We start from the raw sequence: 115,343 nt of genomic DNA, 5'->3' as shown, positions 1-115,343 counted from the left end.
AAGGAATTTTAGGCAAAGGGAAAGTGTCGCCAGATGGCAACACTCTACAATTCCCTTTCTTTTTAGCTTTCATAGTTGGAATAACTAAATTTTTCTTGGCTAAAAAAATCATTTCTGTATAATCCTTTACCAATTCAGGGAAAACCTTTTCCATTCTTTGGCGAAGCAACTCAGCTGTTAATGGGGCACGGGTAGGTTCTTCATCTTTTTTGTGGATTAATAACCCCTCTGCAAGTTCCTCTGAGCTGAAATACTCTGTAATTTCTATACTTTCTCCAAAGTAACGGATGATAGTTGCCTCATTTGGAGCAAATGGTTCTACCTTTGCTGCAGGTTCTTTCGTGCTACTATCACTTTTATTGTTGCTTTCCTTCTTATTTGTTTCTTTATTCTCCGCAACTTCTGCTGATTTTTGTTCTGCTATAGCTTTCTGTTTTGCTATTTTTTCTTGTCTTTCATTTCTTTCTTTTTCATCGCGTTCTTTTTGTTTTTGTGCATCTGCCTCTTGTGCTTTATCTAACATTGAAAATAGGTCGAATTGTTCTGACATTATAATTTCTCCTCTCATGCCTCCCTATAAGGTGAGGGCTTACAGTTTATATTCACGCTAATTTTTCTTTATTTCTCTCTCAAATATCTTTGAGTGCTTGATTTATCGGTATTAGCCACTCATCATCAAATGGTAGCCCTTCAATACAATCGATTAGTTTTCTGAAATTACCAATCCCATGAGTGGTTCGTACGCCTCTATCTTCATTAAAAGGACTGGAGATAAACATTTGAAACGCACGATTAAGTTCAGATAGTTCCTCTAAGTACAGAGCTGTATTACTTCCCCAACATACAACTCCATTCTGTTTACCTACGTTGGTATATGGAAACGAGTAGAGGGGGGTCTCTTCATTAATTGGTTTACCATCATCCAATACTGCAAATATCTTGGTATCAACTAACTTTCTTTTAGAATTCTCTTGTTTAACCAAACTAAATTGAACAACCATTCTAGGGAACCCCAAGAAAAAGATGTTTTCAGCATTAGTATTTTGGTATTTTATATCAAATTGTTGCTTAGGTAACTCAATAGTAATTTGTTCTTTAGTTTGCTCTTTATTAGTGGCATAATTGATCACATTCTTAGGTAACACAGGGGAGCAGATTGCCTCTCCGTGTATTAAATATTCTGTTTCTTCATGATCAACTTCCATTTCTTCTCTCATAGCTCGTATAAGTTCATCTATACTCAGATAAAAAGGACCTCTTTTTTCTCCGCTGTCTAATTCTTGATAAGCTACGATTGGATAAAAAGGATTCTTAGGCAAATCGGTAAACTCAAATAACCACTTCATAATATTCACGCTCCAGATTCTTCTTAAACTCACCATTTTTGCGATACTTATCTAATAACGTGTCATACAGCAAGGCCCAGTCAACTGTCCCATAGTCTGTATCCGCTATTATTACTACACCTTCATCGATAGGGTAAATCGTTATCTGACCACCAAGTTCACTTAAAGCGGATTCCACTTTTAATGGAATATCAAATAATAATTGGCTGTCCAAAATGATTAACACAAAAGAATATAAATGCTTAGTTTTAGATATAGGAACTCTAGCAAGCTCTAACCAATAAAAAATATCAGGCTCATCCTCTTCTGGGAAAAAATAATCCATTACCTCAAAAGTATTCTGGGAAATTTTTAAAAAAGCTTCCCATGATGGTTCATCATTTGAATAATCATCTGGCTGAATAGAGGTATGATGCAGAATTTCCTTAACATCTAACCCTTGCATATGTGCTAGTTTGCATAAATACAAGTTATTAAGATAAGCTTTGGTTTTATAGATTTCCTCCATTGATAACATATTATTTCCTCCCTATAAAAAACGTATGGTGGAGGGAGCAATTTTTAAGTTTGCTAGTTCCATTCCAACGGTTTTATATCCTAAATTAATAACACGGCCAAAAGCAGATTCCGAAGAAATACGTACATTGCCGTCCTCATCTTCATAAATAATTGAGTCTTCCAAGTTATTTATGATGTTCTTTAATTTACACAGATTAATTGCTTCAAAGTTTATATTCTTAACTTCTGGTTGGTTGTGTGCCAAGTGATAAATATAAGTCGCTTGGGACAAGTCAGGAACATCTTCTAATAAGCATTCGTTCAATTTGTTAGTAAATAGTTGAAAATCAACCATTTTTAATCCTCCTCATAAACTAGAGAAAACCCTAGTCTTTAGTTAACTGATTCTCACAGGTAAAATAAGATGTAAATCTTCAACTGGTTCTTCAGTGACAGCAGTAATAACAAAAGGTCTTAATTGTCCTGTAAAAGAGATTTTTACTGAATTAGTGTTTAATGTTTGAAGGGCAGCTATGGCATATTTACCGGATAAACCGATTGTAAATCCATCTGTTCCGGTCCAAGATTCAAACGCTATTTCTTTTACACCTTTTGAAATAGAACTACTAGTTGAAAACTCAGCAAACAACGTACCTACCTTTAATTTAATCGGAACACTATCGCCTGCTAATGAAAGGAGTAGAGTTAATGTATCAATCAACTCTTGTCTATTCACTACTAATTCCTCTGAAAATTCTTTTGGAATTAATCGAGAAGTATCTGGATAGTTACCTTCTAACAATGTAGAAGTTAGAAGAGTCTGACCGTTAGCAAGTGCAATCTGATTTTGACTAGGAAATATAACTACGGAGCGGGTGAGATCAAAAGATTTTAATGCATGATCTAAGAGATTGGCAGGTACAGTAATACTAATTTCTTCTGTATATGCACCTTGTATGACTTTACCTAGTCGGTGACTATCGGTAGCAACAAAGGTATTCTCTTCGCCAAATTTCATATTCACTCCTGTTAAAACTGGTCGAGAATCACTTGTAGATGCACAATAAATCGTTTTCCTTACAATGTTCTCGAAGTCTGCCCCATCAAAAGTGATAGCATTGTTTGTGTTTTCCATATTAATTTTGGGAAACTCATCGGCTTCCATAGTAGAAAACTCTAAACAAGTTTTATCTTCGGTGACTTTAACCGTTCCATCCTGTAAATCAAAGCTAATATTTCCTTTTAATTTTTTAGTTATAGTAAAAGCCTCTTTAGGGAGAATGCTTTTTCCTTCATTCTCAATTACGATTCCTGATTCTTCATTAATTGGTATCGTATGAATAAGGTTTTCTGTTCCATCACTGATCGTAAAGATAATACAATCTGCTTTAACCTGGACTAGAACACCGTTAAGAATTGGATTTTGTGGTTTCGCATTCATTAATCTTCCGCTTTTGCTGATTACCTCAGTTATTAGTTTATTAGGGACTGTAAATTTCATTTTATTTTTCTCCTCTCAAATCATCTTTGGTTGCTGCTTTGTAAAATAAAAAGGAGACGAAACAAGGTGCTGTTTCTGTCTCCGTTACTCTCTTTTAGCAAAAGAACCTTCCTTAGCTCACTTTTTGAATGGTAGCAAGGTCTTCTTTAGCCAGTATTATTGTTGTATTTGTTAACTCTGGTGTCAGATACAAAGCTAATTCATAAATGTGAATTAGTTGTTGCCGTATCAACGGTGCTAAATTAATATTTGCATAATAGAGCATTTGACTGTCCGTAAGATTTAATTTGTTCCTACAATACTCGACATATCGATAAGCTGGTTCAAGTGACGGAAGAAGATTCTCTAAGTCTTTTTGTGAAGCTTTCTCTAACTGAACAGGCTTATAACCGCTCTTCTCTAAAATCTGAGGAACCAAATTTAATGGTACTTGAAGGTATTGAAGAGCTGAATGTACATTTGCTTGTAACTTATCTAATACGTTTGATTGGTCATCATTATTTTCAACACTTGGCTGTTGCTGTTGCTGTTGGCTTTGTTTTTTGTGATTATTTTTTTCATTATTAGGTAACGCCCAATTAGGTAAAGAAGGGGTGTTAAAGTACCCTTTAACCTGTTGAATATTACCTTTTACCTTAAAGTTCCCATCAACAGAGTGTGGACCTTTTTCGTGTCGTACCTCTACCCAACAATCGGGCAAATCCTTCAGATATCTACCGATTCCCCATTTAGCTCCAGCTCTTTTAAAAGCACTAGAATAACCGCCCTTAATAGGTTCGATTACAGGGAGTTCAGCAGCATCTTGCTTAGAAATCCATTCGTCTCCAATTTTGAGAGACAAAGTACAATGAAAACCAGTATAATCTCTTACTGAGATTGTTTCATATTTGTCTTTCCAGTACACTCCAACTGCTTCATCTAAACGTTCTGCTATAACTCTTGCATTCACATAAGGAACAACAAGTACTTTTAGTTTTCCGTTTTTTTCAGTTGCAGCTGTTGCTCTCCATTCGATTAATTCTGGTTTGAATGGCTCTTTTAACCTCTGTAATACATTTTGTGATTCAGTGATAGCATCGGCCATCTATAACACCCTTCCTCCCGGTTTTTTAACAATTCTTTTTAAGGAAACGAAAAAAAGGCCTTTGGAAAATTAGTCGGATAGCCAAAAAAAGCTATATACACTAATAGTCCAAAGACCTTTGTTATTCATCACCGCAGAACCACTCATAAAGAGGGCTTGCAAAAAATATAAAAAGAAATGTTATATCTTCATTTTAACAAATGATGTTAGAAAAGCACAAGACATAGATTATAAAATCATTACCATATTAATCTTTAAATATGATATAGTGGGATTAATCTAAATATCGGAAAAGCATGTACTGCTCATACTAACCTGTTTAAACAGGCGTAGTATGGGCTTTTTTATTTTAAAAAATAAAGATTGGAGAAATGTTTTATGGAAAATACACGAAAATCTTATGCATTGGTGTATCTATCTCCTTTAACCAATGAGTATGAAATACAAGAGATAGAAAAATTACTAATAGCAAATCACTTAGACTATGATTTTTTGGGCTCTGAAAAAGTTTATCATGATTGGTGTAAAGATAAAAATTCTATTAACCCTGCTTTGTTTATTTCAAATATGGTTTCACTGGTAGGGGAATATGAGTATTTGTATAAGAAACTTTCTAATGCCATGATGTTACTGGTTGGAAACTTAGAGCATATTCGCCCAGTAGAAGAAAAAGGGACTAACCATGTAATAAAATTCAATAATATATTGGGAATGATTAATTACCTTGACTCTGCTAAAAATTCCGTGGAATTTAGAAATTTAGTAATAGGTTCACAATCAGCAAAGTCTTCTACTCGCACAATGAATCAAGAGAAATCGCAACCAGCAACAGCAAATATAACGCAACAACACCTGGAAGAACAAAAGAAAGCAGATAATCATGGTGAGGTTAATCCTGGCCTTGACGTAACTATTGAAAAGAAAGACGAAGTAGGGGGCACACTAGGCGGTGGTAATACTAACTTCACATACCCTATGGATAACGAGAACTATGATGTTCACAATTTAGAATCTATTTATGAAGTAGCTCAGATGAAAAAGAAGACAAAACAAATAGAAAAAGAAGTAATTGACACAAAAATTCCAACCATCAATAACGAAATACCCGTTATCTACGAGGAAAACCCTTATTTTAAAAGGTCTCGTGATTTACAAAAACAAGTATTTGCAAAACATAAATGGGAACAGCACAAGAAGATCGGTATTTGGTCACCATTACAGCGTACAGGCGTAACCTCTTTTGCGATTAATTTCTCTTTGTTTTTAGCTCAAAATCGAGTGTATACTGCGGTATTAGAAGGGTTAACAGAAAGGCATGCCCTTAAAAGCTGGTTACAAAGGTATACCACTATGCCTGCTAATTGGAGTAGTTATGCTAAAGCAATTCATTCGGATGGATTAACAACTGAAGCGGAATGGAAGTATAGAGATGTCATGTTTTTACCTTTAGATACAATGGATCCCCAGTATGAATGGAATGCGAAATCTTTAGAGAGCTATATGACTGCTACAAATATTATTGACGTAACATTGGTGGATTTGCCAACAGGAAAAATGACCGTGTACACAGAGGATTCTTTACATTATTTAGATGAACTTTGGATCCTAGTAGATGATGCTGCTCAGGAGTACCTAGCTTGGGACGAATATATACAATCTCTGAAGTCCAAAATCCATATTCCATTTTATTTAATATTCAATAAGACATATAAGTTCTCCCAAGTAGAGAGATTAAGCCTAGAGTTAAAGATACCGTTATTGACTCAGATTCCTTCATTACATGAAGAAACTATGAGAAATTATTATGAGAAAGTTCCCCTTTATTATCATCAAGAGGTTCAAGAAATATTAATTAAACCTTTTACAGACTTATCGAAACATATTTTCGGTTCTGATTTTCTTATTAATGAAAAAATTCCTTATTATACAAAGGATCGCCTATTCACTCGATTGATTAAGTTATTGAAATTCACTTAAATAAATGCTATATTCACTGTAGATTAATTATTTCATTTTTTTGGCAAATTACTCATTCGAGTAATTCTGCGGTGATAAACAATAACAGTCTTTGGACTCAGAGTGGAATATATGTATGGCTATGCCTATGTATACTACAAATGAGTTCCAGGACTGTTTTTTTATTTCTTTAGAAAGGAGGAAACAGAAATGGAAATCAAAGAAATTAAGAAAGCTTTACTACGAGGCGACAGTATACGTTTAACTAATCACACATTAAGACGTATAGCAAAGCGTGGCTATACCAAAACAGATTTGATTTCGTGTATTTTAAATGGTGAGATAACGAGGCTACAAACTTATCGGAACAGGCTAAGTGCATTAATAGAAGGAGTAGATAAAGATGGATTACCTATGGTGGTGGTAGTAGGATACGACTTTACTAAAAAGACCAAATTTGCCATAGTTACTGCTCTTCCGCCGATAGAAGAAAAATTTAAGAGAGTTATTTAAAAGATTAGGGAAAGGGTGTTATGCTAATGCAAACGTTAAGAAGAACCAAAATAAAAGGTTGGTTGGAGTATACAAGAGAGTTATGCCCTATTTGCCATAAGTCTGGAGGGTGTATGATCCATGAAAATGGAAATATGGTTGTTTGTATTCGGACAGAGAGTGACAAACCTTTTTCAGTAGAATTTCCTTCTTGGATTCATTATTTAAAAGAAAAGAGAAAACTGGAGAAAAGAGAATTTATAGAAGGCAACATTAAAGCTGGGAGCGGGCAATTAAATCACGTATATAGATGCCTATTGAATCATTTATCGTTAGAAGACCATCACCTGAATCATTTGTTAAGTGTTCAACGAAAAATGACAGTCAATGAAATAAAAGTTAGAGGTTATAAGAGTTTACCAGACAATACTTTTACAATAGTAAAGCGTATGGGTGATTTAATAGCACCTGAATATTTGAAAGGTGTACCAGGTTTTTTTGAAGCAAAATATGGATGGGGAGTATCGGGAAAAAATGGCATTATGATTCCTTACCGTAATGAGGAAAATCAAATTATTGGTTTTCAAGTTCGAGTAGATAACCCTCCAAATGAAGTAGTAATTGATAAAGGTTCTTTTAAAAATTTGAAAGCCTTTGTTGTTGAACAGCCAAACTTAGTTAGAATTCAAGATGGAGAAGAGTTTATAAAAGAAATACAACTAGAAGTAGGGGAAAGCCATTCCATCTACCATGGTAGTAACTATGGATTTATTAGAATGAAAAAAGGGCAACGTTATTTTTGGTTGTCTTCCGCTAATAAGGTAAATGGCACTGGAGCAGGAGATCCACTCCCAATCCATGTAGCAGTTCCTACATCGAGGTTAGAAAGATGGGAAACAGGAGAAGCTTTAAAAACAAATGCAGTATGGATAACAGAAGGAGGATTAAAAGCTGATATTACAGCTAACCACCTTCCAAAAGTCTATAATGAAGAAGAAATTGAAGTACTAGGGGATACTGTACTAGGTATACCTGGTATAAATACTTGGAAATATATACTTCCTGTGCTAGAAAAAATGGAAGTTAAACATGTAAACCTTGCAATTGATATGGATTTAATGACAAATCCTGATGTCGCTTTTCATACGAGAAACTTTATTCTCGAATTAAAAAATAGAAATCTTACAGCTAACATGGTTCTTTGGAATGAAGAAGATGGTAAAGGAATAGATGACTTATTTCTTAATGGTAAATACCCACGTTTAGAAAAAATTTTCTAAGAAATGTTGATTTGTCCAGTTACATTAAAGTTGGTAACTTTGCATTATAGTTGGTAACCAGATATTAAAGTTGGTAACTTTACATTAAAGTCGGTTACTGATATTTATAAAGAAATTTTAAAATCACCTCTTTAGTATACTGAGAGGTGATTTTTTGATGGTTATGAATGTTATAATTAAGGGAATTTATTGCAGTATTAAAGGGAGGTTGAGATTTTTTAATTTATGGATAAAAAGGAACAAGTAACATTAGAAGTATGGAATGATAAAATATCTATTAACATTATTAGGATGAAGAAACTAGCTTTTGTAGACTACACTCCTGAAATGTATGACTTAATCAGAAATGCAAGATTTAGAATTCCTACTGATGAAGCTAAAGAAACATACAAATATCCGTATTCAAATGAATATAAGAAATCATTACATCAAATATCATTTGATTATTATTTCGGGGAAAAATTTCGAAAAGAATCATATAGTAAGGGTTATATAATTGAGCACCTTGATAATGATGGCTTTAATTGTTCAATATCAAACCTTTATTTATTGAAAAAAATTAAAAATACTTATAAAGGTTGGCATTTTGACAAGGTAGTAGATGATAGCAAGCATATTGCAGCTATGAGCGTATATCATATTTTAGAAAATAGAACATTTCAAATAACAATTGCATTCAATGAGGTATACCGAGAAAATCACACAGGAAGAACACTTGAAAACATCAGACTACTCTATCCGTATAATTACGAAATTCTACTACAGGATGCTGAACAAATAATTGAAGCTATATCAAATAGAGAAAATATCAACATTGAAAGATGGAAAGAAATTTACAGGTTTAAAGACATCCGACTTGAGTATGCAACTGAATTACAATTAACGGAAGAAGAGAAACAACAACAAACTGGTACGTTAGTGTTTAGAGATGGTCAAGCCTATATGCTTGTTGGGAAGACAGATACTTCAGTTGGACTCATTCACTCTATACCTTTTGATAAAAATTGGAACATTGATTGAAATAATAGTGGTTATTGATAAACTTTATAATGGAAATTACTTAAAGGGTGCTTTAGTTAAATATTCGCTCATCAGTATAGAATTACTGCGTATTGTATTGTTGAAACGATAACATTAAGAAAAACATTGGGTTACCAACTATAATGTAACTGGACATTAAAGTCGGTTACTGATATTTATAAAAGAACGTCAAAATCACCTCTCTAGTTTAAATGAGAGGTGATTTTTTGTTTGGGTACCTATGTTTAAATAGCTATAAATTGTGAAGGATTTCACTTAAACTAACGCAACAGGTTTCTTTAAGAAGGTAATAATAGATATTTGGCGAATAGATATTAAAGTTTGGAGGTGATGTTTTTGAAGAAGGTAATTATAGGATTATGTATAGTTGTATCTGGATTTATCCTCTTTATCGTACAAAATGAATTTGAAGAGAACGAGACTGCAAATGGTCTTGATAAGATGTTTTCTGGTCAAATTTTTGAGGACGCACAAGAGGAATTTACTGTACAAGCTATGGGTTTAAGTCCTGAAGAAAAAGTCATTACAGTTAGAATTGAAAAAACACAATATAAAGAACAAGCAGAGGAATACTTTAGAGACATTTTAGATTCTCATGATATGAAGAGTTATGAACTTGAGGTCTTTGCTGATGATTTAACTTTACAATAAAGAGATTTGTGAAAATATACTGAAAGTAACGAATGGAGTCACTTATAACTGAGTAGGGTGGATAAGGTTATTTATGACTTTGAACATAGGTTAATAGAATGTAATTTATTGGAAGAAACTAGACTATAATTTGTTATTCTATTCCTGTAAGACTATCAATAAAATCATAATTTAAAAGAGGAGAATAGATGAGACAATTTTACAAAGATAATAAATGGATTATTCCTATTTTAACGTTGATTTTATTTTTTCCTGTGTGTCTAAATATCTTTTTTATATATGGAGATTTAAATACGGGAAAAGATTTAAGGAATGTTGAATGGTTAGCGTTTTGGGGAAGTTATCTTGGAGGGGCAGCAACCTTAATTGCAGTGTGCTTAACATTAAGCCAAAATATGAAGTTTTTTAAACAAAATGAAAAGATTTTTATTCAGAATCAAAAAAGTTTAATCTTTCAAGAGGAGCGTTCAAGAATAGCTCTTATGCCGTATATAGAAGTAATGGTATCTCTTGATGAAGATATGAGTTTGCATAAAACAAAACTTCATCCTCCTAATGGTTTTATAACCCTCTCAAACAATAATGATAATAAAAGATTTAGTTCTAACTTCCCCAATAAATATCATAAGTCTATTGAGTCTGGATGGATCGAGGAAAGTATTGGTAATGGAGTTGAATCGTTACGTCGTGCTAATCACAACTTTATACGGTTAGTTATGACACAAAAAGCACCTTCGCTCGCAAGAAACATTCAGTTATCTGTTTGTGTGATTGAAGGTGGGGAAGAAAAAAGAATATACCTTCATCCTCCTTTTGTATTAGCCACTATGGAGAAAGTCAAACTACCAATATTCTTCGACGAGAATTGGGGCGAAGGGGAATATAAATTTATCGTATCTTTTGAAGATATTGAAGGACGGGGCTATGAGCAGTTCTTTACTATTCATCATAAAAAAAGTCTCAATTATAGCTTCAATGCTATCAGCGAACCGAAACTGACAAATTAAAGCAATAATTAAATAAAATAAAGCTGTATTTAAGGAATTGTCCTTAAATACAGCTTTATTTTATTATAGGATTTGTTTGTTATGAAGTTGTTTTCTGAAGGGGAGAAGACGTAAATTACTAGATATATAATTTTCCAAAAGGATATTGCACAAAATAGGAAAGTTAGTTAAAATAGGAATCAAGTTAATAAAACCGAATGGGAATACCCCACTCTAAACATGTTTCAACAACACGTATTATACGTGTTTGTTAAATTTGCATGTTTAGAGTGGGGTATTTTTTTTGTTTTATTAACCTACTTACAGATACAAAAGGGAGGTAAGTTGATGAAAGGTTTAGTAAAAGGAATCGGAACCACAATTTCAGCTGCAGCTTTGGCATTATTTATCTCTGCCCAAAGTGCATCTGCCCATGTTAAGAAGGCTTTCACTGATGCAGGTATCAAAGATACTGGTAGTATAGACGGCCTGTATGACGATCTAAACTCCGCATTAGGAGTTGTCATTATGATTGGTGTTATCTGGTGTATTTTTTGGTTGATTGTAGCTGCTCTTACGTTAGCTGGAAGTAACGGTAACCCTCAAAAACGTAACGTTGGGATTAGTGCAATTGTGTTCGTTATTATAGGTATCTTTGTACTTTACAAATCGTACGACATCGCTGGATGGGCTACTGGTCTGGGGTAAGGGTATCTACTCCAAAGGAAAAGCATTTTCTCTTCTTTTAATACAAGAGAAGATGCTTTTTTAATCTAAAAGAGAGGAGCCACATAATTGAGAGTTGAGAAAGTACCAATAGATATGTCAAGTGAACAGAAAGAAATACTAGGAATCGTATCGAAGAGGCAGGTTTTATATTTAGTCGTAGGAATACTGGTGTTGTATTCATACGTGCCAAAACTATTTATGTTTGTATTGCCTTTAGGTATTGTTCTCGCTTTGCTAGTAACCATTATCGCCGCATTACCAGTACTTACTATCGTAGGTTTCTTAGGATTTTACGAAGTAAAAGAATACAACATGAATCGAGATTACTATTATTACATCAAATTGACTAGAAAGACACAATACGGTTCCTGGAGAAAAGGAAGATAGGAGGTAAATTTTTGAAAGATATTCTCTTTTTATTGGCAATATCTCTAGCAGGCTATATTTTGGTCAGGATTCTTTTAAAAGAACCAATCCTACCGTGGAAGGAAAAGAAAGCTTCAGCTTTTGTTCCGAAGCCTAAAAAAAAGAATAAGAAAAACAAGTCATCTACAAATCCTCTTGAGGAAGAGGAAGCAGCACCTTTTAGTGATTTATTTCCTAATGTGAAAACAGTTGCCAACCACATGATTCATTTTTCTGACAATCGCTTTGTAATGATGGCAGAGGTAGAATCCGTCAATTACTTTTTGTTGGATGAAGATGAACAAGAAGCCATAGATACAGTTATTGAAACTTGGACTGCTCAGATTAGCTATGATGTACGTCAATACCTTCAAAATCGGTTTGTTGATTTAACTGAACCGATTTTAGAGATTAAAAAGACAATGGAACGAGAAGATACCTTGAATGAGGAGGCACGTACATTTGGACAAAATATGATTAGAGACTTGGAGTTATGGCAGAAATCAACTCCCAGATATGATACAAAAAGATACATTTTGTTTGAAATGCAAGTGGATCCAAATGATATAAAACTTCATGAGGAAGACGATATGCAAGAAAGAATAATAGACAAAGCCTTTCAAGAGTTATACCGCAGAGTCACTACTGCTAAAAATCAGTTAAGAAGAGCAGATGTGTTTGTTGAATTGCTGAGTACAGATGGAATTTGTGAAGTGCTATATTACGCTTTCAATCGTCGAAAAGCTTTAAAGAATCGTTATAGCGATATAGAGGAACATGAAATGCTATCTCTATATGTAACTGCAGACACACCAACTAAACGGATTATTAAAGTGAGAGGGGAGTTAGAGCGTGTTCAAAAAGAAGAAAGAGAAAAGAGCGAACAAGCAGCTGGATAATATTGATTCAAACGAGTCCACTTCTGAAGAACCTTCTTTAAGTGAACTGGAAGAAAGTATAGAAACTCCATTAGATATTAAACCTGACTTTTGGGATGTCATATCTCCGGAAGGAATAAAGATAAATAAAATTTGTGATGATCACGGAATTATGAAGCAATCACTTGGTACAAAAACATATTTTCGTCCTTTTTATATTCCAAGAGATGGCTATCCTCGTAAATTAATGACCAACTGGATTTCTACCCTTACCTCAACTGGGGAAACGGATCTTATGATAGACATTCATAAACTCTCTAAAAGTGGAGCTATGAGGATGCTTCAAAAACAAAATACAATTATTAAAGCTAATTTAGACTTTCAATTGAAAAGAGGAAACCAGGATTCTGTCATTGATAATAGGACAAAAATAGAGGATACAGAGATTCTTATGGAAGAAAGTCAATTTAATGAAAATGATTCCTATTTAGTTTCTGTCAAAGGAGTTATGTATGCAGATTCTGAGAGGGAACTAGATAAGTACAGTGAGTTTATAGAGGACTCGATGTCTTCCAAACACATGAAAATTGTCTCCACTTGGGGAAGAGTAAAGAAAGGTCTTCGCTCTGTTACGCCATTCAGTAACAACGAAATTAAAGACTCTGTACGGAATATAGACAGAAGAGCACTTTCTACTTTTTCAACCTTTATCAGTGGTAATGGCCGGTTTAATGGCGGTATACCTATCGGTATTAATAAGATAACCGGTCAAAAAGAGTTCTTTAATGCGTTTGGAACACAGAATTATCGTCCGGATAATTATAATATGGCTATATTCGGAATATCAGGTTCAGGTAAGTCGTTAGGAATGAAACTGCTCCTTGCAAGGGAGACAACTGGTTTAGGAGTTTATTCAAGAATAATAGACATTGAGGGAGAATTTGTTTCTATTGTTAAAAGGCTTGGAGGCGTGAATATCACCTTATCAGAGGAAAGTGATATAGTCCTGAATCCTTTAGCAATGAATGTTACAACTATACCTTATGAAGAGGACGACGAAGAGTTAGAGCTATTGGAGGATGAGGATGCTCGTGAGTATTTTGAAAAGGATGGGAAAAAGTATATTTCCTTTGTGCCTTTAAGACAGAAAATTAATGAAACAATTGACTTCTTTGACATCATATGTCGAGGTAAAAACCAAGAAGATGATGGAATAAATGTTTTCGAACGTAATTTCGTTGAAGAAGCAATGAAGTATTTATTCGGACCAGATAGATTTAATTATACTACTCACCCATCTTCCTTATATGAAAAAGGAATACAAGATATAGATGGAAAGATAATTCAATCCATGGTAAGAAAACCAGAACCAACTATTAGTGATGTTTATAATTACCTTTTGGACCACTACAAAAATGAATACAATGCGGAGCGTTTATTAGCAGCAATTAGGCCTTTCCTCAGAGACGGTTCTAAACCAATATTTGATGGACAAACCTACTTAGGGAAAAATACAGATTCTATTGATATTCATACTGCTAGACTGATCAACTTTAATTTAAAGCATTTAGATGAAGGGTTTTTACGTCCCATAGCTTACCATGTCGTTTTAAACTACACATGGGAATATTTTATGAAAAACGTAGACAATGAGATGCTAAAGAAAATTGTATATGCTGATGAATTTTGGAAATTTGTTGATAATGAACAAACTGTATCATTTGGTGAGAATATCGCCCGTCGTGCAAGAAAAAGAAATGGTGGCTTTAGAATTGCCTCACAGGATTTTGTCCGTATTTTAGAGTCTAAGAAAGCTCGAGGGATTTTACAAAACACACATTCCTATTTCTTCTTAAAACAAAATAAAATTGACCTTGCAGAAATTCAGAAAAATTTTGATTTATCAAAAGGAGAACTTAATATCCTCTTCCAAAATCCAGACAAAGGGGAAGGTATCTTACGTATAGGCCGTTCATCTGTACATTTACAGACCGATCCATCTGCTGAAGAGATAGAATTTATTGAAAGTAATGCTGCGGTCTTAGCGGAGTCCAAAAAACGTAGACAGTTTATGAGTAGGTCCTCTTGATAAAGATTTTGGGGAAAGGGGGGAATTAAGTGCAATTTGTTGCTGATAAAATTAATGATATTTTAGAGGCTATATTTGTTTGGATCGTGGAGAGTATCAAGAAACCATTTGAGTCTCTTAACTCTCTCAAAGAATTAGTATTCGGAAAAGCAGGAAACGGTGAATTGGTCTGGGGTACTTTTCATCCCTCTGATTTAACAGATGCTTTAGTGCCGGTCTATTATTCAATAGCCACCATAGCAGGATTCGTATTAATCGCGTTTATAGCAGTTCATGCAATGCGTATAGCGAAGGCTAGCATTAATCCTGGTCGTCGTAATGAGATGATACACTTCTTTTTTGACTTAGGAATAGTTTCGATTGTCCTACTTAATCTACAGACATTTTATGATTTACTTTTCCAAATTAATGGAGGAGTAGTAAGTATATTTAGTGGATCTTATGAAAGTAATCTAGATACACTAAATGACCAACAGTTTGATGATGGACTGGAAGGTATTTTAGGGTTTTTGTTAGTTCAATTAGTATTACTTGGATTAATGATATGGGCTAACTTTTATTACTTTATGCGTAAAGTAACACTTATTATATTAATGGCCATGGGTCCATTAATGTTAGTGTTCTATTTAAACCCTAAATTCAAGCCTATTACTGGTTCTTGGATGAAGGAGCTTATCGGTTCTATATTTGTGCAAGCAATTCATGCTTTTGTATTTTGGGTTGTCGCTACACTTTCTGCTACTAGCGATGGACTTATAGAAACCGTTATCCTTTATGCTATCTTTATTCCTATTTCAGAAAGTCTAAGAGGACTAATAGGAATGGGAGGCGGTATGCAAGGCACTCTATCTAAAGCAGGAGCTATGATGGGTATGGGAGCACTTGCTGGTGTGTATGGAGCTGCCAAAGGAGCAATGGGTGGCCAAAATGTAATGGATGCTGTAAAAGGTGCAGCAAAAGGTGCCAAAGGTCAAATTGGTGGAGAAAAAGGTGAAAATGGAGATCCAAAGGATATAAAAAATACGCTAGGGTCAAATCCTGGTAGCGATATAGGTACTACTTATAAAGCAGACAAGATGCTTAAAGCTGGTGACATCTTTAGTAGAGCAGGAAAGGCTACTATGGGAGCAGCTGGAGCAATAGCAGGTATGGGACTAGGTCCAGTTGCCTCTATGACAGGTGCAAGTATAGGTACTGTTGGTGGAGATATAGTCGGAGGAGCAGTAGGTAGAGGAGGAGCTGCTTTGGTACAAGGTATCGGAGATCGAATAAGCAAAGGGAAAGAAGCTATTAAAAATAAGCAAGGTCTGCAAAATACAGGCTTTGAAGATGGTTTGGCTAACTCTATTGCTAATCGTGAGACAACTAGTTGGGCAGATTCACACAAAGCATCTGTCATGAGTGATCTACAAGAAAGGTTTCCGAATGCATCACCTAAGGAATTAGAATCCCATTTTAATGATATAAAAACAGCGAAGAAAGAAGAATTTAAACAGCAGGCTAAAAGCAATATAGCTTCTCTTAAATCAAGTGGCGGAAATATGGCTAGTGGTAATGCTATGGTAAATGCTTCTTCCTCTGCAATGGCTGAAAATTGGGGCTCTGCTAACCAACAATCATTTAATGAAGCATATGATAAAGAAAATTTAAACGGACAAGCTTATACTCAGGATTACTTAGCCAAACGTTCCAATGCATTTGCAAGTAAAAAAGCGGAGATGAAAAATGCATTTGCTGACATAGGGAATCAGTATGTTTCAAGGAATGCCGTGAATGGTACAGAACCAATTTCAAAAGCAGGATTCCAAAAACATATGAGCAATGCAGTAGCTGGGATGGAAGGTGTAGGTAATGCAAGTGAACTTATCAGTGCGAGTGATAGTGCAATAAATCATGTCACTGGTGCTAATCTGATGAGGGCAGATGGGAAACCAAATACAGGATTCATTGTTGGAGGTTTAGCTGCTCAGAAAACGAATCAAATGAGACAAAGTTATATTTCTTCTCAAACGGCTAAAGGTATTAGTGAAAATGATGCTTCTAGAGATTGGCAACAAAATCATCAAGGAAACGTGCATTCAGCCAATGTAGCAACCTTTTCAGATAGTCTAAATTCAGCTAACAAGGGTCTACAAATGACTGCCAATTCCAGTAGCATAATGGGTAAAATAGCGAACAGTAATACAGCTGCTTTTGTTTCTGGAGCAACAGGTTTTGCTTCTTTAAAACAAGTAACTTCGTCAGCAGCACAGGGTGCTTCTGTAGCACTTAATACAAATAGCGGGGGCAGTTTCACTCAACAGGTAAAAGCAGCAGTACAAGGCGGATTTTCTGAGGTTGTACAACAACAAGGTGGAGTAATTGAAGCCCAACAAAAATTACAAAATATGAGTGGTTACGCATTAGGTACAGTTATGGGTGTCAAAGGCTACCAAATTGGGAAACAGGCTGCTACTTCCATTTCTCCATTTATGTCACGTGTACAAGAAAATATTAGTACGCCTAGTGAAGTAATGCAAATGGCTAGGACGGTTACAGATTCCAATGGCAATGTTCAAGTTGCTCCTGGTGCAATTCGCCAAGTTATAACACAAGACAGTTCTTATATTGAAGTACAAACAAAGAGTGGCACGACTCAAATGGTATCTAGAAAAGGTGCTGGTCATAGTGGATTGAAACAAGGGGAAGTCGTATATCAGGACTTACAAGTAAGTAACGATTCGTTAATGCCTATGGCTTCCAAAAGTGGTCAATCATCTGCATATCGATTAGATAGTGGTGGAGCTAGAATTCCTTCTAGAGTGCAAGTGACACAAAATCCAGTTTCTTTATTAAGTGATAGTGTTCAAGGTTCTATGAAAGCTGCTCCAATTCAGAAGGCCCAATTACCAATATTTAACCACCAAGTAGAGAGTGGTCAGTTCTCTGTTGAAGATTTAGGAAGTAAAGGATTTGAAAACGTACAAGTAGTAATGGAGAAAAATAGACAATTTGTTACGGCTAATAAAGAGGGAATTACTTATCGAGTATCACCTATTTTTGCAGGAGATACACGGATGGGTTCGAATGAGACTATTCAAATACCAGTTACAGTTAGCGGTTCTCAATTGAAACCAGAAAGTATTCCTAATAGCTTAAATGCAGTTGCAACAAGTGAAGGAAAATTTTATTACTCCACACATCGTTTCGATGATCTTATCGTGGGATTAGACGAGATAATGCCATCTAAGTACCAGGAACATGCAAGTCGTTCCGTTGCTCGCAGAGAATACCTTGATTCAGTTAGAAGAAAACAAGGGATATTGGGGTGATTAGATGAATAATGAGGAACAAGAACAAAGGAAACCCACGATAATTGAACAAAAAGGAAAACAATTAATTCGTAAAAAAGGAGCAGCTGTTGCAAAGAAAGCAGCAAAATTGGCGGCTAAATTAGCCGTCAAGGCTGCTGTAGCTCTTACAAAATTACTTGTTAGTGCACTAGCATACATAGGAGGTCCAGTCTTACTAGGAATTGCTGCTGTGGGTTTACTAGTGTTGGTAATTTATATGATTGTCACCCTGTTTTATTCTAACGCTCCTGAAGCCTTGGATGAGGAAGCTTTAGGATTAAGAAATCATATCGTCGCCGTAGCAGATGCAACTGTAGATATGTCACGTCCTGAACAAGTAAAGTATCGAGTACCTCATGAGTTAATTATTGCTGCTTTACAATTATACGATTCAGGTGAATATGGAGTGTCAGAAAAAGAAGCAGCTTCTATAATGGCAAAAACTTTGGCACCGCTGTTTACTTATGAAAAATATGAGGGACATATAGAAAATGTAATAACGACTTGTGTAGACGGTTCATGTAGTACGGCTACAGAGAAGATACCTTTTATTCTTGAACCTTTGGTATATGTAGAAGCCTGGAATGTAATTATGGAGGCAACTGTTACTCCTTATACAACGGAGTGGCAAACCTCTACTAGTTCATCTACTACCTATGAGTCAAGAGAAAAAACAGGACCAGATGGAAAAGTAATCCCCAATGAATATGAAGCAGTTCCAGTAACTACAACAGTAACTAGAAAATCTCGCTCTCATACTTTTTTAGTGGACGAAGTAGAAACAGAAGATTATACCTATTATGATCGTGTCCTATCACAAGAGCCATTTGGTTATGGATTACAGGATAAGCTAATAGTTGAAGCGATGTATGAGGTTACAGGGGGATACATCAATTATACAGGCTGGTTGACTGGAAACTCTCTTATTGGTTTTGACGGTGTTGTAACTCCTGGAGCAGGAGTGCCCTTAGAATTTATGGAGTATTACCTTGCTGCAGAGAAGAAATACAAAGTGGATTGGTACTACATAGCAGCTATTCACTTCGTAGAAACTGGGTTTTCTACTCACCCTACCATGATCTCTAGTGTAGGTGCTGAAGGACACACACAGTTTATGCCTTGTACTTGGCTTGGATGGTCATATCCTGCTTGTGGAGGCGTAGGGTATGCAGATATTCCACCTTCTATAAAAACTGATCCATTTCAAATAAAGAAATATGGTGGTCTAGGAGTAGATGGTAATGGGGATGGGAAAGCCGATCCGTGGAACGTAGTAGATGCTATATTTTCAACAGCTAATCTATTAAGCAAAAATGGGTTTTCCAAAAACATAGATTCGGCAATAAGGGCATATAACCATTCCGACACTTACGTAACAAAAGTAAAGAATAAAGCAATGGAACTAAAAAACTCTTCCTCCTATGCAGCTGGAGATGGAAAAATACCAGCATTGGCACCTGGTTCCTTTATGCGTCCTGCAGTAGGTAGTATTTCTTCTAAATATGGCCCTAGAAATTTGAAAAATGGTTTCCATTATGGGGCTGACATTCAAAATAGTACAGGTACCCCAATAGTGGCTATGGCAGATGGAAAAGTAATTAAACAGTATTCCGGATGCACGAATAACGGAAGCCTCTTAAGTAAATGTGGAGGTGGTTGGGGAAATCATGTGTACATTGAACACGTAGTTGGAGGTCATAAATTTGTAGCCGTTTACGCTCACTTTTCCAAAACAATAGCAACAACGGGTCAAACTGTTAAGCAAGGACAGGTTGTGGGTGCGATGGGGGCAAGTGGAAGTGTTACTGGAGTCCATCTTCACATTGAATTACACAACGGCTCTTATAAACGTCCCCAAAACGTATTAAATCCTGCTTTGTATATTCCATTGTAAAGAGAGGAAGGATTAAATGGAGAGAAAACGTTTGTTGATAGCCTTGTTCATACTTCTATTTATCCTTCTTCTCCTTTATCTCCTATTAGGAAAGGATACTGCTCCTAAATTAACAGATAAAGTAGAAGTAATAAACAAGGATCCCATGGAAATTACAGAGGTAACGGAAAAATCAAAGCATATTGATGAGTTCATATTATCTAAAATACCTAATGGCGAGAATATTTTTTTTAAAAGAGAACAGCATATGCCTCATTCTGAAGAAGATAAAGTAACACTTGTAGACTTGAAAAAAGAAACCATCCAATTTGTATATTCTTCATTTGTCTTACAAGATTTAGATCAGTTAACTGTAGCTTTTTCTTCTGAATCTATTCGTTCCTTACAAGACAATCAGGAAAGTGACAAACAAGAAGATTTATTGCAAAAGTTAACCAAATTTCTTCAATTGATGAACAGGAATGGTATGTTGGAGAAAATAGATTACCAATTTGAAATAGACAAATACAAACAAGAAACCAATAAGGGATTAATGAATGTTTATTATACAGACAACCTTCAAATCTCTATAGATATTGAGGTTCAGCAAGTAGGAGATGATGAACACTTAGCCTATGAAATTATTACTCCTTTAAAAAATTTTGAGGAAATTATATTAAAGGCTAATTAAAAAAAGGTTCACCCCTTTTTAAAAATTAGGGTGAACCTTTTTCCGTTTGTAAAATATTTAAAAGTATTCCAAATTAAGTATATTTAGTTCATAATATAATTAATATGGACTACAAAGGAGGGAAGTAAATATACCTATGTCTTTAATCTATATGGAACTTGTTAAATTAGTCGATGATTATTATAAATGTGATAACGAAACAGTAAGAAGTCAAATACTTGGCGATATTCAACTACTTACTGAAGCGGTGTGTAGTGTAGAAACAGTATCTTACGAATGATATACCCTGTGTTTCATTAGGTTCCAGGAGTTATAATAAGCAATGATGGTCATATGGGTAGGTAGCTGCTTTTCTTTTGCAAGCAAATTCCATTCCTTGACTGTCGGTGGTTTTGAAGGAAAATTACTCTTAATGAGCTCTTTTAATTTATCCTCGTCCCATTTAATTGTTCCTCCCGCTCCCGTTTGCTCCTCCATAAACTCTTTTCCTAAATAACGTTCAAATGTTTGAAATGTTGGTAGTTGGTTTTCTGAAGCAAACATATTCCAATCATATATATTTGTAAATTTAGACTTATAGTTATCTAAAATCTCCAGTAGTTGCTCTGAAGTGTATTTTACGGGTCTATGGGCTTTAGCTTGCTCTAGTGAAAAAGCTTCTTTAGTTAAATTCCAACTTCCAAAATTTTTAATAAGCGTAGAGGAATGAGGTAGCTGATGTTGTTTCGCATACTCATTCCACGCTTTAGTACTTGTTAAATGCTCTTTATGTTCTTGAAGAAGTAATAACAAGCTATCTTTGTCATACAAATTTTTTCTGTTTCTACCCAATTTATATTCTCCTTACACATCCTGTACAATCCAGTTGATTGCCCATTGTTTATTAGCGTTCGCATAAGCGATAATACGTTCTTTTACATCAGCAGCATACAAAGGAGCAAAAGTATCAGCATTTGGAACTTTTGAGACTAAATCATTGTAATATCCAGTATAACCCCATTCTTTATCATCTGTGTTATTTGGATATGCATAAGGGATTAAATACATAGCTATATGTGTTTCTCTAATAGCTTGTTTAACATTTTCTTTCTTACTCACATCTTCGAAAAATACTTCCATTCGGGCGGAATCAATGTGATACACGTTGAGGTGATCTAAAACCACAGACATTACTTCTGCTCCATCAATAACTCTAGGAGAAACAGAATAACCATCCCAAACAAACTCAATTTCTATGGCTGGAACATAGTAGTTATCAAATGTAGCTGCAGAGGGATACTTCCTGTTAAATTCAGATAGAAGGAAGTTATATAGATGCTCTCCCTTTGGAGCAGCATGATAATCTTTTGAAGATAACTGTGAACCTTCTTTATAGCAATCATCTAGGAAGTATTGAGACGCATATGCAGGTAAAGGATTAGGAAGGAGGACATAAAATTTATTTATATCTTCGCTTTCATTATCTTTGCGGAAACCAATTAACCAGTCTTTATCGGTATCAATTGACGCTACTGCTCTATTTAAGTATGCATATGTTTTATTTTTGTTTTCTACTCCGACCATCTCAGGCTGATACCATAACTCTAGCTTACTATTCTCTCTAATTGATTGTTCTTCAAATAAGCGAAACATTTTAACGTTTTCATATTCATGTTGGTATTTCTTAAGTAAACCATTTAATGCTTTATCCTTGCTGTATGCTTGTTTCATAGTTGTAGGCTTTATATAACCATTTTCAAGGTTGGCTTTTTGCTCTTGTTTCTGTTGACGCTTAGCCTTGATAAAGAAGGGAAGTACCACTGGAAAGAATAAGACAAATAGCAAAGTTCCTAGTACTAGGGAGCCAAAATTAGTCTGACCAAATAATAATAAAAGAATGCTCAAAGCTAATAACAAGCAACAAATCAAACCAATTAGCACAATACATACAAAAATAAACAAAGCTATATATATTACAGTTAAGGTAGGAATACCATTTGCTACTAGCCCTAGCTTATTCGCTAATTCTACCGCTCCAATTTTATTAAATAGAGGATAGAACCAATCATTCCATTTAACAGCCACTAAAAGTATAGACAAGAAACCCATAATTCCTGCTAAACCGGCTGATTTTTGAATATCATACTGTTGCTTAGCTCCTGCTAGCCATAATAATTCGTTTATCATACTTGAACCCCCAATACTCACTTTTATATAAAGTAATGTTATTTTATAAAATATAACATAACATATTGGTTGAATATAGTCAATTAGTAGTAGTGGGGATGAAAGTACGGACTATATCGGAAGGGTTTTAAATTTTATTCTTCTAATTCATCTATTTCTTGGACCTCTGAAATAGACATCCTATTTAAAACAATCCTCTGCTCCTGTTGAGATAGGTTGGTGTAGAGGGTGGTGGTTTCAATCGTATTATGGCCTAACTGATCTCGTAAGCCTATCAATGAGCCGTTATTATCTAACCAACTATTAGCAAAAGAATGGCGTAATTTATGGGGGCTTAATCTTTTACCCTCTAGGAACGCTTCAGAATACTTATTTATAAGACTTTGAATCGTTCTTACTCCAATAGGGTTTGCAACCCCTTTGTATTTAGAAACAAAAACATATTTGTTTTTCTTATCAGGCTTATAAACCTCTTCTCTAACGTCTAAATAGGCTCTTAAATCCTTTAAAGCAGCAGGGGTGAGGCTAACTGTATCTAAATCATTTCCCTTCCTTACAACGTTAATATCTCCTTGTTGAAGGTCTATATCAGTTAGGAGCAATCCAGCTAGTTCATTTACACGAATACCACTGCCTAAAAAGAGGGAGATAATAGCTGTGTCTCTATAGCGGTCACGTTCAAATCTCTTTTGATTAGCAGGCGATAAGCCAAGAGCATAATAATGCTTCACAAATTCTAAGAAGCCTTTCATTTGTTCATTATTAAGTATAGTTGTATTTATACGTTTAGCTCTTCGTGCTGCCGTTTCCTGTTTCTTAGGTGTTTTTATTTTAGCCATAACGTTACGGTAAAAGTAACATTCTCCGTCTCCTTTTTCACTCTCCGTGGTTAGATAATTGAATAAAGACTTAAGAGATTGAATAAAACGCGTTACGCTTGCATTAGATCTTTGAACGAATACGTCTTTCGACTTTTCAATTTTAACGTCTGTTAGTTTTTCAATAAAAAATTCTACATCTATTTTAGATAATTTCTCTAGGTCTTCATAAGGTACTTCTTTTGGCTTTTTAGCTTTAGTCTTACCTTCTTCGCAAATCCATTTAAAAAACTCCTTATAATCATGCAAATAACCACTTAATGTAATGGGGGAGTATCCATTACGCTTTTTTGCTCGAACATATTCGGAAACATAATAAGGTAATTCTTTTAATGCACGTTCTATATGCTGCTCAGCTGATAAGGTCTTTCTTGTAGGTGCTGGCAATTTTATCTCCTCCTTTTACTATAATTTCTAATTCAAATAGCTCTAATTTTTTAAACCAATGTTCCTTAGTTTTAATCGCATCTGTTCTTCTAAGAATCAACTGTATAATTGTCTTGTAATAGTTTAAGAGAGAGATCAATGGCAGCTTGGCAGTAATTTGCCGACCACTATATACTTTCTTTTCTTTAATTTCTACATTTAAATTACAATCTCGAATTAATCTTTTTAACAAAGTATAGAAGAGTTTATTCGTGTTAGTGTAATAAGTTGTTTCTTCAGGAGTGTTTTCATATAAGTTTAAAAAACCATCTTTGAACCATAATGTTAGACAATCATAAATCTCTTTTCTTTTCTTTAATTTCCATATTTTTAAATAGGCGGTGGGGGATAACTCCATGGCAACAGCTTTTTTCTCATGGACTAAAATTAACCCAGGAGATAGTCTTTTAAATTTGCCTGATAATTCCTTTGTTAAATTCCTTAGTAAAATTACATAATCATAAAAGAATAATTTATCAAACATATAAACATATTCAGTAAGCTTGTTCATATTTCTCCTTTTCGCTCTAAATCTAATTTTAGTGCAATTATATCGCGTTAATAAATATATTAAAAGAGGAGTTAAATTTGCTAAATTTTTATCACAGTGTTATCAGTTACAAATGTGGATAATTTAGGAGTAGAATACATGGAGGGGGAAACATTATGATAGTCTATCCCCAATATTTCAAAAATCTTTTGTTTTGTATCTGAGAGAACTGACTTTATTTCAGTTCTCCTTTTTAAATTGTATTTCTTTCAATAAATCCAACCCATAAAATGTTGTAAGTAATGAAGAGGAATTAAATTGGTTTTTAAATGTATTAAAACCACCATTTTCAAAGTCTGCAAACATATAAATTATTTCCTCTAAGTTAACTTTTTCATTATCATAATCAAGAAATAAAAGAGACTTTATTATAAAATAATTTATCATCATTTCACTCTGGCCATTATAGTCAAATACGTTTTGTTTTTCATCATAAAAATTCAAGAGATAGCTTTTAATATCTTGACTCTTCGAATCCTCAAAATTAAGTAAATTTTGAGCCTCTAATGCTAATGAAATTTCAATAGGATTTTTTTCTTTGTAATTTTCAGTTATCAAACTAGAGGTCTCTATAACTAATTTTTTTAAACTCCGAGGAACATCGCTATTAATTTCTACACTTATGTAGATAGAATAAATGATATTCTCAACTTCCTTTAAATCTTCAAGCAATTTTTCGGGAGTTATTTCACCCAAATTGTCCCAATAATTGTTGAGGGTATGTTCTATAGTTTTTAAATCTTCAGTTGAAAGGTTCAATAGTTTATACCCATAGTACTTCATTTTCCAGTTATTTTCTTCTTCATTCAAAACCATCTTTTCGATATCACCAGAAGTTAAGCTTTTATCATCTTTCCCTAAAGCTTTTAAACTAAGTTCTGAAAAAATTTTTGCAGGTAAGTCTGCTCTCAAATTTTTCCTAATATAAAATCCTCCCGAAATATTGTCTTGTTTTATCAAGAGATTATTTATAACCTTATCATTATTTAAATTTAATTGCTCTATCTTACCTTCATTAAAAAATATTTCTGCCATTATATAAGTGGCAAATATTGTTCCTTTATCTTGTTTCTTTTCTGTATGAAACAAACCATCAGTTGCTTTAAATTCGGATAATTTATTCAACAACTCACGAGGCATAGTATTATTATTTAATTCATTTATCTTCGCTATATAATACAAATTAAGTAAATCTAATTGTTCTATTTCTACATTATCATAGGACCAAATCTTTGGATCTAATTGCTCCAAAGAAGGATTCACTACGTTATATTTTTTGCAAAGATAAATTAAATCATAATAATAACCTATATGAGTCTTATTAGAAAATGTTACCTCTTGTAAGTAATTTTTAATTAAATTTATAGTTGATTTGCTCAATTGGAAATTATCTCCAGTGTAAAGGTGGAAGAGATATATACTATCAAGTTTTTCTTCTACTGTGATGTCTTTTTTTAATAAATTTATGAATTCATTGTCATAATTCTTATTGAATAAATTTTGCTCACCCATCATATTTAAAATATTATTAATTTTTAATTCCTCAATAATATTATCTGGTTCATATTTGGAAACAAAAGAAATAACTTTAGATTTTTCATAATCAAAGTTTATAAGTGAAAATATTTTTATGGCATTCCATGTTTCATCTAATGATGTTTCATTGTTTAAAATACTGGAATAGTCAACATACTGATCTGTCTTTATTTCGCCTAATTTTATCAAATCATTTGTTTGTTTTGCCCATTCCTTATTTAAGTTACCAATGGTTTCTACTTCATCCGCAATATTTCCTTTTTCTATACTTGCACAGGATATCAAAAGAGTTGTTATTATTAATAATGCTATTATCTTTTTAAAAAACATATATACCTCCAAAAAAAGTGTTGCTATTAAGCAACACCTTTTAAAATTTGTTTAAAACCAAACATAAGTATCTTCAGTCCAGCTATCGTTTGCACCGCTTGGTAATTTGATATATGCTGCGTTAGAGAATATTGCATTTACACCAGTAAATGCTGTAATTTTAACATTTGAATAATTAGCTCTTGCATATTTATTACCCGGCAAATTTGAATCGGACCCGATTTGTCTTGTGGCTGATAAAAGGGACCAATTGGAACCATTAAAAGAAATCTGCGGTATAACTCCATATGCTTTAACAGATGCTGTTGATGTAACAGATGAAGGTGTTGCAGTTCCCGAATAACCGGTATATCCCCATCCAGAGAATTTATAGTAGCTGTAACCAGACCAAAAGCTAAAATCATCAATACGAGCATAAACAGTATTCATTGCACTATTCCCTAAAGTCTCACTATATGCCGTATCAGAAGTTTCAGCACCTTTATACGCAGTGGTATAGAAAGGTGTAACTTCACCTTTCTTGATGTTCTCTAACTTCTCGGCGTTCTTTTCCATAACCTTTTTAACATCATCAGGCATTACATCCTCTGGCATGTTTGAAATTTCTTCTTTTGTTAAGGGAGTTACTAAATTCTCCGCTGCAAACGCTGAAGTTCCAGAGAATATAAATCCAAATGTCAAAGTAAGTATTAGTATTTTTGCGAATTTTTTCATGTTAACTATTTCTCCTCTTCTTTAAACCAATCTTTCCTTATTCTAAAAGTAGTTGTAGTTTAATAAGATATACTGTATAAATATATTAAAAGAAGTAAAAAATGGGAGTGTGTTAAAATGTCGAACAAAGTTAAAGATTCTAAAAATAAAAATTTCGACAATTATTTCAAAAAGTTATTCCCTTTTATTTTTATACCTACCGTATTAATATTTCTATTCAATGATTCTTACATTACAAATAACCCGTTTATAGAATTAGAGGATTATGGTTCATTTTTGTTTGTTTTTTTATTTTCTTTGTTAATGGCGATAGCTGTTAGTACCTTTTTAATAGTCCTAATATGGGCATTTTCAAAAAAGGTTAACTAAAACTAAACAAATTACCTTTCTCAACAATATTTCTAGAAATTCTTTGTTTTTCTCCTTTCTTTTAGTTAATATAATGTAAAATTACCAAAGTAGATATAGGATGTTATGCAAGTTTGTGACACAAAGGGTGGAGTTGAGTAAAGACTTGTACATAAAAAGCGATAAAAGGGTTCTATTTTAAAATAAGCTTGTTATTAATTACAAGAAATAAAGACAGCATTATAAATTAATGCTGTCTTTTCTTATAGCTAAGCTAATTAACTTTTTTCGTCTTTCAAATATCCAAGGATTTCATGCTCAGAAAGAGGCAAGAACATTGTCGTGCTTTCAATGTGTAATTTAACTTTACTTCTTATTGTTTTGCAATCTACAATTTCATATATTATCATCAGTTTTGATATATCCACTATATGCCTCAGTCCAATAGTCTATCTTCATATCCGTTACTTCGAGCTTGTGTTGCAGTGGAAGACTTAAAGCCTTGGGGAGAGCCAGCTACTGAAATATGATTTACGTAAGTAACAGGGATAGTTTTTTTATTAACTCCAGTAACAATTCCTAATTTACCATCGGTGGATTCTATAGTTAGTCCAGCAAATACCTTTTTCAATGAAAGAACATCAAATTCATAAACTCCGTAAGTAATCGAAGGGAAAATCCCATTAGAAAGTTGTTCAGCCATTGCTTTTTTTGCATTTTACTAGTAGTTCTTCATTGTTATTTCCTGATACTTTAAAACTTGTAGTTGCAAGAGTTAATGAAAATTTTTATAAAATCGCACTAAATTTGAATTAAGCGCAAACTTAATTCGCAAATTAAAAAATTAAATTATTCAAGAGATTGACTTTCTAATTCATCTAATAGTTGGTACATCCCTTCTTCGCTAACTAACATACCAGGTAATAATTCTTTTAGTTCAGATGATTCTTTTCCAGTAACAAAACAAACGGGCAGGTATTTCTTTAAAATAATTTGTTCGCCTTTACGATAAATTTCTACCTCGTCAGTATTTACATTAACATTAATTTTGTGAAAGATATTAATAGGTATTCTGATTTTTCCTTGCTTATTGATTCGAATAACTTTCCCAGTGAAATACAAAGAAATCCCCCCATGTTGTAAGGTCAATTATTCATTTTTTTACTTTTAAAAAGTAATTTCTCATTTATCTACACTCCTTACTTATAGAATTAGATGTAGTGATTTATCCCCTCCTAGTTATATATTATAAAATAATATTATATTATAAAGTGTAACGCGTCAACTTTTAACAATAAAAAAAGAAACCCTATATAAGATTATAAGGATTCTTTTAATATTTATTAGGATATAAACCTCATTTTTCGTTGATCGGCGCTTGAATAATTCGGTAGAATGATTGTAAATCAGAACTTTTTCACCCACCTTGCTTATTCGTTAAATAACAGCTGTTGTAAATACAGAGATACCCCTTTTGGATTTATACACTCTTTTCTAAAGAGATTATAAATAGCTTTTTAGATGCCCACATTTTATTATTAACTATCTTTATAAGGATAAAATGAATTTAATTCCCAATTTTAATGGCTGCGTGCTATTATATAAAAAGAACGTATATTCTTATTTGTTTTAAGAAGGAGGAAACAATTTCATGGAAAATTTTAAAGAGTTATTTTCTATTATCCCATTCATAACATTATTCGGATTTTCTATTACATTCATGAAAGTGATTGTAAATTTCATTAACGCAAACGAAATTGATAATTTATTAAAAACGCCTTGGAAAAAATTTATTGATTCTCTTGCAATCTCTTCTTTACTTTCTTTAATAACTATAAGCATGATTATTTCTGAATTCTACACAGAAGAATTTAAAGATGAAATTATTAATCATCCAACTGACTTTCTTATTCTTATTTTTGTCCTGTATTTGTTAATTTCTTTCGTGTTATTTATGCTCGGTTATTTTTTTATCAGTATCACGAAATTATTATGGAATACCAATGCTTACTATATTGTTGATAAAAACGGAGAAGAATGGAAGGTTGAAAAGGCCTTAGATCATAATAGAATTTATGTAGTTAGAGACCACTTAACGAAAATAGTAGATATAGATAGCTCCTATTCCATAAAAAAAGCCATCATACCAAATAGTAAAGTACAGAATTTGTTTAATTTATTGGACAAAATCCAACACTTTAAAATAATTTCTTTTGCAATTTTTTTATCATTAGTTATGGGATTTAGCATTTTATTCTTTTTAAATATTAATAATAAAGTTTCTTTTGGTACCATATTACTTCTCACTATCGTTCTCCTCGTCATAATTGTTCAAGGCTATAACGATTATCTTTATAATAAAAAGAATGAGACGGAATCTGAAGTACCTAATAATGAACTTGAAAATTTAGATTCAAATCCAGCTAATACCTAAAACTAGCAAGGTAACATTGAAAGGGGTTATACCACTACCTAGAAATATCAATTTCTACCGATAATCATGGGTCTGTTTATTACAATGTCATTTATATAAACCCTTAAGCATACTTCTACAGATATAGAGGCTGAAGATGTTGGAATTCAATATTAAAAATGTTCTTAGAACATATCGATAATACACCTTTAATTTATGACTGTATTAATAACTTTGATTTAAATTATAACGCTTTGGCCAATCCACAAATTTTATGTTATCTTCTCCCCTTCCGTCTGCGCCTGATACCCATAATTCAATCTTTACTTTTGGTACTCCTAACTCCAATAGGTAAAAAAGACAGGCCATGCTGTCTTTTCCACCACTTTCACTTTTTATTATATGGTTGTAGTCACTTAAGCTTAGTAGTTCAATACTTTTTCTGTGTTCAGGAGTTTCTAACTCAAATCCCACTTCACAATCAAAATTTAGCTGCATAGTTGTCCTCCGAAACTAAATTTTTATCGAGGTTTAAACAACTGCAGATTTCCGAAGTAAATGTAAATAATAGATGTCTATTATTTACATTTTTTAGAAATTTAATCGCCTCTAGTAAGGAGAATTTAAATACGCTAGAAATTTTTCTAATTGCTTTCAATCTATCGACGTTTGATAAATTAGCATAAGTAGCAACTTTAATATTGAAAATTTCAATATCATAATCTTCTAAGATCTCGCCGTACTCATCTTGTTCACCAGTTGGCAAACACACGTAAAAATGAGTCCCTTCATCATCTCCGCACCAAATGGTAAATTTATTAAAGTCATCGGAACATTTATTATAGAGAGTTATAGTGCCTGCCTCTATACAATCCTCCCAATAGTAATCAAACTCATAATACACTAAGGCATAATGATGAAAATCCCCCGAAATTATAATGTTTTCCTCACTTTTTATCGCGTTCTTATTCATATACTAACACCCTTTCTCCCAGTTTTATTACGCTTCTAACTCATAAATCCTCTAATAAATCTTGTTCACTGGCTGATACGTGACAGTAATTAGCCTCACAATGAACAGAACTAGCACTGTTAACAGGCGTACTTGTTCCTTCCCGAAACAAAAAACCATGTTTGTAAGGTTCATAAGAAACCACCTGGTCTAATTCGCTAGGACAACTTTGGTTAACGCTTACTACCTTGCCTCTCACAAAAGTATGTACTTCTTGCTTCTCTTTACGTATAGCAGATTGACGGCCAGCTTCACCTACAATAAATTCACAATTTGTAAGAGTAACCGAACTACAATGAGCTGAAACTAATTTATTAGCAGCACAACGGATACTAAAAGCATTTTCTACATTCAAATTCCAATAAACTTCAACTGTTTCACCGAACTTAAATGTTCTTCCTCTGTATCTTTTAAAAAATTGCTCCATACTACACACATCCTTTTCTTTTTTTACATTCAATTATTTTTATGAACGCAAAAAGCCCTTGGACTGTCTGATTTACACAGTAAACAACCTGTGTTACACAAACGCCCAAAGGCTAATATTAATCGTCACCGTAGAATCACTCGATAAGAGGATTTACAAAAGAAAGAAAAATAATTGAATATATTTATATTTTAAAGGATTAAAGTTAAACAAACAACCTATACTTACACCGGTCCTAGTTAATCCCTGATAGTATTAACTGAAGTAAAAGGGGATTGTTCAATTAACTCAAGATATACATTAAAGCAAGAATTGCAATAAGGAGACCCTTCCCAGATAGTTAATGATTTTCTAATAACCTTGTGACACGTATGACAAATATTCAAATAGTGTACTGTAGCGGTCATTTATAACACCCTTTCCCAATAACATTTAATAAAAGCCTAAGTTACATTAAAGAAAATAGTAGATATATTAAGAATCAGCTTTTTTTGCTGCTCCGTCTTCTTTAAGAAACTGAGTAGCTAGATTGACCATCACTTCATTGAACGTTTTCTTTTCTTTACTTGCGTAATCATTTAATGCTTTAAACAAGCTCACAGGAAGATCTAAAGAAGTTTTGTGATAGCCACTTATAAATGTCCAATGGTCTTCTTCTAATACAATTTCACCGGCTCCACCCTTTAAAAAAGAACGGATAGTTTCTGAAGAGAAGTTTTGGGGAGCAGAGTTATGTATTTTCATGGAGCCTGCTTTTACGGAAAGAGCTATATAGTCCTCATTTTCGCGTACTCGAATGTTTTCTATGCCTCTAAATTGATAAATAAAATCTAGAAACAGGTAAGATAAGCCATTATCTTTAGGTATTAATAGATCCGTATAACCATTCACACGTTCCATAGGCTGGTGAATGGAATATGTTCGCTTGTATCCAAAATGCTCAGCTCTTTCAATGGGTATCCATTTGGTAGAGGTTAGAAAGAATCCCCATTCACCTTTTTCATTTTTAATAGCCCGTGTCTGAAGATGCCCGTCTGAAGAAGTAAATAATTGATAAAGAGCGATGTCAAAGCGACTATGATAAAATTCTGTTCTCAAGCCACGAGTTGGAGCAGTTTCTTCTAGCTTTCCTTTAATTTGGTTTGCAGAATCATGGGGAATTACATAGCGTTTTTGTTCATCGCCATAAGGGATTTCATGGACCTCTATATCAAGTTCATTAATTAATTGATAAATTTTTTGTTTCGTTACCCCTAATTTTTTGGCTAATGCTGCGGGAGTAGTTCCGTCCCTTTTCTTCTTCTTTTTTATTTCAGTAAGAGCATCAACTTCCTCTGGATAATACCTGGTCTTCCTATGATTTCGATAAGGATCTTCTACTTTTCGTATTTTCCCTTTTTTCGCATAATGGTAGACGGTAACTGTGGAGATTCCAAGTAGTTCAGCTACTTCTTGTTGAGTATAATACTTTTCATTTTTATCGGAAGAATCGAACATATTTATCTCACTCCAAATGTATATTACTAACTTAAAAATTTGTTGATCTTCTTTGCCTGCCTTTAAGTTCTAAAGGTGTTAAAAGTGTTTGGATAAATGGACGAATAATTTAGTTCATGTAAGAGTGTTGTTGCTAAATTTTTCTTAGCAAGCCTTCTTTATGCCACAAATCATTCCTCCTGCGACACTTTTTATTTTCCTAAGTTAGTTTTTTCTTTCCTTCTTCTTTTTCTTGTTTATTATACCAAGTGTTGATAAGGATGGTTAACAATACTTAGATAATATCTATCTTTCACTCTTTATTTAGACTTTTTTCTTCTTAATTCAAATACGATAACAATTAGAAGATATAAATGGTAAAATTGTAATTAGATGATAAAAAATGGTGAGGGGTAATTTTAATGCATACAGAACTTGTGAAAGCTATTAAGGAAAATAAATTAGTTTTTTTTATTGGCTCAGGATTTTCGACAGCTTTAGGGTATCCGAATTGGAGTAAATTAGTCGAAAAAATCATTGATGAATTATCAGAAGATTACCCTGAGCTAGAAATGATGAGACCGCTATTAGGAACAAAACATTTTAGCGAAATGGAAATTTTAGATAAGCTTATTGAACATCAACCTAGGATTCATAAAATTTTAGATAAGCTATTTTCTGATGTTACCGATAATCAGCAATTACTTAAAAGACATAAAGATTTAGGTAATATAACTTCAAAAATAATAACTACAAATTATGATAAAGCACTTGAAGTTGCTAATAATCATTTAAGTAAAATAACATATAATAATTCCTATCGCGTTTCAAATATCTTTAGCACCGATAGTTACATTTATAAATTACATGGTTGTATAGAATACCCTACAACTTGTATATTGTTCAGCGCGGACTACAAAAATCTATACGAAGATCCTTTAAATAAATCCGCAATAGAAGAGCTAAGAAAAATTATTGGAGACAATACAATAGTCTTTTTAGGATTCAGTCTTACTGATCCATATGTAAAAGCTCAGTTTCATTACATAAATACTATTTATAATGGATTAAAAGGGAAACATTTTTTGGTTACTACTGATAACTCTACTAAATTAGAAGGAATAGAAAATATAGTTATAGATAATTGGGAAGATGGTCTAGACAATTTATTAAACACTTTTTATGAAATTAAAAATGAAAAACAAAATTCAGTAGATTTAGTTACAGATATAGTTATAAGCCCTCCTTCTATTACAAATAAAAAAGTTAAAATAGCAATATTAATTGCTTCCCCAATAAATAAAAACTTTGGATATGATAAAAATAAAATCCAAAAACTATTCTCTACAATAGATGTTAAAATAGATTTTTTTCATTTTACAATTAAAACCTTAAATCAATTAGATGAGTATAGTTTTATTTTAATATTTACTAGCTCAGTACAAAATAAAGTTTATATAGAAGATGAAAATTTAATGAGCAAACTTATAACTTTGGAGGAATTGCAATCTGAACTTTTCAGTGACAATTTTAATGGTCTTTTCATAGTTTCTGATAAGGATAAAATAATTAATATAACTGATTTATACCTTCCTATAGCCTTTAAAAAATTTGATGGAAAAACATTTAATAATTTTATATTTAAAACCTTTAGAAAAGGAGACGTTGAAAATCTAAATAATGAAACTCAGTTGTTAAGTCACAAGCAAATAAATTTATTAAAACTTCCACAAGGAAAGCCTCAGATTAGTTATAATAGAACAAATTTACCTAGTGAAATTGACCGTAAAAGATTGATAAATTTTACTGGGAGAGAAAGTGACTTGGAAAATATAATAAGAAAAATCCTTGAACTAAATGGCCAACTACTTACTATAAAAGCATCCGGTGGAATAGGGAAAACCACTATAATAAAAAAAGTTGCTATAGAATTGTCTGAGAGAGGGTATTTTTCCGAAGGTATGCATTTTATCGATTGTGAGTTTATAAAGGACTTTAAAACCTTCGAGTTTAAAGTAAGTCAATGTTTCGATTTAGATAGAACTATTAACTTAAAGGAACATATGACTCAAAACATGACAAACTTAGATAAACTAATTATATTAGACAACTTTGAGTCATTACTATATTTGAATGAAAGAGATGCAATAAAAAATCTTGTAGCTTTTATATGTGATTATGCAAGTATCATCACTACTTCAAGGCAATGGATTGGATTTGAGTTTGAAGAAAAATACGAATTAAGAGCATTAACGACAGATGAGTGTGTGGTGTTATTTCAAAAGTATTATTCAAATGAAATTAATAGCTCTGAGATGAAAATTCTAAGAAATGATATTATAGAAAATTTGCTCAACAACAATCCACTTGCTATAAAAATAATTACGACTAATCTTCCAAAATTAAAAAGCATGCAATTATTGAAAGAAGATTTAGAGGAGGATTTTTTCAATACTACAAAACTAGGGTTTGATGATATCTTTGTTGATAATGTTGATAACAACATAGAAAAATCTAAATCTCTTTATCAATCAATAAATTATTCATATAGTAAACTTTCCAATAAAGAGAAACTTGTGTTTGAGTTATTATCTCTCTTCCCAGATGGAATCCATGTTAAAAATTTTATACAAATGTTTAAAGGGGTTAACTATAAAAATGACATCAATAGAGTGACGGATAAAGAAATAAAATATTTAGAAAATAAATCTCTAATACAAAGTTCAAGCAATACAATTAAACTGCAATCAATTGTGGGTAGATTTGCAGCGCATAAGTTTACAGAGCGAAGTATAGATGAAAAAAAAGCTTATTATAACAAAGCATATGAATTTAATGCTTACTCATTGCATAATTTAGAAAAATTAGAGGATAAAAGCCAGCTAATAGAAATTTTTGATTATAATATGGAAAATCTTTTTAACAGTTTAAATTATTTAGAATATGTTACTCTCGAAAAAAAGTCTGATTTATTAGAATATATGACTAAAATAGCAACATATTCAAATGCAATAAATCAAGGGAAAAAATATGAAAATCATATTAGAAGATTAAAGGACTTTTTTAAAGAGGTTAATAAATCTGAAATTTTAATAGAGGTCTTGATATCTAAGTTAAGATATTATGAAGGTGAGTTTAGAGAAAGTTTAATTGAAATACAAAAGTTACTTCCACTAAATAAATTCTTCGAATTATTTAGTCAAGAAAATATTATTGAAGAATATATCTTTGTAAACGCTGCTAGTATATATAAATATGGCAATGAAAAACAGATTATTAATGAACTGATTAAATCTGAATTAAGTAGGAAATTTTGGATTAGTCATTATGACTTACTTTTCAGTGTTGGTGCTTATGATTTGATTAAGAAATATGATTTATTGGACAAGAGAGATCGTTTTTTCACTTTAGAGATTCAATATAATTTAGGTTTACTAGATATTGACTACTTGAATAATAAAATTAATAAAATTTATAAGAAAGAACACCTATCCATTATGCAATATACTTACATCAAGGCGAAGATGGGTGGAGTTAGTAAACAAGATGTGAGAAAACTTGTTGTAGTGAATCCATATTCTTTTGGATTAAAAAACCTAATGTTTGCTTTCCTAGAAAAAGATCATAAAAAAGCTATTGGGTTGTATGAATTAGCAATAAAAAACTTAGAGCATATTAAATATTATTATGTAGAAGCAATCTATTATTATGCTACATATTTGAAAAGACTAGATAATTTAGAATATAGCCTTTGGGTTAGGAAAGGAATTGAACTTGCAAGGAAATACGAGTACAGATTTTTAATTCATAGGTTTGATTGTCTATTGAACGATATCTTCCTGCCTTATTCTGAAGATAAATACCCCCTAAGTTTTGATTTAGAATACTTAGGAAGAAATACAAAAAACAATAAATATCTTGTAACAAATTAATTTTAAGTCCAGTTCGAGAAATTTCAATTTTTCGAACTTTTTAATTTTCATCATTTCTATTTAAATTCTAGTCAACAACACAGAGAAAAATGATGGTCGCGAGAAAGAGGACATGAAAAAACTGGGTCTAAGCATTATGAGAGTCTTAAGGCGTTCTTATTTAGCAATATATCTAACAGAATATCCATTGCTCAACCAGTCTGCTTCGAACCTCTATGGCTCTTTTTTTTGCTTCGAAATTTCTTTTAATTTAAATATCAGACTAGAACCATCGGCACTTATCCAATTTATGGTGAACAGTAACATTAGTAAATGATTTTTCAAAAGAGTATTGATACAGCACCATTCCGTATTTAGTGGAAGGTGCTGTTTTTATAATATATCAGTACTTGACACTAAATTAACTTGAAATACATCAGTAGACACTAGCATAAGCTCTATTAATTTGTTTGTCCATTTCCATCTAAATGTGTTGCATCACTATCCCTCTTTCCTCCACACTATTTGTTTAATAAGTTTTATTCATAAAATTACTTTTGTATGTAAAGAAATATGTGGTAAATAAATTATAATATCACCATTTTGTATATTATTATAATGTGTATTAAAATATAGTGTAAAAAAATATATATATAACTTTAGATAAACAAATACCCTATTTTTTTATTTAGACTTTATATGTGTATATTTTTATATTATTATAAAGTTACAACTTAATGGAAAATGTATATTTTAAAATGTTAGATTATTTTTAATTAAAAGGAGGGTGAATGATTTGAAAGTAATTAAACAAAATGTTCCAATGGTAGATTCGCTAAAAGAGCACCTTCAAAACAAAGAACTAGTTCCATTTCTGCAGCAACATTTAGATGAGGCTGATAAATATAATACTCCCAAATTTCAAAGGTTTACTGATACAGATATGATGGTATGGTTTTTACATCATCAAAGTAATATTGACAGGAAGAAAGACCGTTCTGATAGAACTATTAGGGAATACGAAAAAGAGTTAAGTCTTTTTGTGGAACAACTAGTGCAATATGCGAATGACATCAATTTAGACATTGACAATATAATAGAAGGTTCTCTTTTCAAATCTCTGCAGACGAGGCATTTAAGACGTTACCAGGAATGGCTGGTTAGCAGAAGCCCTTATGTTTTAAAAAATAAAAAGTACTCTCCTGCAACAATTGAAAGGAAAACGACTATTATAAAATCTTTCTTCTCATTTTTGTACAAAGAAGGCTATATTAACGAACCTATTCATTTCGGATTAAAGAAAGCTACCGTTCGATTGGATGAACGTCCAAATAGAGACTTGGGGCCACAAGAGGTAGAATTCATTCTAGATGCATTTAAAGATAGCAAGCATTTCATTATGTTTTCTATTGTGTACGTATTGGTTACTACGGGCATAAGGAATGAAGAATTTTGCAAGCTGCAGGTAAAGGATTTGAAAAAGGATACTATACTGGGAGGGTATTATCTAGATGTTTTAGGGAAAGGAAATAAGCGGAGACATGTACCTTTAAAGTCTAAAGTTATTGATAGTATTAAAATGTTTAGAAATGTTAGAGGAATATCACATAATGAAACTGCAGAACCTAGTGCGCCTTTATTTTGTACAAACTCAGGTAAACACTACTCTCCTTCGTATTTATCTCAATATGTTTCAAAAGAAATAAATAAAATGTATATAGAAAGAAAGGGAGAAAACATTAAGGTCACGCCTCACTATTTTAGGCATGCTTTTGCAATCATTTCTCGACTAAATCAAGTGGACGTACACGACATTAAAAGATCGCTTGGTCATGAAAGGCTAGAAACAACAGAAATCTACTTAACTAAAGTCTTTGAAAAAGAAAATCATGCTATTCATAGTTGGAAACCTGGTTCTCTAGGTGAGTATATATAATAGAAGAAACTTAAACTAACCAATATGATTACGAAAAGATGTGTTAAAAAGGACGAGGATGTTTTAATACATTTTACCTGTATCTATTAGCATCCGTTATGTCCAAAAATGGACGTGACAATTAATTTCATAAGTTTGAGAGTGCAATTTTGTGCTCCTCCAACGCTCCACTAGAAATACGCTGATATTTAGTACGCAAATTTTTACCACAAGAGTATGAGAATGGAAAATTACGTTCTCATAAGTTGCTGTACCAGCAGGGAGTTTTCTCCCCACTGTATAAGTTTTTACATTGCATCATTGTTGATATTTTTTCTCTTAAAATTCTATGTATTATTTGAAAGATATCCTGTAATCAATTAAATTATAATTGCTTATTTTTAATTAACATAATATTTAAACAATGATAATATATATTTTTAATAAGATACAAAATGTAAATTAAGGAGTGAAATCTCATGAATAATTTATTAAAGGTATTAAATCTCTTCTTTCTCATTATTGTTTTAACTGGATGCGGAGTCACCGACAAAGATATTGATTCAAAAGCTAATCAAACAGTCCAGGTAGATGTTCCTGTGCAATGGTTATATTACAATGACGAAAAATATGTATTTAACAGAGTTATACCTAAGGAAGAGATTGATATGTCGATGGTTGAATTGACAGGTTTAAAAACAAAATTAGGCGATGGTGTAGAACATAATCAAGATATTTATCTCTATAAGAAAGATGGTAGTTTGTTTGTAATTAGTAAAGAAGAATCGGTCGAACAATGGGCAAATTTTACCGAAAATAAAAAATAATATTTGTCAAAAAAAGGATTATCATTAAATATGTAGAATATCCCTTATATAACAAAAAAAGGGGTGTTTTTATGATAAAAAAATTGTTTCTGTTAGTAATACTTCTTTCTTTCACTTTTAATTCAATCGCTATGGCAGCAACAACAGTTGTAGAAGAAGAGAAAAAACTTGTGATTTATGACAGAGAAGGAAATATAGTAGCAGTAGAAGGTGAAGGGCTTCCACTAGAGCCTAAAAAGAACGGAGAAAATGCTGTCTCTGAAATAGAATATCCAATTGACGCAATTTTAGAACGTCCAATTGATGCTATTGTAGTAGATAACAATGGCAAAGAAATAAATAGTGTTCATACAGACAAAAATATATCTAGTGAAACAATTGGAACTAAAAGTATTGGTGCTAGGGTAGCAACTGTTGCGATAGCTGCAGATGAAGAATACCGAAATGCTAATAGTAATTGGGTTACTAAAACTCAAAATCTTGTGGAAAAAATGGATGATGCTTTTATTAGAGATCATAATTTTGACTTAGACATCAAAGTATTTATTGGTTGGAATTCTGAAGGAGCAAATGCTTCGCAAATATTAGGTGATTTAAGAACTGATTGGGGTTCTCAATACAATTACGACTTTTTAATCGGATTTACAAACGAAACAGATTACGAAGTTGGAGGATTGGCTTATCAATATTCAAGTGCCCCTTCTGGAATGGCTGTTAGTACTTTAAAAGGAACACAAACTGATTCTGGAGTATGGCATGCAGGTCAACATGAAATAAGTCATAACATTGGTCTTAGTCATGACACAGACACCTCAAGATGCATTATGAACTATACTTATATTTATGATGTGGATATATGGGACACTACTCACAATAATTTAATAACAAAAAATAAAGTATGGTATGGAAGTGCCTATTAAATATAAAAAATGCCCTAGAACATCTCTAGGGCATTTTCCTTTTTAAAACTTCTTTGCTGTACTTTTGTTAGTCATGGTTCACACTAACGTTATATACTTTAAACAAAGGTCTATTGCTCACATTTTTAATTTAAAATGAATTTTTGACTACTAAGAAAAGCACTTCCCCTCGTGATAATGTAAATGTTCCAAAAATATGAACTGGGCAAAGAGTATTAATAAGAAAATGAAAAAAACAGAAGCCTTAATTATTTTTCCCTTTTTTTCTGCAGATACGGGAATGTAAACGAAAAGTCCGATGATTGTCACTATAATTATTTAAATAAGTTCAACTACAAATTCGTGGGAGTCATTGATTAATCATCGTCCCCTTTCTTCTATTCCACTTAGCTTTTGAAATTCTTCAAGTAACTCGCAATTGCTTAACTTTTCAAAGAAATTAGTATGATAGCCAGTAAGCAGACAACACCAATCAATGTAGGTTTTTCGTTCATCTTCATTTAGTTCGTTCTGCACTTGTTAAACTTCCTCTCTAGAAAATTGTAGTTACCTATCGAGTCCTAGGTATTGAGTTTTCTATTTAACAAGGTAAAATACTAGTTTTTTTGCTAACCTGTAAAACTCTAGTCATTCACTAGTTGAAAACCCACGTCTGGTCACAAATCCTTCAATAGACCAAATCCCTATACCTGATGTTTTTGCCTTTTCTTCTGCATTTTGTAATTCATCTAAATAACGTGTATTCGGTGGGAAAACGTAGCCTACTCTAGCAAGACCATTCTCAACTAAAGAGGTTTGGATCATCTTACCGTCCACTCGTACATATAATAAGGTTCTACCATATCGGTCTATTCTTTCACCTACATCAAACTCACCTGTAATTTCTCCGTTCTCTAGTAAACTCTCTGCAAATTCTTTGGCTTCTTTTGCAAAAGGTTGAGGTTCCCCATTATACTTCTCATCTTTCATTTCGCTGGAGTCTACCAATAGAAGACGTATCTTTACGGTTTCTCCTTTATTTGGACCTTCTAGAAATTTGGCAGTGAAAGTTTCCCCATCATATAGTGACTTAAATTCCATCCTATATTGCTCTGTTGTCCCTTCAGAATGAATAATCCCATTAGAGTTTTCTGGTTCATTCCCTGTTACTAATTCTTCGATATTTGTTAAGCTATCGTTGATCAGTTTATCTGCTTGGTTTTTTGCCTCATCCTTTACAGATATAATTGCTTCATTGATTTCTATTTCTACCTGGTTTGATAGTTCATCAGCAATTTCTTCTTTAGTAGTATCGGAGCAGCCAGTTAATATTAATAAAATGAACAAAATATAAGTTCTTCTCATCCCCATTAGTAAAACACCTCCTCTTCCTTTCCGAACATGTTTAGTTATAAAAATTCAATATATTTATTACTTTTAATAATCATTTCCGTTGCGGGTTTTTCTTTATTAAATTCATTCTTCTTTAGATATCCATAGGCTAGTATGTTTCTGCCTACAAGCTCGGCATCTTTATAAGTAAAGTGGTGGAAGTACTTTTCAAAGAGAACCAATGAAAAATATGTGTCTTCTATAGCATCCAATTTTATAAACCATACTTTTTCTCTTCTAATTACTTTTTCAATGGTACCGTGAATAAAATAAGGCAAATCTAATGTCATGTTCTCCCATAAAGCTTTATGGGCGTCCTTGCTACTTCTAATAAGTTCAGAGACGGGTACTTTACTCCCTTTTACAGAAATGATAATACTGGCCAATAAATCAGGCTCAACAGTAGTGAAGAGTTTCTTCACGGTTTTTAGTGAACCAATTGACTTCGGGGTGGGAGCGGTTGATTTTAGTACCTTTTCGTCTAATTCAGCTACTTCTTTCTCTTCATTTGACTCCCTGTTTATCACTCGTGGTTCATAATCAGGATCTATAGTATTCAAATTCAATCTAACCAAAATCTCTCTAATACCCTGCTTCCCATAATCTTCTTGGTATTCATTAACCTTGGAGAGTGCAGCTGCGAAATCAAGATCCTTACCGAAGCCACACGTTGCTTTATGTATAGACTCACCCTTACCGCTTGTTTTAAAGTGAGCTGCCACACCCTGTCTTTCAGGTATATAAATTACAGGGGCTCCACAAGACTTATCCATACACTCTAGGCACTTACCGTGAAGTTCTTCATCATAAGATTTAGCAGTAATAAGTTTTTTACTATGCATTAAAATGGCTGAATGCAATTAAATCACTCCTTAAAAGAATAGTTAAATCATTGTTCTTCCGAATTCATCATTTCTTTTTCATAAGGTTTTAGCTTTCCAGTTTCAATCCATGATATAAAAACAGCATCTTCCGCAAATATTTTTTCTCTCTGTGCATTTTTAATTTCTTGAAAACTACCTCAAAAATGCAGGAATCTTTTATTGACTGTCCACTTTAAGGATGAATACACTCTGTAGCTTGCTTCATATTCGGACATATTTATTTTGTTCACTTTAGCGTCACTTCCCGATAAAGAGAGAGTTATGTAGGTTATCAACCGTTTGATAAGGAATGTTCATGTCCACTTTTATTCACTTCAGTATAGATATTTTGATAATTGAATAAGGAGTGAGTCTCTTTACAACTGGGAGTGCAATACATACTTGAAAACTCATTTTCAGTATTGAACTGAAAAACACGGCCACAACCAACACAGTCTTTAGTTTTTATATTGCCTTTTATCATGATTTCCCCCCTTAATTGGATTGATTTACGTTTACAGTAACCCATAAATAGGAATAGACGGAGTGAACAACAGACTTGTTAATATCACGAGTAAAAGGGTCGTGTAAATGACCATGGAAAAAATGTGAAATTTGATTCCCCATTAAAAGTGGATTGTAGGATTTAAACCCCCTATGTGCATCATCCAAATTCATGTCTCCGTACGAGGGGTTTGAATGACTGATAAATACATCAACATGTCTATCTCCTAGCTCTTTTATAAACATTTCGCACTCAGATTCGGTATGCTGACCAAAGCCATCACTTTTATAAGTAGGAGCTCCTTCAAATCCAGCAAACGTTATTCCATTTATTATTTGTATTTTGCTATGCATATTTACTACTTCCGTGTCTTCGAAATTTTTAGGATGGCAATGGTTACCAAAGACACCTAGCTTATTACACTTATATTTTTTATTTATTTGACTAACCGTTTTAGATTGAATATCTCCTAGTAGTAGTACAACGTCTGGCTCAACATCTGGTAATTTTATTGTTGTTCGAGTGTCTGCAAATGCTAATATCTTAAGTTCCATTGATTTATCCCCTTCGGCTGCTCCATGAGCATGTTTTAAGTTGCTTATTTATTTTCACTAATTGATAAAACCTTATAGACTTCTTTGTTGGCAGCTGGAGCATATTCGGTTTGAGCTCCTTGAGCATATACGTAGCCAGCTACTGAGATAGAGACAATAAAGAGAATAAGAGATTTTTTTATCTTTTGTTTCATCATTAATCACCCCGCTATGGCTAGTAAGCCATTATTAATAGCACCACTTGCCCCCTTTCCTTTATGAAAGATGAGCGTTGTATTTGTTTCTTTACAGAGTTCTCTAACTAATTCCATCGTAATATGTCCCACGGATCCTAAGAGCAGCACAACACAATCTGCCTTGTCTATGAGTGGTCTAAAAACACTTTTTACTCCTCCATTTCGTGCTTTTCCTGAATGGAACAATACGTCGCATCCTTTTTTGTTGCCGATTGTTTGAAAAGTCTTTTCTTGATTACCACCAATAATTACAATAGTATTTTTATTCATCCCAAAAACTCCCTTTTATATTATTCGTTACAGTTATAATATAATATTATTTTATAAATGTAAACAATAACATAAGAAGTATCTACTTTTTAGGTGCTTTAAGGAAAAATCCCCCATTTAGAATTAACTCCATAGTTTCTTTTATTTCTTTTAGTGAGGTTTCACTTGTTTGTATCAATCCTTGTACTTTCTCCTCGACTAATCCTTGAAAATCAGCTAAGGAATACTCATCGATGATACATAGAACTGGAATGCCTTCTTTATTGCAAGAAGTAGAAATACATTTTAAATCTCTTGCAATGGTTTTAGAGAAGTAAAGAACCAGGTTTAATTTTTGGTTGCCCAGCTGCTTTGACTTTTCCACTTCCTCTATCCAATCCCTATGTGTACAAAATATTTGATTACTCTGTGGGAAGAGAAGAGGCATGAGCTCCTTTAAAAATAAATTTGGATTCGAATTATTTTCTATAAATAAAATATTCATTATACTTGTAACTCCTATCAACAAAAATACCCCTCAAATATCACATATCCAAAAGAATGGAATGTGTATATTTGAGGGGTACACCCTTTTAATTATTTATTTCTTTTATTATACCAAACTCGACTACTCCTAATCTACAAGAATTATACTTGTGGAAAAACGTTAGGTATTAAAATAGAGAGGCTGACCATTATGATGGAAACCATAAACAAAGTTTTGGAGCGCCGATAAAACTCAGGATGCTTAATTAATTTATGACCTAATTTAAACATTAGACCGCAGGCTAAACTGATTACTCCTAAGTAGACTGCTGTGTAGCTCAGTGAGACTATAAATTCGTTAAACAAAGAATCAATATCATTCGTATTCCTAATAGATAAAATTAATATAGGCAGCCCTCTTAGTAATAAAAGAGAAACAAAGGACCAGAACATAAAATTTTGACCTAGTTTTTGCCACTGACCATTTTTAAAAATAGCGGAAAGGATCATCATCAAGGTTCCGAGAACAAAAACTGCCGTTAATGCAATAATCCCCCAGCTATATAACTTTACGCCCAATTCAGTAGAAGATGATATAAGACCGTCTGTATTAAATTCTTTATTAGGAGTAAATTCTCTACTTCCAAACTTAGGTATATTGGATATGGCACTTAAAAGTGTTGTATGCATTTAAAATCCCCCTAAAACAGTTCTTGGTGTTGTAAAAAGATTTTCTTTTCTTTTATATCCCATATAAGCTCGCCATCTATACATGGTAAGGAAACATTAAAATTATATTGCTTTTTCCCTTCTTTATAAACCTTTGTTGCAAAAGAGTACCATTGCTTTTCTGTGCGAGGACCGACTATAGGACAAGCTATAACCTCTATAAAATCTTCAACAGACAAAGTTAAATCTGCTTCAATTACTGACAACCGAAATTTATGGCCTCTAACAGACAAAGAGTTAGTATAGTCTGCGAAGGGTCTTAATACTCTAAATGATTCTTGAAACGAATTTAAAACTGTATAACTCTTTGGATTTTCAAATTTAGGGAAATCAATCTTAATGGTTACATCCACCAGATCTAAATCAAATTCCCCTTGTTCGGATATATTGATTTTCATGATAAAATTGCTTTTCAGTTCGTTAACACTTGATTTAATGGTACGTTTGAGTGTCGTTAATTGTTTTTGTAACATTGCATAATAAGAGTTAGTAATTGCCATTGGTTCACCTGGGACACCGGAACATCTAACGTTAATCATGCCTGTTTTCTTTTTGTATTCTAGTTCAATTTGATTAAGAATGACTTGTTCTGCTTTCGCTAAAGCAAAAACTTTATTTTGTTCATTCCTTGAAAACTGTGAAATTTGTATCACTTCATCCAAATCACTTTTCATTTTAAGTTTGCCTCCTATTAATGGCACGGATATGTATTATTTTAATATTCTTCCATAAGGATAATACATATCATTGTACCTAATCAATCAAATGTTTCAATAAAACTAAAGAATGGTAAAATAAAGGATAAATTACCTACTTATTATATCCTTTCTACTTGATACTTATTTAATCGTTAACAAATATCGAGTAGAAAGGACCCAATTTTTCAATTGGTATCCTTTAATTAGGGCATGGTTAAGAGGCAATTGAGCTATAATCCCTATCTGCTCCCATATCCCCATAATTATGTTCCTCAATTGCAAAATGCATTGATCTTTCTTGAAGAAGATCGATAGCTTTAGCAATCACATGATTTTGCTCATTTCTATCTACTAACATGGATAGAATGTCACCTTTATTAAATGTTCCAAATTCAATTGCATCCACCCAAGCTCTAGCGCTTCCATCACTTACATGAAGATAGCCTTGTTCCTCTCCAACTATTTCTATGACCCAGAGTTGTTCACCAAACTTATTATCCAGAATACGTGTATCTGCTTTTGCTGCTAGTCTTTTATTTACAGAAACAGGAGCAGGTTCCTCTTTCCAATCGTCCATAGATAACATTTCGTTTTCTACTTCTTCATTAGAAGGAGGCGTTATACAATCGTTTTGAATATGATTGATTTGGTTTAAGAAACTAGTTAAGAACAGTTCTTGTTCTGTGTTTAATTGAGATGCTATATATTTTACTGGCTCTTCCATAGTGCTTTGTGAAACTATACAATCAGTAGATTCATGTATCAGCGGTTGAACCGTTAAAGCACGATAGCCCCATAGTGGTTGCACTTCTACTTGTTTAGGCAGCTCAAATTTTGCAAAACTATAATAAAGGGTTTGTCCCATTGTCATAAAAAACAATAAACTCTGTATTGCTAATTGTTCAATCAAGAAAATCATTTCTTTTCCTCCCATATTATGTTTGTTTTCAATTGTAAGTATTTAGTCATAAAACACACTCTCCTTAATAAAAAAACAATTTAAACCAGGCATCGAATAAAAATGCACAGTTAAATTGTTACTCCTCATAAATTATCTTTGATAATTCACATTTTCATTTGTTACTTTTACGCTACAATCTTGTTTTGTTCCACATCTCTCATTTGGTTTAAGGGCATACACAGAGCTGTTGCTACCCGTTCAAAACCTGCTATTAATGAGCTAGCAGTTTCTTGAATCATAGTACCGTATTTAATCAAAGATTCTCCTTTATCTTTAGACCAACCGTAAACATACTCAAACGAGTAATTACTTGTGTCTAGGCCAAAGTAAGAACAAATGATAAAGGCGGTACCTTCTGCAACACATTCTTTCTCTTCTTTTGATGATTTAGTATCATGACGATGAACTCTGCTATGAACCAATTCATGCACAGCTGTTTTTGCTCGATGGTTAATACTAAGGTTTTGATCGACCATTATATAATGTTCCACCCTATTGTAATAACCACAAGCCCCCTCCGCATCTCCGATCTTTAATGAACAATTATCTTCAGAAGCGAGTAGCTTAACCCATTCAAATATACGAATAGCTTCTTCCGATTCTCCAGTTAGTTCTAGATTATAATCATCAATAGGTAGAGGATCACCATCTGTTTGTGATACATCAAAAACTGGTACACTTGTATATCCAATTAATTTAGATTCCTCGATTCCTGAAGCTTCGTCTATCTCTTTAATAATACGAGGTGCTAGAACACGCAATGCTTTCTCTCCTTTACGCACAGAACGGTTTAATTCTTTCCATTTTAGAAAGGAAGCAATAAATCTAGCATGTGGCATCTGAGCACGTATTAACATCATATTCCTAAATGAATAGGTTGGTATTAACGACTGCATAGCTAACATAGCTTTAAAAGCTTCAGGTTCATATTGAAAATTTAGTACCCCCGTTTGAAGTGTATCCAGTAATACTTGGACCTCCTCTTGCATTTCTTCGGCTGTTTTTCGTTTGTACGAGGTTTTAGCCATTAATTAACACCCTTTCCCAAAGTTTTATATATTTTTTTCTTACAACAACAAAAAAAGCCTTTGGAATGATTGTTTATATAGCGTAAAAAACACTATAAACACAATTAGTCCAAAGACTTTATATTAATCGTCACCGCAGAATCCCATAAGAGGACTTGCAAAAAAAGAAAGAAAAAAATATTACATTTATTATAACTCACACAGGAAAGAAAAACTATAATTACTGTTAAATAATTGAGACATTTACATTTTCCTCTTCTATAGGTAAGTGGTAATTGGAGATTCCACTAAATTTCAAGCCGTTACAATTAAATCCTCTTTGAATAAAACTTTCTGCAATGTTCTCTGCGTTTGATACACCTTCAGTAAAATCTAAAGTCCTGGTCATATATGATTCATGGTGAATAACCAAAACTTCTACAGGCTGCATGGGTTCTTCTAAATGTACAATTAAGCCAAATTCATAACCTTTTATTTCATCTAAGCTAATATAATCAATCTTTGTGATATTTTTCATTTTTCATTTCTCCTTTTTCTGCAAATTGACCAATAAAAAAAGCCCTTTGAATACCAATATGTAGAAATCTACATAAGGCTCCAAAGAGCGTAATTAGTCAGCACCTGCGGATACCAAATGGGTATCGCTTTTAACAATGTCATTATAACATTTCAATTATAAATTGAAAAGCCAAATTTCGACAGGTTAAAGTATGCAAAAAATTCTTGTTTATCCTCGGTCAATATGATTAATTAACTTTCTAGAAATCGGAGAAATCATATGACTGTTAAAAATCATTTTTTCACCCTTCTCTAGGGAGTTAGGAATAAAATCAACTTTAATATTTTCTATATACAATGGTTCATCTCCGTTTAAAATATCGCACATGGAATCAGAAAGAATAGCTCCTCGGTATTCAAATGCTATATCCAGATCACTATCATGCTTGTGGGTTCCTTTAATTCGACTTCCTACAATTGCAATATTTTTTAATTCAAAATATTCGTCTATAGGTGCTAACCTATCCGCAATATGTTCTCTGACGATTTGAAAAATATCTTTGATCATTATTTGTTCTAGTCCAATAGTGTTCATATCAATAACTCCCTTTAATCTAACGTAAAGAATAAACTCACTTACTTTTTTTATTATGGCCAACTTCAAATAAATATATCTCTCATTTCTCCGACATATCTATATTTGATATTTAGCTTATCCTTTGATTTTAGGAGTTCTTTTTCTGAACTAAATCCTATTGCTTTTTGATTTTTTCTCTGGTCAAATGTCTTCGCTACTAGGAAAGTTCCTACAATATCTCGATGGAAATTATCAATTGTTAATTCAATGATTGGAGTATTCACCATCATAAAAGCATAACCATCAAATAAGATATTAACTGAATCAAAAAACGTTGCAAATGATGGACAGATTGAGTTTAAATTATTTTTTATAAATGTTTCTCTAGACATATCACCTAAAGGTTCATAAGTAATTATATCCTCTATAATTTCCATACTCTCATTTACTTCTATTTTCAAAAAATACTCTAATTTGCTATTCATCATAACCACAACCTTTTATTAATATTGGTCTTACTAAATTAATAAACTCACCCATAGCAGCATGAATCCGTTCCTTTTCTTCTCCTCCTGGATAAATGTTTCCTCCAATACCACATACTAAATAATCACTAGTCCAGCGAAGCTGCTTTAATTCTTTTATTACATAGCTTTCAAATGCTCTAGCGACCAGTTCTACATTGGAACTCCAGTACTTTCCGAGAACCCCTTTATCCATTTCAATAGAACTTTGTAAAAGGGTCGAATGGTTTACAGTGTATGGAACTCTGAGTACTTGCTCACCAGTCTTTTTAAAATGGTATTGAGCTAAAGCCTCAGCTTTTTCTCGAATAAATCTCTTACGTTTAGTAGCATACTTTTTAATCTCTTTTTCTCTGTACGTAGTAGATACACACCCATCTAATTGGCGTTGTACCTTCCCGTCAAAGTCTCTAACCTCAATATCCATAAAAGACTGAAGATTACCTTTTACTGCTTGATACAAAGCTTCAAAAGGTTCATAAACGGTATATGTGTTTTTTACATTTCTCACATCTATGTGGGCGATAGAAGTACCTTCTTTAATAGCTTTTAGCAAGTTGTTCATCTGGTCTTGTACTTCAAAGATTGCTGTTCCTTCTGTTGTTTTAGAGAGGAATCCAATCTTGCCATTTTCAAAGCTATGACTAGCATTGTATAAATAGCTGTCTAATGCATGGAACCATTCATGAGCTAAAATACCAAGAGACCCATTATGTTTGGTTAAGTTAATGACATTTTTAGAAGATTCATAATGTCCTAATGCTTTTCCACTACCTCTCGCACCAAAGGCCATTGCTAATAAACCATTAAGGCTCACTGCTTTTTTGGGTATAGTTAAAATCTCTGCCAGATCAATGTATGCTTCAGAAGCCTTAGTCAGATGGAAAGCTGCTTTATCATCCTCCACCCAATTGCCAAATTCACAAGCTCGAAAACCATAGGCATGTACAAATTCTTCTGGAGTGGAAATGTAAAATGAACTTCCCGCATTTCTAATTGGATTACTAGGAATGTCTCTCTTCCAGCTATGTCCTTGTGGTTTATTACTCGTTTCTTTATTCGCTTTTGGAGTTGGTAGAACAGCATCCCAATTTTCCTCATTAATGTATTTGAAAATAGAGTCTTGGGAGGATGTTTTAAAAAAATAATTTTTAAAAGGTCCATCGAAGTCCTTCAAGGCTAAATCATCTGCTAAATCTTTTAGCATCAAATATTCTTTTTCTTGAGACTTGAACTTTTCATGACTCCTTGCTCTTCTGACGAAATAGTCTGCAGATAAAAGAGCAGAAATATATCTATAGAAACTTAAAAATTCCTCAACAGTATGAACTCCTTCTAGTCCTTTACTTAAGATTAGGAGGGTACGAGTATATTTCTCACGTGCTTCAGCTGAATCAGAAGACTCCTTTGGTATACGTCTAATAAACAACTGTATGGCCTTAGCCACTCCAGGACGGACTCCACGCTCCCTACAATACTCTAGGGAGAACCAGGAAAAGAATGTCTCTCTCTTTAGTACCTCAGCTGCTACACGTACATCCATACTTTCTATTTCTTTTAAAAGTGCCAAAGAAGGTTTCGATAGAAAATTTACTCTATATGCACTTATATCTTTTGCTGCTCCGCCTATCTTTTCGCCCACGTCATAGGAAATGGAATTACCTTTTTGTTTATCCGAGCGTATGTCCTCTATTTGCTTCACTGGTGGAATTGTTAGCTCACCTGATAATTGTTCTAGAAATTCAATCATAGTTATTTGGTTTGTTTGCATTTTTTTCTCTCCCCTAATTTTTTTATTAAAAGAAAGAATCCTTAAAAGGATTCTCTTTTGCCTCTCTATTACCAGGTATATCGTTTATACTTTGTTGAATGGATGGGACGAGCATGAGACCGAGAATAGAAGGTAAGCACTTATTATTAGACCTATGGTTTAAAGCTCCTACAATGAATAATCCGGGTGTCCTACGAGAACGTATGGTAGATGGACAGCGACAAGTTTTATTAACCATCGTAATCATTAATATCGATTTTATATAATTCAAAGCTTACTAACTCAAACGTTAAGCTAGGTTCCACTTTAAAATATCCATTTTTAATTCCAATAGTAGAAATCGCATTTTCTAAGATAAGTGTGGAAAGGCTAACTAAATTTTTTTGATTGACTACCCCTTTTACTGTATCTTCACTTTTTTCATCCCACTCAAATGATTTATTTATATTAGCTGACATGCTACTCTCCTTTTTAATAAAAAGAAAAGGATTCCATATTCAGAATCCTTTTTCTCTTAACTAAGTTATTTGAACTCTCTCAGGCTTGTTATATCATTTCTAATATATTATGCAATCTTTTTAATAGCTAGTAAATATAACGTTCCATCTCTAAATCCTATTGCTAGATCTACAATTTCTCCAAATTTATCCGCAAGGTCTTTTCCCACTACTTCGGCAATAGAACCAATATAGCGATAGATAAAACCTTGCTTAGGACAATGCTCAATATAACTCCCTTTTTTTTTTAATAAATTTAACACTCCCTCTTTCATAGCATTCATTCTTCCTTGTAGAGTAGATTCACTCATACATAACACCCTCTCCCAAAATTTTTACTATCCCTTTTATAAATGAACACAAAAAAGACCCTTGGGTTGATTATTAACATAGTAAAAAACTATGAAACACAATCAGCCCAAAGGCCATAATTTAATAGTCACCGCAGAACCAGTCATGAAGGAAGGTTTGCATAAAAAAAGAAAAGAAATAGTATTAACAATATGTTAGCAGATTTGTTTATGTCTGTAAATAACAGGCTTTAAGGATAAGATGATCTTTAATGAATATGCAATATAACAGGGTTTTTTACTGCGTCAATAACTCCTGCAATTACTGTCTCTAACTGACGCAGTATATGAGGCAAATATCCTTTCACTATTTTCCGGGTTTTAAGGAGCGGAACACTTCTCTTTGAAACCTACGGATAAAAAAGGAGCTAAATTTAACTACCAAATTTTTCAAAATACCAATCCTAGTTGTTCCTCAAAATCGATTTGAAAATTAACAAATGAGGAGTTACAAACTACGGAAAGAATTAGCTGCTAAATAAAGAGAAGCCCGTTACCTTAATGGTAGTGGGTTTTTTACCCTTATTCACCTTGTAACCCTTACTCACGAATTTCTAAGAAGATTTTACCCAAACTTTATATCTTCTATCATCTTCATCCAATGTGATTTCTGTAAGGACTCTTAATTCCTTCATCCCAGCAAGTCTAAAAGCTAAGGAATAAGCAATTTTATAATCAGGTGTGTCATAACCATCATACAGTCTTGCATAAATTTCATTTCCTATTGAATCAGCCCATACATCTGCTTCGTAAAAACTATCGAATATAATATTTTCTCGTTTCCATTTTGGCATCTTTTAACCTTCTATCTGGGAATTTTATTTTACTGCACATTCAAGGTTAAGCAACGTGACATTTTTAACACCGTTAATCGATGTAGGGTTAGATCCTGACCAATAAAGTCTAACTATATCACCGGATTTAAGATTATAATTTTTACCTGATACCTGATAAACCTTCATACTACCATGAAAATTATACTCCGGAACTTCATAGTGACCTGGGTATGGTGAATTAGCTTTAACATTATTTACCCATGCCGACGCAAATACATCTACTCCAGGTCTGTATTTGTGGTAAGCACTTGGTTTTATGAAAAATCCAAATTGTATTGAACGATTAACTGAACCAGTGTTTGTTTGTATGGTCACATAAGATTCTCCATCGGGACTATTGAAGGTTCCTTGGCAGAAAGGAAGCTCATCATCTTCCCCTAAGGGTTCTATTAAATCAATAGGATACTCAACACTAAGAGTCGAATCGGATTCTGGGCTATCAGCTGAAGCAGGTTTTAATTGGAAAGAAGAAAATGATAATAATACGAGTAAAAAAATAGAAATAGACTTTAATAGTTTTTTCATAAAAAACCTCCTAAATTTTGTTATTTCCATTATAAACTGAATTATCATAATAATCTACTAAAACAATTAGATATTTATATTATGCTAAGTTCCATTAATTAAATGAATATATATCTGGAGGGAATATCCCATCTTTAGAGGAAATTCCTTGTTTTTTCTATAAACTCAATGATATGAGGTATAGCATGGGGCTATTATACTTTAAGCTTAAATTCTTTCTTACCGACTCTATATGGTATATTTATGATACTACATTTCTATATAATATTTAAAAATAGCAAGGAAGCTCTATCTCATAGTTAATGGTATAGAGCTTTTCTTTACTCGCAAATGTTAGGAATGACATCATTAGATTCCTATACCTCTTTTTTACTTTAAGAAAAAATTCATTTTTTTGATTCTTTTATGCCCACTTTGCATATGTTATAAAAAAAGCAAAGGGTGGTAACATGAGTGTAAAGCTTAGAAAAGATAGTTGGACTCTGGAAGATGACAATCTTTTAAAAGAAATAATCTTAAATAAAATAGAGCAAGGACAGACACAAATATCAGGTTTTGAAGAAGCAAGCATTTTATTAGGTCGTTCAAAACAAGCCTGCGCTTTTAGATGGAATAAAAATCTTCGCCCTACCCTTTTTATAAGGGAATCAACTAAAATAGAAGTATCAGTATTAACACAAGAAACAACCGACTCACCGACTATAGAAAATCACCTGCAGTTAGCAATGAAAAGTTATGATGAGATGAAACAAACTTATGAAAAAATTACTCTTGAATATAACTTGTTAAAAAAAGATTACGAGCAAATAGTTAATTGGGTGAAGCAAGGGAAAACGTATGTATAGTATTTAAGATGATTTTTATAAAACGTTTGTTGGATATTACGCCTTATAAATAGTATGGCTTGAAAACAGACGTATAAGTGGTATAATAATGGTATAAGATGAATAAATAAAAAAGACTACTTGATGTTCCAGCATCAAGTAGTCATGTAATAGTATCGCTTCAAAGGCGATTAGCGCATTAGGTAAGTAAACCGTCCCAAATTGCTTTCACGGCTAAGGGGCGGTTTACTTTTTTTGTGAAAAAGTATATGACAAAGCAAGTATAGTTACGATCAGTGTACTGAAACCAATCATGATACTTAGCGATTCAAAAATTGTCATGTAGATCATCTCCTTTCCCTTCACATTTAGTGAAGTAATGGGAGAAAAAGATGCTCTAACCGCCCTCGAAACCGAATTCTATTACCCTCTAATTATACCATATTTAATCATATAATACTTCTAATTCCATATAAAAAGGGAGGTAAATTTACCTCCCAAATGTATCAAAATACAAATCCTAGTCGTTCCTCAGAATCGATTTGAAAATTATAAAATTGCTGTTAAAAGACCTTAGGAAATTATTCCATCTATTAATTTGTTGCTTTTTTTCATTTTACCTTCTACTTCCAATTAACTCCACCAACTTAGTATATTTATAAATTTATAATCTTTTAAGAGGTTACATCAATGTTTTCCATCGAGCGTATCATCTTCATTTTGAATGCTAATTAAAGAATCCAAAGATACTGGACTATAATTATAATCACTGCTGCTAGGAAAATTAACAAAGAAACCAATTGCAATTAATAAAGAACAAATAATTCTATTTTTTTTCTTCATCTTTTTCTCCTTCTTTTGTGTAACATATATTCAGTATAAGTTATACTTAAATTATAATATATAGGATGTTATGCAATATTGTGTCAGATAAGGGGGTAAAAAGTGCTTGAAGGATTAGGTAGTAAATTATCATATTTCAGAAAAGAAAAAGGATTATCTATGAAAGAGTTAGCTGATGGATTGTGTGATTATACTACTATTTACAGAGTAGAAAAAGGAAAACAACTACCTAGATTAGAAATCCTAAATGAAATTTGTATGAAGTTAGAAATTCCTTTTCAATCTTTATTTCCCTTTAATGAAGAAGTGGTGAGATTAAAAAAATTATGTAGAGAGTTTACTTACAACGAAGATTATTTATCCTTAGAAATAACATTAGAAAATTGTGGTGAGTTATTAAAAAAAATAAGTTCAACTTATACTTATAAAGAATTTAGGAAATTTATTCTAATGCATCGGGCAGTTCTTTTACACAAGAGGGATAATAACGCTATAAAAGCGTTAAATATTTTGAGGCCTCTTGTGAAAGTAAATAATGCTGTTTCAGAGCTTGATTTTGGAATATTAAATTCTATTGGTTTAATTAATTTATCTCAAAATAATTATGAATCTGCATATAAAATATACCATGCAATTTACCAGAAGATTAAATTGCGAAATATAATAGAAGATCCAACACTCATTCCTAGGGTGGGTTATAACTATGCTAATTCTCTATTTAAGTTAAAAAAATACGAGGATAGTTTACAAATAATACAAGAAGTACACTATTATCTGGAAACCCAACAGTCTATTTATTTATTAGGCGAAACTTTTCATATGGTAGCTGTATTATCTAAGAAATTAGGAAGTCAAAAAGAAGCTGAAGAGGCTATCAAAAATGCTATATTGGTCTTTAGCTTGACTAAAAATGAAGTTAATTTAACAAAATCTAAGGCTTTCTTATCCAATCTTCAAGCTAAATAATTATCAAAAATAATAACAAAAAAATCATCTTAGCTCTATTAGTTTCCTAATTAGCTAAGATGATTTTACATGCACTAAACTTACATATACATCACAGTCATACTTTCTTGATCTCTATACTCGTGAGTTAATTGATACATCATTTCTGCTACTGCAGTTGTGTTTAAATCTAATGCTCTAAATAGATTTTCATAACTTAATGTTCCGAGATTATCGAATCCACCTTCAGCTCGAGTAACTGTTTTTAAACCAACACCCGCTTTTTCAGCAAGCTCTCGCTGAGTTAATCCCTTCTCCATTCTAGCAGCGAAGATTATTTTCCCGTATACTGCTCCTAATCCGTATAGCTTTTCCTCTAAATCAGGGTGTCCTGCGGTTAACTGGCCATCTAATAAATTTCTTGGTTTCTTTTTCATATTAATCCTCTCCCTCTAAGTATAATTCAGGATTAGCAAGAACTCGTTGGAACATTTGAAAAGTTAAGTCCCTCATCTGATCTGTTTCATCACTAGGAGGCTGCTTAGTCTTCTTAAAAACCTTAACAAATACATAGGATTCTACCCCATCATAAAAGAAGGGAAAGAAGGTGAAACGTAAATGTTCATTTTCGTTTAAACCATAACGTAATTCATAGATAGGTTTGACTCCTAATGGTTTGACTATTTCATACCGTTTGGTCCGTTCCATACCATCAAGATCAATCGTTATCTCCACCTTGTTTTGTAAAACACTTAATGGTGTTACCGTTAATAGGTCTAACGCACGTAATATGAATAATAGATGCATTTTAGCTTCCGCTGAATGAAAAGATTGCTGTCTTAACCTTTCTAAGAAATCAGATACTACTTCCTGATTGTTCTCATCTGCTATTGTTATTATTGGTCTGTACTTTATCATAGTATGCTCACCATACCATATATGACTCTTATTTTCAAATAATTTAGGCCATATATGACTCCTTGTTTTTTTATTAAGCTGCAGCTAACATCCAAACTCCACGTTCTACAGAAGTAGATTCTTTATTGAGTTGCAGGATTTGGCGTACTTTTGCCTCAAAATTTGGGTTTCTTTTTGCTTTTAATCTACATCTTCGAGGTCAAAAAACCAATTCAGTCCTCGTTTGATTTTAGATACTTTATTAACTGGTACATTTAAACTCCAATTTCTCTCTCCAGCCATTCTCCAAAGGATTCGGTCATCTTTACTAGTGAGCAATTGTTTAATAATTTTAACAGCCTCTTTCCGTGCTGCCGCTTTATTTTGAGTTCGTAACCCATAATAACTGATAGCTCCATCCGAAGTTCTCACTTCAACACGGTATGTACAATCAATTCGTGGTACCGTATTGAAAACCTCTCTTCCTACTCTCTCCATAACTGAAATTTGTTGTACTGCTCCGATGTTTTTAGACACCAATAACACCCTTTCCCAAAGTTTTTTACTAATTAAATCTTTTTGGACGCAAAAAAAGCCTTTGAGCTGATTAATAGCATAGCAAAAGATAAAAATTGCTATGAAACACTAATCGCCCAAAGGCTATTTTTAATCATCACCGCATAATCGTTCACAAAAGGAAGATTTGCATAAAAAAGAATTTAATAAGTATGTATTTATTATATCATTCCTCTTTAAAAAGAAAACTATATTTTTAATAAAGGCAATAAAGTTAATACATTTTAAAAATGAAAATATGTAAACATGAGACGGTTGAAAAATAACTTAACTGTTTGACCAGAAATAGTAATAACACAAAGACCCTTCAGTTAGAAACTAAAATTGTCACTACTCTCCCCTATAAAGAGAGATTCTTTTTAACCTTCTCCCATTCTTGTGTTACATCAGAATTAATTTTGTTAAATATCTTAGTAGAAGTGTGTACTCCCATACTAGCAACCGTTGTTTCATATTTAAAGACTAACTGCAATAGAATTGCTGCAAATTTTTGTGAATAACGCGTTCCATTTGTAAGGAACAACTGTCTAAATTCAGCAAATAGATGTTTACAGGATGAGCGTAAAATCTCTAATCTGATTTGGTTTACAATTAATCCTGTAGTAAAAACTGTTTGTGCAATAATTGATATGAAATTAATGCTGATACCATTGATCAATGTTATCAGGACAAAGAATAAAAGATACAAAACCACTTTTATTCTTTCAGTTTTTCCCATTTCTTCGGTCACTCTCCAAGTAAACAAAGAATTCTCAAACGCATTCATTCCTAATCTTACGAGGGATTCCTTTTGATTATTGTTGTAATATAGGTGAGTATGCTCGTCGTCTAACTTTACTCCAAGTGCATTTGATAATAATTGTACTCTTCTTTTATCTCTTGCTTCCCTCAATAAAAATAGACTTACCCAATTACTAACAATAAAATAAGAGATTGAAACCATAATAAATATAATATTCGCGACATTGTTATAAAGTTGATTGCCGTCGGTAAAAAAGACTAAACAAGAGAATACAACTGAAGTCCAAAAAAGACCAATACTCCACTTGTTAGCTGTATTTACTGGAATAAAATGATTGGCAACTGTATCTATTCGTTCCATGAGCTTTGTTCTCCTTAAAAGTTAGGGAATAATTTTTTTATTTCATTTTCTGCTGAAATTGGAAGGTTGGATTGTTCATACTCTTTTGTCTTGGCTACTATTTTTTTGGCCCTGTCTATTTTATCCTTATATCCCTGTAGATCATTAGAGTTATAGTTTATATTTTCAATAGTCTTATATATATACTCCTTAATATTCGAGCAGCCCCAATAGTGGTTATTCTCTACAATCCAGTTTTCTAAAAGATATGAAGATAGATAGCTACCATTTAATCGATTCCAATATTTCATCAAACGGACCAATGGTTTAATTTCAAAGTTGTTACTTCCGTTTTTATCACTTAGTTTTTTATTAAATGCATTTGGCTCTGTCTTTATCCATTGTTCATATGGTGAGGATTTTGATGGTATATATATATTTCCCCATGAATCTAATATTGCAGGTACCAACTCGAACTTTATATGATTTAATTCAAGCACGATAGTTGGATGAGATTGATAGATTTCAGAGCTTTTATAATAGTAATTCACAAAAGATTTTAAATGGTTTAAGAGAGTCTGTGGTTTGTAATTATTAGCATTATTAAAAATTACCATATAATCTATATCAGAGAAGGCATCAGCTTTCCTTGGCAAAATAGTCCCCCTCGTATAAGACCCAAATTTAAAATGGCTATTTAGGTCATTACTGTTAAAATATTTATTTAACAAACTAGATAAATTCTCAATTGATTTATTAACTTTGTCCTTTTCATCTTGCTTTAAATTTAGATTTGATGCTAGTCCATTAAGGTGAGACTGTACACTCATTTTTTTTCCCCTTTTCATCCTTATTTACATATCCATTATAACAAGTAATCAGTTAAATAAACTATAATAGTTCCACCATTATACATTTTAGTGATAAAATCTAAACAAAAAACGAATGCTATTTAATAGCATTCGTTTTTTAGGTTCAACGTCAAATGTTGGGGTGGCATCATTTCCACTAACCCCTTTAACCAAGATGAACTCCGACCTCTTTATACTTTATATTCAATAAAATCTTTGCACGAAAGTGATCGAAGCGACGAAAACCATATGCGTTACGCTTCATCACTTTCGTTTTAATCAATACCCACCTTTTCAAGAATTTCATTTAATAAATCATCATACATTTGTAGTGCATTTTTGTCATGATGATCAAGTTTAGCGTCTAAATCAATTGGCGTTTTCGTATAACGCTCAATCCGGTCACGAGCCTTAATGATATTTTCATATGCAAGCTCGCCAAAATCCGTCTTAATATCTTCTACAACCTCTTTACGTAGCGTTCCCTGGCTAGAGAATAGATAAATAATCACACCTGCAAATTGGACTGGTTTCAGCTTCATTGCCTCCATGATTTTACCTAACGTATTCGTTGTATCTTGGAAATCCTTCGCACCGTTTAATGAAGAAGTCTCGCATTTTACAACCCCGATTGCATAATCAGAAGCTGCTAAAGCGTTCTTCGTGTATGTATTTTGCGTTGGTAGAGTGTCCCAAATAATATATTGAACGTATTAATCAGCCAGTGTGTACTGTTCGCCTGCTTATCCATATCAATTAATAGCACTTTATGTCCACGTAGCGATAATAGCAATGTGAACAGGTATGAACACGTACTTTTACCAACGCCACCCTTTTGGTTACCAAACACCATCTTAATTGCCACGGGTCAAGATTGAAGGTATAAAAATAAAAAAAGATTTTTAGAAAAAGGGAATTTTAGATTTAATGAAATACTTATGATAAAATTCATCCTACATTTCAATTGAAATTTCATAATTAGAATTAAATTCATCTTCATCCATTTTATTTAATAGGTACACTCCTAATATTCTTGCTAAATAGTATAAGATTAGTGCATCAACATAAGAAAATAATCTTTCTCTTTCTTCATCCATGTTGATTTCATGCTTTGCCATATTAAATAATTTTATGAATTGTTGAAAAGGAACAATATATTCTGCTTCAATTAATCCCTTAGATTTTAATTGATTAAAAGCTTTGCCTAATGTTGAATTAGATTGTCTAATCTTACCGAAAATTTGATTAGTTGCTAAAAAATATCGCACTACTGCCTCTAAGTGCATCCCTGCATACTGAATGACATGGCGTGCTCCATATCTAATATCTCTAATGTCTATTTCGGCTGCCGCGTATTGTAGAGGCCTATAAATGCTACGTTTTATACCAGATTTAAATGGATTCTGAATAGGATTCTTGGGCATATTATATCCACCGATACCTCCAATACTTTCATCTCCATCCCAATACATATCAATTGAATACTTATCATTCTTGCTATCTATCTCTTTAATTGAATACATTATCGATTCTTTTAAATACTCATTTAAATAATTATCAAAAAACCATCTTGTTTCATTTAGTGCTCTTTTCATCAGTAATCTCCTTAAATATAATAAAAATTAAAATTAAACAGAATTAGAACTTTCAATTTTAATTTTAAATTTTTGAAGCTATTTAAATTATTTACTTTGCTAAATTACACCTAGCGTATTTATCTAAATTATCTCTTATTTCCTTCCATTTACTCTTCAATAAACGTAGTTGCCCTACAGTTGAATTGATATATTTAAAATTCTTTTTCCAATCATAATGTTCAGTAAAAATACTTGAAAATTCACTTTCTGCTAACAGCATATATTTTTTAGCTACTTCTTCAAATTCCTCTTCTGTAACTATATTTAAGAATAGTAAGTTAGTTTTTAGACATTCTAAATTATTTAAGTATCTTAAAGAACAAGGTAAATATTTACTTTCTTTTAAGCTTTGATAATTATCATTTTTTTCATTTGAAATTAACTTATATAAACAACTCAAAGAATAGATACATATACCTAGAATATCTAACCTATTTTTTAATGTTATTTTTAATAATGGATCTTTGTCCATGAAAATAGATAACTCTCTAGCCAACTGACTTATTGCAAAAGCATCTGCATCCATTTCTAAAGTTTGAATAACTAATGGTTCAATTTTATTCTTATAATTATCGATTTCTAACTTAGAAGTATTTAATTCATTATGTAAAAATAGTATATGTCCATTAAAGTGGTGACCTATTTCATGTAATATTATAAACTTAGTAGCAAACATACTCAGATACTCAGCTATTATTTTTCTTTCCTTGATTATAGATGTTCTGTAATTTGTTTCATGTTCGTTAATACCTTCTGTATCTTGATAAAATAGCTTAATATTAGCTATTTCCTTATTTGGCTCAACAAAATCAGAAAATGTATTAAAAGATAGTATTTCTGAAAACATATGATATGTTTGTATAATTACTCCTTCTTCTATCCATATATGATCAACTAAGTCATTAACAAATGATTTTCCATTAAGAGTAAATCCCGAAATATATTTAAAATTTAACTCTCTTTTTGATTTTTCTTTTCCATTAGCTAATTTTTCGATAACCTTCACATATTTTTCATAATATTCATACGAAATATTCACTGGCAATGAAGCTTCAGTATAAAGAGCATAGTGAGTAACCCCTAACGCTTTTTTTAAAGTACTTTCATTACTACTCATACTAATAACCTCTTTCATTAAAGCGACTAATATTTTCAGATAATGCTTTTGATTTCTTTTTAGTCCAATTAAATAAACTATGTTCAAAATCTTGTAATGAATCAAATTGAAAAACTATATCCTCTTTACCAGCAAATTCATATTTTATATATAGTTCTATTAAAGACTCTTCTAAATTAGCTATCTCACCAAGAATCGTAGAATCCTCAAAATCAAATAAGTTTCCTTTATTTGATCTTATTTCAGTAATTGTAATACCTATTTCAACTTTAATTTCAACGGTATCTATAACAGGTGCATTAGATAGTCCAAATATACTTCGCAAATAAAGCTTTAGATCTTTAATAGTCATTGATTTAGAAAGTGGCACTTTAAAAATCTCATCTGTTTGATGCATATATACCCATGCACAAAAAGAATTTATACTTTTATCAATAGAGAGTTTAAGGTCTTCCGAAATCGACTCAATTTGTTTAATTCTATAACTAATAAATCTATTAGGAACATCCACTAAAAATCTGAAATTTTCTTGTACAATATGAGGATATTTCTTACACAAATTAATCCAATATTCAAAATCTAATATTTCAACGCCCTTATAATTAGTCTTTAATTGCATTTCTTGTTTTCCTGTAAGCTCAACGTTTGAACAAATATAATAGCTATCCCAACCAATTGATTCCTTATATTTTAGTGCCATCGACAAAGAAGATTGCGCTTTAGTAATATTAAAATTAGCATCTTTTTGAAAACTTTTACATTGATAAGCTATCTTTTTATCTTTATAAAATAAATCTACTCCCTGTTCTGGTGGTTTTCTTTTTTTTATCATTTCAGTATCATTTTCTATTTTTAATAATTTTAAACAAAATCGTTCCCATGCTTCACTAAAATCTGAATTAAGCTCATCTTTAAAAAATGGTGGATACAACCTATATTGCACAATTAACACACTCCTCTAAAGCTATAAAATTAATTATCTATAAAAATTTTACCATTATTTAGAAGGTGAAAATGATTTATTTATATTTTACAAATACTCCTCCACATCCGCATTATCTACTTCTAAATAATGCTGTGTGATGGTCTGAAGCGACTTATGCCCCGATTGCTTGGCGATTGTGGCTAAGTCGGCTTTTTTTCTATGCATATGTGTAATTTGAGTTTTGCGTAACGTGTATGGTGCGAAACCCAGCCATTCATGAATGAGCCTGTTATAGCTACGCTCGGTAATCATTCGATTTTTATAGTTGCCCCAGCGATCTGCTGCACCTACAAAGTAATCATCAGCACTTAGCTGAGAGGACTGGATATACTTCTGAACAGCCTTCACGCATTCCAACGTCAATCGCTTTTCCTTCATATCCCCTTGCTTCTTTAACATGACAAGTACCGTACGATTTTCTAAATCAAAATCAGATACCTTCAGTCGTACCATTTCAGATGGACGATTAGCCGTAATTAAATTCACGAAGCAAATAGCACGCTTCCGAATGTCCGCTTTTTTATTTGTATCGTACTTATTTATAATAGAAAGAACTTCCTCTTGTCGTTCAGCTCGAACACCACGCATTGGCTTTAAGCGTAAGTAATCCTCTGTATTATAAAGCTGGCGTATAATTTGAATTCGCTTTTGCTGCTCAGGTGTTTGCTCTAATTTCAAAACGTCTTTTAAAAAGTATTGAATACCAGCTGCTCGGCGATTAAATGTCGAATATTTAACTCCCTGCTCTACAATTGATTCATGCAAGTATTTCTCCATTGCATCAAAGCTCGGCTCACGTTGCTCCATTTCACAAAAACGAAGGAAACGTTCAAAGTCTGGTCGATACACTTCCTTCTTCTGCTCAATCACCTTTTCAATGGTTGCATTGACCTTCATATTCGTTTGCCACGTGCTTAAACGAATTAAAGCTCCATGCTCGTTCATCTGGTCCATTCCTTCCCCTCCATCTCACTCAGTCCTATTTCATTTATATTATTTGAGATTTTTAGAAAAAGAAAAATTTATAATTATCGTAAATTCGATTTTTATTTAATTGGAATTTTCTCTTTATAGAATAATAGATTTATCTATAAAGATACTTTTCTACAAAACAGATCATTTGTTCTCAATTTTTATTATACGTTTTACACGTCTAAAAAGGAATCTTTTTTGTTATTGAATAACGGTTCATTTTAACTAATTAATTATTTATTATATTTTATAAAATGATGTATGAAATATAATTTAATATTTATAATAGATAGTATATAAAAAACTATTAATAAACTCTAAAATTTTATTCATCAAATTATACCTGTGTTCCGAAATTAACAAAGCGAGCTTATCCTAATTTAGGTGAGCTCGCTTTCATTTGCCATCATTTAATTGTTTCTAATAAAGCATCTAATTCATGTAATTTTTCTTTTTGAAAAGCTTTTATTAGCTTTCGTACTTTCGGACCTGAAGCAATTTTATGTAGACATATATAATAACAAAAGTCCTTTAGTGTATCTTGCACTAACTTCATATTTTGCTGTTCGTCTTCTGAGGCAACTTCAATTTCATTATCATCAATGACCTCTTGAATATCCCCATCATTACTACAAATAATTGTGGCACTTAATAATAGGGCCGCAGCTAGACAGTGAATCTCACCTAAATCATTTGTTCCTTTTAAACGACGTCCTTGTTTCATCTTTTTCTGATCTAGCTGGCGAAATGCTTGTTTAATCTGATGAACATATCCTTCATAAATATCATACAAATCATCAGACAAACAACTTTCATCATCTGGATTAAACAAATACCATCGACCTTCATCAATATATTGTGTCACTTTTTTTCTAGCACTTACACTTAATATTTCGTCTAATACAATTTGATGAATATATACTTCTTCATACAGTGCATCAATCCAGTCGAAAATATTATCGTGTTGATACATATCTGCATGTAAAAGAATATTCGTATCTACAAATACTTTCCCTGGGCGTTTATTCATCCACTATACCCTCTTGTCGAAGCTGTTCACTAACACTCGGTGCAAAGCTTGCTAACTTATTACTTGCTGTTAAAGGATTTAAGCCGTTCTCTACATGGAGTAATACTTGCTTTTCATAAGCATGAAATTTTGTATCATGAATGGCTAAATCAAGTGGTGAATCTGGTAAAGCATAGTATTCACGTAATTGTTGCCACTTTTCTTCTGAATGAGATACTTTAATCGATTCTCCAACCTCGGTAATTCGACGTTCAACCGTCTTATAAGGAGCTGCTGATAAATCCGCAATCGCAAGTACCGCCTGTTCTTCATTCCACTTCGCTTTAAATCGTTTCCACAGCGACTTTACAAGTGGCTTCGGCAACATTAAACATGCTGCAAAACGGTCTGCAGCACGTTCATGGTCAAAACTTTCTTTTTGCATTTGACTAGCCTCTGAAAGATGCCAAAGCTCATGGGCCGCAGTAAAATAGCGTGTTCGTAAAGGATGATGCGTATTTAATACAATAAATTTATCGCCTGTCTGATGCGTAACTGCTGCACCAAAAAAGGCAGGGTCTTCAATATTTTTATACAATAAATGTACTTGCTCACTCAAAATTCGTTCAATTTGAGAGCCTAAAAACAGGTCGTAACCATAGACATCATCTAAAAAAGAGGCAGCAAAGGCTTCCGCTGTTTTTTCGGCTTGTTCTCTTACGTTCATTTAGTCCACCTGCTTCATTGTTACATAATCTTCAATGGCGAAAAGAACTGCTTCAAAAGCACGTTTTGATTGACGATTCGTTAGTTCACCTCTAAAAATAACTTCTAAAGGTTCATTTATTTCGTTTACTTTGACTAAATCCTTTACTTCCGTACCTAATGCTTTTGCAATGGCTACTAAACGCTCTGGCTTCATGACACGTTCCGCTGATAGCATATGACCAATTAGAGATTTACTAATACCCGTGTCATTACTTAAATCCTGATATGATTTACCCTGTTCTTGCAATAACAACTTGATACGGTCTAATACATGTTCATTTGATTTCATACAATCCCTCCATCGTCTACATTAATTATACAACTCTTTGTAGACGTCTACAAATTTATCTTATTATATACTAATTTTACATTTCTATACGGGACATTTCGTAAGATTTTCAAATAGAACCTTTAAAGGTGGTTTACATTTTTTTCATTTCGTAAACTCGTCTCTTTTTCACCTAAATATTCGGGACGAAGTTACGACACAGATACTTCTAAATGCCAATACAAATCCAGGGAAGTATCAAACAATTGGACAATATGATGTGACGAATTACGAAGAAAAACCCTTTAATACAAAATAGATGAATAGCGATGAACTTGCTTATTTGATTAAGCAATCTCATTTTCTAATTTAAAGGAGGAAGTGAAAAGAATGATTGATTACATGAAATTTGACGTCATGTGGATGGATGAAGTCATTGCAACCGTCGATTTAAATCCATAAAATGATGGAACGCCATATGTAGTCTGTTTAAATACTTGGAAAGATAGTTTTTTACTGTTTCCTTGCGGCGATTCGGTAATATATCAAGCGGTTCATGTGTTTCGGCATTGGCAATAATCAACTGATAGGTGCCTGCGTCTGTGTCTCCTTTATATTCATCGTTCGCAATCACTTTTGGCAGGCGGACACCGCTGAGAAGCTCTCTTTTCGCAGCCTCTTTAAACCGTCTAATCACTGTGGAACTCGAAGAACCAAGTGTTTCACTGGCCTCTTTGAAAGTCTTAGCTTTGATGGAACGAATACACACGACTTGATTCCATTCTCTTGAGAAGCGCTGATATCTATCCACGAAAGGGGGTTTCTCCGAAAACCGCTTCCCACATGGACAGGAATAACGACGACGCTTATAAAAAAGTATAGTCAATGGTTCAAACCATTTTAAATGCTTGTTCTTTTGAATCCGATAGTCATGGACTTTGGACGTTACTTGATGGCAGTTTGGACAGTTATGCGCTTTCTTTGGCAACGAAACATGAAGAGCAATACGCTCGCCTTTTTCCTCCACTTTGTGAATAGTTACACCTTTTAATCCTGGGACATTCATGGTAAAATTCATATGCACGTAGCTCCTTTTCATACTTGTTTCTCGACAATTCAAGTATAAAAGAATCGGAAGTTACGTGCATTTTTCATGCGCAATTGTAGGAAAACCCCAACAAATATTATAGAACCGTTTTTTTAAATTAATATACTTTCGTAGGTTTCACAAGTAACTTACAAACTGGAATATTTACAAAGCCTGAAGGTACATAGAAAGCAGGCAGTTCTATTACTCCTGCTTCTATCAGAAAATCAAGCACGCCTGTATTCTCAGAGTAGTTCTTGATTGCAACATAATTCTTTGGTACTCCTACACGAAGCCCTGTTGTAACGGTAGCTAAATCCTTTTTTGTTCTAGGATTTTTTAAATCAATCCATGTTTGTCCCTCATATTCTAATACCTCAATTAATACTTTTTTTCTCCACTTTTCAAAATTCATAGTCTTTTTCATTAGAACTCCCCTTTTTGATTAATATACTTTTCTCCCAGGCATGTAATTGAAACTAAGACACTGATATGGTTTTCGGTCTGCAATACAAACCAAAACTAAAGAATTGTTCCAAATTAACATATTAGATTTATAAATATAAATTTTATTTTGTGGTCTCATATATTCTTCGAATTCATCTATAAATTGAATTTCCACGCTCTCTAAGTGACGCTCAAATGTAGTAACGCCAATAGTGTTTTTTTCTTCTACTATTTCTACCTCATTTGGTAGTTGATAGCTCTCAAACATTTCTTTAAATGCTTTAGTTGCTTCCTTAACACAGGTAGTCTCTGCTACGTAAAAAATGAATTTTTGTTTACAATTTTTACACATGTTTATTCACTTCTACGTAACATGTTGCATGATTTATGTTATGTTTTACCCCTCGCTTAATCTTTAACGCTCTTCTCTGTGAAACTGGTTGTTTTGTTAACAAAATTACATCAGTATCGTTATGAAAATTTTTAATTACTACATTAAATTTTTGTACCATGATTAAACTCCCCTTTATAAATAGTCTTTTATTTACTCCATAAACCAACTTAGTGTAAGGATTTCCTCATCTACAGAAAGATGTAATAGACTTCCGTCTTCATACATGGCTTTGGCATCACTTAGGCTCACTGTTCCTACTCGTGAAGGATTTCTTAATACAAGAAATAGATTGCCGTTACAGTCCCATATCGTGTCTCCTATAGCAATTTCACCAACATCTCGACCAAGCTCTTTCCAAAAAACTAGTTCATTGACTACCTTAGAAATATCAATCTTATTTTCTAAATCACATAGACGGCTGCTTAAAGCAGTATTTACTATGTCTTCTTCATTGTTTGAGCGAGAGTTAAAAGAATCTTCTCTGATTAACTCTCTTTTAATACGATTAATTACTGGTCCAGGTAGTTGTTGAACAAAAACAGCTGTATTCATTTTTGTTTTCCTCCCATTAATAAAAACAAGGAAAGAGTTTCATCCTCTTCCCTTGTAGCGAATGATATTTAATTATTTTGGCACTCACGATAATCTGTAACTACTACCAAAAAGTCTATGCATAATAAACTTCTTGCTCTTTTTCAAGAAAGGAAAAGAGGTCAACAGCTTTAGGTTGAAACGCAGCTGCTACAGACTCAATACAATACATTAATTTGCTTAAATTAAAGCTATTGATTTTCCGATTTCTAACCTGCAGGTTTACTTCTCCAGATGGCATAAGCACAATCCCTACTCCTTTATGCTCGTATAATCCATACATGGAACAACGCTCGTATCGTTCCTCTTCAGCCAATTTCACTAAACTTTCTTGGGAATTTTTCGTTTGATTAATCCATTCGATTCCACTGAAAAATGGTGTAAATCCTCCTAAGAAATGATCCATCAACTTAACAAATGTATCTGGATTCCCATGATAGAGAATACGATAACCCATGGAATCAGATCCTTTTGAAGAAAACGGAATAATTTGTAACCTGATTCCGTTTTTTTCCCATACAATAGATTCTCGCTCGGCCCATTTGAAATGTAGTGGAAGTAACAAAGGAAATATCTCTGATGGTTCTTTTTCCATAAAACAAGTTACTCGATAGTAAGGTTGCATAGCATAATCCCCCCTATCTTTTGATAAATAGTTCTACTGTTAAAACCATTTAACATTCATAACACCCTTTCCCAATTTTTTTGTATATCAATTATTTTTAGACAACAAAAAAATGCCTTTAGGCTGTTTGATCACATAGCAAAATAAAAATGCTATGAAACACAAAAAGCCCAAAGGCATAAATTAATCATCACCACAGAACTACTCTTAAAAGAGTGAGCTTGCAAAAAAAGTAAAATAAATTGATATATATAAATCATATCAAACGACTATTTATACTTCAAGTAGCTCATTAAAATTATTCTGAATAGGACGCGAATGCAATAAAATTAGCTATTGCCAAAATTTTCAACTTTTCAAAAGTCTCTTTAGATATATCTAAGTATAATTCTCCATCTTCTAACTCTTTATATTCTTTAGGAGCTTCCTCTAAAGGAACCCTAATTATTTCAGATACCACGTCTTGAACTTGCTGCCTATTTACATCTTTAGTGACTTGTCTTTTATATAGAGCTAATTCCACGTAAAGAAAGAGTGTTGATGTACCATTTGATTCTTCAATGTTTTTAATTCTTGTGTATGTATAACTCATTTCTTGGTAAAACAACAAGATAAAACACTACTTTCTTTTTAAAATATCCCAAAATATACCATAAAGCATTAATTATGGTTTTTGAGTTGCTTATCTAATAATAGAGCAATATTTCTTATAAAACAATAATATTTTATTATCAAGTGCTTACAGTTATGTTAAATATCTTTTAAAATTTACTCATATTGCTAAATATTGATTCTATATACCACTAAGAATGACTTGGTTTTTTCCATTGTGCTTAGCTTTATACATGTTTTCATCCGCTAGTTTAATTATTTCTCTACCGTTCCCATTTCCACCTGCTACTCCCACACTAACAGTTACTTCTGTTTTCTTCTCTACTTGTTCACGAAACTGTTCTGCAAGTCTTTTAGCATTTCCATTTAGAACAATAGCCACCATTTCTTCACCACCAAAACGACAGACAAATCCCTTATTATTTATAACCGTTTTAAAGATTGCCCCAACTTGTTTTAAAATTCTATCGCCATGTTCATGACCTTTCGTGTCATTCAAATATTTAAAGTTATCTATATCTATGAAGATAATAGAAATGGATTGTTCCTCTGCTAATTGTTCTGCCTTTTTCAATAAAAATCCTTTATTAAATAGCCCTGTGAGTGGATCTGTAATGCTATTCATACCAGCACTCCTGAACAGCTTTACCATCCTCTCAAAGTACCTTAAACATTCATATAGCAGTAAAAAAAGAAGTAATACACTATAAAAAAAGCCGCCGCTTTCAAAAGGTAGCCATTGTCCAATTCCGCTAAATAATCCTATAAATAAAATTAATAGTGCTCTAATTCCATCTTCTTCAATATTCCCATTCTTAATACTGTATAGTTGATACACTCCATAACCCAAAAATAGTAGTGTAACAAGCGTTCCTGCAATCAAATAAGTAAAGAAGTAAGAAAGAAAAACAGCTATTAATAGTATAAAAAAGAATAAATTCTCCCTATACTTGGGATGCTTTCCTTTGAATACTGCCATAGGAAGTAATGTTAAAAGTACTACTATACTTGCTATATGATAGGGTTTGTCCCAAAAAAACAACCGTTCAACATTAATATACACAAATAAAAAAGTAGATATTACAGTGGCTAACAAGTAGCCAATCATCATATATAAATCATTTTTTAGCTTCATTTTTACGTATAAATAGCATGAGAAAATACTCAACAATAGTGCTAATATCGGAATATACAATAAAGGAAATAAAGATATTTCTATAATCATTTAATTACTCTCCCCTAATATTATTTATAAAAAAATCTCCTACTAAACAATGCTAGCAGGAGATATTTTCATATTTATTAATGTGTTACCGCGGGATCAAAATCTTGTAGACTTGATTGATCTCCATGATAGAAAATTACATCACCATCGATAAGCGGGAAAACATAGCCATATGGATCTGAGAAGTTGTATTTAAAACCTTCCCGTTTCCATTGATTTGTCAACTCTGCATTTATATATTGCAAGTGAGGTTTCGATAAGTCTCCATCTTGAATGGACTCGATATCAAAGTTAACAATTAGATACCCGTCACGTAAGAAAATAGGATGTGTCTTATTTAACCTGTGAGTGAGACCATAACCAGCTATATCTCTGCCCTCTTCTACTATATAGAGGTCATTTGGTAAGCTGTATTCTCCGTACCATTGCTGCTCCGATGAAATAGCATCATCTTGTGGAACCATAGCATTAGCTGGCACTGAGTTAGCTAAGGGGCCTATGAATGTACGTAATTTCCAATGAAGAATCTGATCTCCATAAGGACCAGTGGCATTCTCTTTCTTTGAGTAATCTCTTTCAAAATTACGTATAAAGGTATGAATGAACTGATTGTTTTTTTCATTCACATAACCATACTTATCAGCATGACGGTAATAATAGTCTGCTGTGTTATGCAATTGAGAAGTTGGCACGTTTCGCAAAGGTTCATTTAATTTAACCATTCGATACTCTTTATCCTGGCTCGAACCAACCTTCACAAAGTAGTTGGAATCATTATGATAATAAACATCTACTTTTTGTCGATTTTGTCCGTTTTTATCTACAAAATAGAACGAAGGAGTAATGTGTACACCATCATTCTGCTCCCTCATATCTCCTTTTGTCTTTAGATCAAATTTAAACTGATAGCCTGTTTTGACTGCAACATTCTTATATCCATCTGGATGGCTACCATGACGAATCGGTAATCTAAATGGTTCTGCAAAGGTAGTACGAGGTTGTCCATCAATCATTTTGTCTCCAACCCAATAATGATTACCAGTATGCTCAATTAAACCAGTAGTGGTACGGAATACAGATTCCCAATTGTAATCAAGTACATCTGTTACACGAAAATCATATAATCTACCAACTACATCAACTTCTATAGTGTCATAAGCAACGTGGTTCTCCATCACTCCATTAGGAGTACGATAGATTAAATTCAAATTGGCATGATGTTCTTCAGGCAATTCAGCTGGAGCATTAATTGCAATGCTACGGAATTTCACTGTATATTCCCCTTCTGGCACCCATACAGGCATAAAGAATGTTACTTCTTTTTGATTTAAAGGAACCTTAATCCATGTTTCCTTGGGATAGAAAGCACTCTTATCAGCTGTATAAACATCAAATGGGAACTTAACTTGTTTCCCATCTGTTTTTGTATACTTAGCATAATCTCGATTGCCATAACCAGGAGCCATTCCTACATCTAAATGTTGTCCTTCTGTAGGTAAAGTAACGGTAAATGGTCTATCTAAGATAAATGCGTGTCTGTCTGTGTCTGCATTTGCAGGAGTAGCTCTATTCGGCGGATCTGTTCTTTGGTCATGTTCCTTATCATCTGAGGCTTTAGCATACATAACAACAGGTGTATGAACAGTAACAGTATTAATCTTGGTAGGTGATGTACCTGTAAACTCTCTGGTACCTCCACTTGTGTTCACTGTATGAATTGTTTCATACCTTGCTGTTATAGAACTTGGTGTTTGCCACTTATTCACTTTAGTCGGCTCAATCTGTAAAGACGATTGTTCTACTTTTACCTGCGGAGCCTTTGGAATAGGTGTTGGCGTTGGAGCATTCTGAGATGCCATACCATTAGGCATCGAAGTATAACCGTCTACATTTACATAGTCATTTTTTACATCTGGAGGACGGCTACCTTTATTAGCTGAACCTTCAAAGTCAGGAGATGGAGCAGAAGGCTGCGTCTCCCCACCTTCTATTGTTTCTAATCCTAGGTAAATACTTTGACAATCTTTAGGGAATACATGATCACCTACGCTTGCACTGTGACTAGAGTTAGCTGAGACCCGTTGAAAATTGGGTACAATAACCATCTCATTAGGCAGTGCATAATTTCTAAAGATAGCATCATTAAAGGAATACACAGCTAAATGTCCGATTTGCCAATAAGAAACACTATAACCATCGCTTACGACTTGTTCTTGGCGAACGTGTTCATATTTGTAGGTATTTGCTGCTTTATCCAGCCATCTAAGTATATAGTCTTTAGTCACTTTAACTTGATAAGTAACCGAACCACTCATACCTTGATACCTATAATCACTTAAATACTTTTCGGATTGCCCCTCTACCTTTAGATATTCAAAAGATGGTATTCCATATTTTAAAACATTAAAGATACCACTTTCGGGAGATTCAATTATCTTACCGTTGGGGTCTGCTAACATATTACTTTCTCCCATAGAACCTGAAGCTCCTACACTAACATTTCTTGGACAAGATTCAGTAGGGGGTGGTGACACAGGCGGTGGTCCAGGATCAATAGGAGTCGTTCCTTCTGGTGGTGGATCCGTTGGCGGTGTAACAGGCGGTGTAGTACCACCTACTGGCTTAATACGAAAATCATATGCATAACCATTTTGCTCAGCGGAATCAAAAATGTAGAATGGCCCTACTTTTCCTTCCCATGTATCTTCAGGTCTATCATGATTCCAATGTGAGTAGGCTATGCCAAATACCCATTGATTATTGCTTAGATGGTCTTGATATTTATGGGGATGACATGAACTACTACCTGCCGGGGCAGTAGCTGGAGGCGTTACGCCACTTTGTATAGAACAGTCTCTAATAGAAATAGGATAATGTCTTGGCTTATAAACAGGATACTTTAATATTCCTTGGATTTCCCAACCAGCAGGAGGTGAATATGCGGTAGGACTTTCATAGCCTACCTTCACTTGCCAATTTGAGTTACCGTTTTTAATATGCCATTCTAACCAATTAGCTCTATTAGCATTTACTGATTTTAATAGCCAACGTTCTCCATTACTACCTGGCGATAGTGCACTATCCCATAAAGAGGGATCTACACGCCGATGAACTTCAGATTTTGGCCCACCTAGCGTGTCCATTGTGGGGGCAGCATTTACAGTAATATTATTTCCTAATGGGAATATTGGTGCTAACAATAGCACCAATAATATGATAAAAAATTTTTTAGGCTGTTTCATTAACGCTCCCCATGCATAATTTTAACTAATCGAAGATTACGTTTTGATGGTGTCTCATAAAGCACTGTGGATGTGTTTCTTTCAACAAACATCCCTGCACCTACTCCATATAAACCATTACGTTCATCTATATATCTATAGACGCGATATTCATCTCCAATTTTCAAATCACGCACTTTTTCTAAATTACCATTTTCTAACCTTTTCCATAAAGTAGATGGTTTTTTTATAGTTACTTTTCCTAACTGTCCCTTCCAAAGTTCCGTTTTGCCCCACATAACCTTGTTCATAAGAGGAAAAGTGCCTCCATTACTAACTCTTTTAATACTATCTTCAACAACATCTACATTTTCAAAGAAATATGCTTTTACCTGACCATCTTCATTGAGTGCATATCCATTACCACCAAACCAGTATGTTCCATCATTATTGTATTTTTGCGGTAAGTAGATAGATAAGGCAGCATAATAATTGGGATCAGAGAAATCACTGAATTTCATTAAACCATATCTTAAAGTAGCATCGTCAGCGAACCTTTTACCTCCGTTGTTAAAGTAACCACTATCAAAATAAAATGGAGGTAAATAAGGTCGTTCATTAATTTTCGTATGCATTGTAAAGCTAACGGATTTAGGTTTAGTTATACTCCAGTTCACCCACTCAATATTTCTTTCTACTTTTGGTTGGTCCACTCGTAATAATAGTGTACCTTTTCTATCTCCTACGTGAACTAAGAAACCATGAGATAAATCTTTTCTCCACTCCACTTTTAATTCCTGTATCGTGTGATTATCTGGAAGTGCTTTAGTAGCTGCTTCAACTTGAATTGGTTCTTGTCCAACTCCGCCTACTCCTCCTAAAATACTTAGAGCTACTGCTCCTACTACTGTCCATTTACCTACTGTTTTTAACATTTTTCATTTCCCCTTTCGATTATCCTAATCTCTTTATAAAGAAATACAACATAACCATTTCTTACCTTAATTATACTATAAAATTCCATTGGGTGCAAGCACTTGCAAGCACCTAATGGGAGATGTATAATAAATATAAATAAATGAGAATGGAGTAATCGTATGGCTAAAAATAATAAGTTAGTAACTCGTACAAAATTTTCTAATTCACTTAGAAATGATTTGAATCACTCATTGATAGCATTATCAAAAGAAACAGATATTCCAATGTCGAAGCTATTAGATCAAGCGATTGAATTACTTCTTAAAAAGCATAACTTTTCAAGTACTAAAGAATAAGCTGCCTTTTGGTAGTTTTTCTTTAGCTCCACACTCCTTTCGTCTATCACAAATAAAAAACCCCCACACAAAGTCTCTGTACTAAAAAGCACAGTAATTTTGCGTGAGGGTATTCCTCTTTGCCATATTATGTAATTTAAATTCTTTAAGGGATAATTATATTTGGTTGGTTATTTACCACCAAATTACATAATTAGCATACTAAAATTTCTCAATTCCGTCAATCACTTCTCTTATTGTTTTTTTAATCTACTTACTTCAAAAAAATTAGAAATAACCACTCCAATCAAACCTCCTATTATAGCTGTACTAATTGCTGATAGCACAAATACTATTACAGGAGGATTGCGATCAATTAATATATATATCGTAAAAAAGATTCCAAGAATGGAGCAGACAGTAGCATATAGATAATGCCGCTTGACGGAGTTAATGGTTGACCGATTATCCAATGGAACGACCTCCTTTTATCTAAGAGACTACATAACTATGATAAAGATCTAAACCCAATCGTTTATAATATTCAAATTGGTCATTCCTTCTTAAATCATTAACTTTCTTTAATATTGTTCCATGCGTTCTACCCAGAACTCTCGATATACTATCCTTTTTAGTAACATCCCATATGGAACATATGTAAGCGAGCTCTTCTTCTGTAAACGGTTTTCCATGGTTTTCGTGGAAGCTTGAATTATATTTCATTCGATAGTTTGATAACGTGTATTCAAACCCATTTAACATATAAGATTTAGTCAAATGAATCACCCTTTCTAATTAACTCAATGGATATAATGAAGTCGTATTCACTTCTCATTAAAGGGGTAGCGTCAGGAAAATGCGGATTTACAACGATAAGGAATTTCCAATATAAAAAGCCTGATTTCCCATCACCTAAATTGAGAAATTAGGCTCTTTTTTCGTTACTCCATAAACAGCATTCTATTACTGAATATGTAATTTACTTCGGGATAACAGGGACCCAGAGTTCGTGTCTTGGTTTATGCTTCGGACCGTAATAACATTCTATACACGGTAAATTTGCAAGTTCATACTCGGAGGTAGGGACCCACTCGGAATATAAACGTTTCCATGCATCCACTATGTTCGGAAAAACTGCCCATGTACTTGCGGGAATAATAAGCGTCTCCATATTTTCTGGGGATTCCCCATCGTATCTTACGCCCATGAAATAGGAAAATTGTTCATCTGTTATGGCAGCTTCTTTTCCGCAAACCCCCAGAAGGCTTTCAAGCGTGCATTTTGGATTTTCCCATGACATATCTACTAGTTCTTGCATAAATCCATCTTTTTTCGCAGTGTTCCAAAGCGTAGGGATTGTTTTAAATGCTCTGCTTGTTTTTACTGGCTTACTTTTTCCAACAATTCTTAATTCAAAATCAAGGTTTTCAATTCTGTACTCCATCTCGGTATCTCCTTTAATAGAAATTTGAAAGGAAATTCTGGGAAAGGCTTTTAACTGTACCCCTCTATTACGAGCATTGGAAGGGGTTACTCCATGCATTTTTTGAAAAGCACGTGAGAAAGTATCAGAAGAAACATAACCATATTTAATTGCCACATCAATGATCCGAATATCACTTTTTTGAATTTCAAATGCTGCGAGTGTTAACCGTCTACGTCTAATATATTCTGATAGCGATATACCTGAGATTGAAGAGAACATTCTTGAAAAATGAAACTCAGAACAATTAGCTGCTTTTGCAATCTCTTTGTAGTCTATTTCTTCATTCAAGCTATTTTCAATGTAGTTTAACGCATTGTTCATTCTTTCTAGCCAATCCATAAGTTTACTCCCTTTCAATATTTACTTTAAAACAAAATAGATAATAATTGCCGACATTTCATGCCTAAAAATGTTGGTATCAAAAAATAAACCTTTTGATAGAATCAGGACAAACTATTTGTTTCCTTCCGATAGCCTTCTATATAATGAAGCCCTAGACACATTAGTAATTTCGCAAATTTGATTTACAGTCATACCGCCTTCTTTATATAGTTTTACTGCATATTTCATTCCTGCGTGATTTTTATGATATTTCTTTAAACGACCCTTAAACTTCCCTTCTTTCTTAGCCAGCTCAATCCCTTCTCGTTGACGCATACGGATAAGATCTCGTTCTAATTGGTTCACACCAGCCATTACTGTAATTAGGGGTCATGTCGACAAAACGCATATATTATACGCTAAGCAAATTGCAACCTAAAAAGTCGAATTCCTATACGCTAAGGAACCGACTTTTTTAAATTTGGCTTGTTTAGTTAAATCTTTCGTACATATTGATCCTTACCCTGATCTTTCACAACTACCCCTAGCTCATTTAAATCCATTTTTAAATTTTTTGCCTTTTTCTTATCTCCTTCTCTAATTGCATTTCTACGTTCATATAAGATTGAATTGGTGTTCTCCCCAAGTAAATGATCTTCTAGGGCCCAAAGTTTGAATTCATCTACATAAGGGTCCTGTTCACACCAAAGGTAATGATGATACAGAAAGATTTCTCGTATTTTTTCCTTCTTAATATCCGTCTTTTCACTCAAAAGTTCTTGACCTTTATTTCCAGTAATTACGACATTATTATCTTCCATAAAGATTTCTTTTACCTCAGATTTTCTAATTATCTTTTCTTTATCATCTTTATTGATCAATATTTCTTGATCGCTTATGCTCATTTTTAGTGCTTCACTATAAACTGTTAGTGATAAAAGAACACCTATAACTACACCTACGAACATCAAGATAATAGACACCCAAAAAGGGTTGAATGCATCCAAAAGTTCAATGACTTTTGAATCAGAAAAGAAAGATATACTTTTTACGAATTCCAACAACTTTGGAAGAAACCAACCTATCGTTCCTAAAACAATAGGAAATAATACTGCAATCAATTTTTCCAAGAAACCCATACCAATTGTGGATGTATTTTTCATTGGGATTGTTACCTCCGAGACTTTATAGTTAAAAATAGTTGAATTAAGATGTTTAGAGTATCTTGAAATTCTGACAAAAATATTCAATACAAATGAAAATAATAATTATCAAACAACAAATACGCATAAATATATATCCTTATTCAACCATCAATTATTCTAATTAAAGGGAAATAGACCTTTTGATGTTACATAACTATTTTTGTTATTACTCTAGTTAAATCATCCCTATACTTCTCAAGACTAAAGGAAGCCCTATTTTTAAGCATACTTTCTTCTATTGCACCTTGAATCAGAACACAGATCATTTCTACATCAAATTCATTAGAAAACTCTTGTTTCTTTTGTCCCTCTAATAAAATCTCTTTGAGCAATACATTTAACAGATCTTCCTCGTCATCATCAGCTTTATAGTAAGGCACTCCTTCTTCGTCTTTAGCGTTAAAGACAATTTCAATCAATGCGATATTATTTTTATAATTAGCCACTTGGTAAGCCAAACTAGCTTCAATATATGCTTTTAATTGTGAAATAGCCGTTTCTTCTCGAACAACCTTCCCACTAATAAAATCCAATTTTTTGTTAAATAAATGCACTAAGGTTTGATTGATTAAATCCATTTTGCCAGAAAAATGATACGAAATTAATCCTGTACTCACTTTTGCCTTTTTAGCGACTTTAGTTAAACTGACATTTGTATAGCCAAGTTCATCGAGTGTATCAATACAAGCTTGAATAATCTGTTCTCTTCGTGCTTCAGCAATAAAAGATTGTTTGTTTTCCATCAGGGTCTTCCTCTCGTTTATATTGGTTATTCAATTTTTAAATTGGTCTTTCAATCAATTTTTATTTTAATACAAACTTCTTATTCCTGTCAACACTAAGAATTCGACTATCCTGCCTAGTTAGTTTAAATACACCTTTTTCACATTCTCTTATCTATTTTTAACAGAAATATCTATTTTCTTGTTAAAAAACAACAACCATAAACGACCGTTTATGGTTATGGTGAGTGAGCGTCTTTAAAAGTCTCAAATAGTGCTAAAATACATACCCAAAACTATAACCAAAAACAGAATACCAATACATCAGCCTTAACCCCCTTTTTGGTATAATTAATTTGTATGGAAAGGGGAGTTTCAAATTGAAATTTGGTTATGCACGTGTGAGTACGCAAGATCAGTCATTATCATTACAACTTGATGCATTGGATCGTCATGGAGTGGACGAAACTTTTGAAGAAAAAGAATCTGGTAAAAGGAAAAATCGCCCGCAGTTGGAGGAGCTTCTTAAAGTATTACGTAAGGGTGACACAGTAGTTGTCTATAAATTAGATCGTATCAGTCGGAGTACCAAACATTTAATCGAACTCATGGAACAGTTTGAAGCAAAAGGAATCCATTTCGCGTCTATTCAGGATAAAATTGACACAACAACAGCTATGGGGCGATTCTTTTTCAGAATGTTGGCTAGCATAGCTGAATTAGGGGTAGCGTCAGGAAAATGCGGATTTACAACGTTAAGGAATTTCAATATTAAAGAGTCTAAATTATCAATTTAATACTGAGAATTTAGACTCTTTTCATTGCATGAATAAGCTATTAATGGAGAATGTCCATTTTGCATAGACACCAACCTTTCCCATTTATTGTTTTTCTAAATAGCGATAAATCGTCGTGCGAGATACCCCCCACCTTTCAGCAACATCTTTAATTGGTGTGCCACTCTCGATTAAAGCCTTCATCATCTCAATATCTTTTGAGCCATACTTCTCGGGGCGACCACCTAAACGCCCACGTGCTTTGGCAGCTGCACGTCCCGCAGCCGAGCGCTCCTCGATCAAATTACGTTCAAATTCTGCAAAAGCTGCGAACAAGTGAAACATTAATTGACCCGTCGCATTGCCTTTGTCCATTGTTATATTCTCTTGTAGGCTATGAAAGCCAATACCTTGTGTATTTAAGCTATTCACAATTTGAATCAAGTCTTGCATGTTGCGCCCTAGTCGATCTAATCGCCAAACGACAAGCGTATCTCCTTTACGTGCATACTTAATTGCTTCTTCCAAACCGGGACGTTGTTTTTTTGCTCCACTCATTTTGTCCTGAAAAATTTTCGTACAACCATATTGCGTTAAAGCATCCAATTGTAAATCCAAATTTTGTAGTCCTGTTGATACACGTGCATAACCAATTAACATCAAAATCACTCTTTTCTCTTTTTCCCTTTAATTCCATTGTAACATAAGATGACAAACGCATAGTTAATGGACATAGATTAATGAACTGAGTTTTGTTACACTTAAAACGATAAAAAACGCTCCTTATGAATTAAAAAGGAGTGTGTTCAGAAAAGGACGAGTTTTGGAACAAACAATAGCTTCTCTAAAGTTAGGACCTTTTTTATAAGCTATAATGAAAATAGATAGATGAATCTTGGTTCAGCAATCGGGCCAGATTCTGAAAAAACAAAGGAGATATTCAAATGTTTAAACGTACGCTATATTGCTTTAATTGCGATCGAGAAATTCAAGATGGTGAAGAAATCTATGCGAAGATGAAGGCTCCGAAGAATACGATTATGGTTGAAATTAAAGCCTATTTGAAAAAAGAAAGTGAAATTTTTTGCACGGATTGTATGAATAAGGAAAAGTAATCTTTCCGTAAACGGGCGCAGTCCTGTAACAAGATTTGTGTCTGCTTATAGAAATTGGTCATATTGTGGCAAAGGAGGTACTTTATGGGTAAGAAAGCCTTTCACATATATAATATTATTATTTTCCTTTTATTGTTATCGTTTAACCTTTTAGCCTTATTTGGCGCGGGAATGAGCCAAGATGGAATATATCCCTATATGTGGTTTGGCACAGGGGGTTCATTTGTAGCTTGGATTATCTTTTACGTTATTCAATTCGTCCGTGCTAATAAAGCTTGGCGAACTTCTTGGTTTCTCATTATGGTTGTTTTCCTGGTCTTCTGGGAAACAGGTTTCGGCTACAAGGTTGGTCTATTGATTTTTGGTTAAAATTTCAATAATCGGGCGCAATTCTGGCAAAAGGAGTTGCGACCTTTCAACAATAAGCCCGATTGTGAAATAAGAAACTGGTCCAATTTCTTGATTTTAATGTTGAGAAATTGGACTTTTTATATATGTTCATAGTGCAAAATAGCACTTGAAACAAGTGCAAATTATCTCCAAAAGTGACACCCAAATATGTTAGGTGTTCAAAACTAAACAGGAAGATTTTTTGATTACTGGCAATTATACGAATATATTTAAATAGATATAAAATCTCCGAAGTTGAAACTTTTTTCTACTCTATCTGCCTCTAATAAGTGAAAGGAGGTTGCTACATGTCATATTCTATTCAATTAGTCGAGTTAGCTGTGGCAGGCGATAAAGAAGCATTTGAACAATTAGTAAAAATTGAAAGTGAGAAATTGTATAAAATTGCTTACCTGCACATGCGCAATAAAGAGGACGCACTCGACGTACTACAAGAAGCTACCTATAAAGCATATATTTCGATCCATCAACTCAAATCTCCAGTTTATTTTAGTACATGGCTTGTCAAGATATTAATTCGAACAGCTTATAAAGAATTGGAGCGTAAAAAGAAAACGATTCAATTGCCCGAAGAAACGATTCAATTTCTTTTAGAGTCAAATCAAATAGAAGATCCATCTATTGATTTATCAGAAGCCCTTTCTACGCTAAATGTTGATTATCGTAATGCAATCACTCTTTTCTATTATTACGATTTACCGATTCGTACCATTGCAACTGTACTAAAGAAGCCTCAATCGACTGTGAAAACCTATTTGCGCCGGGCCAAGTTAGAGTTAAAAAAAACGTTAGGAGATGATTATTATGCAAAAAGACTTATTTAAAGATATTGAAATACCGAAAGAAGAGATCCTGCACGCAATTGATACAGGAATTGAACGTGGAGAAAAAACTCGGCATATAAAAAAGCCAAAGGGTGTTTTAAAAAGAACGTCATTTTTCACTTCAGTAGCAGCAGCGATGCTTCTTGCTTCAGGATTTGTTTTTTCTCCAGTTACGAACGTTTTAGCACAAGTTCCGATACTTGGTAGCATTTACGAAAAATATCAAATGCCAATCGGTCAAGAATTAGCTACAGAGCAGCTCCTTACAGAAATCAACGAAACGGTTGAGGATCAAGGTGTAAGTATGAGTATTACGTCAATATTTTATGATGGTCAATATGTTGGGTTAACATTTAAGGCCAATGGAGAAAGTTTACCCAATTCTATTGATGGGGAAAGAACTCCCGAATCTGGCTATGCGTATGAAATGTTTGACCGAACTGATGAAACAACTTGGTGGGGTGGTTCTATCGGCGCTTTAACAAAACAGGATAATGGATTTACTGGCGCAATGATATTAGAAAATCCAAATTCGGATTCAGTAGATTCCCTAACGCTTCCTATTACATTTACAAATATTGCAGGAGTTCAAGGGGAATGGTCATTTAATCTCCCGGTTGAAAAATTACCAGCAAAAGAACTTCACATTGCACAATCGGTATCATCTGTGAATGAAGCCTATCGTATCCATTTTGACAAAATAGTTGTGGGGCAAACAAATGCTACCATATCGTATGAAATTTTGAATACAGCTGGTGTAGAAGGTGAACATTTAGAACTTAAATTATTGGATAGTCAAGGGTTACCTGTTTCAACAAATACAATATCTGATTCAAAAGTAATCTTTGAAATCGATCCTGAAAAAACAGACTATGTATTGGTAGAACCTATCTATAAAGTCGGCACAAAAGAAATCAAACTAGATACAATAAAAATAAATTTAAAATGACTCAATAAAAGTCCGAACTATTATAGAAGTTCGGACTTTTTAGCAATTGTTTTTTCATGTTTATTGTCACAGACAAAGGTGATAAAAAATACAGAAATGGGATGATGCTGAATGAAATTTGCGAGAGGTAGAGAATTGCTTACACCGGAACAGAGACAGGCCCTTATACAAGTTCCTGAAGATGAGTGGGTGCTTGGAACCTACTACACGTTTTCCAAACGAGATTTAGAAATTATAAATAAACGAAGAAGAGAAGAAAATCGTTTAGGGTTCGCCGTTCAATTAGCTGTTCTTCGGTATCCCGGTTGGCCATACACTCATATCAAAAACATACCGGATTCAGTCATACATTACATATCGAAACAAATCAATGCTACTCCACCTTCGCTTAGTCTTTATCCTCAAAGAGAAAATACACTTTGGGATCATTTGAAAGAAATTCGAAGTGAATATGACTTTGTAACTTTTACTCTAAAAGAATATCGAGTGGCATTTAAGCATCTTCATCAATTAGCTTTGGAAAATGGTGACGCTATTCATTTGTTACATGAATGTATAGATTTTCTAAGAAAAAACAAAATCATCCTACCCGCTATCACTACTCTTGAAAGAATGGTGTGGGAAGCAAGGGCAATGGCTGAAAGGAAGTTATTCAACACGGTTAATCAATCTTTAACAATTGAGCAAAAAGAAAAGCTTGAAGTGATTATTACCTCACAGCATCCATCCGAATCCAATAAAACGATATTGGGTTGGTTAAAAGAGCCACCGGGTCATCCTTCACCAGATACTTTTCTAAAAGTAATAGAACGACTCGAATACATACGAGGAATGGAATTAGAAACAGTGCAAATTAGTCATTTGCATCGCAATCGCCTGTTACAGTTGTCTCGCTTAGGTTCTAGATATGAGCCTTATGCATTCCGTGACTTTCAAGAAAATAAACGATATTCGATACTAACCGTCTATTTATTACATCTCACTCAGGAGTTAACGGATAAAGCGTTTGAAATTCATGACAGACAAATACTTAGTCTGTTATCAAAAGGACGTAAGGCTCAGGAGGAAATTCAGAAACAAAACGGTAAAAAACTTAATGAGAAAGTTATACACTTTACGAACATCAGACAAGCTTTGATCAAAGCAAAACAGGAAAAATTAGATGTTTTTAAGGTTTTAGAATCCGTTATCGAATGGAATTCTTTTGTTTCTTCGGTGGAAGAGGCTCAGGAGCTTGCACGCCCTGCTGACTATGATTATTTAGATTTACTGCAAAAACGATTTTATTCACTTAGAAAATATACGCCAACGCTATTAAGAGTACTGGAATTTCATTCTACAAAGGCAAATGAGTCCCTTTTACAGGCTGTTGAGATTATCCGAGGAATGAACGAATCTGGAAAGCGAAAAGTTCCTGATGACTCACCTGTGGATTTTATTTCAAAACGATGGAAAAAACATTTATACGAGGATGATGGTACATCAATTAATCGTCATTACTATGAAATGGCTGTTTTAACAGAACTTCGGGAGCATGTTCGGGCAGGAGATGTTTCCATTGTTGGTAGCAGACAATATAGGGATTTTGAAGAATATTTGTTTTCGGAAGATACATGGAATCAAACGAAGGAGAATACTAGATTATCAGTTAGTTTATCAGTCGATGATTATATGGTGGAGAGAACCAGCAGCCTTAATGAAAGGTTAAAGTGGTTAGCTGCCAATTCCAACAAGTTGGACGGAGTTTCTCTTGAAAAAGGAAGGCTATCACTTGCACGCTTAGAAAAAGATGTTCCAGAAGAGGCAAAAAAATTTAGTGCAAGCCTGTATCAGATGCTACCAAGAATAAAATTAACTGATTTACTCATGGATGTGGCTCATATAACGGGATTTCATGAGCAATTCACCCATGCTTCCAATAATCGAAAACCAGATAAAGAAGAAACAATCATTATCATGGCTGCTCTTTTAGGAATGGGAATGAATATTGGTTTGAGCAAGATGGCTGAAGCAACACCCGGACTTACATATAAGCAACTAGCCAATGTGTCTCAATGGCGCATGTATGAAGATGCAATGAATAAAGCCCAAGCCGTATTAGTAAATTTTCATCATAAATTACAATTATCTTCCTATTGGGGAGACGGTACAACATCCTCGTCAGACGGTATGAGAATGCAGCTAGGTGTTTCATCACTTCATGCAGATGCAAATCCACATTATGGAACCGGAAAAGGAGCTACTATCTATCGATTTACGAGTGACCAATTCTCTTCTTTCTATACAAAAATTATTCATACTAATTCAAGGGATGCAATTCATGTTTTGGACGGTTTGTTGCACCATGAAACGGATCTAACCATAGAAGAGCATTATACAGACACTGCCGGTTACACAGACCAAATTTTCGGACTGACCCATTTATTAGGATTTAAATTTGCTCCAAGAATAAGAGATTTATCAGACTCAAAATTATTTACAATAGATAAAGCTAGTGAATATCCAAAATTAGAAGCCATTTTACGTGGGCAAATAAATACAAAGATCATTAAAGAAAATTATGAGGATGTTTTGCGATTAGCTCATTCTATAAGGGAAGGAACAGTTTCAGCATCTCTTATCATGGGAAAACTAGGTTCTTATTCAAGACAAAACAGCTTAGCCACAGCCTTACGTGAGATGGGACGAATAGAAAAAACGATTTTTATTTTGAATTATATATCGGATGAGTCATTAAGAAGAAAAATACAAAGAGGATTGAATAAAGGAGAAGCCATGAATGGACTGGCAAGAGCTATTTTCTTCGGAAAACAAGGAGAGCTTAGGGAACGAACCATACAGCACCAATTGCAAAGGGCCAGTGCTTTAAACATAATTATCAATGCCATCAGTATCTGGAATACTTTACATTTAACAAAAGCAGTTGAATATCAAAAACAGGCAGGCATTTTTAATGAAGACTTATTGCACCATATGTCACCTTTAGGCTGGGAACATATTAATTTATTAGGAGAATACCATTTTAATTCGGAGAAAATAGTTTCGTTAGATTCTTTAAGACCATTGCAACTTTCTTAACGTTGTTAAAAATAGAGAATTCGTCAGGAAAATAGGCTTAGCGTTGTAAATTCGCATTTTCCTGACGCTACCCCTATATGCTCACTTTTCTTGAAAAATTGTATATGCTGCTCCAAGTCATCTAGGGATGTTTCTCTCCCAAACTGTTCATGAATAGGGGAGAACAAAGGCACTCGTTCTTCCGGCTTGTTTTTAAACTTGTCTAAAATATCCCCCATAAAAAGTTTCAACTCTTCATCGACAACTGAGTAATCGGTAAAAAGTGAAACGTCTTTTTTATGATGGGAGAGATAAATGCCGACAAAGAATAAGTTGGCAGTCTCTTCAGCATCTAGAAATCCATTGGAACGTTTGGCCAACTCCCCCTTGATTATTTCAAAGTTAAACTCCTTATGGATCTTGCAGTGTTTCCAGACGATACCATACCCCTTTCGGATAAGGGGCCAAATTGTTTCGTAAGACTGCTCCACATGAGCTACCTGCAGAATACCCAGAGACTGAATCATGGCATTCACTTGCTCAAAAGGATAATGACAGAATGCTTGCTGGAGATCCACCTCATACGAACGATAGGCTTGATAGTAAGTAAGCTCCCGTTGTTGGTAAACATCTGTAATATCGTTATAAAGATGCGGCTTGGACGATAACGCGTGGTCAACTAGGAAAAGCATGTACACTTCTTCTTTAGGTTGGAACCATTCTGACTGATTTTTCATACAACCACTCCTATTCTTAATTATATACGATTAGTATAAACCTCGATAGACCATATGACGAAAAACCGAAGGTATGTCCCTGTATTTTTTCCTTTCTCTTCCCTCCCCTTACCCACCTTGTTTTGATTAATTCGAAATTATTCAATCTATTCGAAGGTATTTTATAAATTCGAATCTATTAATGTTTGCGTGTGGGGGGGGTTCGGGCATTTCTTGTGGAGCGGAGCGATCCGTAAAACCTTCGGTTTAGAAGGACAGGTACGAGTAGCATAATAGGTCTGTAAGGGAAGGGAAAAGAACGAGAGATGTGACAACAAATAAGGTACGCAAGTAAAGTAGAATGGAACAAAGAGGAGCAGCGGTGCGAATAAGAGATGTATATGGTCTATCGAGGTTTCTATACTATGTTCTTTTTGCATTGTCTAGTGTTTTTGTTCCTTTTTGAGAATGCTAGAAATAATTATTAAGACCCCTAATATTAAGTTCATTAGAGGTCCTTTCTTATTCTATTTAGATTTTTTATATAAGCTATGATATATAGTTTACTTAAAATGCACTTAGATAAAGAGCTGGAATAATAGTTAAAAATAAAGTCGAACACTTGCATAACGAAGAGTCCATGAATTGTTAAACCGGTTCTACAATAACAGTTAAACTAATATAAGACTGGGAGCTGTAGGGTAAAAATTTTACTTTTAGGCTTTCTCCATCATCTAATAGTTCGCTTTTCATTCGTATTTTTTCAGGGTTTTCAATTTTCACATTTTCTAGACGTATTTCGTAAGTAACTATCTTAAATCTAATACCTAGTAATATAAAATCTCGTGGATATTCTTTAGGCTTTAAGTGCACAACATTTAAACAACTTTTCTCGTCGTGAAGAGCAAAAAGTTTTTGTATTTCAAATAGATCATCCATTATAAATACATAGCTGTGCAATTTATTCTTAAAATACCCATCTTTAAGAGAATTATATATACTATCAATGAAATATAACTCTTCATTGGAATAGTCCATATTTTGAAATTTAAATTCAATATTAAACTCTTGCTCAATGAAGTGGATTTTGTTCAGAAAGCAAATAAATTCCTCTGTTTTTGAGTTTCCATTCTCACTGAAATCCCAATCAAAACTTGAAATTAAGTCTGAGTCCTCCTCTAAAAGTTTAAGAGCTAATTCAGGTTTTTTTGTTTTTTTGCTTATCTGAATAAGAGAGTGGAATTTTAAAATGTTCTTCACCGAACTCATTCCATCATCTGTTAGCTTAATATTAAACTTTGCAGTTGTTGAATCTATGTTGAGTATTAGTTGGACAGCAAAAGGTGCATTTTTTTGCTGATAGTTATTTAAAGTAATTATAGAACCAACTATTTTCTCAACCCCAATTTGAAGATAATCTATACTCCAACTATTATCTTTAAGATATAGCTTCATAGGGCTGGGTGGTGGGAATTTCTGAGGTATGATTTTTATTTTAGTATTATTTTTCTCATTTGCTTTAATTTCTTCTATAAGCGTTTCACCAATCCAAGTTTTTAGGCTTTTTAGTTCAAATACTATTTCCTGTTGTAATCCATATGAAAAATCCAATAATTCCTTCATATTTTTAAAATTTTTTTTATAGTGAGTTGGAACAACAATTCGCATAGATCCAGTTAATGGCTTTTCCTTTTCTGCACCAGAGTATGCAGGTACATGGGTCACATAGTCTCTTCCTTTTTCATCAACTCTAATCTCATACTTCCAGAATGGAGCAGCAGGATGTTGAGAGTCCATGAAATCCTTCATATTCCTTAAAAGGTTAACCGCTTTCTCAATTTCGCCATTCTGAAGGTGGCGTTGCAGCTGATCCATAGCCTGAATGTTTTGTACTGTTACGTTTTTCGAATTTAAAATGGCAATATTACTATTCCCATACTGGAAAACACTATTTTTTATCTTCTTGGTTATCTTTCTTAGCATATTTCTCACTTCCCACTGTTACTTGTACATCTTTTGATTTATAAATTGCAATATTTTCGTTCCCATTCTGATTTTGAGTGCTTTTATTACTGTTCTTATTAATTATCTTTTTCGCACCGAAGCCTAAACCCGCAACCACTAGGGCACTAATTAATCCCCAAAAAAATGTATTAGTATCCATTTTAATCTCCTAGTTTCTTTTTAAGTTAATTATAACATTTTAAGAATGTACTGTAATTTAGTGGTGCTACCTTCATGATGGTAACCGAACATTATATAGTCGTATTATGACTGGAAGGTGAAAAATTAAAACTAGTAGATAAACTTTATTTAGACCAATATAAGAACTTTAAGATGATCAAGATTTTACTATTAGAGATAAAGAGCGTAATTGAGGAGTATTATTTATGTTCGTTTAAAAGACTTAAAAAGAGAGATATTAATCCCTCTTTTAAGCTAATTTTTATTAATATGTAAAGTGTTTTCCTTAATAATTATCTCATTCATTTAAGGCTTTCTTTGTTGCCAGTAAACATTTTAGTGCTTGATAATCCATGGAGATTAGTGATTCTCCATTTGGTCCACTCCATACATTAAGCTTTGTTAATTGTTCGATCATAAAGCTTATTCTCTTTTCTTTCATTGGAACACTCCCTCATTACTAATATTATTAATTTAATAAAATACAGTTATTAAATACTCACTAATTTTGGTTGGTAGAAAATATTTATCTATTCTGGAGCAGCTGAAATATAGTTTTCGAACCTACACCGTATAAATTCATATCTGTATAAAGTATATTTCGGTGATTTTTTGTAATTTTTAAATAATTATTTCAAATGGTATTAATACCTATTTAAAATAAGACTTAGCACGCTTTCAAGTACAAAAAATTTGTTAGTTAACTAAGAAAAAACAATTTTCTACTAATAGTACTAGTAAGATTAGATTTCTTAATATCCTACTCTAAATATCTATTTCTATCGCTTCCTCAGATCCTAATACTTCTGATATGAATCATAAAAAAAGCACCCTATGGTGCTTTTAAGTAAATTGAAATATAATATTTTCTTTATAAATTTATCCATCAATACCAACTAACCAAAACTCCATTATAGTTATGATTATATCTATCAAAATAATCACCTCCTATAAAAATTTTAGGTTATAATACTAGTAAAATTACATAATATTCCCAAAAGAATATTCATAGGAGGATTAATGATGAAAAACGGAGAGGCCATTTATTTTATTCGTAAAAATAAAGGATACTCACAAAAATATGTTGCAGGAGACACTATGACCCAGGGAGCATACTCTAAATTTGAAAAATTAAACTCTGAAATCAGACATTCTGCTTTAATGAATATTTTAAATAAATTGGAAGTCTCTCCAGATGAATTCATGTACATAAAACAAGGTTACGAGCATAGTATTAAGGATAAAATGCTTAATAAGCTATTTACATTAACATATAACAATACTGAAGTACTTCAACAACTTCTGAGCGAAGCCGAAATTTACCTCGAAGAAAACGATGATATACTAATTAAAGATCTTTGTTTAGTTTGTAAATCCCTAATTGTACTTAGTCAAACAAAAGATATAGTTGCAGCTAGAGTTTCCTTATATAAGGTTTGGCAACGTTTATCCCAAAGAGATTTATTATTTATTAATGATATATACTTTGTTAATTTTATTCTCTATCTTTTCCCACTTGAAACTGCATTAGAAATTAAAAAATTTGTTTACCGTAGTATTGATAAGTACAAAAATTTTAGAAATATCGAGCGCTTAAAAGTAAATATGGCAATCAATATGACGCTTTTGTTAATTAAAGAAGATAGATATATAGAAGCTCTAATTGAAGTAGAAGAAGCAATAGCACTATGTAAAAGATTTTCCGACTATAAAAGGCTTGCTGTATGTTATCTTCGAAAGGGAATATGCTTAAATAATTTAAAAGTTACTAAAGGAGATCAGTGGATTTCAAAAGGGAAAAATATTCTTATAGCTATAGATGAATTAAAAATATTAAATGAACTTGAAGATGAAGTTAATCGTTTTAATAAAATATTATAAATACAGATTAAAACAATGTGATAGTAAGGGAAATTACTAACATATAATTGAAGTGTTATGTAGTCAGAGTTTCTTGAAGGGAGAGAAATTGAAATGAATAGCGAACTTCTAGTAAGTAAAAAGAATAATAGAATGAATAAAAGGGGTATTATTAGGAAGTCATTCTTATTTTTGTTTGTATCATTATTAACTTTTTATATATCCAATGTAGAAATACCTCAACTTCCTTTTTTCAAAAAAATTTATCCTGAATTTGTTGTATTAAACATTGAAAATAGTTTATTAACGATTCTTTTTTTATCAATATTATTAATAACAATAGGAAAGAAATATACTTATCTGTTTAAATTTGAACCACTAAAAGAAGGTAAAACCTATATTTGGATTTTCATTACAATATTACTAGTTTATATTATGATGTTCTTATTTACTGATGTATCTGGCTTAACTTTTTACTCTTCCCCTCTAAATTTTTCTTATTTTATTTTACTATTAATTCGTGTTGTAATTATTGTTCCAATTGAAGAGGAAATTGTATACCGTGGATTACTTTTGTTAGTACCAAGTAATAAAATAAAATATTTAATGCTTATCGTGTCTTCTTTCATTTTTGCTTTAATTCATGATGATCCTTATAAAATAATATGGCTTTCATTAGGATTAGGGATATTAGGAATTCGTTTTAATAATATCTGGATACCTATAATAGCACATAGCATTTGGAATTTATTTGTATCATTTTTTGCCTTTAAGGTTTAATTTTATTGGAGTAAGCCCTTGTATGAAAAAAGTATTTTGAACAAAAATATAAAACAGCCTTTTTAATTAAGACTGTTTTATATTTTTGAAGATAAGCTTTCTTTTATATAAAGTTAATCGAACCAGGTACCTACTAATTTAACAGTGTCTAAAGCTGAGTTGTATAAATTTTTAGCCCAAAGAGAAAGAGTTTCTCCCAACGCTTTAGTATCAAATTCTAAATCAACGGGATGATCACCGTATATTATTCGCGAATCAATAGGGTTCCCTGAGTTATCTTGTACAGAATATTGAACTCCAATGTTCCCAGATGAAAATACTTTTGATTGAGTTCCTTGAACAGTGGTCCCAAGCCATATAGGTTCTTCAGCAAGTTTCACTGCTTTTCCAGGTTGAACTGTAGCGTTGTAATTTGAATCAGCAGATACTGATAATGGACCGAAAGCTATGCATAATAAAGCAATGCTGGCTATACTCATACTCATTATTTTCTTTACCATTCTCTCCATCCCTCTTTTCCAAGTTTAATAAATTTAAATAAAACAACCAGCGGTCGATAAATTAGCGCCTACTGGTTGTTTTTTTATTAGTACGAAAAAATATTCTCTATAAAATTAATCAAACCAAGTTCCGATAACTTTTACTGCATCTCTTGCTCCGTTATAGATGTTTTTACCCCACAGTGTTAAAGTTTCGCCAATTGCCCCTAAATCAAAGTTAACGGTAACTGTAGTTTTATTACCATAAACTATTTCAGAGTCTTGGATAGTTCCGGAGTTGTTTGTAACATAATAATTAACTCCACAATTCCCTGTTGAATAAACACTGTTTTGTGAACCTGTTAAATGTGCATCTGCCCAAATAACTTCTTGTGCCAGCCTAGTGGAATCTCCAGGTTGAATTGTCGCATTATAGTTTGAATCTGCTGCAGCTCCAAATGGTAATGCGGTTAAGCTGACAAGTATAGCTCCAGCTAAAATTGTAGATTTTACTTTTTTCAGCATTTTTCTCACCTCCTTGAAATAAGAATAGTATTTTTATTGGAATATTTAAATAGATAATAATTAAGAAGACCCTTAATTATTGTTAATATTGTAAATATTTAAAGAATATCCCAAATTTTTGTGATAGACTAACAGGGAAGGATGCGAGATATCTTTTTCTATTTTTTGACGTAATTTTTTTATACACACATAAAGCGAAGAAGGTGACAATAAATCTAGTCTCTCCATTAACGTATTCACACTAATTGCTTTACCCTCATTTTTCAACAAATAATATAGAAGTCGGAATTCTAAATTTGTTAATAAATGCGTAGTTTCAGTTGTTATAACACTATGTTTCTCGATAGAAAAATAAGAATCGTCTGTTAGCTTAAATAGATCATAGAATCCATCTTCCTCAATCTTATCGAGCAAGGGAAAGTATGTTGTTAACATTTGGTGTAATTCAAGGTAACTTCTATTTTCGTTTAATAAACTAGACAAAAGAATTATCGGCTTGTTGAATTCAGGAGTAATTTGACTAAGATCATCATAAGTCGAAAAATCCCATATAAACGCTATACAATAATTATCGTCTTTAGAGCTATTTAGATCAGTTATTAGTCTTAAAGGAACAACAGTGTTATAGACTACTTCTAAGAAATTATAAATTTTGTCGTTTTTTGTGAGAACTGCAACATAGCTTTTCATATTAATCCCTCCATGTTTTTATTTTCATCGTATAGAAGAATTGGAGTAACAAAACATAATATTCCTAAATGAATACTATTAAAAACATCGTATAAACTTTTAAAAATAAAAACCATGTGAACGTAAAAACCAAATTACCATTCAAAAGGAGTGTAAATCATGTCGAAAAAAGTAGTAAGCATTACAGTATTTTCTATAATATGCGTTCTAATTTTAGGTGCATGCAATAAAACTAATGAAGTAACTACATCTACAGAACGGGCTGATGCTACTGATAATAAGGGATCAATGGTCATAGCTGTTATGGCTCCAGAGTTTGAATCGTCAATCACTAATATGTTCGGTGTCGGCTATGATATCGAAGTTAAATCAATACTTCCAAGTGTCGATGATATTGCTAATCATTGGAACGATTTGGATGTGGTAATCGATGATTTTATAAAGAATAATAAAGACGTTGATATAGTTTATGGTTTTCCAACTGAATATTTAAAGGGATTAGTGGATAAAGGAAATATTAAAAAGTTAAACGGATCATTAGATGAGTCATTACTTGAAAGCGTAGCTCCTGCTGTTATGGAACCTTTCAAAAAAGCAGGTAATGGAGACGTATATGCTATAACTCCCTACTTTAATAATTACGTATTAGCTTATAATAAAAATATTTTTAATGAATTAGGGATAGAAGCGCCGCCTAATGGAATGACGTGGGAAGACACAAGCAATTTAGCTAAACTTATTCAAGAAAAATCTAATTATAAAGGTGTTACACTGGGTATGCCTTCGTCGGATGAACAATTCTATTATTTATACCTAACTCTTAGTAGACCTATATTTAAACCAGAAAGTAATAGCGGGGAAATTCAGGTTAACACGGAATTAAATAGTAAATATTGGACATTATTTACTGATATGTATAACGATAACGAAAAAGCGACTATGGAGGAATTTGTACAAGGAAAAGTAGCAATGGGTGTTTTCCCTATTAGCCAGTTGACAGATGAAAAAATGCTGAATTTTTATGGCGATTATGAACCATCTGATTGGGGGTTAGTAGAAATGCCTATTTTTGAGGAGAATGAAGGAGGGCTTGCATTTACCGACTCTCTTTTTGTAGTATCAAAATATAGCGATAATAAACAGGTTATAAAGTTTTTGGAATATATTCAAGGAAAAGAATATGCAATTAAAATGGCTGAAAACTCATTATTTCCAACTTATTGGAGTAATGAAATTAAAGAAATATATTCTAAAAAATACGGTTTTGATTTTTCACCAGCATATAATCAGCCTGGAGAATTAATAGAGCAACCGAAATTTAACGCTGCAGAATTTAATGGAATTCAAGAAGCCGGTGAAATGTACTTCGTTAATGTCCTAACTGGTACAGTAAATGTGCAAGAGTCTCTAAATGACTATCAAAAAGAAATAAGTCAATAAATAATCAATTTTGTATGCATTAGCTACTTTTAGATAATAAAAAGTATTGTTCATAAAAGAACAATACTTTTTATTACTTTAGTAGTGAAACCTCCAAAGTCTCTTGAAATAAAGTTACAAGTTCTGAAGGATAAACATTTACAGGATTATTATTCGATAAAAGAAGATAAAACAAATTATTTTCAGCATTATCTAGTTCTATCTAAAGACTTTTTTGAGCCAAATGTTGCTCTAAATTCCACATAAATAGCTTACAGTCCCCTTCATCCATTACATCAAAATTATAAGACATATATTGCCCTAAAATAATTTCTTTTTCTTTGCTGTCTAAATACATATATACCTCCCGTAACTGTTGATTTTATTAATTTCTGTACATAAAACCATATATCCAATTACTTAAAATCCTTCTCTATTTAATTTTTCCTTTATAGATTCTTCTATTACTTCACGTAAATCCCGACCATATGTTACAGCATATTTTAAGAGATCGTCATATGTATTTTTTGAAAGATCTATAGTTGTTCGTTTCATATCTCCATCTACATAATAAAATCCATCTTTATATTCAAGGTTTCCTACACTTAAATGATATCCAAGATACAATTCAATAGGAACATAAGGAACTGGATTAACAGCTTTCCATTTCCCGCTCTTTAATGAAAGATAGAGCTGGTCTTCCCTTAGATTAATTGTGCAATTTTCAATACCCCATGTTTTATAAACTGCATCAATGCATTCATATAGATTTTTATAATCCTTTGGAATAACAAAATGCGCTTTTCCTATATTTCTTTCTGTCTTTTGATGAATAGAATACAATGGTCTCAGTTTGTACCGATATGCTGCTTCCTCAAAGTCTATCCACTCTCCAGTAGTTAAATAAAAACCCCAACTTTTCGAGTCCTTTCTAGTAACCCTAAGTAGACTTCTATTTTCACTTTCAAATGCCTGAAAGAGAGCGATATCCTTTGCGTGCCAATAAAAATCAGAACGCAAACCTTTTTTAAATTCTTGGCCATCTATTAATTCTTTTAGTTGTATTTGAGTTTGCTCAGGCAAGAAATATTGTTTTCTAGTTTCACCTCTAGGAACAAGTTCTACCTCTAAATTGTGCATATGAATAAGCTTATATATCTTACCTGGCGTAATATTTAATTGCTTTGCAAAGGAAGGCACTGATATGCCTGTTATCGTATCGAGTTTTTGTTCCTTCATAAACTGATCCACTGATAACTTGTCATATCTAGCTTCAGGCAATATTTTAAAAGGATTAGGAAGAGCTTTGATTTTTCCTTGTTGAGCGTATAGATAAACCGTTGATTCTGCTATATGGAGTAACTTTGCAACTTCTTTCTTTGAATATCCTGTATCCCTTTCTTTCATATGGCACCACTCCCCCTCCAGTTTATTCATAAGTGTTATTTCATAAGTGTTATTTCATAACAGATGGAGCAGAGAACTTACCCCTGCTCCAACTATAATATATGAAATCTATTACATAGTCCCACTTCATCTATCAACATTAGAAATTATTTTAAATACACCCAACCATTTTTTAGCGCAAGAAGGACAGCATTGGTACGATCTTTCACCTGCATCTTTATTAATATTCTAGATACATGGTTCTTCACTGTTTTTTCGGATATATTCATAGACTCGGAAATTTCTCTATTGCTTTGACCTTCTGCTAACAACTGGAGAACATCACATTCTTTCCTTGTTAAGAGATGAAAAGGAATTTTTACCTCTAACTGAATAAATGAATCGGAATCGGAACCAAATGAATGAAGGAATTTATTGAACTCGTCTATAAATTTCTCATATAGGTTTGGGGAAATATATGGTTTGCCGTTACTAACCATCGTAATAGCTTCATTAAAATGGAATGTGTTACTATCGCTTTTAATAAAGCCAATTACCCCTATTTTAAGCATCCATTTTAGTAAAGATATATCTGGATTATCCACCGCCAGTAAAATATGTGTATTTTTCTTTAATTCTATTACCGAACTTATAACTTTGTATAGTAATCTTTTATCCTTAATTATTTCTAGAATAAGTAGATCAGGGCTACTATTTTGCACCAATTGTACTGTTTCTTCTAATAATTCACCTTCACCAATAACTTTTAACGTTGCATCGTTCTCAATGATAGCTTTAATCCCCTCTATAGCTATTGGATTATGATTTATTATTACAACACTTTTCATCTGAAATACCTCCATCATTTTAGTTAACTAGCTTGAAATTTATCTAATTCGTTGCAGACTATGTAAGTTAATTGCTTAGGTTTGTTGCTAGTAAGAATACTCTCATATAAAAAAGAGTGAATATCATCAGGCAGTTCCACATGTAAAGCCATTCTGTCTCTAAGGACGAATTCTTTTTTTACTATCGAGACACACAACAATAAGTTTTGGAATCCGCTAAGTTCTTTATTTGTATAAAAAAGTATCTCCGGATGATTATTTAACAAATGTAAGGTCCAATCCCGGATTTCTTGTATCTCAAATATTTCTCTATTATCGTTATCGTATCCATCAAAAATTATATGTGTAGAAGCGAAGTAATCCAGTGGCTGTCTTTCTAGAATGTTTTTCAAAGCACTTTGAATTTGAGAAATATCTTTTGTTAGAATCTCTTTTTTACTAATATTAAATATAATGAAGTTATTCATTTACTCCACTCTCCTCTGTTTCAGACATAGATACTACTTTTAAAAATGTATTAAACTGCATTTTTGCCTGTATACCCTTAAAAAATTGTACTGTTAGTACAGTTAATAGGAGTATATCTGCTTGTATACTGGCTTGTTTGAGCCATACATACCACAACACTATATTCATTAAAGCCATAGCAATTATATAGATAACTTTGAATTGACTTTCCATCCCCCTGCTTTCATTTAAAAAGACTCCTATATCTCTATCCTTAATAGCTTGTTTCATTAAAAATGAGGATAGTATACGCAACAAGCTCTTATGAAATAAAAAATTAGTTGCAATAAAGATAAGAAGATATAAAACAAAACGGAATGAGCTATTAACTTCTTCACGTAAGATGCCAGCCGCTAAGAATAAAGTAAATGCACTTAAAAACGCAGGAATCAGTTGTATATAGTATCCAGGCATCTCCTTTTCTAACCGTTCCAGTGATTGCTCTATTTTCATGATAACCCCTCCATTGTTATGAGTTTCTACTATTTAAATAGTAATCTCTTCATGATATAAAATAGCTTCTCTATTCCCAAATTGAATTTCGTATTGTAATCGTGGAGAAAAGATGACTTTCTTCACTACCCCTCTTTTCCCTTCAAACTCCTTTAGGTAATGATAGGACAAGGAATCTTCTTCCTCTGTACAGGTAATTTGAATGCTTATACGATCTTCTACCTCATATGGAACTAATTCTCCTACCAGACCCTGAATTTCTTCACTTAAAGCCCCTCTCTGTTCCTGTTGATTTATTTCTTCTAAACTATCAAACAACGTAAGCTGCTCCATTTCTTCCATTGAATATTTCTCCTAACGTTATGTATGAATTCGTTGTAAAAATCTAGCACTTTGCTGTAAGTTAGAAAATCAATTTTTTCACTACCGGCTAAATAACAAAAGTAGAAATTTCCACTTACAAACTTCTACCTGTTATAGAAACAAAGTGGAAATCTCTACCTTTGTAAATTTAATCTATTAAGGGAAAAATTGGTCTTACTTAATTATATATTATACTTAATATAATGCAATTATACTTTAAAATATAATACCTTTATTTAATTAATAACTTATAATTAGCGTCAACAAATGTACGATTTGTTATACTATAGTCGTATGAGTATAAAATAAGCATTATATAAAATTTTATTTATAATAGGAGCGTGCTTTTTAGAGATATGGTTATTACAAATTATTCTGAATCTTATTTATTGAATATCCCTTCAGACGATCTTGCCTTACCCCAAAAATTGTCGTCTCTACAAAAAATGAAAGATGCAGCTGAAAAAAATGGAGAATCACCTTTTTGCTCTTTTTCTGACACAGACATGTTGATGTGGTATTTATACGACTCTAAAAATTTGGACGTATCTAAAGATAGAATGACTAGGACTACCATAGAATACCGTAGGGAGCTCGAACAGTTTTTACATAACCTTCTTACCTATCATGAAGAAATGGATATTCACTTTGAACAAATTATTAAAGGTTCTTTATTTAAATCATTGTTTCCACAGGACATGAGAAAATATCAATCCTGGTTAGCTACCAAAAGCCCTTATGTTATCAAACATGGAAACTACTCTCCCGCCACTCTTTCAAGAAAAACAACTATCTTGAAATCCTTTTTTTCCTTTCTGTATAAAGAGAATTACATTGAACAACGTTTGGCAGATGGGTTTAAGATCTCTTCCGTTCAGAAGGATGATCGTCCCAATCGTGACTTAGGACCAAAAGATGTACTGGCCCTGCTCCATGCTTTTAAGGAGCAGCAACATATTGTTATGTTTACTATTGTTCATGTCTTAACTACTACTGGGATTAGAAATGAAGAATTCTGTAAGTTACGTGTGAAGGATCTATGTAGGGATTCTATACTTGGGGGATACTATTTGAAAATAGATGGAAAAGGAAATAAGAAAAGAAATGTTCCCGTCATTGAAAAAGTGGTGGAAACGATTCGCATGTTCAGAAAAGCCAGAGGACTAGTGCCTATTGAAGTAGCTGATAAAGATAGCCCCCTCTTTACTACTAATAGAGGTAAAGCATTTTCTGTTACTTACTTATCTCGTTACGTGAAAGAAGAAATAAAAGCTCTTCCTGAAGGGATATTATCTGAAGAAGTCACAATCACCCCTCATGTATTTAGACATGCTTTTGCGATAATCTCTAATATGCACGGAATCAATCTTAATGATATTAGTCGTTCTTTAGGGCATGAGGACCAAAAAACCACCATGATCTACTTAGAGAAAATCTTCGAAAAAGAACGTCATGCGATTCATAGATGGAAGCCAGAAATATTTGGAGAGTTTATTTAATGGGCTATGTGATGGGTGTTTAATTAGGAAGGTTAGAAAGAACCTCTAGAAGTTTCCTCAAGTTATAATTATGTAGCTAATTATTCTATTGCTTCGATTGTCCAAAGAGAAGAACTAACTACTGTTCATGTAAACAAAATGTAACCTTGCTTATGGATATTGTGAGTAAGGTTTTTTTGAACCCAAATTTTATTGGTATCGCCAGGAAAGTCCCTGTTTTTAAAAAAGTGTATAATTTAACTAAATGAAGAAGAAAGAGGGAGAGAAAGTGGCAATTGAAAACGAACAATACGAAGAGAGAGTTATTGTCTTTATTGATATATTAGGATTTAGAGAACATATAAATCTTAGTGTAAAAGAACCCGATTATTTTATAAAGTTGAGAGATGTTCTAAACTATATTTCTTCCTACCAAAAGAAGAATTATGGGGATGGATTTAGAGCTCAAAAGGACATTGGTAAAGAAGTAACAGTTTTTTCAGATTCTGTTGTAATTTCTTATCCAGTTGAACTTCCTGGATCCGTTTATTATTTATTAATGGATATTATTTATTTGCAATTAGACATGCTGCAAGCTGGAATCTTATTTAGAGGTGGAGTTACTGTTGGAAAGCTGTGCCATGACGATAACATTGTTTATGGGCCAGCGATGAACGAAGCATATGAATTGGAAAGTAAAGTGGCGGTATACCCAAGGGTAATTGTCAGTGAAAAAGTAATCAAAAAAGGGATTGAAAATCCTTTAAACCCTCCAAAACAAGAGTTGGAATATATTGCTAGTTTATTGAAGCAAGATTTTGATGAACAGTATTACATTGATTTTATGAGCCAATGGCAAGAGGTTGATGATGTACTTTATTTTGATGCACTATCTAAGATTAAAATAGTAATTGAAAAAGCTATCGAAGATACTAAGTCGGTGCCGAATGTAAAAGCAAAATATCAGTGGCTGAAAAGATACTATAATTCCGTACTCGACACGCTAGATGAAAAGTATACGAAAAATAGATATATAGATTGAATAGAAGCTAGTATGTCTGAAGATGGTGTATTTTCTTTAGTTAAATTCAGTAAAAAAGGGAGAGCTATCAATGAGTTTGCAAGAAATGGAACAAAAGTCACAAAAATTAATATATGAAATTCGACAAATTAATGATATTAATGAAGAATTGATAATGCAAATTGAAGAAATACTTCCTCAATACTCAAAATATTACAAAGATTATTCGATTGATAACCCAGGTCAATTCATATCAAATAATCAAGCTACTTTATTCATGGCGTATACAAAAGTCTTTACGGTCCCTGTACTTATAACCAATGGCAAAAAAGCTTTTGCAAATGCTAGTGGATTGCTACTAAATTTAGATAGGAAATTTTTAGTTACAAATTTTCATGTCTATGAAAAATGGAAAAAGTTAAATGACGAGTCAACAACTTATTTTCAAATTGGAAGCGTTTCTATACCAGTTGAAGATTCAATAATAGATATAAATAGAACCCTAGATTTAATTACTATTTCTGTTCCAGAATTTCTTCTAGAAATGCTTTCTATCAGTTCCTATAAGAAATTTTATACTCCAGAAAATTGGTCAATTGAAACGGAAAAAGGAACTATGGTTGTTGCATCTGGATACCCTGGAAAAATTAGAGATGATCATATGGGTTTTAGTGCCTTACATCACGGCTCTATTATAGATGAAATAACTGATATAACAGAATCTAAATATATAATGCCTTTTAATAGAGATGAATGGAAACAGGTTTTAGGCATAAAAGACATTAAAGACCTAACAAGCTTAGGTGGTTTTAGTGGTGGCCCTGTATTTTCATTTGATCATGGAGTTGTGAATTTAGTTGGAATTATTTTTGAAGATGGAGGAGATTTTTTTGATGGAATAAGGATTATTCGAAAGAGTATGATTAATACTGATGGGACAATTAATAATCAGTGGGGATATTGATCTAAAAAGATAACTTACTCGTGACCTAAATAACTCATTCGTGACGTAGACAACTTAGTAGTGATCTAAACAACGCACTCGTGATGTAAAAATCGGAGCTTTTACTAGGTCATCTCTTACTGAATAGTTATACTTTTTATTGCTAGGAACTATTTCAAACCAGATTTACGTCACGAGTAGTTATCTCATTAAAGAAACTGAATAAAAATTTACGTCGCGAATGAGTTGTATTAAAAAAATCAAAGGCAACTTAGGAATCAGTGTTTATAGTCTTTTTACGTCACGACTAAGTTGTCTAAGAACAATTGATTAAAGGTGTGTTTATTGTACGATTATAAATCTTCTTCGCAAGTCGTACCAAATGTACTGTCGCTTTATAAGGTTGAAAAAGTTTAGTTAAACTAACAGGTTCTTTAGTAAAAAGGAAACAAATTAAAATGAGCTTGAAGAAAATATCCGAGCTCATTTTTAAAATAATCTTTGGTTTTAGTTGAGATTTTTGATTGATTAAATGAAGCCCTAGAAGTTAAATGTTAATACTATCAAAATAGACATAAGATAAATCTTCTTTAACTATATGATGTTCATTCAAATACTTGTCAATTAAAAGCATAGTTGAGATTGATACATACGTATCACATTCACAAATACTTGCTGGCACACCATGTACGGTTACTTGTTTACCCTCATTTGTTTTATAGTTTTTGCTTATAAATTTTATTTTTCTCTCATTATTACAGTTAGAACATTTCAAGTGAATTGTCCTCCTTAAACGATAATATTTTAGCTCTACAGATTTATAACCTAGAATACCTCTTTTCATATTCTGGTTCAAAAATTACTTGCTAATGATTAAAATTTTCCTCATAGATTCATACTTCTATAAAAAGGAGTATGAATCTATGAAGAAGCAAGAACCTCCTACTATAAAGGATATAGTGGTCAAGAACAGAAAGAAAAGAGAAACCGAGCGTAAGAAATCCAAAGAAAGAACTGCAGCATTTCGTAAAAAGTTAAAAGAATATTAAATGAAAAAAGGAGCCAGGGGCTCCTTTTATGCTTTCACTAAACTATTGACTTTCTCTCTATATCTAGCAGTTCTGCTATGCCGAGCTTTTATCTTCTTTTCTCTTTCAAGACGTTTTACTTCAATATAACTCTCCAGAGAATTGTCTTTTGATGTTTTCACAATATCAACTTGTCTTGGCTTATTCATCTTTAGACACCTCCTTATAAGAGCTAGTTTTAGATCCTTCACTGAGTATCTTGCAATGTGATTCAAGTAATACTAGTAAATTAGCTGTTTTAAGAATACTTCCTTCTTCTACTTTCAGTATACTATCTTGAAGAAGTGCTTGCAATGTAGAATCATCATCGAGCTCCGGATAATATGTAATTATCCAGTAAATCTCTAAATCAGGTAAATAGATTTTATAACTGTAAGACTCATTATCTTCATAGAAGACACTCTCTTGTAAATAACATTTAACAAACGGTTCATTCATAGTGTCTGTATCGGTTACATGAAAAGCCTCTTTAAAATCTCTTCTAGGATACTCTTTTGTGATCAAAGTAAACTTATTATCCTTTACTTGGTAAGCACAAAAATTAGAGTTCATAATGTACAGGTGATGTGGTTTTAAACTACCATCTGCTATGAATTGAATATTTTCATTCAGTTTTATTAAGATGTCATTTAAGAATATCAAGTTCTCCTCATACTTAAAGATTAATGCATCTTGCTGCTCCAGTTCATCTTCTAATGCGGATACTTCCACTTCACTGAGTTTCATAATTTCTTGTATCGCTCTCTCGTTACTGTTTCTTAACATAAAATCTTTAATAGATTCTATCGTGAAGTTAATTCCGAGAAAAGGTTCAACAATCGCGTACTCATTAGGTCTGAACAATCGATAAGCATCAATATGGAATAGGTCTTTGTTCTTCCAATTGGGCATCTGTAAAAAAGTATAGATTATAGTTACTAAATACCACAAAGTAAAAACGGCCAAACTTATTTGCCACCAACTAAAGCTTCTAAGAATATTCCCCCAGCTATCAATCCAGTCTGTTGCGAATGGTACTACTCCACTTAGGACAGCTATTGCACCTGTAATCCCCTGAGTCTTAGATACCTTCATTCCTTTATGGCCAAATGTAATTAAAGAAACGATTTGTTTGAAAGGATAAAACACAAATAAAGGCAGCCACATTTTTTCAAACCCATTTTTGTTTTTTACCTTTTTATAATTCGCATTGGTTTCCTCTAACATTGGATCCAGTCGTTGTTTTAATTTAACTAAATTTTCATCGATAGTATTATTCACTAGACCCTCTCCTATATGTAATTTGAGGAAAGTTTTTCCACTTTCCTCAAATCATATCATAAATTTTTATTGCTACCTACTTAGTAATGAACATATTCTCATTATCAAACTACATAGCTAAATAGGAGTCTCTCAAGTCATAGTCGTCTAATATATAACTATTAAAAGCTATTTCCAATGCCTTTTCTTCTGAAAATCCTCTTTTAATCAAATCATTGACAACTTTTTCAATATACTTGTCCACTAAGTATAGATTCTTCATCTTCTGCAAGGAAAATCCCAACCCAGCTTCTTCTATAAAGTAATGTAAGGAATCTCCTAGAACAAATTGTTCATACTCTACCAGATTATTATAACTTTCATCAGAGTAATAACCCCTTTCTGATTTTAGCAATCCTGCAAATTCATGACCAGGTTCGTAAAAGCTAAGAATAAGAGTTAATGTTGGATACATATCTGCAACTTTTTTAAACCAAACATGCGGTTCTCTCCAAGGAGTAGTAAATTCAATGATTATCTTCTCATGACCACTGATACTAATAATCACATCGGCTACATCTCCTACTACTCCCCACTCTTCTTCCTTTTTAACCTGTTCACTTACCGGAACAAGACCATTTAATGAAAATGATAGTGCTATTCCTGATTCATCTAAGGTTTCACAAGCCTTTAAAAAATCTTCTGTATACTCTCCACTTACTAGTAGTTTATTATTACATCTGTTTGCCATTGTTTTTTCCTCCTTATAATGAACCAAGGAATCTAGTCCGTACCATTAATGTACGAGAGCTAGATTCCTTGATTGTTTATTCCGCTTGAAGCAATTGATTCATTGTCAGCGTATTATATCGTTCTTCGATCTCTGAAAACCTTACACGATGAATGTTTAAGCTCTTATCACTACTCTGAATGTACATTTCAATCATAAGAGCAGCCCGAACACTCATTGTTTCCTTTCCTGCCTGAACGGTACTAGGAATGTCATGAATAACGATTTTCCTATTAAAACTAATAATAGTCCTGTTCATTAATTGTTATCTCCTTAAAACATAGATTTTTAACTACTATTCTTTATTAGATTAGTAGTCTCCGCTATCCTTAAAAAAGTTTTACATTGCTCTGCTGTAATATTTACTTTCAGTTAACTCATAAACCGTGGTTAACAATTCAACAGAAATACTTTGGAGTTTATTAGATATTGCAACTCCAACGTTAATATAACGTCCTCTAGTATCTTTTCCTACTACATTTCTAATCATTTGAGGGTTACGATAGCCTGGGTACATCCCTGTGTCAAATCCCTCTATAATTTTTCCGGTTAGCAATACAAGTGCCAGGTCTGATACCGAAATATCTCTTTCTTGCATTTGATTTAAGATGTGGTTACTTAACACATCTCCTTCATTCACACATTCGCGAATTACTTTCATTTCTTCATCCCAATGAACTTCCATATGTCTTGAATTTTTTCGCATGAGACTCTCCTCCTTCCTAATAGATTTTATTTTTGACAACAAAAAAACGCCTATTAGAAGGAAATCGGCACAAAAGTGTGCATCATTCACCCTAATAGGCGTTTAATAATTAAAAACATAACCCTCCCGCGTGGGTTGGTCTACAAAAGTCAAAAATAATTACATTCATTATAACAATATTTTAATTACTTGTCGTGTGTTTTAAGAGATTAATTACTAAACATATCTAGGTGAGGTAATTAATCATTCTCCTTCAAAAACTACTTTATTTTTACCGCTATTTTTGGCCATATACATGCGTTTATCCGCAAGTTTTATAAGTGCTTTGCTATCTTTAGTACCTGTAGCCACACCTATACTCACAGTAACGCCAGCTTGCTTCTCAACTTGTGCTCTAAACTTCTCTGCCAGATGAACTGGATCTCCATTTGTTACAATACCCAGTAATTCTTCTCCTCCAAAACGTATACCAAGACCGTTATTCTTTAGGACATTTTGAAGGAGTGTTGCTACATCTTTAAGAACTATATCACCAACGTCATGTCCCTTAATATCGTTTAATTGTTTGAAATTATCTATGTCAATAAAGATAATAGATAACTCTTGCTTTTTTATCAGCTGCTCCGCTTTTCTGTAAAGAAATCCTTTATTAAATAAACCTGTTAACGGATCCGTAATACTATTGATACCCGCACTTCTGATAAGACTAACGATTCTTTCAAAATATCGAATGCATTCATACACCATAAAAAGTAACATAAATAGGCTGAATAGGAATTTACCACTGTTAAACGGAAGCCATTGACCTATAAAGCTAAACAAACCAATTATGATAAAAAATACACTGCGTATTCCCTCTCCTTCTATTGAGCCATTTCTAGTCTTAAACAATAAGAATAAACCGTAACCTATAAACGAAAGGCTAAACAATATTCCGCTAAATAAAGCAGGCAAGAAAAAGGACAACATGGTTATTACAAGTAATAGATAGAAAGGTAATTGAATCAAAAATTCCTTTTGTTTTTCTTCAAATAATTTAATCGTTAATATAACAATTAATACTAATATTCCTGCTAGATGAAAGGGTTTATCCCAAAAAAATATTCGTGATTCATTTAAATATGTATATAAGAAAAGAGATATAAGTGTTGCTATACTAAAACCAAAACTTAAATTTAAATAACTTTTTATGTTTGTTTTACTATATAAATGAATAGAAAAGAGCAATAACAATATTATTAATAAAGGAATATGTAAAATAGGATATAAACTTAGGTCTATGGATAATTTCATTTTCTTTCCCCCTGAAGTTGCAGCATTCTTATTTTTAAAAAAACCTCCAACTACTAGGAGAAGGAGGGTTTTAAAGATTTATAATTAATGGGTAACGCTTGGTGAGAAGTCATCAAGGCTAGATTGATCGCCATGATAGAAGATAACATCCCCATCTATTAACGGGAAATTATAACCATATGCATCTGAAAAGTTATATTTAAACCCTTCACGTTTCCATTGGTTAGATAATTCACCATTAATATATTGCAAGTGTGGTTTCGATAAATCTCCCTTTTGAATAGTCTCAATATCGAAATTTACAATTAAATAGCCATCTCTAAGAAATATAGGATGCGACTTATTTAATCGATGCTGTAAGCCATATCCAGCTATATTTTTACCTTCCTCTACTACATAGATATCTGCAGGTAAGCTATATTCTCCGTACCATGTTTGCTCCGATGAAATTGCATCTGCTTGAGGTACCATTGCATTAACAGGAACATTGCTTGCTAACGGCCCAATAAATGTACGTAACTTCCAGTGAAGTATTTGATCCCCATAAGGACCAGTCGCATTTGCTTTTTTTGAATAATCACGCTCAAAATTTCGGATAAAAGTATGAATAAATTGATTTGTTTTCTCCGTAGTATATCCATAATTATCAGCATGGCGGTAGTAATAATCCGCTGTATTATCTAATTGAGCTTTTGGTACATTTCTTAATGGTTCATTCAACACAACTTTACGATATTCTTTATCTTCAGGAGAACCAACTTTCACAAAGTAATTGGCGTCATTATGATAATACACATCTACCTTACGTCGATTTTGTCCATTCTTTTCTACGAAATAGAATGTTGGTGTGATATGAATACCATCGTTAACCTCTCTCATATCTCCCTTAGTCTTCATATCAAACTTAAACTGATAACCCGTTTTAACCGCTACATTTTTGTATCCATCTGGATGGCTACCATGACGTACAGGTAATCTAAAAGGCTCTGTAAAGTTAAGTCGAGGTTGACCGTCAATGATTTTATCTCCCACTGTATATTTATTGCCAGTATGCTCTATTAAACCTTGTGTTGTTCGGAAAACAGATTCCCAATTATAATCCAGTATATCGGTCAATTGAAAATCATATAAACGTCCCACTACATCCACTTCTATCGTATAGTAAGCTACATGGTTTTCCATAATACCGTTTGGAGTACGATAGCTTAGGTTAAGGTTCGCATGGTGTTCTTCAGGTAATTCAGCAGGTGCATTAATAGCAATGCTTCGGAATTTAACTGTATATTCTCCTTCTGGAACCCATACAGGCATGAAGAATGTTACTTCTTTTTGGTTCAAAGGAACTTTAATCCATGTTTCTTTTGGATAAAAAGCACTCTTATCAACTGTATATACATCAAACGGGAATTTAACTTGTTTACCATCCGTTTTGGTGTACTTGGCATAATCCCTATTTCCGTAACCAGGAGCCATTCCTACATCTAGGTGCTGACCATCCGTTGGTAATGTTACCGTAAATGGTCTGTCTAAAATAAAGGCGTGACGGTCACTGTCGGGATTAGCTGGCGTTGAACGGTCTGGTGGATCTGTTCGTTGGTCATGCTCTTTGTCGTCACTAGCTTTCGCATACATAACAACTGGAGTATGTACCGTAACAGTGTTTATTTTGGTTGGTGAAGTTCCAGTAAATTCCCTAGAACCTCCCCCAGTATTTACTGTATGAATTGTTTCATACCGAGCGGTAATAGAACTTGGTGTTTGCCACTTATTCACTTTAGTAGGCTCTATCTGTAATGAAGATTGCTCTACCTTTACTTGACCTGCGATTGGGATAGGTGATGGTGTTGGAGCATTTAAAGTAGCCATTCCATCAGACATTGAAGTATTTCCGTCCACTACAACTAAATCATTTTTAACATCCGGAGGACGGCTACCTGTTCCAGCTGCTCCTTGAAAATCTGTAGATGGAGCAGAAGGTCTAGACTCTCCACCTTCAATTGTTTCTAATCCTAAATATACGCTTTCACAGTCTTTGGGAAACACATGAGCATCTACACTAGCACTATGATTAGAGTTTGCAGTAACCTGTTGAAAATTTGGTACAATAACCATTTCATTTGGTAAAGCATAATTTCTAAACGTTGCATCCATAAAAGAGTAGATTGCTAGATGTCCAATTTGCCAATAAGAAATACTATAAGAATCGGATACTGATTCTTGTTGTCTTACGTGTTCGTATTGATAAGTATTGGTCGCTTTATCTAGCCAACGCAACATATAGTCTTTTGTCACCGGTACTTGGTATGTCACAGAACCACTCATACCTTGATAGCTATAATCAGCCAAATACTTCTCAGAATATCCTTCTACTCGTAAATACTCAGAGGATGGAATTCCGTATGTAAGTACTTTAAACTGACTACTTTCAACAGACTCCACTATTTTTCCATTAGGATCAGCAAGCATATTACTTGGATTACCATTCATGGAACCACTTCCCCCTACATTAATGTCTCTTGGACAAGAAGTAGTCGGGGGTGGGTCTACAGGAGGAGGACCGGGGTCAATTGGTTCGCAACCTTGCGCGGTAGGATCTTTTGTGCAATCAGGATTTGTACCTCCCCCTGGAGGAGGGTCTGGAGGTTTTGTTCCTCCGGTCGGCTCTATCATGTAGTCATATGCTACACCTGATTTGGTAGCAACGTTATAAATATAAAACGGCCCAGTTTTACCTTCCCAAGTCGGTTCATCTCGATCGTACCACCAATGATTTCTAGGTATATTAACTGCCCACGCATTGTTAGCTCTTCCTGCTTCAAAAGTAGTTGGATGACATTTACCATCCCCTTCTTGAGTCCATGGTGGTTTACCAGTTCCTTGAGGTAATCCTTTTGTTTCTTCTGTACAATCTCGGATGGATAACGGATAAGTTCTCGGACCCATTACATCATAAACTAATTTTTCAGCAATCTTGAAACCACTAGGAGGCGAGTAATTTGCCCCCCCATCTACTATTAATTGCTGTTTAGAAGTCTTTGTATTATGCCATGCTGCCCTTTCAGTATTTACAGTACTGTGTATCCAACGATTTCCTGATAAAGTAGCAGGGAAGTCATTAGGGGCATGTTGACGATGTAAGTTAGATGCTGGTCCCGTAATCGTTTTAGTTGCCGCATATACTATATTTCCAAACAATAAAGAAAAAGAAGATAGGGTTTGAAAGATAATAAGAGTTAATAGAATTAAAGATATTTTCTTCTTAAATTTCATTATTCCTCCCCGTGCATGATTTTAACAAGACGAAGATTTCGTTTAGAAGGAGTTTCATAAAGGATACTTGATGCGTTTCTTTCAACAAACATTCCAGCACCTACTCCATACAAACCATTATTTTCGTTAAGATAACGATACACTCTAAATTCATCCCCAACTTTTAATTCGCGCACTTTATCTAATTTTCCATTATCTAACCTCTTCCAAAGAGTAGAAGATTTTTTTATAGTTACCTTTCCTAACTGTCCCTTCCAAAGCTCGGTTTTACCCCACATCACTTTATTCATTAAAGGAAAAGTTCCACCTTTATTAATACGCTCGTAAGCTTCTAATACTAGATCTTGGTTTGGAAAGAAGTAAGCTTTCACTTGACCAGGCTCCTTCAAAGCATAGGTCATGCCTCCAAACCAGTATTTTCCATTATCTTTACTATAAGATTGGTCTAGATAAATTGCTAGACCCGCATAATAATTGGGGTCATTAAAATCACTAAATTTCATTAATCCGCTTTTTAATCGCCCTGCTTCAACACCCCATTTATCAGGATATCCTTTTGCTATTGCATAGCCCTCTGAATCAGCTGTAAAAGTGAAAGCACGATTAATGTGTTTTGATATATCAAGTTCAGGATACATAGTAAAGCCTACTGCCGGGGCTTTAGTTATCGCCCAGTTTACCCATTCAACATTTCTCTCCACTTTTGGTTGATCTATACGAATGAGTAATGTACCTTTTCTATTACCGACATTTATACTGTGACCACTTCTTCCGTCATTTAGCCATTTTACTTCCAACTGCTCAATAGTATGGTTATCAGGAAGATTTGTTGCAGCTTCAACATGAATTGGTTCTTGTCCAACTCCACTTACAGGTCCACCTAAAATGCTAAGAGCTACTGCTCCTGCTATTGTCCACTTACCTACTGTTTTTATCATTCTCATTTCCTCCTTTAATTAAGGTAGACATTCATTGAGTCTTTTTTCCTTACGTTTATTTTACCAAAGTAAGACTAAACAGACAAAAAACGTCAGAGTAGAAGGACTTATACATTTTCCATTATTTTTCGCATCGCATTCCTCCTAAATACAAAAAAACCCCCTAATCCACCGAATAAACGGTATCATAGGAGGTGCTTCCTCTATGGTTAGTTAAATATGATATTTCTCCTATAAGAATACAAGAATACCAATAACATGTCAATTGAAGGTTTAACAGTTAAAATATTCTTAACCATAATTACCTACCAACTAATGTTGTATCATTTAGTATTTTTCCACGTAAAAAAGCACGCCACAAAAATATTCTTTATGTCTAAAGACATTGAACACTTTTGAAGCGTGCTTAATGTAAAATTCTCCCGCGTGGGTGAATTCATAATGTGAAAGTAAATTATAAATTTAATATATCATATAAAAACTTCTTTGAAAAGAAGATGTTCACTGACAGAGTCAATAGAGAAAAATTAATCTCCCATGAAGGGGAGTGATAGTCTGTGATGCACCGTGGTCGTTGAGTCAGACTAACGGATGGTCTCTATGGCACCACTGATATTCCTGCAGGAGCCAACCAAGTAATCGCTTCGTTTCAAACTAACGCTATTTTTTTTTCTATCTCAGATATTATCTGCTCTTTTAATAAATTCACTCTAAATTCCTTAAAAGAACGCTGTTCAGAAGGATGAATCCACCTACTCATGTAATTAAGAGATCTATTTTCTTTTCCTTCTAACAACAAATTGCTTTTATGGTATTCAGTTAGTAAGATTGAGTAATCTTTATCTTCAAATGAAGTAATTAGATTTTGAAATGATTTTAATGCAAATTCATTATATCTACACCAATGTAAAAATACCGACATATAATCTGCTCTATTTTTATTTACTTTAAGTGGCATGTCATTAGAGTGTCTCATAATGAATTTTTTAAATTGTTCGGTTGTAAGCTCTTCAGTCCATATAATTACTAAAGAAGTTCCTTCCTTTAGATTGAAATGATACAAAGTATGTTTTCCCTTTTTAATCTGATTAACTATAAATTTCTTCATCGAAATATTAGCTGCAACAGGTTCTGTTAAATACAAGTTTGAAAGTACATCATTTAATATTTTCAGCCACTTTGTGTAATCCTCAGTAAATAGAAAACTAGATACATCCTTCTGGTTATTTGGAAAAATCTCTATTGAATATAACAGTTTATTGCCCCCCTGTTTAATAACTTACCCAGTATCATTGACAGTGGGCAAGAGTTGTTTTTAATTCAATTGAAAAGTCTATTAATACATTCGTTTAACAGTTTTAGATACTCTCCTACTTTTTGCTTCTCCTAAAATACCTTACCTCAAATGAATTATAAATTCCTATTCCAATTAGTCCTCCTATTATAGCGGTACTAATTATAGAGAGTAAAAAAACTATTAAAGGAGGATTACGATCATTTAGTATATATAACGCAAACAAGATTCCAATAAGAGAAAAGAAACTTGCAACAATGTAATATCGTTTAATGGATAAGGATACGCCATTATTCATTTATATAACATGGTTGTGATAAAGATTTAAGCCTAATCGCTTATAATATTCAAATTGTTGACTTTCTCTTAAATCATTTACTTTCTTTAGGACTGTTCCATGTGTTCTCCCCAAAACCATGGCTATACTATCCTTTTTATTTATATCCCAAATGGAACATATATAAGCGAGCTCCTCTTCTGAAAATGGTTCTCTATGATTTTCATGGATGTCCGGGTTATATCTCATTCGATAGTTCGATAACGTGTATTCTAAACCATTTGCAATATACGTTTCTGTCACAATTGAACCCCCTTAAATATTTATTTATTTTAATGTGCCCATCTAGATTTCCCTAAAATACAAAAACCCCCCTAATCCACCGAATACACGGTATCATAGGAGGTGCTTCCTCTATGGTTAGTTAAATATGTGATATTTCTCCTGTTAGAATAATAGAATACAAGAAATATGTCAATTGATGATTCAACTGTCTGGAATGACTCATTTTGTATAGATAAAATGTTTCTATTTCTTTCCGTTATAAGAAAAGACAAATAGTGATACAATATCAATCAAAACCATTTTAGTTTTTCAAGAAAGTAAATTTAGTAAGCTCCCGCTTCACTTTGTATCCTCCGCCAACATGTAAATATTCATCATCTGCTCGATAAATTCGATAATTCTCTCCGGCTTTTAAGGTTCTTTCAGCTGTACCATCTGGTTTATACAAAGTCATTGGCTTATTAACTGTCATCCAGCCAAACACATAAGTCACTCCGTCTTGTACCTCAATAAACTCTCCGCCTCCGATAGAATATCGTTTATCATCATAGGAATAAACTTTATATTGTTGTCCCTTTTTAATAGTTCGGATGAAACGACCATTCTTATCATAAACATTTACACTATCTTTCCTTACTTCCCCTTTACCAATATGGACAGTAATTGCCTTAGATGGAGCAGCATAGAGGCCATCCGCTAATTTGTAGTAGCCTTTAAACGTATCATAAACGAGATGTAGAGAACCTTTATCGGCTTTCCCACTACGAACAAAGTTACCATCTTTATCAAGCTTGAATAACCCAATATCTTCGCTTGTTTTCATTGTTGCGACAGGCATACCATGTACATTCGGTAATATTGTATTTGGGATAGTTAAATCTTTATAAACAGATACCTTCACTGTATTAGTTTCTAAATTTGTACCATTGGCTACAAATACCCCTTTTAGTAGATACTCCCCGTCTTTACCGAAGACAAGATCACGGTCTAGTTCAATTACACCTTTATCCATTTTCCCTAGATCAATTTCAAGCACTTTACCGTTTGCTCCAATAATCTGAACACCTGGATTGGCCACAAGGTTAGTTGCCGCCCCTAGTCCTCTAGTTCCTGCTGAATTAGCATGAAGATATAGTTTAGAACCATTCATTAATTCTTTGGCGTGAATCTTAATTTTTACTTTAAGTTCTGATGTTTCTGATACCTCAATTTGAGGAATCTCCATTATAATCGCAGCATATTGATTTTCTACTACCATTACTTTGTCTGATGGTTTAGGTAGAATCACGTTAGGTGGCGCTGGATTAATTACTTCAGGCGGTGTTGGATTAGTCACTGGTGGTTTTACCACAGGTGGTACTGGTTTGACTTGGATAGCATTTAGACGTTTAGTTAAATCTATTTTGTCTTGACCATCTGCTAATTGATTTACCAATGCACGAGCAGCATCTACGTCTGATTGTGTTCTACTTCCTTCA

126 protein-coding genes and 5 pseudogenes (1 of these 131 running past the window's edge) are annotated in these 115,343 nt (G+C 33.1%); 35 read left to right on the top strand and 96 right to left on the bottom strand.

All coding sequences use genetic code 11. From position 1 onward, the window contains the following. The 6 genes from MHB55_RS22050 to MHB55_RS22025 all read right to left on the bottom strand — a co-directional run. Window positions 1–550: the 5' portion of a hypothetical protein gene (locus MHB55_RS22050; protein WP_340845187.1), read on the bottom strand. Its footprint begins 443 nt before the window's first position; only the first 550 of its 993 coding nucleotides appear in the window; the start codon lies at window positions 548–550; the stop codon falls past the left edge of the window. A gap of 79 nt (window positions 551–629) precedes the next feature. Further along, window positions 630–1,346: a hypothetical protein gene (locus MHB55_RS22045; RefSeq protein ID WP_340845188.1), complete on the bottom strand. Its 717-nt coding sequence runs from the start codon at window positions 1,344–1,346 to the stop codon at window positions 630–632. Further along, window positions 1,330–1,863 carry a hypothetical protein gene (locus MHB55_RS22040; RefSeq protein WP_340845189.1) on the bottom strand — a complete coding sequence of 178 codons (534 nt, stop codon included), beginning with the start codon at window positions 1,861–1,863 and terminating at the stop codon, window positions 1,330–1,332. The genes MHB55_RS22045 and MHB55_RS22040 overlap by 17 nt, the downstream gene beginning before the upstream one ends. Window positions 1,864–1,875: 12 nt before the next feature. Next, the gene (locus tag MHB55_RS22035; protein WP_340845190.1) at window positions 1,876–2,199 is read right to left on the bottom strand and encodes a hypothetical protein; all 324 of its coding nucleotides are present in this window, start codon (window positions 2,197–2,199) and stop codon (window positions 1,876–1,878) included. Between the two features lie 42 nt (window positions 2,200–2,241). Further along, window positions 2,242–3,345: a DNA polymerase III subunit beta gene (gene dnaN / locus MHB55_RS22030; RefSeq protein WP_340845191.1), complete on the bottom strand. Its 1,104-nt coding sequence runs from the start codon at window positions 3,343–3,345 to the stop codon at window positions 2,242–2,244. Window positions 3,346–3,457: 112 nt separating this feature from the next. Beyond that, window positions 3,458–4,429: a Rad52/Rad22 family DNA repair protein gene (locus MHB55_RS22025; RefSeq protein WP_340845192.1), complete on the bottom strand. Its 972-nt coding sequence runs from the start codon at window positions 4,427–4,429 to the stop codon at window positions 3,458–3,460. A gap of 378 nt (window positions 4,430–4,807) precedes the next feature. Here MHB55_RS22025 and MHB55_RS22020 point away from each other — a divergent pair, with 378 nt between their 5' ends. The 13 genes from MHB55_RS22020 to MHB55_RS21960 all read left to right on the top strand — a co-directional run bounded on the left by MHB55_RS22020 (window position 4,808) and on the right by MHB55_RS21960 (window position 20,832). Further along, window positions 4,808–6,406 (top strand): hypothetical protein, encoded by a 1,599-nt coding sequence (locus MHB55_RS22020; RefSeq protein ID WP_340845193.1) that lies wholly within the window; start codon window positions 4,808–4,810, stop codon window positions 6,404–6,406. A 189-nt stretch (window positions 6,407–6,595) separates the two neighbouring features. Next, window positions 6,596–6,898, top strand: coding sequence for a DUF4258 domain-containing protein (locus MHB55_RS22015; protein ID WP_251553723.1), 303 nt, complete (start codon window positions 6,596–6,598; stop codon window positions 6,896–6,898). Between the two features lie 113 nt (window positions 6,899–7,011). Further along, window positions 7,012–8,157, top strand: coding sequence for a hypothetical protein (locus MHB55_RS22010; RefSeq protein WP_340845194.1), 1,146 nt, complete (start codon window positions 7,012–7,014; stop codon window positions 8,155–8,157). 225 nt (window positions 8,158–8,382) lie between these two features. After that, window positions 8,383–9,177, top strand: a complete 795-nt coding sequence (locus MHB55_RS22005; RefSeq protein ID WP_340845195.1) for a hypothetical protein — start codon at window positions 8,383–8,385, stop codon at window positions 9,175–9,177. Window positions 9,178–9,534: 357 nt separating this feature from the next. Then, a complete protein-coding gene (locus MHB55_RS22000; protein WP_340845196.1) occupies window positions 9,535–9,849 on the top strand; it encodes a hypothetical protein in 315 nt (104 codons plus the stop codon). Window positions 9,850–10,037: 188 nt separating this feature from the next. Further along, window positions 10,038–10,856, top strand: coding sequence for a hypothetical protein (locus tag MHB55_RS21995; protein ID WP_340845197.1), 819 nt, complete (start codon window positions 10,038–10,040; stop codon window positions 10,854–10,856). 327 nt (window positions 10,857–11,183) lie between these two features. Continuing rightward, window positions 11,184–11,543 (top strand): hypothetical protein, encoded by a 360-nt coding sequence (locus MHB55_RS21990; RefSeq protein WP_340845198.1) that lies wholly within the window; start codon window positions 11,184–11,186, stop codon window positions 11,541–11,543. 87 nt (window positions 11,544–11,630) lie between these two features. Further along, complete coding sequence (locus tag MHB55_RS21985; RefSeq protein WP_340845199.1) at window positions 11,631–11,951, top strand: PrgI family protein; 321 nt, start codon at window positions 11,631–11,633, stop codon at window positions 11,949–11,951. Window positions 11,952–11,962: 11 nt separating this feature from the next. Next, window positions 11,963–12,868: a hypothetical protein gene (locus tag MHB55_RS21980; RefSeq protein WP_340845200.1), complete on the top strand. Its 906-nt coding sequence runs from the start codon at window positions 11,963–11,965 to the stop codon at window positions 12,866–12,868. Beyond that, window positions 12,822–14,936 carry a VirB4 family type IV secretion system protein gene (locus MHB55_RS21975; RefSeq protein WP_340845201.1) on the top strand — a complete coding sequence of 705 codons (2,115 nt, stop codon included), beginning with the start codon at window positions 12,822–12,824 and terminating at the stop codon, window positions 14,934–14,936. The genes MHB55_RS21980 and MHB55_RS21975 overlap by 47 nt, the downstream gene beginning before the upstream one ends. A 29-nt stretch (window positions 14,937–14,965) precedes the next feature. Beyond that, window positions 14,966–18,247 carry a hypothetical protein gene (locus tag MHB55_RS21970; protein WP_340845202.1) on the top strand — a complete coding sequence of 1,094 codons (3,282 nt, stop codon included), beginning with the start codon at window positions 14,966–14,968 and terminating at the stop codon, window positions 18,245–18,247. Window positions 18,248–18,251: 4 nt separating this feature from the next. Then, window positions 18,252–20,162 (top strand): peptidoglycan DD-metalloendopeptidase family protein, encoded by a 1,911-nt coding sequence (locus MHB55_RS21965; protein ID WP_340845203.1) that lies wholly within the window; start codon window positions 18,252–18,254, stop codon window positions 20,160–20,162. Between the two features lie 16 nt (window positions 20,163–20,178). Then, window positions 20,179–20,832, top strand: coding sequence for a hypothetical protein (locus MHB55_RS21960; protein ID WP_340845204.1), 654 nt, complete (start codon window positions 20,179–20,181; stop codon window positions 20,830–20,832). 270 nt (window positions 20,833–21,102) lie between these two features. Here MHB55_RS21960 and MHB55_RS21955 read toward each other — a convergent pair whose 3' ends face one another. The 6 genes from MHB55_RS21955 to MHB55_RS21930 all read right to left on the bottom strand — a co-directional run bounded on the left by MHB55_RS21955 (window position 21,103) and on the right by MHB55_RS21930 (window position 27,432). After that, entirely contained in the window at window positions 21,103–21,663 is a 561-nt protein-coding gene (locus MHB55_RS21955; protein ID WP_340863998.1) for a hypothetical protein, read from the bottom strand. 12 nt (window positions 21,664–21,675) lie between these two features. Continuing rightward, entirely contained in the window at window positions 21,676–22,998 is a 1,323-nt protein-coding gene (locus tag MHB55_RS21950; RefSeq protein WP_340845206.1) for a hypothetical protein, read from the bottom strand. Between the two features lie 134 nt (window positions 22,999–23,132). After that, window positions 23,133–24,263, bottom strand: a complete 1,131-nt coding sequence (gene xerS / locus MHB55_RS21945; protein ID WP_340845207.1) for a tyrosine recombinase XerS — start codon at window positions 24,261–24,263, stop codon at window positions 23,133–23,135. Beyond that, on the bottom strand, window positions 24,229–24,813 hold the full coding sequence (locus MHB55_RS21940) for a hypothetical protein (protein ID WP_340845208.1): 585 nt from the start codon (window positions 24,811–24,813) through the stop codon (window positions 24,229–24,231). The genes xerS and MHB55_RS21940 overlap by 35 nt, the downstream gene beginning before the upstream one ends. A 219-nt stretch (window positions 24,814–25,032) precedes the next feature. Next, window positions 25,033–26,718 carry a hypothetical protein gene (locus MHB55_RS21935; RefSeq protein WP_340845210.1) on the bottom strand — a complete coding sequence of 562 codons (1,686 nt, stop codon included), beginning with the start codon at window positions 26,716–26,718 and terminating at the stop codon, window positions 25,033–25,035. Between the two features lie 51 nt (window positions 26,719–26,769). Continuing rightward, on the bottom strand, window positions 26,770–27,432 hold the full coding sequence (locus tag MHB55_RS21930) for a hypothetical protein (protein ID WP_340845211.1): 663 nt from the start codon (window positions 27,430–27,432) through the stop codon (window positions 26,770–26,772). A gap of 117 nt (window positions 27,433–27,549) precedes the next feature. Between MHB55_RS21930 and MHB55_RS21925 the strand changes: the two genes are divergently transcribed. Continuing rightward, window positions 27,550–27,801, top strand: a complete 252-nt coding sequence (locus tag MHB55_RS21925) for a hypothetical protein (protein ID WP_340845212.1) — start codon at window positions 27,550–27,552, stop codon at window positions 27,799–27,801. A gap of 415 nt (window positions 27,802–28,216) precedes the next feature. Here the strand turns inward: MHB55_RS21925 and MHB55_RS21920 are convergent, their stop codons facing one another. Beyond that, entirely contained in the window at window positions 28,217–28,483 is a 267-nt protein-coding gene (locus tag MHB55_RS21920; protein ID WP_340845213.1) for a hypothetical protein, read from the bottom strand. Between the two features lie 146 nt (window positions 28,484–28,629). After that, complete coding sequence (locus tag MHB55_RS21915; RefSeq protein WP_340845214.1) at window positions 28,630–28,902, bottom strand: transition state regulator Abh; 273 nt, start codon at window positions 28,900–28,902, stop codon at window positions 28,630–28,632. Window positions 28,903–29,431: 529 nt separating this feature from the next. Between MHB55_RS21915 and MHB55_RS21910 the strand changes: the two genes are divergently transcribed. Continuing rightward, window positions 29,432–30,214, top strand: a complete 783-nt coding sequence (locus MHB55_RS21910) for a hypothetical protein (protein ID WP_340845215.1) — start codon at window positions 29,432–29,434, stop codon at window positions 30,212–30,214. A 204-nt stretch (window positions 30,215–30,418) separates the two neighbouring features. On the opposite strand, the gene MHB55_RS21905 is transcribed toward MHB55_RS21910, so the two are convergent. The 4 genes from MHB55_RS21905 to MHB55_RS21890 form a co-directional block, all read right to left on the bottom strand. Further along, window positions 30,419–30,691, bottom strand: coding sequence for a hypothetical protein (locus tag MHB55_RS21905; RefSeq protein WP_340845216.1), 273 nt, complete (start codon window positions 30,689–30,691; stop codon window positions 30,419–30,421). After that, entirely contained in the window at window positions 30,675–31,166 is a 492-nt protein-coding gene (locus MHB55_RS21900) for a hypothetical protein (protein ID WP_340845217.1), read from the bottom strand. The genes MHB55_RS21905 and MHB55_RS21900 overlap by 17 nt, the downstream gene beginning before the upstream one ends. 40 nt (window positions 31,167–31,206) lie before the next feature. Beyond that, a complete protein-coding gene (locus tag MHB55_RS21895; protein WP_340845218.1) occupies window positions 31,207–31,632 on the bottom strand; it encodes a hypothetical protein in 426 nt (141 codons plus the stop codon). A 474-nt stretch (window positions 31,633–32,106) separates the two neighbouring features. Further along, on the bottom strand, window positions 32,107–33,129 hold the full coding sequence (locus MHB55_RS21890) for a helix-turn-helix domain-containing protein (RefSeq protein WP_340845219.1): 1,023 nt from the start codon (window positions 33,127–33,129) through the stop codon (window positions 32,107–32,109). Window positions 33,130–33,530: 401 nt separating this feature from the next. Between MHB55_RS21890 and MHB55_RS21885 the strand changes: the two genes are divergently transcribed. The 4 genes from MHB55_RS21885 (at window position 33,531) to MHB55_RS21870 (ending at window position 40,681) form a co-directional block, all read left to right on the top strand. Beyond that, window positions 33,531–37,040, top strand: coding sequence for an SIR2 family protein (locus MHB55_RS21885; RefSeq protein ID WP_340863997.1), 3,510 nt, complete (start codon window positions 33,531–33,533; stop codon window positions 37,038–37,040). 766 nt (window positions 37,041–37,806) lie between these two features. Then, window positions 37,807–38,955 carry a tyrosine-type recombinase/integrase gene (locus tag MHB55_RS21880; RefSeq protein WP_445322770.1) on the top strand — a complete coding sequence of 383 codons (1,149 nt, stop codon included), beginning with the start codon at window positions 37,807–37,809 and terminating at the stop codon, window positions 38,953–38,955. A gap of 458 nt (window positions 38,956–39,413) precedes the next feature. Beyond that, window positions 39,414–39,761, top strand: a complete 348-nt coding sequence (locus MHB55_RS21875; RefSeq protein ID WP_340845222.1) for a hypothetical protein — start codon at window positions 39,414–39,416, stop codon at window positions 39,759–39,761. Window positions 39,762–39,832: 71 nt separating this feature from the next. Beyond that, window positions 39,833–40,681: a M12 family metallo-peptidase gene (locus MHB55_RS21870; protein ID WP_340845223.1), complete on the top strand. Its 849-nt coding sequence runs from the start codon at window positions 39,833–39,835 to the stop codon at window positions 40,679–40,681. 360 nt (window positions 40,682–41,041) lie between these two features. Here the strand turns inward: MHB55_RS21870 and MHB55_RS21865 are convergent, their stop codons facing one another. The 20 genes from MHB55_RS21865 to MHB55_RS21770 form a co-directional block, all read right to left on the bottom strand. Continuing rightward, window positions 41,042–41,197, bottom strand: coding sequence for a hypothetical protein (locus MHB55_RS21865; protein ID WP_340845224.1), 156 nt, complete (start codon window positions 41,195–41,197; stop codon window positions 41,042–41,044). A gap of 111 nt (window positions 41,198–41,308) precedes the next feature. Then, window positions 41,309–42,031: a thermonuclease family protein gene (locus tag MHB55_RS21860; RefSeq protein WP_340845225.1), complete on the bottom strand. Its 723-nt coding sequence runs from the start codon at window positions 42,029–42,031 to the stop codon at window positions 41,309–41,311. 38 nt (window positions 42,032–42,069) lie between these two features. Next, window positions 42,070–42,912, bottom strand: coding sequence for a hypothetical protein (locus MHB55_RS21855; RefSeq protein ID WP_340845226.1), 843 nt, complete (start codon window positions 42,910–42,912; stop codon window positions 42,070–42,072). 295 nt (window positions 42,913–43,207) lie between these two features. Continuing rightward, on the bottom strand, window positions 43,208–43,399 hold the full coding sequence (locus MHB55_RS21850; protein WP_340845227.1) for a hypothetical protein: 192 nt from the start codon (window positions 43,397–43,399) through the stop codon (window positions 43,208–43,210). A gap of 11 nt (window positions 43,400–43,410) precedes the next feature. After that, the gene (locus tag MHB55_RS21845; RefSeq protein ID WP_340845228.1) at window positions 43,411–43,974 is read right to left on the bottom strand and encodes a metallophosphoesterase family protein; all 564 of its coding nucleotides are present in this window, start codon (window positions 43,972–43,974) and stop codon (window positions 43,411–43,413) included. A gap of 44 nt (window positions 43,975–44,018) precedes the next feature. Next, window positions 44,019–44,168, bottom strand: coding sequence for a hypothetical protein (locus MHB55_RS21840; protein ID WP_340845229.1), 150 nt, complete (start codon window positions 44,166–44,168; stop codon window positions 44,019–44,021). Between the two features lie 6 nt (window positions 44,169–44,174). Beyond that, window positions 44,175–44,480 carry a DUF2325 domain-containing protein gene (locus MHB55_RS21835; RefSeq protein ID WP_340845230.1) on the bottom strand — a complete coding sequence of 102 codons (306 nt, stop codon included), beginning with the start codon at window positions 44,478–44,480 and terminating at the stop codon, window positions 44,175–44,177. A gap of 82 nt (window positions 44,481–44,562) precedes the next feature. Beyond that, window positions 44,563–44,964, bottom strand: coding sequence for a hypothetical protein (locus MHB55_RS21830; protein WP_251554708.1), 402 nt, complete (start codon window positions 44,962–44,964; stop codon window positions 44,563–44,565). 143 nt (window positions 44,965–45,107) lie between these two features. Further along, complete coding sequence (locus tag MHB55_RS21825) at window positions 45,108–45,635, bottom strand: hypothetical protein (protein WP_340845231.1); 528 nt, start codon at window positions 45,633–45,635, stop codon at window positions 45,108–45,110. An 11-nt stretch (window positions 45,636–45,646) separates the two neighbouring features. Beyond that, the gene (locus tag MHB55_RS21820) at window positions 45,647–46,348 is read right to left on the bottom strand and encodes a hypothetical protein (RefSeq protein WP_340845232.1); all 702 of its coding nucleotides are present in this window, start codon (window positions 46,346–46,348) and stop codon (window positions 45,647–45,649) included. 238 nt (window positions 46,349–46,586) lie between these two features. Continuing rightward, the gene (locus MHB55_RS21815; protein WP_340845233.1) at window positions 46,587–47,291 is read right to left on the bottom strand and encodes a hypothetical protein; all 705 of its coding nucleotides are present in this window, start codon (window positions 47,289–47,291) and stop codon (window positions 46,587–46,589) included. Window positions 47,292–47,458: 167 nt separating this feature from the next. Continuing rightward, on the bottom strand, window positions 47,459–48,361 hold the full coding sequence (locus tag MHB55_RS21810) for an ArdC family protein (protein ID WP_340845234.1): 903 nt from the start codon (window positions 48,359–48,361) through the stop codon (window positions 47,459–47,461). 226 nt (window positions 48,362–48,587) lie between these two features. Then, a complete protein-coding gene (locus tag MHB55_RS21805) occupies window positions 48,588–48,878 on the bottom strand; it encodes a hypothetical protein (protein WP_251554740.1) in 291 nt (96 codons plus the stop codon). A 210-nt stretch (window positions 48,879–49,088) separates the two neighbouring features. Further along, window positions 49,089–49,454 carry a nucleotidyltransferase domain-containing protein gene (locus MHB55_RS21800; RefSeq protein ID WP_340845235.1) on the bottom strand — a complete coding sequence of 122 codons (366 nt, stop codon included), beginning with the start codon at window positions 49,452–49,454 and terminating at the stop codon, window positions 49,089–49,091. A gap of 65 nt (window positions 49,455–49,519) precedes the next feature. Beyond that, entirely contained in the window at window positions 49,520–49,921 is a 402-nt protein-coding gene (locus MHB55_RS21795; protein ID WP_340845236.1) for a hypothetical protein, read from the bottom strand. Beyond that, window positions 49,914–51,731 carry an LPD1 domain-containing protein gene (locus MHB55_RS21790; protein WP_340845237.1) on the bottom strand — a complete coding sequence of 606 codons (1,818 nt, stop codon included), beginning with the start codon at window positions 51,729–51,731 and terminating at the stop codon, window positions 49,914–49,916. The genes MHB55_RS21795 and MHB55_RS21790 overlap by 8 nt, the downstream gene beginning before the upstream one ends. A 230-nt stretch (window positions 51,732–51,961) precedes the next feature. After that, window positions 51,962–52,189: a hypothetical protein gene (locus MHB55_RS21785; RefSeq protein ID WP_340845238.1), complete on the bottom strand. Its 228-nt coding sequence runs from the start codon at window positions 52,187–52,189 to the stop codon at window positions 51,962–51,964. 107 nt (window positions 52,190–52,296) lie between these two features. Next, the gene (locus MHB55_RS21780) at window positions 52,297–52,539 is read right to left on the bottom strand and encodes a hypothetical protein (protein WP_340845239.1); all 243 of its coding nucleotides are present in this window, start codon (window positions 52,537–52,539) and stop codon (window positions 52,297–52,299) included. 593 nt (window positions 52,540–53,132) lie between these two features. Continuing rightward, on the bottom strand, window positions 53,133–53,372 hold the full coding sequence (locus MHB55_RS21775) for a hypothetical protein (RefSeq protein WP_251554764.1): 240 nt from the start codon (window positions 53,370–53,372) through the stop codon (window positions 53,133–53,135). 24 nt (window positions 53,373–53,396) lie between these two features. Then, window positions 53,397–53,939 carry a hypothetical protein gene (locus MHB55_RS21770; protein WP_340845241.1) on the bottom strand — a complete coding sequence of 181 codons (543 nt, stop codon included), beginning with the start codon at window positions 53,937–53,939 and terminating at the stop codon, window positions 53,397–53,399. Between the two features lie 449 nt (window positions 53,940–54,388). Here MHB55_RS21770 and MHB55_RS21765 point away from each other — a divergent pair, with 449 nt between their 5' ends. Beyond that, entirely contained in the window at window positions 54,389–54,784 is a 396-nt protein-coding gene (locus MHB55_RS21765; protein ID WP_340845242.1) for a transcriptional regulator, read from the top strand. Between the two features lie 225 nt (window positions 54,785–55,009). Here the strand turns inward: MHB55_RS21765 and MHB55_RS21760 are convergent, their stop codons facing one another. Together MHB55_RS21760 and MHB55_RS21755 are read right to left on the bottom strand one after the other, a co-directional pair. Then, window positions 55,010–55,105: a putative holin-like toxin gene (locus MHB55_RS21760; RefSeq protein ID WP_340845243.1), complete on the bottom strand. Its 96-nt coding sequence runs from the start codon at window positions 55,103–55,105 to the stop codon at window positions 55,010–55,012. Between the two features lie 345 nt (window positions 55,106–55,450). Further along, window positions 55,451–55,606, bottom strand: coding sequence for a hypothetical protein (locus tag MHB55_RS21755; protein ID WP_340845244.1), 156 nt, complete (start codon window positions 55,604–55,606; stop codon window positions 55,451–55,453). A gap of 102 nt (window positions 55,607–55,708) precedes the next feature. On the opposite strand from MHB55_RS21755, the gene MHB55_RS21750 reads away from it, so the two are divergent. Then, complete coding sequence (locus MHB55_RS21750; RefSeq protein WP_340845245.1) at window positions 55,709–56,572, top strand: helix-turn-helix domain-containing protein; 864 nt, start codon at window positions 55,709–55,711, stop codon at window positions 56,570–56,572. Between the two features lie 80 nt (window positions 56,573–56,652). On the opposite strand, the gene MHB55_RS21745 is transcribed toward MHB55_RS21750, so the two are convergent. From MHB55_RS21745 to MHB55_RS21640, 24 genes and pseudogenes are all read right to left on the bottom strand, one after another. Then, window positions 56,653–56,988: a helix-turn-helix domain-containing protein gene (locus MHB55_RS21745; RefSeq protein ID WP_340845246.1), complete on the bottom strand. Its 336-nt coding sequence runs from the start codon at window positions 56,986–56,988 to the stop codon at window positions 56,653–56,655. Window position 56,989: 1 nt separating this feature from the next. Then, on the bottom strand, window positions 56,990–57,469 hold the full coding sequence (locus tag MHB55_RS21740) for a hypothetical protein (protein ID WP_340845247.1): 480 nt from the start codon (window positions 57,467–57,469) through the stop codon (window positions 56,990–56,992). Window positions 57,470–57,649: 180 nt separating this feature from the next. Next, a complete protein-coding gene (locus tag MHB55_RS21735; protein ID WP_340845248.1) occupies window positions 57,650–57,985 on the bottom strand; it encodes a DUF6018 family natural product bioysynthesis protein in 336 nt (111 codons plus the stop codon). A gap of 379 nt (window positions 57,986–58,364) precedes the next feature. Beyond that, entirely contained in the window at window positions 58,365–59,126 is a 762-nt protein-coding gene (locus MHB55_RS21730) for a hypothetical protein (RefSeq protein WP_340845249.1), read from the bottom strand. A gap of 14 nt (window positions 59,127–59,140) precedes the next feature. Beyond that, on the bottom strand, window positions 59,141–59,935 hold the full coding sequence (locus tag MHB55_RS21725) for an SMODS domain-containing nucleotidyltransferase (protein WP_340845250.1): 795 nt from the start codon (window positions 59,933–59,935) through the stop codon (window positions 59,141–59,143). Window positions 59,936–60,231: 296 nt separating this feature from the next. Next, window positions 60,232–60,498, bottom strand: coding sequence for a hypothetical protein (locus tag MHB55_RS21720; protein WP_340845251.1), 267 nt, complete (start codon window positions 60,496–60,498; stop codon window positions 60,232–60,234). Between the two features lie 24 nt (window positions 60,499–60,522). Then, window positions 60,523–60,654 (bottom strand): annotated as a pseudogene (locus MHB55_RS22330) (ParA family protein); the annotation flags it as partial. Continuing rightward, window positions 60,606–60,809, bottom strand: a complete 204-nt coding sequence (locus MHB55_RS22325; protein ID WP_445322771.1) for a ParA family protein — start codon at window positions 60,807–60,809, stop codon at window positions 60,606–60,608. The pseudogene MHB55_RS22330 and the gene MHB55_RS22325, both read right to left, overlap by 49 nt. A gap of 100 nt (window positions 60,810–60,909) precedes the next feature. Further along, a complete protein-coding gene (locus tag MHB55_RS21715) occupies window positions 60,910–61,551 on the bottom strand; it encodes a hypothetical protein (protein WP_340845252.1) in 642 nt (213 codons plus the stop codon). Window positions 61,552–61,642: 91 nt separating this feature from the next. After that, window positions 61,643–62,710 carry a hypothetical protein gene (locus MHB55_RS21710; RefSeq protein ID WP_340845253.1) on the bottom strand — a complete coding sequence of 356 codons (1,068 nt, stop codon included), beginning with the start codon at window positions 62,708–62,710 and terminating at the stop codon, window positions 61,643–61,645. A gap of 1 nt (window position 62,711) precedes the next feature. Further along, the gene (locus MHB55_RS21705; protein WP_340845254.1) at window positions 62,712–63,653 is read right to left on the bottom strand and encodes a hypothetical protein; all 942 of its coding nucleotides are present in this window, start codon (window positions 63,651–63,653) and stop codon (window positions 62,712–62,714) included. An 87-nt stretch (window positions 63,654–63,740) separates the two neighbouring features. Next, window positions 63,741–64,649 (bottom strand): tyrosine-type recombinase/integrase, encoded by a 909-nt coding sequence (locus MHB55_RS21700; RefSeq protein WP_340845255.1) that lies wholly within the window; start codon window positions 64,647–64,649, stop codon window positions 63,741–63,743. A 424-nt stretch (window positions 64,650–65,073) separates the two neighbouring features. Continuing rightward, window positions 65,074–65,697 carry a PIN domain-containing protein gene (locus MHB55_RS21695; RefSeq protein ID WP_340845256.1) on the bottom strand — a complete coding sequence of 208 codons (624 nt, stop codon included), beginning with the start codon at window positions 65,695–65,697 and terminating at the stop codon, window positions 65,074–65,076. Then, a complete protein-coding gene (locus tag MHB55_RS21690; RefSeq protein ID WP_340845257.1) occupies window positions 65,690–66,403 on the bottom strand; it encodes an ImmA/IrrE family metallo-endopeptidase in 714 nt (237 codons plus the stop codon). The genes MHB55_RS21695 and MHB55_RS21690 overlap by 8 nt, the downstream gene beginning before the upstream one ends. Continuing rightward, the gene (locus tag MHB55_RS21685; RefSeq protein ID WP_340845258.1) at window positions 66,404–66,733 is read right to left on the bottom strand and encodes a helix-turn-helix domain-containing protein; all 330 of its coding nucleotides are present in this window, start codon (window positions 66,731–66,733) and stop codon (window positions 66,404–66,406) included. 454 nt (window positions 66,734–67,187) lie between these two features. Then, a pseudogene (locus MHB55_RS21680) lies at window positions 67,188–67,790 on the bottom strand (transposase family protein); the annotation flags it as partial. A 127-nt stretch (window positions 67,791–67,917) separates the two neighbouring features. After that, window positions 67,918–68,226: a hypothetical protein gene (locus tag MHB55_RS21675; protein WP_340845259.1), complete on the bottom strand. Its 309-nt coding sequence runs from the start codon at window positions 68,224–68,226 to the stop codon at window positions 67,918–67,920. An 18-nt stretch (window positions 68,227–68,244) separates the two neighbouring features. Further along, window positions 68,245–68,598, bottom strand: a complete 354-nt coding sequence (locus MHB55_RS21670; protein WP_340845260.1) for a hypothetical protein — start codon at window positions 68,596–68,598, stop codon at window positions 68,245–68,247. A 192-nt stretch (window positions 68,599–68,790) separates the two neighbouring features. After that, window positions 68,791–69,192 (bottom strand): hypothetical protein, encoded by a 402-nt coding sequence (locus tag MHB55_RS21665; protein ID WP_340845261.1) that lies wholly within the window; start codon window positions 69,190–69,192, stop codon window positions 68,791–68,793. 115 nt (window positions 69,193–69,307) lie between these two features. Continuing rightward, the gene (locus MHB55_RS21660; protein WP_340845262.1) at window positions 69,308–69,856 is read right to left on the bottom strand and encodes a hypothetical protein; all 549 of its coding nucleotides are present in this window, start codon (window positions 69,854–69,856) and stop codon (window positions 69,308–69,310) included. Between the two features lie 298 nt (window positions 69,857–70,154). Continuing rightward, window positions 70,155–70,466, bottom strand: coding sequence for a hypothetical protein (locus tag MHB55_RS21655; protein WP_340845263.1), 312 nt, complete (start codon window positions 70,464–70,466; stop codon window positions 70,155–70,157). Window positions 70,467–70,649: 183 nt separating this feature from the next. Continuing rightward, window positions 70,650–71,693 carry a GGDEF domain-containing protein gene (locus MHB55_RS21650; protein WP_340845264.1) on the bottom strand — a complete coding sequence of 348 codons (1,044 nt, stop codon included), beginning with the start codon at window positions 71,691–71,693 and terminating at the stop codon, window positions 70,650–70,652. Between the two features lie 77 nt (window positions 71,694–71,770). Beyond that, on the bottom strand, window positions 71,771–74,935 hold the full coding sequence (locus MHB55_RS21645; RefSeq protein WP_340845265.1) for a DUF5704 domain-containing protein: 3,165 nt from the start codon (window positions 74,933–74,935) through the stop codon (window positions 71,771–71,773). Next, the gene (locus MHB55_RS21640; protein ID WP_340845266.1) at window positions 74,935–75,849 is read right to left on the bottom strand and encodes a hypothetical protein; all 915 of its coding nucleotides are present in this window, start codon (window positions 75,847–75,849) and stop codon (window positions 74,935–74,937) included. The genes MHB55_RS21645 and MHB55_RS21640 overlap by 1 nt, the downstream gene beginning before the upstream one ends. 162 nt (window positions 75,850–76,011) lie before the next feature. Here MHB55_RS21640 and MHB55_RS21635 point away from each other — a divergent pair, with 162 nt between their 5' ends. Next, complete coding sequence (locus tag MHB55_RS21635) at window positions 76,012–76,188, top strand: ribbon-helix-helix domain-containing protein (RefSeq protein WP_340845267.1); 177 nt, start codon at window positions 76,012–76,014, stop codon at window positions 76,186–76,188. Between the two features lie 233 nt (window positions 76,189–76,421). On the opposite strand, the gene MHB55_RS21630 is transcribed toward MHB55_RS21635, so the two are convergent. The 6 genes and pseudogenes from MHB55_RS21630 to MHB55_RS21605 form a co-directional block, all read right to left on the bottom strand. Beyond that, window positions 76,422–76,640 carry a hypothetical protein gene (locus MHB55_RS21630; protein WP_340845268.1) on the bottom strand — a complete coding sequence of 73 codons (219 nt, stop codon included), beginning with the start codon at window positions 76,638–76,640 and terminating at the stop codon, window positions 76,422–76,424. A 19-nt stretch (window positions 76,641–76,659) separates the two neighbouring features. Next, on the bottom strand, window positions 76,660–76,944 hold the full coding sequence (locus MHB55_RS21625; RefSeq protein ID WP_340845269.1) for a DNA-entry nuclease: 285 nt from the start codon (window positions 76,942–76,944) through the stop codon (window positions 76,660–76,662). Window positions 76,945–77,146: 202 nt separating this feature from the next. After that, window positions 77,147–77,992, bottom strand: a complete 846-nt coding sequence (locus MHB55_RS21620; protein ID WP_010731423.1) for an AraC family transcriptional regulator — start codon at window positions 77,990–77,992, stop codon at window positions 77,147–77,149. 114 nt (window positions 77,993–78,106) lie between these two features. Then, window positions 78,107–78,361, bottom strand: a pseudogene (locus tag MHB55_RS21615) (helix-turn-helix domain-containing protein); the annotation flags it as partial. A 107-nt stretch (window positions 78,362–78,468) separates the two neighbouring features. After that, window positions 78,469–79,137 (bottom strand): YqeB family protein, encoded by a 669-nt coding sequence (locus MHB55_RS21610; protein ID WP_340845270.1) that lies wholly within the window; start codon window positions 79,135–79,137, stop codon window positions 78,469–78,471. Between the two features lie 188 nt (window positions 79,138–79,325). Continuing rightward, window positions 79,326–79,922, bottom strand: coding sequence for a TetR/AcrR family transcriptional regulator (locus MHB55_RS21605; protein WP_071220739.1), 597 nt, complete (start codon window positions 79,920–79,922; stop codon window positions 79,326–79,328). Between the two features lie 359 nt (window positions 79,923–80,281). On the opposite strand from MHB55_RS21605, the pseudogene MHB55_RS21600 reads away from it, so the two are divergent. Beyond that, window positions 80,282–80,623: pseudogene (locus tag MHB55_RS21600) on the top strand (recombinase family protein); the annotation flags it as partial. Window positions 80,624–80,782: 159 nt separating this feature from the next. Here MHB55_RS21600 and MHB55_RS21595 read toward each other — a convergent pair. Then, window positions 80,783–81,337, bottom strand: coding sequence for a recombinase family protein (locus MHB55_RS21595; RefSeq protein WP_340845271.1), 555 nt, complete (start codon window positions 81,335–81,337; stop codon window positions 80,783–80,785). Between the two features lie 284 nt (window positions 81,338–81,621). Between MHB55_RS21595 and MHB55_RS21590 the strand changes: the two genes are divergently transcribed. From MHB55_RS21590 to MHB55_RS21570, 5 genes are all read left to right on the top strand, one after another. Beyond that, window positions 81,622–81,792 (top strand): Fe3+ hydroxamate ABC transporter substrate-binding protein, encoded by a 171-nt coding sequence (locus MHB55_RS21590; RefSeq protein WP_340845272.1) that lies wholly within the window; start codon window positions 81,622–81,624, stop codon window positions 81,790–81,792. Between the two features lie 84 nt (window positions 81,793–81,876). Then, window positions 81,877–82,161 (top strand): hypothetical protein, encoded by a 285-nt coding sequence (locus MHB55_RS21585; protein ID WP_340845273.1) that lies wholly within the window; start codon window positions 81,877–81,879, stop codon window positions 82,159–82,161. A gap of 329 nt (window positions 82,162–82,490) precedes the next feature. After that, window positions 82,491–83,027 carry a sigma-70 family RNA polymerase sigma factor gene (locus tag MHB55_RS21580; RefSeq protein ID WP_340845275.1) on the top strand — a complete coding sequence of 179 codons (537 nt, stop codon included), beginning with the start codon at window positions 82,491–82,493 and terminating at the stop codon, window positions 83,025–83,027. Beyond that, complete coding sequence (locus MHB55_RS21575) at window positions 83,008–83,976, top strand: DUF4179 domain-containing protein (protein WP_340845276.1); 969 nt, start codon at window positions 83,008–83,010, stop codon at window positions 83,974–83,976. The genes MHB55_RS21580 and MHB55_RS21575 overlap by 20 nt, the downstream gene beginning before the upstream one ends. A gap of 111 nt (window positions 83,977–84,087) precedes the next feature. Then, complete coding sequence (locus tag MHB55_RS21570; protein WP_340845277.1) at window positions 84,088–87,054, top strand: Tn3 family transposase; 2,967 nt, start codon at window positions 84,088–84,090, stop codon at window positions 87,052–87,054. 23 nt (window positions 87,055–87,077) lie between these two features. On the opposite strand, the gene MHB55_RS21565 is transcribed toward MHB55_RS21570, so the two are convergent. The 4 genes from MHB55_RS21565 to MHB55_RS21550 form a co-directional block, all read right to left on the bottom strand. Continuing rightward, on the bottom strand, window positions 87,078–87,770 hold the full coding sequence (locus MHB55_RS21565) for a hypothetical protein (RefSeq protein WP_340845278.1): 693 nt from the start codon (window positions 87,768–87,770) through the stop codon (window positions 87,078–87,080). Between the two features lie 627 nt (window positions 87,771–88,397). Next, entirely contained in the window at window positions 88,398–89,732 is a 1,335-nt protein-coding gene (locus MHB55_RS21560) for a hypothetical protein (protein WP_340845279.1), read from the bottom strand. After that, the gene (locus tag MHB55_RS21555) at window positions 89,698–89,913 is read right to left on the bottom strand and encodes a hypothetical protein (RefSeq protein WP_340845280.1); all 216 of its coding nucleotides are present in this window, start codon (window positions 89,911–89,913) and stop codon (window positions 89,698–89,700) included. Before MHB55_RS21555 ends, MHB55_RS21560 begins: the two co-directional genes overlap by 35 nt. Before the next feature lie 318 nt (window positions 89,914–90,231). Continuing rightward, on the bottom strand, window positions 90,232–90,375 hold the full coding sequence (locus MHB55_RS21550) for a hypothetical protein (protein WP_340845281.1): 144 nt from the start codon (window positions 90,373–90,375) through the stop codon (window positions 90,232–90,234). A 581-nt stretch (window positions 90,376–90,956) separates the two neighbouring features. Between MHB55_RS21550 and MHB55_RS21545 the strand changes: the two genes are divergently transcribed. Both MHB55_RS21545 and MHB55_RS21540 read left to right on the top strand, forming a co-directional pair. Beyond that, window positions 90,957–91,814, top strand: a complete 858-nt coding sequence (locus tag MHB55_RS21545; RefSeq protein ID WP_340863996.1) for a helix-turn-helix domain-containing protein — start codon at window positions 90,957–90,959, stop codon at window positions 91,812–91,814. A gap of 93 nt (window positions 91,815–91,907) precedes the next feature. Then, window positions 91,908–92,573 (top strand): CPBP family intramembrane glutamic endopeptidase, encoded by a 666-nt coding sequence (locus MHB55_RS21540; protein ID WP_340845283.1) that lies wholly within the window; start codon window positions 91,908–91,910, stop codon window positions 92,571–92,573. A gap of 113 nt (window positions 92,574–92,686) precedes the next feature. On the opposite strand, the gene MHB55_RS21535 is transcribed toward MHB55_RS21540, so the two are convergent. The 3 genes from MHB55_RS21535 to MHB55_RS21525 all read right to left on the bottom strand — a co-directional run bounded on the left by MHB55_RS21535 (window position 92,687) and on the right by MHB55_RS21525 (window position 94,267). Beyond that, the gene (locus MHB55_RS21535; protein WP_340845284.1) at window positions 92,687–93,082 is read right to left on the bottom strand and encodes a hypothetical protein; all 396 of its coding nucleotides are present in this window, start codon (window positions 93,080–93,082) and stop codon (window positions 92,687–92,689) included. A 105-nt stretch (window positions 93,083–93,187) separates the two neighbouring features. Continuing rightward, complete coding sequence (locus MHB55_RS21530) at window positions 93,188–93,577, bottom strand: hypothetical protein (RefSeq protein WP_340845285.1); 390 nt, start codon at window positions 93,575–93,577, stop codon at window positions 93,188–93,190. Window positions 93,578–93,649: 72 nt separating this feature from the next. Next, complete coding sequence (locus MHB55_RS21525) at window positions 93,650–94,267, bottom strand: winged helix-turn-helix domain-containing protein (RefSeq protein WP_340845286.1); 618 nt, start codon at window positions 94,265–94,267, stop codon at window positions 93,650–93,652. Window positions 94,268–94,426: 159 nt separating this feature from the next. Between MHB55_RS21525 and MHB55_RS21520 the strand changes: the two genes are divergently transcribed. Beyond that, entirely contained in the window at window positions 94,427–95,707 is a 1,281-nt protein-coding gene (locus tag MHB55_RS21520) for an ABC transporter substrate-binding protein (RefSeq protein ID WP_340845287.1), read from the top strand. A gap of 202 nt (window positions 95,708–95,909) precedes the next feature. Here MHB55_RS21520 and MHB55_RS21515 read toward each other — a convergent pair whose 3' ends face one another. The 6 genes from MHB55_RS21515 to MHB55_RS21490 form a co-directional block, all read right to left on the bottom strand. Next, window positions 95,910–96,044, bottom strand: a complete 135-nt coding sequence (locus MHB55_RS21515; RefSeq protein WP_340845288.1) for a hypothetical protein — start codon at window positions 96,042–96,044, stop codon at window positions 95,910–95,912. Window positions 96,045–96,106: 62 nt separating this feature from the next. Further along, complete coding sequence (locus MHB55_RS21510) at window positions 96,107–97,093, bottom strand: helix-turn-helix domain-containing protein (RefSeq protein WP_340845289.1); 987 nt, start codon at window positions 97,091–97,093, stop codon at window positions 96,107–96,109. 146 nt (window positions 97,094–97,239) lie between these two features. After that, window positions 97,240–97,920: a response regulator transcription factor gene (locus tag MHB55_RS21505; RefSeq protein ID WP_340845290.1), complete on the bottom strand. Its 681-nt coding sequence runs from the start codon at window positions 97,918–97,920 to the stop codon at window positions 97,240–97,242. 23 nt (window positions 97,921–97,943) lie between these two features. Further along, window positions 97,944–98,387 (bottom strand): hypothetical protein, encoded by a 444-nt coding sequence (locus MHB55_RS21500; protein ID WP_340845291.1) that lies wholly within the window; start codon window positions 98,385–98,387, stop codon window positions 97,944–97,946. After that, window positions 98,380–98,880: a hypothetical protein gene (locus MHB55_RS21495; RefSeq protein ID WP_340845292.1), complete on the bottom strand. Its 501-nt coding sequence runs from the start codon at window positions 98,878–98,880 to the stop codon at window positions 98,380–98,382. The genes MHB55_RS21500 and MHB55_RS21495 overlap by 8 nt, the downstream gene beginning before the upstream one ends. A gap of 33 nt (window positions 98,881–98,913) precedes the next feature. After that, window positions 98,914–99,222 (bottom strand): hypothetical protein, encoded by a 309-nt coding sequence (locus MHB55_RS21490; RefSeq protein ID WP_340845293.1) that lies wholly within the window; start codon window positions 99,220–99,222, stop codon window positions 98,914–98,916. 362 nt (window positions 99,223–99,584) lie between these two features. Here MHB55_RS21490 and MHB55_RS21485 point away from each other — a divergent pair, with 362 nt between their 5' ends. The 3 genes from MHB55_RS21485 (at window position 99,585) to MHB55_RS21475 (ending at window position 102,706) form a co-directional block, all read left to right on the top strand. Next, window positions 99,585–100,742 carry a tyrosine-type recombinase/integrase gene (locus tag MHB55_RS21485; protein ID WP_340845294.1) on the top strand — a complete coding sequence of 386 codons (1,158 nt, stop codon included), beginning with the start codon at window positions 99,585–99,587 and terminating at the stop codon, window positions 100,740–100,742. A 268-nt stretch (window positions 100,743–101,010) separates the two neighbouring features. Continuing rightward, window positions 101,011–101,763: a hypothetical protein gene (locus tag MHB55_RS21480; protein ID WP_340845295.1), complete on the top strand. Its 753-nt coding sequence runs from the start codon at window positions 101,011–101,013 to the stop codon at window positions 101,761–101,763. Between the two features lie 70 nt (window positions 101,764–101,833). After that, window positions 101,834–102,706 (top strand): hypothetical protein, encoded by an 873-nt coding sequence (locus MHB55_RS21475; protein ID WP_340845296.1) that lies wholly within the window; start codon window positions 101,834–101,836, stop codon window positions 102,704–102,706. 526 nt (window positions 102,707–103,232) lie between these two features. Here MHB55_RS21475 and MHB55_RS21470 read toward each other — a convergent pair. Beyond that, complete coding sequence (locus tag MHB55_RS21470) at window positions 103,233–103,460, bottom strand: hypothetical protein (RefSeq protein ID WP_340845297.1); 228 nt, start codon at window positions 103,458–103,460, stop codon at window positions 103,233–103,235. Window positions 103,461–103,608: 148 nt separating this feature from the next. On the opposite strand from MHB55_RS21470, the gene MHB55_RS21465 reads away from it, so the two are divergent. Then, on the top strand, window positions 103,609–103,734 hold the full coding sequence (locus MHB55_RS21465; RefSeq protein ID WP_298466915.1) for a hypothetical protein: 126 nt from the start codon (window positions 103,609–103,611) through the stop codon (window positions 103,732–103,734). Window positions 103,735–103,760: 26 nt separating this feature from the next. Here MHB55_RS21465 and MHB55_RS21460 read toward each other — a convergent pair whose 3' ends face one another. The 11 genes and pseudogenes from MHB55_RS21460 to MHB55_RS21410 all read right to left on the bottom strand — a co-directional run. Further along, window positions 103,761–103,922, bottom strand: coding sequence for a hypothetical protein (locus MHB55_RS21460; RefSeq protein ID WP_340845298.1), 162 nt, complete (start codon window positions 103,920–103,922; stop codon window positions 103,761–103,763). Beyond that, window positions 103,915–105,033: a hypothetical protein gene (locus tag MHB55_RS21455; protein WP_340845299.1), complete on the bottom strand. Its 1,119-nt coding sequence runs from the start codon at window positions 105,031–105,033 to the stop codon at window positions 103,915–103,917. Before MHB55_RS21455 ends, MHB55_RS21460 begins: the two co-directional genes overlap by 8 nt. Before the next feature lie 109 nt (window positions 105,034–105,142). Beyond that, window positions 105,143–105,763 carry a DUF1281 family ferredoxin-like fold protein gene (locus MHB55_RS21450; protein WP_340845300.1) on the bottom strand — a complete coding sequence of 207 codons (621 nt, stop codon included), beginning with the start codon at window positions 105,761–105,763 and terminating at the stop codon, window positions 105,143–105,145. A gap of 76 nt (window positions 105,764–105,839) precedes the next feature. Further along, window positions 105,840–106,061 carry a hypothetical protein gene (locus tag MHB55_RS21445; protein ID WP_340845301.1) on the bottom strand — a complete coding sequence of 74 codons (222 nt, stop codon included), beginning with the start codon at window positions 106,059–106,061 and terminating at the stop codon, window positions 105,840–105,842. A gap of 81 nt (window positions 106,062–106,142) precedes the next feature. Next, the gene (locus MHB55_RS21440) at window positions 106,143–106,508 is read right to left on the bottom strand and encodes a DUF4258 domain-containing protein (RefSeq protein ID WP_340845302.1); all 366 of its coding nucleotides are present in this window, start codon (window positions 106,506–106,508) and stop codon (window positions 106,143–106,145) included. 243 nt (window positions 106,509–106,751) lie between these two features. Then, entirely contained in the window at window positions 106,752–107,801 is a 1,050-nt protein-coding gene (locus MHB55_RS21435; protein ID WP_340845303.1) for a GGDEF domain-containing protein, read from the bottom strand. 84 nt (window positions 107,802–107,885) lie between these two features. Continuing rightward, window positions 107,886–111,071, bottom strand: a complete 3,186-nt coding sequence (locus MHB55_RS21430) for a DUF5704 domain-containing protein (RefSeq protein WP_340845304.1) — start codon at window positions 111,069–111,071, stop codon at window positions 107,886–107,888. Continuing rightward, window positions 111,071–112,009, bottom strand: coding sequence for a hypothetical protein (locus MHB55_RS21425; protein ID WP_340845305.1), 939 nt, complete (start codon window positions 112,007–112,009; stop codon window positions 111,071–111,073). The genes MHB55_RS21430 and MHB55_RS21425 overlap by 1 nt, the downstream gene beginning before the upstream one ends. A 649-nt stretch (window positions 112,010–112,658) precedes the next feature. Further along, a complete protein-coding gene (locus tag MHB55_RS21420; RefSeq protein WP_340845306.1) occupies window positions 112,659–113,153 on the bottom strand; it encodes a hypothetical protein in 495 nt (164 codons plus the stop codon). A gap of 448 nt (window positions 113,154–113,601) precedes the next feature. Then, entirely contained in the window at window positions 113,602–113,883 is a 282-nt protein-coding gene (locus MHB55_RS21415; protein WP_340845307.1) for a DNA-entry nuclease, read from the bottom strand. A gap of 283 nt (window positions 113,884–114,166) precedes the next feature. Continuing rightward, window positions 114,167–115,343, bottom strand: a pseudogene (locus MHB55_RS21410) (hypothetical protein); the annotation flags it as partial.

Origin of the sequence: Psychrobacillus sp. FSL K6-1267, assembly GCF_038003265.1 — a bacterium.
GTDB classification, from domain to species: domain Bacteria; phylum Bacillota; class Bacilli; order Bacillales_A; family Planococcaceae; genus Psychrobacillus; species Psychrobacillus faecigallinarum.
The sequence above is the reverse complement of the archived record's forward strand: the minus strand, read 5'-3'. Positions and strand labels throughout refer to the sequence as shown.

Excerpts from the sequence above, each read along its gene's own strand:
- MHB55_RS21935 (WP_340845210.1), bottom strand. The coding sequence starts at position 26,718 with ATGTTTTTTAAAAAGATAATAGCATTATTAATAATAACAACTCTTTTG.
- MHB55_RS21685 (WP_340845258.1), bottom strand. The coding sequence starts at position 66,733 with ATGAAATCAAATGAACATGTATTAGACCGTATCAAGTTGTTATTGCAA.
- MHB55_RS21690 (WP_340845257.1), bottom strand. The coding sequence starts at position 66,403 with ATGAACGTAAGAGAACAAGCCGAAAAAACAGCGGAAGCCTTTGCTGCC.
- MHB55_RS21930 (WP_340845211.1), bottom strand. The coding sequence starts at position 27,432 with ATGAAAAAATTCGCAAAAATACTAATACTTACTTTGACATTTGGATTT.
- MHB55_RS21550 (WP_340845281.1), bottom strand. The coding sequence starts at position 90,375 with ATGAAAGAAAAGAGAATAAGCTTTATGATCGAACAATTAACAAAGCTT.
- MHB55_RS21870 (WP_340845223.1), top strand. The coding sequence starts at position 39,833 with ATGATAAAAAAATTGTTTCTGTTAGTAATACTTCTTTCTTTCACTTTT.
- MHB55_RS21990 (WP_340845198.1), top strand. The coding sequence starts at position 11,184 with ATGAAAGGTTTAGTAAAAGGAATCGGAACCACAATTTCAGCTGCAGCT.
- MHB55_RS21760 (WP_340845243.1), bottom strand. The coding sequence starts at position 55,105 with ATGACAATTTTTGAATCGCTAAGTATCATGATTGGTTTCAGTACACTG.
- MHB55_RS21520 (WP_340845287.1), top strand. The coding sequence starts at position 94,427 with ATGTCGAAAAAAGTAGTAAGCATTACAGTATTTTCTATAATATGCGTT.
- MHB55_RS21770 (WP_340845241.1), bottom strand. The coding sequence starts at position 53,939 with ATGAAAAAACTATTAAAGTCTATTTCTATTTTTTTACTCGTATTATTA.
- MHB55_RS21965 (WP_340845203.1), top strand. The coding sequence starts at position 18,252 with ATGAATAATGAGGAACAAGAACAAAGGAAACCCACGATAATTGAACAA.
- MHB55_RS21875 (WP_340845222.1), top strand. The coding sequence starts at position 39,414 with ATGAATAATTTATTAAAGGTATTAAATCTCTTCTTTCTCATTATTGTT.
- MHB55_RS22005 (WP_340845195.1), top strand. The coding sequence starts at position 8,383 with ATGGATAAAAAGGAACAAGTAACATTAGAAGTATGGAATGATAAAATA.
- MHB55_RS22045 (WP_340845188.1), bottom strand. The coding sequence starts at position 1,346 with ATGAAGTGGTTATTTGAGTTTACCGATTTGCCTAAGAATCCTTTTTAT.
- MHB55_RS21570 (WP_340845277.1), top strand. The coding sequence starts at position 84,088 with ATGAAATTTGCGAGAGGTAGAGAATTGCTTACACCGGAACAGAGACAG.
- MHB55_RS21515 (WP_340845288.1), bottom strand. The coding sequence starts at position 96,044 with ATGTATTTAGACAGCAAAGAAAAAGAAATTATTTTAGGGCAATATATG.
- MHB55_RS21890 (WP_340845219.1), bottom strand. The coding sequence starts at position 33,129 with ATGTTCGATTCTTCCGATAAAAATGAAAAGTATTATACTCAACAAGAA.
- MHB55_RS21710 (WP_340845253.1), bottom strand. The coding sequence starts at position 62,710 with ATGAGTAGTAATGAAAGTACTTTAAAAAAAGCGTTAGGGGTTACTCAC.
- MHB55_RS21590 (WP_340845272.1), top strand. The coding sequence starts at position 81,622 with ATGTTTAAACGTACGCTATATTGCTTTAATTGCGATCGAGAAATTCAA.
- MHB55_RS22025 (WP_340845192.1), bottom strand. The coding sequence starts at position 4,429 with ATGGCCGATGCTATCACTGAATCACAAAATGTATTACAGAGGTTAAAA.
- MHB55_RS21835 (WP_340845230.1), bottom strand. The coding sequence starts at position 44,480 with ATGAATAAAAATACTATTGTAATTATTGGTGGTAATCAAGAAAAGACT.
- MHB55_RS22010 (WP_340845194.1), top strand. The coding sequence starts at position 7,012 with ATGATCCATGAAAATGGAAATATGGTTGTTTGTATTCGGACAGAGAGT.
- MHB55_RS21765 (WP_340845242.1), top strand. The coding sequence starts at position 54,389 with ATGAGTGTAAAGCTTAGAAAAGATAGTTGGACTCTGGAAGATGACAAT.
- MHB55_RS22015 (WP_251553723.1), top strand. The coding sequence starts at position 6,596 with ATGGAAATCAAAGAAATTAAGAAAGCTTTACTACGAGGCGACAGTATA.
- MHB55_RS21530 (WP_340845285.1), bottom strand. The coding sequence starts at position 93,577 with ATGCTGAAAAAAGTAAAATCTACAATTTTAGCTGGAGCTATACTTGTC.
- MHB55_RS21670 (WP_340845260.1), bottom strand. The coding sequence starts at position 68,598 with ATGTGTAAAAATTGTAAACAAAAATTCATTTTTTACGTAGCAGAGACT.
- MHB55_RS21940 (WP_340845208.1), bottom strand. The coding sequence starts at position 24,813 with ATGAACAAGCTTACTGAATATGTTTATATGTTTGATAAATTATTCTTT.
- MHB55_RS21465 (WP_298466915.1), top strand. The coding sequence starts at position 103,609 with ATGAAGAAGCAAGAACCTCCTACTATAAAGGATATAGTGGTCAAGAAC.
- MHB55_RS21575 (WP_340845276.1), top strand. The coding sequence starts at position 83,008 with ATGCAAAAAGACTTATTTAAAGATATTGAAATACCGAAAGAAGAGATC.
- MHB55_RS21960 (WP_340845204.1), top strand. The coding sequence starts at position 20,179 with ATGGAGAGAAAACGTTTGTTGATAGCCTTGTTCATACTTCTATTTATC.
- MHB55_RS21810 (WP_340845234.1), bottom strand. The coding sequence starts at position 48,361 with ATGGCTAAAACCTCGTACAAACGAAAAACAGCCGAAGAAATGCAAGAG.
- dnaN (WP_340845191.1), bottom strand. The coding sequence starts at position 3,345 with ATGAAATTTACAGTCCCTAATAAACTAATAACTGAGGTAATCAGCAAA.
- MHB55_RS21505 (WP_340845290.1), bottom strand. The coding sequence starts at position 97,920 with ATGAAAAGTGTTGTAATAATAAATCATAATCCAATAGCTATAGAGGGG.
- MHB55_RS21605 (WP_071220739.1), bottom strand. The coding sequence starts at position 79,922 with ATGGAAAACAAACAATCTTTTATTGCTGAAGCACGAAGAGAACAGATT.
- MHB55_RS21755 (WP_340845244.1), bottom strand. The coding sequence starts at position 55,606 with ATGAAGAAAAAAAATAGAATTATTTGTTCTTTATTAATTGCAATTGGT.
- MHB55_RS21665 (WP_340845261.1), bottom strand. The coding sequence starts at position 69,192 with ATGAATACAGCTGTTTTTGTTCAACAACTACCTGGACCAGTAATTAAT.
- MHB55_RS21660 (WP_340845262.1), bottom strand. The coding sequence starts at position 69,856 with ATGCAACCTTACTATCGAGTAACTTGTTTTATGGAAAAAGAACCATCA.
- MHB55_RS21510 (WP_340845289.1), bottom strand. The coding sequence starts at position 97,093 with ATGAAAGAAAGGGATACAGGATATTCAAAGAAAGAAGTTGCAAAGTTA.
- MHB55_RS21800 (WP_340845235.1), bottom strand. The coding sequence starts at position 49,454 with ATGAACACTATTGGACTAGAACAAATAATGATCAAAGATATTTTTCAA.
- MHB55_RS21825 (WP_340845231.1), bottom strand. The coding sequence starts at position 45,635 with ATGCATACAACACTTTTAAGTGCCATATCCAATATACCTAAGTTTGGA.
- MHB55_RS21545 (WP_340863996.1), top strand. The coding sequence starts at position 90,957 with ATGAAAAACGGAGAGGCCATTTATTTTATTCGTAAAAATAAAGGATAC.
- MHB55_RS21430 (WP_340845304.1), bottom strand. The coding sequence starts at position 111,071 with ATGAAATTTAAGAAGAAAATATCTTTAATTCTATTAACTCTTATTATC.
- MHB55_RS21805 (WP_251554740.1), bottom strand. The coding sequence starts at position 48,878 with ATGAAAAATATCACAAAGATTGATTATATTAGCTTAGATGAAATAAAA.
- MHB55_RS21540 (WP_340845283.1), top strand. The coding sequence starts at position 91,908 with ATGAATAGCGAACTTCTAGTAAGTAAAAAGAATAATAGAATGAATAAA.
- MHB55_RS21920 (WP_340845213.1), bottom strand. The coding sequence starts at position 28,483 with ATGGCTGAACAACTTTCTAATGGGATTTTCCCTTCGATTACTTACGGA.
- MHB55_RS21610 (WP_340845270.1), bottom strand. The coding sequence starts at position 79,137 with ATGAAAAATACATCCACAATTGGTATGGGTTTCTTGGAAAAATTGATT.
- MHB55_RS21425 (WP_340845305.1), bottom strand. The coding sequence starts at position 112,009 with ATGATAAAAACAGTAGGTAAGTGGACAATAGCAGGAGCAGTAGCTCTT.
- MHB55_RS21925 (WP_340845212.1), top strand. The coding sequence starts at position 27,550 with ATGTCGAACAAAGTTAAAGATTCTAAAAATAAAAATTTCGACAATTAT.
- MHB55_RS21850 (WP_340845227.1), bottom strand. The coding sequence starts at position 43,399 with ATGATAAAAGGCAATATAAAAACTAAAGACTGTGTTGGTTGTGGCCGT.
- MHB55_RS21675 (WP_340845259.1), bottom strand. The coding sequence starts at position 68,226 with ATGAAAAAGACTATGAATTTTGAAAAGTGGAGAAAAAAAGTATTAATT.
- MHB55_RS21495 (WP_340845292.1), bottom strand. The coding sequence starts at position 98,880 with ATGAAAATAGAGCAATCACTGGAACGGTTAGAAAAGGAGATGCCTGGA.
- MHB55_RS21635 (WP_340845267.1), top strand. The coding sequence starts at position 76,012 with ATGGCTAAAAATAATAAGTTAGTAACTCGTACAAAATTTTCTAATTCA.
- MHB55_RS21790 (WP_340845237.1), bottom strand. The coding sequence starts at position 51,731 with ATGCAAACAAACCAAATAACTATGATTGAATTTCTAGAACAATTATCA.
- MHB55_RS21700 (WP_340845255.1), bottom strand. The coding sequence starts at position 64,649 with ATGGACCAGATGAACGAGCATGGAGCTTTAATTCGTTTAAGCACGTGG.
- MHB55_RS21475 (WP_340845296.1), top strand. The coding sequence starts at position 101,834 with ATGAGTTTGCAAGAAATGGAACAAAAGTCACAAAAATTAATATATGAA.
- MHB55_RS21995 (WP_340845197.1), top strand. The coding sequence starts at position 10,038 with ATGAGACAATTTTACAAAGATAATAAATGGATTATTCCTATTTTAACG.
- MHB55_RS21795 (WP_340845236.1), bottom strand. The coding sequence starts at position 49,921 with ATGAATAGCAAATTAGAGTATTTTTTGAAAATAGAAGTAAATGAGAGT.
- MHB55_RS21860 (WP_340845225.1), bottom strand. The coding sequence starts at position 42,031 with ATGGGGATGAGAAGAACTTATATTTTGTTCATTTTATTAATATTAACT.
- MHB55_RS21900 (WP_340845217.1), bottom strand. The coding sequence starts at position 31,166 with ATGAATAAGAACGCGATAAAAAGTGAGGAAAACATTATAATTTCGGGG.
- MHB55_RS21595 (WP_340845271.1), bottom strand. The coding sequence starts at position 81,337 with ATGTTAATTGGTTATGCACGTGTATCAACAGGACTACAAAATTTGGAT.
- MHB55_RS21895 (WP_340845218.1), bottom strand. The coding sequence starts at position 31,632 with ATGGAGCAATTTTTTAAAAGATACAGAGGAAGAACATTTAAGTTCGGT.
- MHB55_RS21640 (WP_340845266.1), bottom strand. The coding sequence starts at position 75,849 with ATGTTAAAAACAGTAGGTAAATGGACAGTAGTAGGAGCAGTAGCTCTA.
- MHB55_RS21490 (WP_340845293.1), bottom strand. The coding sequence starts at position 99,222 with ATGGAAGAAATGGAGCAGCTTACGTTGTTTGATAGTTTAGAAGAAATA.
- MHB55_RS21740 (WP_340845247.1), bottom strand. The coding sequence starts at position 57,469 with ATGATAAAGTACAGACCAATAATAACAATAGCAGATGAGAACAATCAG.
- MHB55_RS21720 (WP_340845251.1), bottom strand. The coding sequence starts at position 60,498 with ATGAAGCTGAAACCAGTCCAATTTGCAGGTGTGATTATTTATCTATTC.
- MHB55_RS21435 (WP_340845303.1), bottom strand. The coding sequence starts at position 107,801 with ATGAAATTATCCATAGACCTAAGTTTATATCCTATTTTACATATTCCT.
- MHB55_RS21950 (WP_340845206.1), bottom strand. The coding sequence starts at position 22,998 with ATGATAAACGAATTATTATGGCTAGCAGGAGCTAAGCAACAGTATGAT.
- MHB55_RS21745 (WP_340845246.1), bottom strand. The coding sequence starts at position 56,988 with ATGAAAAAGAAACCAAGAAATTTATTAGATGGCCAGTTAACCGCAGGA.
- MHB55_RS21565 (WP_340845278.1), bottom strand. The coding sequence starts at position 87,770 with ATGAAAAATCAGTCAGAATGGTTCCAACCTAAAGAAGAAGTGTACATG.
- MHB55_RS21725 (WP_340845250.1), bottom strand. The coding sequence starts at position 59,935 with ATGAGTGTACAGTCTCACCTTAATGGACTAGCATCAAATCTAAATTTA.
- MHB55_RS21445 (WP_340845301.1), bottom strand. The coding sequence starts at position 106,061 with ATGAACAGGACTATTATTAGTTTTAATAGGAAAATCGTTATTCATGAC.
- MHB55_RS21885 (WP_340863997.1), top strand. The coding sequence starts at position 33,531 with ATGCATACAGAACTTGTGAAAGCTATTAAGGAAAATAAATTAGTTTTT.
- MHB55_RS21645 (WP_340845265.1), bottom strand. The coding sequence starts at position 74,935 with ATGAAACAGCCTAAAAAATTTTTTATCATATTATTGGTGCTATTGTTA.
- MHB55_RS21845 (WP_340845228.1), bottom strand. The coding sequence starts at position 43,974 with ATGGAACTTAAGATATTAGCATTTGCAGACACTCGAACAACAATAAAA.
- MHB55_RS21560 (WP_340845279.1), bottom strand. The coding sequence starts at position 89,732 with ATGCTAAGAAAGATAACCAAGAAGATAAAAAATAGTGTTTTCCAGTAT.
- MHB55_RS21580 (WP_340845275.1), top strand. The coding sequence starts at position 82,491 with ATGTCATATTCTATTCAATTAGTCGAGTTAGCTGTGGCAGGCGATAAA.
- MHB55_RS21780 (WP_340845239.1), bottom strand. The coding sequence starts at position 52,539 with ATGAGTGAATCTACTCTACAAGGAAGAATGAATGCTATGAAAGAGGGA.
- MHB55_RS21555 (WP_340845280.1), bottom strand. The coding sequence starts at position 89,913 with ATGGATACTAATACATTTTTTTGGGGATTAATTAGTGCCCTAGTGGTT.
- MHB55_RS21525 (WP_340845286.1), bottom strand. The coding sequence starts at position 94,267 with ATGAAAAGCTATGTTGCAGTTCTCACAAAAAACGACAAAATTTATAAT.
- MHB55_RS21650 (WP_340845264.1), bottom strand. The coding sequence starts at position 71,693 with ATGATTATAGAAATATCTTTATTTCCTTTATTGTATATTCCGATATTA.
- MHB55_RS21440 (WP_340845302.1), bottom strand. The coding sequence starts at position 106,508 with ATGCGAAAAAATTCAAGACATATGGAAGTTCATTGGGATGAAGAAATG.
- MHB55_RS21695 (WP_340845256.1), bottom strand. The coding sequence starts at position 65,697 with ATGAATAAACGCCCAGGGAAAGTATTTGTAGATACGAATATTCTTTTA.
- MHB55_RS21910 (WP_340845215.1), top strand. The coding sequence starts at position 29,432 with ATGGAAAATTTTAAAGAGTTATTTTCTATTATCCCATTCATAACATTA.
- MHB55_RS21450 (WP_340845300.1), bottom strand. The coding sequence starts at position 105,763 with ATGGCAAACAGATGTAATAATAAACTACTAGTAAGTGGAGAGTATACA.
- MHB55_RS21500 (WP_340845291.1), bottom strand. The coding sequence starts at position 98,387 with ATGAATAACTTCATTATATTTAATATTAGTAAAAAAGAGATTCTAACA.
- MHB55_RS21840 (WP_340845229.1), bottom strand. The coding sequence starts at position 44,168 with ATGAAACAAAAGATAAAAAAATCTCTTATTCTCTTTATTGTCTCTATC.
- MHB55_RS21820 (WP_340845232.1), bottom strand. The coding sequence starts at position 46,348 with ATGAAAAGTGATTTGGATGAAGTGATACAAATTTCACAGTTTTCAAGG.
- MHB55_RS21785 (WP_340845238.1), bottom strand. The coding sequence starts at position 52,189 with ATGTCAGCTAATATAAATAAATCATTTGAGTGGGATGAAAAAAGTGAA.
- MHB55_RS21715 (WP_340845252.1), bottom strand. The coding sequence starts at position 61,551 with ATGAAAAGAGCACTAAATGAAACAAGATGGTTTTTTGATAATTATTTA.
- MHB55_RS21905 (WP_340845216.1), bottom strand. The coding sequence starts at position 30,691 with ATGCAGCTAAATTTTGATTGTGAAGTGGGATTTGAGTTAGAAACTCCT.
- MHB55_RS21620 (WP_010731423.1), bottom strand. The coding sequence starts at position 77,992 with ATGGATTGGCTAGAAAGAATGAACAATGCGTTAAACTACATTGAAAAT.
- MHB55_RS22035 (WP_340845190.1), bottom strand. The coding sequence starts at position 2,199 with ATGGTTGATTTTCAACTATTTACTAACAAATTGAACGAATGCTTATTA.
- MHB55_RS21815 (WP_340845233.1), bottom strand. The coding sequence starts at position 47,291 with ATGATTTTCTTGATTGAACAATTAGCAATACAGAGTTTATTGTTTTTT.
- MHB55_RS22325 (WP_445322771.1), bottom strand. The coding sequence starts at position 60,809 with ATGGTGTTTGGTAACCAAAAGGGTGGCGTTGGTAAAAGTACGTGTTCA.
- MHB55_RS21775 (WP_251554764.1), bottom strand. The coding sequence starts at position 53,372 with ATGCCAAAATGGAAACGAGAAAATATTATATTCGATAGTTTTTACGAA.
- MHB55_RS21460 (WP_340845298.1), bottom strand. The coding sequence starts at position 103,922 with ATGAATAAGCCAAGACAAGTTGATATTGTGAAAACATCAAAAGACAAT.
- MHB55_RS22020 (WP_340845193.1), top strand. The coding sequence starts at position 4,808 with ATGGAAAATACACGAAAATCTTATGCATTGGTGTATCTATCTCCTTTA.
- MHB55_RS21830 (WP_251554708.1), bottom strand. The coding sequence starts at position 44,964 with ATGAATATTTTATTTATAGAAAATAATTCGAATCCAAATTTATTTTTA.
- MHB55_RS21535 (WP_340845284.1), bottom strand. The coding sequence starts at position 93,082 with ATGGAGAGAATGGTAAAGAAAATAATGAGTATGAGTATAGCCAGCATT.
- MHB55_RS22040 (WP_340845189.1), bottom strand. The coding sequence starts at position 1,863 with ATGTTATCAATGGAGGAAATCTATAAAACCAAAGCTTATCTTAATAAC.
- MHB55_RS21585 (WP_340845273.1), top strand. The coding sequence starts at position 81,877 with ATGGGTAAGAAAGCCTTTCACATATATAATATTATTATTTTCCTTTTA.
- MHB55_RS21730 (WP_340845249.1), bottom strand. The coding sequence starts at position 59,126 with ATGGAACGAATAGATACAGTTGCCAATCATTTTATTCCAGTAAATACA.